This is a genomic window from Pseudoclavibacter sp. JAI123 (assembly GCF_013409665.1).
Taxonomy (GTDB): domain Bacteria; phylum Actinomycetota; class Actinomycetes; order Actinomycetales; family Microbacteriaceae; genus Pseudoclavibacter.
On record NZ_JACCCM010000001.1, the window covers coordinates 1,253,883 to 1,369,225 of the forward strand.

Genomic DNA, 115,343 nt, shown 5'->3' on the forward strand with positions numbered 1-115,343 from the left:
ATGACGACGGGGGAGGTCGGTGCGACGCCCGAGAAGCGGTTCTCAGCACCCTTGGTCGGCTCTGAGGTCTCGGTGAATGCCCCGCTGCCGTTCGGGGAACGACCGTAGCTCGTGGCGGCGTGCTGGGTCCAGGAGTGCTCGTCGACGACGGTCGTCCCGTCAGCGGCGAAGAGCATGGCACTGTCGCCGCCACCCAGGCCGAAGGCGAAGTCCGCCTCCTCGACCACGAGGTACGCGCCAGCCTGCAGCGTCGTGCCCTCGGCCAGCAGGAATCGGTGCGTCTCGTCCTCCGGCGAGTTGTCGGTGAGGACATAGCCACTGAGGTCGATGGCGCCGACGCCGGGATTGAACAGCTCGACCCAGTCGCCCGGCTCTCCGCCAGACGACTCGATCTCGTTGATGACGACGGCGCCGGTTGCGGCCTCGACATCGTTGGCAGCGGCCTTGCTGCTCGCGGTCGTCTGAACGAAGTCGCCGATGCCGTCTGGGAGCCGTGCGTAGCTCACGTCTGCGTGCTGGGCCCACGAGTGGGCGTCCACGAGAACGCCCGCAGCGTCGAAGATCCGCGCTTGATCCTCCTTGCCCAGCCCGAAGCCGAACTGCGTGTCGTCGACGACGAGGTAGGCGCCAGGCTGGATGCTCGTGCCGGCTGCGAAGCGGAAGTCGCGGGTGTCGTCGTTGTCCTTGACGGCCCAGCCCGAGAGATCGACGGGGGCGTCGCCCGTGTTGACCAGCTCGATCCAGTCGGTCGTGTCGCCGTCGGACTCGACCTCGTTGATGACGACGCCGCTCGCGTGCACCGTGGGGGAGGGGGCTGCGCTGGCCGACATGGGGGCTGCCAGGGCCGCACCTCCGCCGATGATCAAGGCGACAGCAGCCGCCACTGTGGTTCGTTGTGCTTGCACGCACGCGCTCCTCTGCGCTCGGGGGACGAAGCGACGTGCACTCGGGGGTGAGCGCATGCGCCGCGGTCATCGAACCCGGGGCGGGTGCCTCAGCGGTAGCGAGGACCTGAACGGAACAAGAACAAGGCGCGGTCCACGGGTCGCAAGCGAGGCGAGGCGAGGCGAGTGGAGGGGCGGCGCGGGCACGACTGAGGGCAGGGTCTCGAATGCCCCTGCCCTCAGCTGGCACGTCTCGGTTCGCTACGCGTCGCGGCGGCGGGTGAGTGCGAAGCCGCCGAGCGTGAGCGCGGCGAGCCCGGCGAGTGTGACGAGGACGAGGTGCGCCGCACCGGTCGTCGCGAGCGCTTCATCCTTCGCGCCCGTCTCCGTTCCGCTTCCCTGCCCGCCGCCCGCGGCCCCGCCGGGGCTCGGAGTCGCGCCTTGCGTGTCCGTCGCTGCGGGCGAACCCGTGGGTGCCGGTGTCTCCGTGCCGCCCGGGGTCTCTGAGGGTGGCGTCACGGCGGGTGCGCACGCGATCGAGCCCTGCTTGAGTGCGTCGGCCTTCACGCCGTCCTCGAGCCAGTAGGCGGCGCGGGCGCCGTCGACGCAGGTCTCGTTCGGCGCGATCGTGAACCCCTCGTTGTTGGTGTCGGGGAGTCCGGCGGGTCGGGCGATGTGCGTCACCGTGTACCCGGCGGAGCCGTCTTCCGTGCCGAAGTGGAACAGCGCGCTCGTGCCGCCGCATCCGTTGTCGCACATTCCCCAGAGCGTCTGCGTGGACTCGTCGTAGTCGAGGGCCATGACGCCGCCGAGGCCGGACTCGAGGGTGGCGACGCGACCGGCGCTGCCGTCGTCGAAGAGCGCGTAGGCGTAGACGCCTGCGGTCTCCTCGACGGCGACGAAGAACAGGCCGTCGGCGCCCGGGTAGTTCGCCGAGTCGTACGGGGCGCCCGTGTTCTCGTCGAGCAGCTTGCCCTCGAGCTCGCTGTCGGCGACCCACTCGATCGCCTCGATGCCCGTGTTGGCCTCGACCTGCGGCAGGCTCCCGGTGAGATCCCACTCGGTTGTCGACACGATCTCGGCGCCCGTCGCGGCTCGGACGTTCACCTCGAGGATCGTATTCCGGTTCGTCGACTTGACGGAGTTGTCGCGCTCCGCGCCCACGAAGACCGAGTCTGGCCGCTCCGGCGAGAACGTGACGCCCTCGGTGTCCGGGCCCGCCGCATCCGGCTTGCCCGCATCAGCTTGGAAACGCACTCGCTTCGGCTCCTCCCAGCCCTGCGCGGGGGTGACGCCCCCGTCAGCCGTCACCTCGAAGCGGTAGAGCCCGCCCGTGCCGTTCTCGACGGCCCAGAGCGTGCTGCCGTCCGGCGAGTACTGGTAGTCCAGGCCCGACATGTCTTCGGCGAGCGTGATGCCACCGGCGATCGGAGCGACGGCGGCATCACCCGGCCAGGGCTCGCTGTCGGGAGTCGTGGGACCTGGTGTCTCGGTCGGGGCGTCGGCGCAGGCGTTCGCGCTCCCCTTGGTGACCACCGCGGTCTGGGCGAACTCCCCGGTGCCGTCGGGGCAGCGTCCGTACGTGGTCGCCGCATGCCGGGTCCACGAGTACTGATCGACGACGGTCGTCCCGTCCGTTCCGAACAGCCGCACGCTGTCAGCGCCGCCCAGGCCCAGATCGCTCTCGCCGTCCTCGATCACGAGGTGCGCTCCCGGCGCGACGACCGTGCCGGCCGGGATCGTGTAGCGGTGCGTCGGGTCTTCCGGCGAGTTGTCGGTGAGGACGTAGCCTTCGAGGTCGATCGCCGCCGTTCCCGGGTTCGCGAGCTCGATCCAATCCCCTGGCTCGCCACCGGACGAGTCGATCTCATTGATCACGACGATGCCGGGGCCGGAGACGGGCAGCTCGGTCGCGTTCGCGGATGCGGGCACGGCCAGTACCGCACCTCCACCGATCATGAGGGCGACAGCTGCCGCCAGGTTCATTCGTTGTGCTTGCACGCACGCTCCTCTGTTGTGAAATGGCGACCTGGGGGAGCTCAGGCGGGCGTCGCCGCGGGCAAGTCTAGACACCGTGTGGGGATTCGCACCCGTGCCGGATCCCTTCCACGAGACGAATCGCGAATCGTCGTCCTCATTGACGGGAAAAGCGAAGCGCCGACCTCCATTGGAGGTCGGCGCTTCGCGGAACTGCTGCTGCCGCGGCGGTCAGGCTGCCTCATACGTGAGGCAGTCCGCGGCGTCGTTGCCCTGGGCTCCGACGCGGATGGCAGGGGCGCTGCAGGTCAGGTCCTTGTTGAAGCGGCAGTCTGCGGCCTGGCAGGCACCCACTCCTGCGATGACCTTGTCGAGGCCACCCTTGCGGTCGAGGGGGATGAACGTGGCGCAGCCCTCGTCGCCGTCGATCGTCACAGCGGGCGCGTGGCAGCCGTCGTGGTTGAACGAGCATCCGGCGACAGAACAGGTGCTGACGTTGGGGAGATCGAGCAGTGTCATGATGTGCCTCCGTTGTTGGGTTGCCTCAACGGTAGGAGCCCGCGGGCCCCGTATTCAAGCCGACACTGGACTCGATCGTGTCTTTCTGATAAGGGGAGGTTCGCCTTGCTGAGCGGAGCCTTGCCTGCCTCCACGCGCACCCGGCGAGGTTCGGACGAGGCGCGTTATACCTGAGATTTCAGATTGAGGCAAGGTCGGGGTAGACATACCACCAATCGGCGCATACACTCGATGTTTGCGCTTCGTCTCACCATGCCTTCATATTGCGGTCGGCCTGGCAGTGCTTCTCTCACCAACATCTTCGCGGGTCGTCATCGACCGCGTCCGTTGATGATGGGCATGCCTTGTACATCGTGAAACGTGGCGGAACCTCACCGACGACACTACTGGCATCTCGCGGAATCCGCGGGATCGTGGAGGGAACTTCCTTGGCTGCTGCGCGCAACGCATCTCCGACGCCTACGACCGGTCGGAATGCACGCCGACTCTCATTCGCGAAGATCAGCGACACACTCGATGTGCCAGATCTCCTCGCTCTGCAAACCGAATCCTTCGACTGGCTCGTCGGCAACGACGCCTGGAAGCAGCGCCTCGCTCAGGCGCAGGCTGAAGGCCGCACCGACGTCGCTCTCCGCTCCGGCCTCGACGAGATCTTCGAGGAGATCTCTCCGATCGAGGACCTCGGCGAGACGATGCAGCTGAGCTTCACCAACCCGTACCTCGAGCCCGAGAAGTACTCCCTCGAGGAGTGCAAGGAGCGCGGCAAGACGTACTCCGCGCCTCTCTACGTCGAGGCCGAGTTCATGAACCACCAGACGCTCGAGATCAAGACGCAGACCGTCTTCATGGGCGACTTCCCGCTCATGACGAGCAAAGGCACGTTCATCATCAACGGCACCGAGCGTGTCGTCGTCTCGCAGCTCGTCCGCAGCCCGGGCGTCTACTTCGAGCGCACCCCCGAGAAGACCAGCGACAAGGACGTCTTCTCGGCGCGCATCATCCCGAGCCGTGGCGCATGGCTCGAGTTCGAGATCGACAAGCGCGACCAGGTCGCCGTTCGCATCGACCGCAAGCGCAAGCAGTCCGTCACGGTCTTCATGAAGGCCCTCGGCCTGACGACCGAAGAGATCCGCGAGCAGTTCGCCGGGTACGAGTCCATCGAGCTCACGCTCGAGAAGGACGACATCCGCACGAAGGAAGATGCCCTCAAGGACATCTACCGCAAGCTCCGTCCGGGCGAGCAGGTCGCCACGGAGGCGGCGCGCGCTCTCCTCGACAACTTCTACTTCAACTCGAAGCGCTACGACCTTGCCAAGGTGGGTCGCTACAAGATCAACCGCAAGCTCGGCATCGAGTCCGCGATCAGCGAGTCGGTTCTGACCGTCGAGGACATCGTCTCGACGATCAAGTACCTCGTCGCGCTGCACGCCGGCGACGAGAAGTTCGACGGCAAGCGCAACGGCGAGCCCGCCGACATCCGCCTCGACGTCGACGACATCGACCACTTCGGCAACCGTCGCATCCGTGCTGTCGGCGAGCTCATCCAGTCGCAGGTCCGCACCGGACTCAGCCGTATGGAGCGTGTCGTGCGCGAGCGCATGACGACGCAGGAGATCGAGGCGATCACCCCGCAGACCCTGATCAACGTGCGACCAGTCGTCGCCGCGATCAAGGAGTTCTTCGGAACGTCGCAGCTCTCCCAGTTCATGGACCAGAACAACCCGCTCGCGGGTCTCACGCACAAGCGTCGCCTCTCAGCCCTCGGGCCCGGCGGTCTCTCGCGTGAGCGCGCAGGCGTCGAGGTCCGTGACGTCCACCCGTCGCACTACGGCCGCATGTGCCCGATCGAGACGCCCGAAGGCCCGAACATCGGTCTGATCGGCTCGCTCGCGACGTTCGCCCGCATCAACGCCTTCGGCTTCATCGAGACGCCGTACCGCCGCGTCGTCGACACCAAGGTCACGGAGCAGGTCGACTACCTGACCGCGTCCGAGGAAGACGAGTTCGTCGTCGCACAGGCCAACGCGCCCATCGGCGCCGACGGCCACTTCGTCGAGGACGAGGTCCTGGTCCGCCGTAAGGGCGGCGAGGTCGAGCTCGTCCCAGCCGGCGAGGTCAACTACATGGACGTCTCCCCGCGCCAGATGGTGTCGGTCGCGACGAGCCTCATCCCGTTCCTCGAGCACGACGATGCGAACCGCGCGCTCATGGGCGCCAACATGCAGCGTCAGGCCGTGCCGCTCGTCCGCAGCGAGAGCCCAGTCGTCGGAACCGGTATGGAGGGCTTCGCAGCCATCGACGCCGGTGACGTCATCACGGCGAACCGCGCGGGCGTCGTGCAGTCGGTCTCGGCCGACCATGTCGTCCTGCAGCTCGACGAGGGTGGCACCGAGTCCTACTTCCTCCGCAAGTTCGACCGCTCGAACCACGGTACGTGCTACAACCACCGCGTTGTCGTCTCGGCCGGCGAGCGCGTTGAAGAGGGAATGGTCATCGCGGATGGTCCTGCGACGGAGAACGGCGAGCTCGCGCTCGGCAAGAACCTCCTCGTCGGCTTCATGCCGTGGGAAGGCCACAACTTCGAGGACGCCATGATCCTCAGCCAGAACCTGGTGAAGAACGACACCCTCTCCTCGATCCACATCGAGGAGTACGAGGTCGACGCTCGCGACACCAAGCTCGGCAAGGAAGAGATCACCCGCGACCTGCCCAACGTCTCGCCCGAGCTCCTCAAGGACCTCGACGAGCGCGGCATCATCCGCATCGGTGCAGAGGTCCAGCCGGGCGACATCCTCGTCGGCAAGGTCACGCCGAAGGGCGAGACCGAGCTCAGCGCGGAAGAGCGCCTGCTGCGTGCCATCTTCAACGAGAAGAGCCGCGAGGTGCGCGACACCTCGCTCAAGGTCCCTCACGGTGAAGCCGGCACGATCATCCAGGTGAAGGTCTTCGACTCCGAAGAGGGCGACGACGAGCTCGGCTCCGGCGTCAACCAGCGCGTTGTCGTGTACATCGCGCAGGAGCGCAAGATCACCGAGGGTGACAAGCTCGCCGGCCGTCACGGCAACAAGGGCGTCATCGCGAAGATCCTGCCGGAAGAGGACATGCCGTTCCTCGCCGACGGAACGCCGCTCGACATCGTGCTCAACCCGCTGGGCATCCCGAAGCGCATGAACTTCGGCCAGGTGCTCGAGACGCACCTCGGCTGGGTCGCGAAGACCGGCTGGAAGATCGAGGGCGAGCCCGAGTGGGCGAAGAACCTCGTCCCCGAGGCCTACGAGGGAACCCCGGGCGTCAAGCTCGCGACCCCCGTCTTCGACGGCGCGACCGAGGAAGAGCTCACGGGCCTCCTCGACTCGACGCTCAAGACGCGCGACGGCGACCGCCTCATCAACTCGACCGGAAAGACCGTCCTGTTCGACGGCCGCTCCGGCGAGCCGTTCCCGGACCCGATCTCGGTCGGCTACATGTACATCCTGAAGCTGCACCACCTCGTGGACGACAAGATCCACGCGCGTTCGACGGGTCCGTACTCGATGATCACGCAGCAGCCACTCGGTGGTAAGGCGCAGTTCGGTGGACAGCGCTTCGGTGAGATGGAGGTGTGGGCGCTCTACGCGTACGGCGCCGCATACACGCTCCAGGAGCTCCTCACCATCAAGTCCGACGACATCGTCGGACGCGTCAAGGCCTACGAGGCCATCGTCAAGGGCGAGAACATCCAGGAGCCGGGTATCCCCGAGTCCTTCAAGGTTCTCCTCAAGGAGATGCAGTCGCTCTGCCTGAACGTCGAGGTCCTCTCGGCTGACGGCACCGCGCTGAGCCTCCGCGACAACGACGACGAGGCCTACCGGGCCGCCGAAGAACTCGGCATCAACATCTCCAGCCGCTTCGAGTCCTCGTCCGTCGACGAGATCTAAGCCTCCCCGACACGACGAAGACTCATTCTTCACAAGGAGACAACAGCATTGTTGGATGCAACCAAGTTTGATGAACTGCGCATCGGCCTAGCCACGGCAGATGACATTCGCAAGTGGTCGTACGGCGAGGTCAAGAAGCCCGAGACCATCAACTACCGCACGCTCAAGCCCGAGAAGGACGGTCTGTTCGGCGAACAGATCTTCGGCCCTTCCCGCGACTGGGAGTGCGCCTGCGGCAAGTACAAGCGCGTCCGCTTCAAGGGCATCGTGTGCGAGCGATGCGGCGTCGAGGTCACGAAGTCGGCAGTGCGCCGTGAGCGCATGGGCCACATCGAGCTCGCGGCTCCCGTCACGCACATCTGGTACTTCAAGGGCGTTCCGAGCCGTCTCGGCTATCTCCTCGACATGGCGCCGAAGGACCTCGAGAAGGTCATCTACTTCGCCGCGTACATGGTCATCTCGGTGGACGAGGAGGGTCGTCGCGACGACCTCAGCGGCCTCGAGAGCGAGATGCGTCTCGAGCTCAAGAGCCTGAACGACCAGAAGGATGCGGCCATCGCGGCTCGCATGCTCCGCCTCGAAGAGGAGCTCGGTGCTCTCGAGACCGAGGGTGCCAAGGCAGACCAGCTCCGCAAGACGAAGGACGCCGGCGAGAAGGAGATGGGTCAGCTCCGCAAGGGGTTCGACGAGGACATCACCCGCGTCGAGCGCGTCTTCGAGTCGTTCAAGAACCTGAAGGTCGGTGAGCTCAAGCCGGAGGACACCGACTTCCACGAGCTCGTCGACCGCTACGGCGACTACTTCGAAGCCCACATGGGTGCCGAGTCGATCCAGAAGCGCCTGCAGAACTTCGACCTCAAGGCCGAAGGCGAGCTGCTGCGCACCCAGATCGCGGAGGGCAAGGGTCAGAAGAAGATCCGCGCCATCAAGCGCCTCAAGGTCGTCTCGTCGTTCCTCGCAACGGGCAACAGCCCCGCCGCGATGGTCCTCGATGTCGTCCCGGTCATCCCGCCGGAGCTCCGCCCGATGGTGCAGCTCGACGGTGGCCGCTTCGCGACCAGCGACCTCAACGACCTCTACCGTCGTGTGATCAACCGCAACAACCGCCTCCGTCGCCTGCTCGATCTCGGTGCTCCCGAGATCATCGTGAACAACGAGAAGCGCATGCTCCAGGAGTCGGTCGACGCGCTGTTCGACAACGGTCGCCGCGGCCGCCCGGTCACGGGTACCGGCAACCGCGCTCTCAAGTCCCTCAGCGACATGCTGAAGGGCAAGCAGGGCCGCTTCCGCCAGAACCTCCTCGGAAAGCGCGTCGACTACTCGGGCCGTTCCGTCATCATCGTGGGACCACAGCTGCGCATGCACCAGTGCGGCCTCCCGAAGCAGATGGCGCTCGAGCTGTTCAAGCCGTACGTCATCAAGCGACTGATCGACCTGCAGCACGCGTCGAACATCAAGGCAGCCAAGCGTGCCGTCGAGCGCGCGAAGCCCGAGGTGTGGGACGTGCTCGAAGAGGTCATCCGCGAGCGTCCGGTGCTGCTCAACCGTGCACCCACGCTGCACCGTCTGGGCATCCAGGCGTTCGAGCCGCTCCTCGTCGAGGGCAAGGCGATCCAGCTGCACCCGCTCGTCTGCGCGGCGTTCAACGCCGACTTCGACGGCGACCAGATGGCCGTTCACCTGCCGCTCTCGGTCGAGGCCCAGGCCGAGGCCCGCGTGCTCATGCTCGCGTCGAACAACATCCTCAAGCCGTCGGATGGACGCCCCGTCACCCTGCCTTCGCAGGACATGGTCGCGGGTCTGTACCACCTGACGACGCTGCAGGACGACGTCGAGGGCGCCGGACGAGTCTTCTCGTCCACGGCCGAGGCGATCATGGCGTTCGACCAGGGCTCGCTCGACCTCAACGCTCCGATCAGGCTGCGCCTCACGGGCATCACGTTCGAAGAGGGCAAGGCTCCTGAGGGCTACGTCCAGGGAGAGACCGTGCTCGTCGAGACGACGCTCGGCCGCGCTCGCTTCAACGAGCTGCTCCCGTCCGACTACCCCTACGTCGAGGACACGATGACCAAGGGACGTCTGTCCGGTGTCGTCAACTACCTCGCGGAGCGGTACTCGAAGGACGAGGTCGCCGAGACGCTCGACCGCATCAAGGACTCCGGCTTCTACTGGGCTACCCGCTCGGGCATCTCGATCGCGCTCAGCGACCTCGTGACGCCCGACTCGAAGCGCGAGATCGTCGAGCGCACCGAGGCCGAAGTGGCCGAGCTGCGCAACGAGTGGCAGGTCATGGGCGCGATCTCCGAGCAGGAGTACCGCGAAGAGGTCATCAAGAAGTGGGAAGCTGCAACCGCGCTCGTCGCCGACGAGATGCAGGCGGCCTTCCCGTCGACCAACTCCATCCACCGCATGGTCACGGCAGGCGCAAACGGCAACTGGCTGCAGGTTCGCCAGATCGCCGGTATGCGCGGCCTGGTCGCCAACCCGAAGGGTGAGACCATTCCTCGCCCGATCGTGCACTCGTACCGCGAGGGCCTGACGGTTGCCGAGTACTTCATCTCGACCCACGGTGCCCGCAAGGGTCTGGCCGACACGGCTCTCCGTACGGCCGACTCCGGCTACCTGACTCGTCGACTCGTCGATGTCTCGCAGGACGTCATCATCCGTGAGGACGACTGCGGCACCGCTCGTGGCCTCGACATCCAGATCGCCCACATCACGGATGGCGGCGAGATCGTCGTCGACGACAACGTGGAGAACGCGGTCTACGCCCGCAGCATCTCGGTCGACGCAGTGGACGCCGACGGCAACGTCGTCGCCGCTGCCGGCACCGACATGGGCGACGTCGTCATCGACCAGCTCATGGACGCAGGCATCACCGAGGTCAAGATCCGTTCTGTCCTCACGTGCGAGTCCAGCGTCGGCGTCTGCGCAGCGTGCTACGGCCGCTCGCTTGCCACCGGCAACCTCGTCGACATCGGTGAGGCCGTCGGCATCATCGCGGCACAGTCCATCGGCGAGCCCGGTACCCAGCTCACGATGCGCACGTTCCACTCCGGTGGTGTGTCGAGCGCTGGTGACATCACGCAGGGTCTGCCGCGTGTCCAGGAGCTCTTCGAAGCCCGCACCCCGAAGGGCGCATCGCCGCTCGCCGAGGCCGCTGGTCGCATCGAGATCCAGGACACCGACAAGTCGCGCAAGATCGTCCTCATTCCGGACAACGGCGACGAGCCGCACATCTACCCGGTGCTGAAGCGCGCTGAGCTCCTCGTCGAGGACGGCCAGCACGTCGAGCACGGCCAGCAGCTGCACGAGGGTCCCATCGACCCGAAGGACGTGCTGCGGGTCAAGGGTGCTCGCGAGGTGCAGAAGTACCTCGTCAGCGGTGTGCAGGGCGTCTACCGTTCGCAGGGTGTGCCGATTCACGACAAGCACATCGAGGTCATCGTCCGCCAGATGCTCCGCAAGATCACGGTCATCGACCACGGCGAGACCGACATGCTGCCGGGTGAGCTGGCTGATGGACAGCGCTTCGCGTCCATCAACCGCGCAGCCGTCATGTCGGGCCGCAAGCCCGCGACCGGCCGTCAGGAAGTCATGGGAATCACGAAGGCGTCGCTCGCGACCGAATCGTGGCTGTCGGCCGCTTCGTTCCAGGAGACGACCCGCGTGCTCACGCAGGCCGCCATGGAAGCGACGACCGATCCGCTGGTCGGCCTCAAGGAGAACGTCATCATCGGTCGCCTCATCCCGGCTGGTACTGGTCTCACCAAGTACCGCGAGATGTCGGTCGAGCCGACCGACGAGGCTCGCGCCGAGCGCTACCCGTTCGGCGCAGACGAGGGCAGCTTCGACGAGAACGACCTCACGTTCGTCGACTTCGAGGCCTTCTCGAGCGATGACTTCGGCGGTTCCAACTTCAGCTAGCCCTGAAGTCGCGTCGGCTCGCCGACGCACCAGTGCGAACGCCCCCACCCGTCACGGGTGGGGGCGTTCGCGCGTCTGCGGCTTGTCACCGGGAAGAAGCGAGCCTGCGGCCCTAACGTTGGCTCCATGAGTGACGACACGCGCGCGCCTCGCCAGCCCTCGGATGACGGCCACGAGCCGGAAGCAGGCGGCGGAGCCGGCGAACCCCGAGAGCTTCCCGACCCCCAGGATCGGCTGGAGGCCGCGCTCGCTCGCAGCCGCGGCATCGGCGAGGACGGCGAGGTGCCGTCCGGTGAGGTGCTCGCGGGGGATGACCTCGCGTTCGACGGTCGGGCGGAAGCGCCGACCGATCCCGCGCTCGCGCCTCAGGAAGACGTCAGGGTCGCCTTCGCGGATCCCCTCGCGACCGACGGCACCGACCCGAACGCGACGGTGGGCCTCGATCGGGATGAGCTCGCAGCCGTGCTCGCCGACGGACCGCGTCCAGGCGCACCTGCAGGTGCGGCAGCCGACACCGAGCAGACAACGGAGGTCGACGGCGAGTCTGCTTCGACATCTGACACGGTGCCGTCCGCGCCGGAGGCCGGTGCTGATGGCCACGCTGGACCAGAAGATGCCTCGGCGTCGGAGGACGTGCCGGTCATGGAACGCGAGATCGCCGAAGGGGATGACGCCGCGGACTTCCGGGTGACCGAACCGGTTCCCGCCCAGGACCTCGCGGCTGACGCGCTTGGCGCCGCCTCGGTCTCGGCCATCACGGTGGACGCCGCCGGATCTGCCACTGCGCCTGACGAGGAGCGTGAGTCTCCGCGCCGCACCCTCGAGATAGACCGCACAGCTGCCCGTGTCGCGGCCTCGAGCGCAGCCCGCCCATCGGCGCAGGCAGCGGTCGATCCGGAACCGTCTGACGACCATCAGGCCCTCGACGGGGCCACCCCTGTCGCGGGGGAGGTCACGCGTGCGGACGTGGTCGTGACGGAGACGGTCACCGAGCAGCTCGCCGAGGACGGGGAGACCGTGGAAGCGGTCACCGTCACGGAGCGAGTGGAGGTCCTCGACGAAGCAGATGCAGCAGCTGTGACCCACGTGCCGACCGAAGACGCGGCTGACGCCGACGCCGACGCCGACGCCGACGCCGTCCTCGAGACGGATGCCGCGGACCGTCCCGAAGCCGCACCGACGGTCGAGTCGACGCACGCGACCGACGAGCGCGTGGACACCGATTCCGCCAGGCCGGACGCCGACGCGTCCGCCACGCAGGGAGACGACGACTCGACGTTCGCGCCACTCCGACTCTCCGCACCGACGGACAGCGACGACCTGGCCCCGGTGAAGCCGAAGAAGCGCGGGAATCGGATGTTCGCGGTGTTCGTCGCCCTGGTCGCCTCGGTGGTGTTCGCAGCCCTCTACCTGCTGGCCTTCGCCCTGCTGCGGACGGCGTTCAACACGGGGCTCGACCCCATCGGCGAGGCCTCCGAGTTCGCGATCACCGCGGCCTTCACGGTTCCCGTCACGGTCTTCGCCGCGTTCGGCGTGCTGTGGGCACTGATCGTGAACCGCGCCGGCTGGTGGGCCTACGTCCTCGGCGGGTTCCTGGCAGCGGTGCTCGTGGCGGCCGGCTACTACTTCGGGGCGGCTCTCCAGCAGCACCTCGCTGACGGGCTCCCCATCACGAGCATCCAGCTCGACGAGGTCCTCGCGAAGTTCAGGGCCTCCGAGCATCTGCTGTCCGCGCTGGTCGCCGCGATCGCGGCCAGGGAGGCCTTCACCTGGGTGGGCGGCATCGCCGCGGCTCGAGGGCGACGGGTGTCGCGAGCCAACCGCAGGGCGAAGCTCGGGTACGAGAAGCGCATGGCGGAGCGCTCCGCCGAGACCGCGGATGCGAACGGAGTAGCCGAGTGAGCGGCGACCAGCTGCGCAGACTCACGCTGCCGAGCGCCGAGTTCCCGGCCTTCCCCGAAGTGGCGATCGACGTGCCCGCCGGGTGGGAGTCGCTGCAGTGGGCTGGCTCGGTGCTCGGTGCGCGGCACCTCGTCGCGACGAACGGCTTCAACCCGAATGTGCTCGTGACGATCGAGCGGTGGCCTGGCACCGTCTCGCACGAGGATGCGCTGACAGTGCTGCGTCAGCGCATCACGCAGGGCGGCGGCAAGGAGCGCCTCGCCGAGTCCGGCACGGAACCACAGCTCATGCACTACGTCGAGTCGACGCAGCGGGACCCGAGGCTGGGCGGGCTCGAGGTCCGCTCGAAGATGGTCGTCCTGCATCGCGGGCCGCTCACGGAGATCGTCACCGCGGTCGGCACGAGCACGGCCGCCCAATCGGCGCACATCGGCAAGGACATCGCGGTGATCGTCCGCGCACTCCAGGTCGAGCTCGCGGCCTGACCTGGACGGCAGCGGTCCCATGATCGAACGCCACGACGCGGAGCTCCCTCCCGACCCGGGTTCGACCTGGGGGAGGGCCGTCACGTGGGGAGCCGTCAGCAGCCTCGTCTTCGCCTCCCTGGTCATAGCAACCTGGGGCTTCGTCGCCCTCGGCCTGGACCGCGACGTCATCGACCTGCCCGGTGTGAGCGTGCTCGTGGCCCCGCTCGCTGTGGCGGCAGGAACGGTCGTGGTGGCCGCCTCCGTGGCGCTAGCGCTCCGCAGGCGGTACCGAGGCAGGCCGGGCGTGCTCTGGCTCGCCGCCCCCGGGAGCATCCTCGCCTGGCTCGCCTTCGCGATCGCGGCCGGCATCGCAGCCACGGGGTCCCGAGCAGAGGCCGGAGACCCGGACGCCATCTCACCGCTCCCGAGCCAGGTCGCCATCGGGCTCTCCGTGGGCCCCTTCGGGCTCTCGATCGTCCCCCTGGCGGCGCTCGTCATCCTCGCGGCGGTGCTCTCGACGTCACGGCCGACGCGGCCCGGTCGGGGTCCCGCTTGACCCTGCAAAACTGACGGGGTAGGATTTTTCGGTGCGCGCGCCCTGTCGCGCCCAAAACCGTGCGAACGCTGAAACTGCGAAGAATCTGCAGCGAAGCGCGCAACTGTAAGCAACGCCAGTCGCCTCGACTGCCACCGCTTCACCAACCAGCGATACCAGAGATTTTGTACCGCCGGTCGGTTATCAAGAGGCAAACAGTGCCTCGTAGGCACAGGAATCGTGCTTACCACGATCACGCAGTACAAAACCAAGGAGATTATTCGTGCCAACAATTCAGCAGTTGGTCCGCAAGGGCCGCCGCCCCAAGGCGTCGGCGTCCAAGACGCCAGCCCTGAAGGCCAACCCTCAGCAGCGCGGGGTTTGCACCCGCGTCTACACCACGACGCCCAAGAAGCCGAACTCGGCGCTCCGTAAGGTCGCTCGTGTCAAGCTGTCGAACGGCACCGAGGTGACCGCCTACATCCCAGGTGAGGGCCACAACCTCCAGGAGCACTCGATGGTGCTCGTCCGTGGCGGTCGTGTGAAGGACCTCCCGGGTGTGCGGTACAAGATCGTCCGCGGTGCACTTGACACCCAGGCAGTGAAGAACCGCAAGCAGGCTCGCAGCCGTTACGGCGCGAAGATGGAGAAGAAGTAATGCCACGTAAGGGTCCAGCCCCCAAGCGCCCCGTGGTCGCCGACCCCGTGTACGGCGCCCCCATCGTCAGCCAGCTCGTCAACAAGATCCTGCTTGACGGCAAGAAGGGCCTCGCAGAGCGCATCGTGTACGACGCGCTCGAGGGCGTTGCCGCCAAGTCGGACCAGGACGCGGTCGCGACCCTGAAGAAGGCGCTCGACAACGTGCGCCCCACGCTCGAGGTCCGCTCGCGTCGCGTCGGCGGCTCGACGTACCAGGTCCCGGTCGAGGTCAAGCCTCACCGTGCCAACACGCTCGCACTGCGCTGGCTCACGAGCTACGCGAAGAACCGTCGCGAGAAGTCGATGACCGAGCGCCTCACGAACGAGATCCTCGACGCATCCAACGGCCTCGGTGCCGCGGTGAAGCGCCGTGAAGACACGCACAAGATGGCCGAGTCCAACAAGGCCTTCGCGCACTACCGCTGGTAATCCAGCAGCTGGTAGCCCTCACCACTCTCGCTTCAATCCTTTCGGAGGACACCCGTGGCACAGGACGTGCTTACTGACCTGAACAAGGTCCGCAACATCGGCATCATGGCGCACATCGATGCCGGCAAGACGACAACCACCGAGCGCATCCTGTTCTACACCGGTGTCAACCACAAGCTCGGCGAGACGCACGATGGCGCCTCGACGACGGACTGGATGGAGCAGGAGCAGGAGCGTGGCATCACGATCACCTCGGCTGCTGTGACGTCGTTCTGGAAGAAGAACCAGATCAACATCATCGACACGCCCGGTCACGTCGACTTCACCGTCGAGGTGGAGCGCTCGCTCCGCGTCCTCGACGGTGCAGTCGCCGTGTTCGACGGTAAGGAGGGCGTCGAGCCCCAGTCGGAGACCGTCTGGCGTCAGGCCGACAAGTACGACGTTCCGCGCATCTGCTTCGTCAACAAGATGGACAAGCTCGGCGCTGACTTCTACTTCACGGTCGACACGATCGTCAACCGCCTCGGCGCGAAGCCGCTCGTGATCCAGCTCCCCATCGGCGCTGAGAACGACTTCATCGGCATCGTCGACCTCGTCGAGATGAACGCCAAGGTCTGGCCGAGCGACTCCAAGGGTGACACCACCCTCGGTGCCGCCTACGAGACCCTGGAGATCCCGGAAGACCTCAAGGAGCGCGCGGACGAGTACCGCACGAAGCTCCTCGAGGCTGTCGCCGAGACCGACGACGAGCTCATGGAGCGCTTCTTCGCGGGCGAGGACATCTCGATCCCCGAGATCAAGGCGGCCATCCGCAAGCTCACCGTCACGAGCGAGATGTACCCCGTGCTCTGCGGCTCCGCGTTCAAGAACCGCGGCGTCCAGCCGATGCTCGATGCAGTCGTGGACTACCTTCCGTCGCCGCTCGACGTTCCTGCCGTCATCGGCATGAACCCGCGCGACGAGTCGGAGGAGCTCACACGTCGTCCGAGCGCCGACGAGCCGTTCGCTGCTCTCGCCTTCAAGATCGCCGTGCACCCGTTCTTCGGTCGACTGATCTACACGCGCGTCTACTCGGGACACGTCCCGTCCGGCGCGCAGGTGGTCAACTCCTCGAAGGGCAAGAAGGAGCGCATCGGGAAGATCTTCCAGATGCACGCCAACAAGGAGAACCCGGTCGAGTCGATGACCGCGGGACACATCTACGCCGTCATCGGCCTCAAGGACACCATGACCGGTGACACCCTGAGCGACCCTGACAAGCAGATCGTCCTCGAGTCGATGACCTTCCCGGAGCCCGTCATCGAGGTCGCCATCGAGCCGAAGACCAAGGCCGACCAGGAGAAGCTCGGAACGGCCATCCAGAAGCTCGCCGAGGAAGACCCGACGTTCCGCGTCATGCTCGACCAGGAGACCGGTCAGACGGTCATCAAGGGCATGGGCGAGCTCCACCTCGACATCCTCGTCGACCGCATGAAGCGCGAATTCAAGGTCGAGGCGAACGTGGGCAAGCCCCAGGTCGCCTACCGCGAGACGCTCACGAAGGTCGTCGAGAAGTTCGATTACACCCACAAGAAGCAGACGGGTGGCTCCGGCCAGTTCGCAAAGATCCAGATCAAGCTCGAGCCGCTTGAGATGGACGCGGACAAGACCTACGAGTTCGTGAACGCCGTCACCGGTGGTCGCGTTCCTCGTGAGTACATCCCATCCGTGGATGCTGGCATCCAGGATGCGATGCAGGTCGGCGTCCTCGCCGGCTACCCGATGGTCGGCGTCAAGGCGTCGCTCCTCGATGGTGCTGCGCACGACGTCGACTCCTCGGAGATGGCGTTCAAGATCGCGGGCTCGATCGCGTTCAAGGAAGCAGCTCCCAAGGCCGGTCCCGTCATCCTCGAGCCGCTCATGGCGGTCGAGGTCCGTACTCCTGAGGAGTACATGGGCGACGTGATCGGCGACCTTAACTCGCGCCGCGGCCAGATCCAGTCGATGGAAGATGCCAGTGGTGTGAAGGTGGTGCGTGCACTCGTGCCGCTGTCGGAGATGTTCGGATACATCGGAGACCTGCGCAGCAAGACCTCTGGTCGCGCCGTGTACTCGATGACGTTCGAAACGTACGCCGAGGTCCCCAAGGCTGTTGCCGAGGAGATCATCCAGAAGAACCGGGGCGAGTAGCCCGAACCTGCTCGGGTGACGCAACGCGTCGCCCGAGCGGGTAACATTCATCACTGAAAACCCGGAAGTCATTCTGCGTCATTCGCGGACTGGCACCAACGACGTCCTAGGAGGACCACAGTGGCTAAGGCCAAGTTCGAGCGGACCAAGCCGCACGTAAACATCGGAACGATCGGTCACGTCGACCACGGCAAGACCACGCTCACCGCAGCGATCTCGAAGGTGCTTGCTGACAAGTACCCTTCGGCGACCAACGTGCAGCGTGACTTCGCGTCGATCGACTCCGCTCCGGAAGAGCGTCAGCGCGGTATCACGATCAACATCTCCCACGTCGAGTACGAGACGCCCAAGCGTCACTACGCTCACGTCGATGCTCCGGGTCACGCCGACTACATCAAGAACATGATCACGGGCGCTGCGCAGATGGATGGCGCAATCCTCGTGGTTGCCGCAACCGACGGCCCCATGGCTCAGACGCGTGAGCACGTGCTGCTCGCGAAGCAGGTCGGCGTGCCGTACCTGGTCGTCGCGCTGAACAAGGCCGACATGGTTGACGACGAGGAGATCCTGGAGCTCGTCGAGCTCGAGGTTCGCGAGCTCCTCTCGAGCCAGGACTACCCCGGCGACGACGCACCTGTCGTTCAGGTCTCGGGCCTCAAGGCGCTCGAGGGCGACGAGAAGTGGGCCGAGAAGATCGTCGAGCTCATGCAGGCTGTCGACGACAACGTGCCGGAGCCCGTCCGCGACAAGGACAAGCCGTTCCTCATGCCCGTCGAGGACGTCTTCACGATCACCGGTCGTGGAACCGTCGTCACGGGTCGCGCCGAGCGTGGCACGCTCTCGATCAACTCCGACGTCGAGATCGTCGGCCTCCGCCCGACCGTCAAGACGACGGTCACGGGTATCGAGATGTTCCACAAGCAGCTCGACGAGGCCTGGGCCGGTGAGAACTGTGGTCTGCTCCTCCGTGGCACCAAGCGTGAGGACGTCGAGCGCGGTCAGGTCATCGTCGCTCCCGGTTCCGTCACGCCGCACACGAACTTCGAGGGAACCGCATACATCCTCTCGAAGGACGAGGGTGGCCGTCACAACCCGTTCTTCACGAACTACCGCCCGCAGTTCTACTTCCGTACCACGGACGTGACCGGCGTCATCACCCTGCCCGAGGGCAAGGAAATGATCATGCCTGGTGACACCACGGACATGACCGTCGAGCTCATCCAGCCGATCGCCATGGAAGAGGGCCTCGGCTTCGCGATCCGTGAGGGTGGCCGCACCGTCGGCGCCGGCACGGTGACGAAGATCAACAAGTAAGCTTCCAGCTCACTGCAGAGTGGGGTCGGACCTTCGGGTCCGGCCCCATTTTTGCGTTCTCCGCGTCCGAACGGCTCCTGACTGCTCGCGGGTCGTCACCGCAGCTCACCGATTCGGGAACCGGGTTAGAATCAGAAGCCGTGTGACGAGCGAAGCTCCGCAGCCTCTCGATCCCCTCCGATGAGCTCCTCGACGCACGAGCGGAGGAACGCCCACCGCCTCAGCGCAGCCCCAGGAGCTCGACGAATGTCCGTACGCGCAGAACGCCCCACGAGCGCGACCGCTCGGTCTGCGCCGAACCGCTACCGCACCGACATTCAAGGGCTGCGGGCGATCGCGTCCCTCCTCGTCGCGTCGTTCCACATCTGGTTCGGCACCGTCTCCGGCGGCGTCGACCTCTTCTTCGTCCTCGGCGGATTCCTGCTGGCCACGACCCTCGTCGGTGAACTCGAGCGTCGGGGGAGCATCCGAGCCTGGCAGTACGTGAAGCGCACGGCTACACGCCTGTTCCCCATGGCCGGTCTCGTCCTCCTCGTCGTCGCAGTCGTTCTCCTGCTGACGGCCCCGGCGCTGTCCTTCCAGCGCAATGTCACGGACCTGTTCGCCGCCGCCACCTACTGGGAGAACTGGCGACTCGCCGGCGACGCGACCGACTACATCGCTGCGGGCCACGACAAGTCAGCCGTCCAGCACTTCTGGGCCATGTCGGTGCAGGGCCAGTCCACGCTGATCCTGCTGGGGTTCGTCCTGCTGCTCGGCGCCGTCGCGAAGCTGGCGAAGTGGCCCGTTCGGCGCGTGGCCATCGTGGGGTTCGCGCTGCTCACCGCAGCTTCCTTCGCTTACGCCCTCAACGGGGTGGCGGTCGACCCGGTCCCGACGTACTACAGCACAGGGGCCCGCCTGTGGGAGTTCGGGATCGGGGCCGTCGCCGCGCTCGTCATCACGCGGATCCACCTGCCGAAGACGCTCCGGGCGATCGTCGGCAGCCTGGGTCTCGCGCTCGTGCTGACCGCAGGTCTCCTGCCGAGCTCCTGGCCGTATCCGGGACTCATCGCGCTCTACCCGGTCGGCGGGGCGCTGCTCGTCCTCATCGCCGGGGCGTCGGGAGACCCTGCTGGAGGCAACCGACTGCTGACCTGGAGGCCCCTGGTCTGGCTCGGCGGCTTCTCGTACGGGCTGTACCTCTGGAGCTGGCCGATCCTCAAGCTGTTCGTCGAGGTCTTCCCAGACCGAGCTGAGCCGGTCTCGTTCTTCGATGGGCTGCTCCTCCTCGCCGTCTCGATCGCCATCGCGTGGGCGACCTCCCGCGGGCTCAAGCTCCTGGGGAGGATCAGGAACCCGCTCGCCCAGATCGATGCGACTGCCCCGAAGTGGAAGCCGAACCCGAGGCTCATCACCTCCGTCACCGTTCCCCTGGTCGCACTCCTCGCCTTCATCGGCGTCCAGGTCGCTCCGCAGGTCCACGAGGACGCCATCGAGGCGATCGAACTCGCGCCTGCCGTCGACAACCTCGACGAGCTCTCGGCGGTCATCGCGGATGCGATCGCAGATCCCACCGTCCCGGACGGCAGGCTTCTCAGCGGAGCGGAAGCGCGCAGCGAAGAGTGGGAGCTGGACGACTGCGTGTCGGTCGCGTCGGACGAAGCGGTTGATCGCTGCGCCTACGGAAGTCCGGATGCGGAACGCGAGGTGTGGATCGTCGGGGACTCCCAGGCCGTGACCTGGGCGCCCGGATTCCGAGACGCCCTCGGCGAGGACACGAAGCTGCAGCTCATGGGGCTGTCGATGTGCCCGTTCACCTCCGGAGCTGGACTGGACAGCATCGATCACTACCGGGAGACGTGTGAGGGACACAACTCCTGGGTGGTCGAACAGGCGACTGAGCGTCTCCCGGATGTGGTCGTGGTCACGTACGGTGCCTGGTGGGTCGGTGACGGATACGAGCACCTCGGCGACGACGTCGGAGCGGACCTCGGACGGGGCAGCAGCGACTACGTGAGAGCCCTCACCGATCTCGGCATCGAGGTCGTCTGGCTCGATTCGGTACCGCCGACGCAGGACCTCGACGAGTGCATGGAGGCGTCGACGGTCTCGGAGGCAGCCAGGGCCTGCGAGACGCCGTTCGGCGACGAGCGCCAGCAGCGCGTCGACGAGCTCGCGACCGAGATGGGGGAGTCCGGTGCGGATGTGGTGCCCACGACAGCCTGGTTCTGCGACCTCGACCTGGCGTCGTGCCCGAGCGTGGTCGCCGGGACTCCGGTTCACAGCGATCCGACGCACATCGGCAGGCAGTACTCGCTCTACCTGTCGAAGGTCATCGCGGACCGAGTTCTGGCCCCGCACGGCTTCTGAGCCACCGATCTCGACGGCGCGACACGCCCGGGTTGCAAGAACAGGTCCGTCCGGTCTAAACTCGGTGAGTTCAGTATTTCGGGGCCCGGCGCTAGTCGTGTGTTCGAATCACTGCCCGGAGAGTGCATAAGCGCCCCGCGTCGCAAGACGCCTGGTGTGCAGCTTAGGCCACCGGCAGCAGAGCAAAGCTCCGGCCAAAGGACAACACCTCACCGAGGTCGAGTCCGGAAGGCCGTCCATCAGCTTGAGTACACTCCTGTGCTCCGAGCAGGTGAACTTGACAGAAAAACAGTGGTGCGAATCCCGGCGTGAAGACGCCACGGGGTTGCATGCGAAGCCGCAATGGCGGCACGTCATTGAGAGAGAGAGTCAACCATGGCGGGACAGAAGATCCGCATTCGACTGAAGTCGTATGACCACGAGGTCATCGACAGCTCGGCGCGCAAGATCGTCGACACCGTAACCCGTGCTGGCGCCTCCGTCATCGGTCCGGTGCCCCTGCCTACCGAGAAGAACGTGATCGCCGTGATCCGTAGCCCTCACAAGTACAAGGACAGCCGCGAGCACTTCGAGATGCGCACCCACAAGCGTCTGATCGACATCGTCGACCCGACGCCGAAGGCCGTCGACTCGCTCATGCGTCTCGACCTTCCGGCCGACGTCAACATCGAGATCAAGCTCTAGGGAAACACATGTCTACCGCTACCAAGACGTTCAAGGGACTGCTGGGCACGAAGCTCGGCATGACCCAGGTCTGGGACGCTGACAACCGTCTCGTCCCCGTCACGGTCATCCAGGTGAGCACCAACGTCGTCACCGAGATCATGACCGTCGAAAAGAACGGCTACGAAGCCGTCCAGATCGCCGCAGGCGCCATCGACCCGCGCAAGGTGAACAAGCCGGCCGCCGGCAAGTTCGCAGCAGCGGGCGTCACGCCGCGCCGTCACATCACCGAACTCCGCACCGCTGACGCAGCGACGTACACGATCGGTCAGGAGCTCGGCGCAGACACGTTCGAGCCCGGCACCAAGATCGACGTCGTCGGCACCAGCAAGGGCAAGGGCTTCGCCGGTGTCATGAAGCGTCACAACTTCTCCGGTGTCGGCGCATCTCACGGTGCCCACAAGAACCACCGTCGCCCCGGCTCCATCGGTGCCTCCGCGACCCCCAGCCGTGTCTTCAAGGGCACGCGCATGGCTGGCCGGATGGGTGGCGACCGCGTCACCGTCCAGAACCTCACGGTTCACGCAGCCGACGCCGAGAAGGGCATCCTCCTCGTCAAGGGTGCTGTCCCCGGCCCCAAGGGTCGTCTCGTTTTCGTTCGCAACGCAGTGAAGGGGGCCTAGTTTCCTATGGCAACCAAGATTGACGTCACCGACGCAGCCGGCAAGAAGTCCGGCACGGTCGAACTGCCTGCCGCCATCTTCGACGCGCAGACCAACGTCCCGCTGATCCACCAGGTTGTCGTCGCACAGCGTGCAGCTGCTCGTCAGGGCACGCACAAGACGAAGAACCGTGGAGAGGTCTCCGGCTCAGGCCGCAAGCCGTTCAAGCAGAAGGGCACCGGCCGCGCCCGTCAGGGTTCGGTCCGCATGCCGCAGCACAAGGGCGGTGGCATCGTCCACGGGCCGACGCCGCGCGACTACTCGCAGCGCACCCCTAAGAAGATGATCGCAGCAGCCCTCATCGGGGCACTGAGCGACCGCGCACGCGGTGGCCACCTGCACATCGTCGACTCCCTCGTCACGGGTGAGAAGGCCTCGACCAAGGTCGCAGCAGCAGCAATCGCGAAGGTCGCGGCAGGACGCAACATCCTCGTCGTCCTCGACCGCAGCGATGAGCTCAGCCTCCTGAGCGTGCGCAACCTCCCGGCGCTCCACGTCCTGTTCGTTGACCAGCTCAACGCCTACGACGTGCTCGTCTCGGACGACATCCTCTTCACGAAGGCTGCCTACGACGCGTTCGTCGAGAGCAAGACCAGCAAGGAGCAGGGCGCATGAGCGCAAACAACAAGGACCCGCGCGACATCATCTTCGCGCCGGTGATCTCCGAGAAGAGCTACAGCCTGATCGACCAGGGCAAGTACACCTTCGAGGTCGACCCTCGTTCGAACAAGACCGAGATCAAGCTCGCCATCGAGCAGATCTTCGACGTCAAGGTCGACAAGGTCAACACCTTGAACCGCACGGGCAAGACGCGCCGCACCCGCTTCGGGCTCGGCAAGCGCAAGGACACCAAGCGCGCCATCGTCTCGCTCAAGTCCGGCACCATCGACATCTTCTCGAACGCCGGTTAATCGAGAGCACAGAGGACGAATTCACATGGCTATTCGCAATTACAAGCCCACGACGCCTGGTCGTCGTGGAGCCTCGGTGTCCGAGTTCACCGAGATCACGCGCTCGACTCCCGAGAAGTCGCTGCTCCGCCCCCTGACCAAGTCGGGTGGCCGCAACAACCAGGGACGCATCACGACCCGTCACATCGGTGGTGGCCACAAGCGCCAGTACCGCGTCATCGACTTCCGTCGCAATGACAAGGACGGCGTGAACGCCAAGGTCGCTCACATCGAGTACGACCCCAACCGCACCGCTCGCATCGCGCTGCTGCACTTCTTCGACGGAACCAAGCGCTACATCCTGGCTCCGAACAAGCTCAAGCAGGGCGACATCGTCGAGTCGGGCGCTGGCGCCGACATCAAGCCGGGCAACAACCTCCCGCTGAAGAACATCCCGACCGGTACGGTCATCCACGCCATCGAGCTCCGCCCAGGCGGCGGCGCGAAGATGGCGCGCTCGGCCGGAGCATCCGTCCGCCTCGTCGCGAAGGACGGCCCCTACGCCCAGCTGCGTCTGCCGAGCGGCGAAGTCCGCAACGTCGACGTGCGCTGCCGCGCGACGATCGGCGAGGTCGGCAACGCCGAGCAGTCGAACATCAACCTGGGCAAGGCCGGCCGCAAGCGCTGGCTCGGCGTTCGTCCCACGGTCCGTGGTGTCGTCATGAACCCGGTCGACCACCCGCACGGTGGTGGTGAAGGTCGCACCTCCGGTGGACGTCACCCGGTGAGCCCCTGGGGTAAGCCAGAAGGCCGCACCCGTCGCCCCAACAAGGAGAGCGACAAGCTCATCGTCCGCCGTCGCCCTGCCGGCAAGAAGCGTAAGTAGGAGATCAGAAGATGCCTCGCAGTCTCAAGAAGGGCCCCTTCGTCGACGAACACCTCTTCCAGAAGGTGGTCAAGCAGAACGAAGCTGGCTCGAAGAACGTCATCAAGACCTGGTCGCGCCGATCGATGATCGTGCCGGACATGCTCGGACACACCATCGCCGTGCACGACGGTCGCAAGCACATCCCCGTGTTTGTCACCGAAACCATGGTCGGCCACAAGCTCGGCGAGTTTGCACCGACCCGCACCTTCCGTGGACACGAGAAGGACGACAAGAAGGGTCGTCGCCGCTAACGCGGCGACGTGAAGGAGGAAAATATGGTGGAGTCAACCGCACGCGTGCGGCACATCCGCGTCACCCCTCAGAAGGCTCGTCGCGTCGTCAACTTGATCCGCGGCAAGCAGGCGCTCGAAGCGCTCGCGATCCTGAAGTTCGCACCGCAGGGTGCCTCTGAGCCGGTCTACAAGGTCGTTGCATCCGCAATCGCCAACGCACGTGTCAAGGCAGACAAGGAAAGCCAGTTCCTTGACGAGCGCGACCTCTACATCGCCAAGGCGTTCGTAGACGAGGGTGCAACCCTCAAGCGCTTCCGTCCGCGTGCACAGGGACGAGCATTCCGCATCAACAAGCGCACAAGCCACATCACGGTTGTGCTGGCGACGCCGGAGCTCGCCGAGGCCGAGAAGGGGAGCAGCAAGTAATGGGCCAGAAGATCAATCCGTACGGCTTCCGTCTCGGAATCACGACCGACCACGTCAGCCGCTGGTACGCAGACTCGACCAAGCCGGGTCAGCGCTACAGCGACTACGTCAAGGAAGACATTCGCATCCGCGAGTACCTCCAGAAGTCGCTCGACCGTGCAGGCGTCTCGCGCATCGAGATCGAGCGCACACGTGACCGCGTTCGCGTCGACATCTACACGGCTCGTCCCGGCATCGTCATCGGACGACGCGGAGCCGAGGCCGAGCGCATCCGCGCCGACCTCGAGAAGCTCACGGGCAAGCAGATCCAGCTGAACATCCTCGAGGTCAAGAACCCCGAGGCTGACGCTCAGCTCGTCGCGCAGGGCATCGCCGAGCAGCTCTCTGCTCGCGTCGCCTTCCGCCGTGCAATGCGCAAGGGCCTCCAGGGCGCTCAGCGTGCAGGTGCCAAGGGCATCCGCATCCAGGTCTCGGGCCGCCTCGGCGGCGCTGAGATGAGCCGTTCCGAGTTCTACCGCGAGGGACGCGTTCCGCTGCACACGCTCCGCGCCAACATCGACTACGGCTTCTACGAGGCCAAGACCACGTACGGTCGCATCGGTGTCAAGGTGTGGATCTACAAGGGCGACATGACCAACAAGGAACTCGCCCGCGAACAGGCCAACCAGAAGTCGTCCCGTGGGGACCGTAACGACCGCTCCCGCCGTGGCCCGCGCCGCGACAACGAGAAGCAGGTCGCCGCAGGAGTTGAGGCGTAACCATGTTGATTCCACGTCGAGTCAAGCACCGTAAGCAGCACCGCCCGGACCGCAGCGGCATGTCGAAGGGTGGCAACACCGTCTCGTTCGGCGAGTTCGGCATCCAGGCGCTCACGCCGTCCTACGTCACGAACCGTCAGATCGAGGCAGCTCGTATCGCGATGACCCGCCACATCAAGCGTGGCGGCAAGGTCTGGATCAACATCTACCCGGACCGCCCGATGACCGCCCGCCCCGCCGAGACCCGCATGGGTTCCGGTAAGGGTGCAGTCGACTCCTGGGTCGCGAACGTCAAGCCCGGCCGCGTCCTCTTCGAGGTCGCCGGCGTCAGCGAGGAGCTCGCTCGCGAGGCCCTCACACGCGCCATCCACAAGCTGCCGCTCAAGGCACGCATCATTTCGCGCGAGGAAGGCGAGTAATCATGGCGATTGGTACCAAGGAGCTCGCCACTACCGAGCTCGACAACTTCGAAGACGGACGTCTCGTCGAAGAGCTCAAGAAGGCGAAGGAAGAGCTGTTCAACCTGCGCTTCCAGGCCGTGACCAACCAGGTCGAAGAGCGTGGACGCATCCGTCAGGTCAAGCGCGACATCGCGCGCATCTACACGGTGATCCGCGAGCGTGAGCTCGGGATCCGCGCAACCCCGGCCCCGGTCGAGAAGCCGGCCAAGAAGTCGAAGGCCACGAAGGCTTCGAAGAAGGCCGAAGCCCCTGAGGCTGCGCCCGAGGCTGAGAACGAGGAGACCAAGTAATGGCTGAAAGCACGACACAGCCCGAGGCAACGGAAGAGGCGCACGAGCGCAACTACCGGAAGACCCGGCGCGGCTACGTCACGAGCGACAAGATGGACAAGACCATCACCGTCTCGGTCGAAGAGCGCGTCAAGCACCCCCTCTACGGCAAGGTGCTCCGCCGCTCGAGCAAGGTCAAGGCGCACGACGCCGACAACCTGGCCGGCATCGGCGACCTCGTCCTGATTGCAGAGACCCGTCCCCTCAGCGCTACCAAGCGCTGGCGCCTGGTCGAGATCCTGGAGAAGGCGAAGTAGGCCTCGCCTCTTCGACCGCTCAGCGAAGGAATTTGACAGATGCTTCAGCAAGAATCCCGAGTCCGCGTCGCCGACAACACCGGCGCCAAGGAACTCCTCACGATCCGCGTACTCGGTGGCTCCGGCCGCCGCTACGCGGGAATCGGTGACGTCATCGTCGCGACCGTCAAGGACGCGATCCCCGGCGGCAACCTCAAGAAGGGTGAGGTCGTCAAGGCCGTCATCGTTCGCACGATCAAGTCGACCCGTCGTCCCGACGGCTCGTACATCAAGTTCGACGAGAACGCAGCGGTCATCCTCAAGGGTGACAACGAGCCGCGTGGCACTCGAATCTTCGGACCGGTCGGTCGCGAGCTCCGCGACAAGAAGTTCATGAAGATCGTGTCGCTCGCGCCGGAGGTGATTTAACCCATGGCAACGATCCGCAAGGGAGACCTGGTCCAGGTCATCTCAGGCACGAGCCAGGCTCGCGGTGGAGACCGCGGCAAGCAGGGCGAAGTGCTCGAGGTGCTCCGCGATGAGAACCGCATTCTCGTCCAGGGCATCAACTTCGTGACCAAGCACGTTCGCGTCGGACAGACGCAGCGTGGCACGAAGACGGGTGGCATCGAGACCGTCGAGGCCCCCATCCACATCTCGAACGTCGCACTCGTCGACCCCGAGACCAAGCAGCCGGCTCGCACCGGTGTGAAGGTCGAAGAGGTCACGAAGGACGGCGTCACCAAGACGGTGCGCACGCGCGTCTTCAAGCCCTCGCGTCGCGCAGCCAAGCCTGCCAAGGCAGAGAAGGCCGCCAAGGCTGACAAGGCTGAGAAGGCCGAGAAGGCTGACAAGGCTGAGAAGGCCGAGAAGAAGCCTGCGACGAAGGCCAAGGCCGCCGCACCGAAGAAGAAGGACGACGAGTAGATATGACTGACATCGCCACGGAGGCTGGCAAAATCCAGCCCCGTCTCAAGCTGAAGTACCGCGAAGAGCTCAAGGCTCAGCTGCAGGCAGACCTCGGCGTGAGCAACGTCCACCAGGTTCCGGGTCTCGTGAAGATCGTCGTGAACATGGGTGTTGGCGAGGCAGCTCGCGACGGCAAGATCATCGAGGGTGCCATCACGGACCTCACGGCGATCACGGGCCAGAAGCCCAAGGTCACGAAGGCCACGAAGTCCATCGCGCAGTTCAAGCTGCGCGAAGGTCAGCCGATCGGCGCGCACGTCACGCTGCGCGGCGACCGCATGTGGGAGTTCCTCGACCGCCTGCTCTCGCTCGCCCTTCCCCGTATCCGCGACTTCCGTGGTCTCAGCGACCGCCAGTTCGACGGCAACGGAAACTACACCTTCGGCCTCACGGAGCAGGTAATGTTCCATGAGATCGATCCAGACAAGATCGACCGCACACGCGGTATGGACATCACCGTCGTCACGACGGCGAAGAACGACGAAGAAGGACGCGCCCTCCTGGGCAAGCTCGGCTTCCCGTTCCAGGCCGGTCTCCAGCAGAACTAGTCTGAACACCCGAGGGTCACGGCAGCAGCCGTGACCCCATCGGGCTGTTGCAACCGCAACCGCCCGTCCACCACAGGTCGCGGGGCCGTGTACGGCCCCGCGAAACCAGGCGAAAGGCACTCATCATGACGATGACAGATCCCGTCGCAGATATGCTGACGCGACTGCGCAACGCGAACTCGGCGCACCACGACTCCGTGTCGATGCCGAGCTCGAAGCTCAAGTCCCACATTGCCGACATCCTCAAGCGCGAGGGTTACATCACCGACTGGACAGTCGAAGATGCACGAGTGGGCCAGACCCTCACTCTCTCGCTCAAGTTCGGTCCGAACCGCGAGAGGTCGATCGTCGGCATCAAGCGCGTCTCCAAGCCAGGTCTTCGCGTCTACGCGCGCTCGACCGAGCTGCCAAGCGTCCTCGGCGGCCTCGGCATTGCCATCCTGTCCACCTCCTCCGGTCTCCTCACGGACCGTCAGGCCGAGCAGAAGGGCGTAGGCGGAGAAGTCCTCGCCTACGTGTGGTAATCCGTCATGTCACGAATTGGTCGTCTCCCGATCAGCGTCCCAGCTGGCGTTGACATCAAGATCGACGCGCAGAACGTCACCGTCAAGGGCCCGAAGGGCGAGCTCGCGCTCGTCGTCGCGAACCCCATCGAGGTCAAGCTCGAAGACGGTCAGGTTCTCGTCACGCGTCCGAACGACGAGCGTGAGTCCCGTGCACTGCACGGCCTGACCCGCACGCTCATCAACAACAACATCATCGGCGTCACCGAGGGCTACACCAAGAAGCTCGAGGTCGTTGGAACCGGTTACCGCATCGTTTCCAAGGGCACGGGCGTCGAGTTCGCACTCGGCTACTCGCACCCGATCAACGTCGAGCCCCCGGCGGGCATCACGTTCCAGGTCGAGGGCAACAACAAGCTCACGGTCGTCGGAATCGACAAGCAGGCTGTCGGCGAGGTCGCAGCGAACATCCGCAAGCTCCGCCTCCCCGAGCCCTACAAGGGCAAGGGCGTGCGTTACGAGGGCGAGCAGATCCGCCGCAAGGCCGGAAAGTCAGGTAAGTAACCATGGGACTCGGAACTCGAGGAAAGAGCAAGCAGGCAGCGACCCGTCGCCGCCACGTCCGCCTTCGCAAGAAGGTCTCCGGCGACGCGCAGCGTCCCCGTCTCGTCGTCACGCGCTCCGCGCGTCACGTCTTCGTCCAGGTTGTCGACGACACCAAGGGCATCACGCTCGCATCCGCATCCACCATGGAAGCTGAGCTGCGTGCGTTCGAGGGCGACAAGTCCGCAAAGGCGAAGCGTGTCGGCGAGCTCGTCGGCGCACGCGCAAAGGACGCCGGCATCGAGAGCGTGGTCTTCGACCGCGGCGGCAACAAGTACGCCGGTCGCGTCGCGGCCATCGCTGATGGAGCACGAGAGGCAGGGCTGAACCTGTGACCGAGAAAATCGACACCAACACGCCCGACAACATGACCGACACGCCCGTTGAGACGGCCGCGTCGAGTGAGTCGGCACAGCGCGAAGGCGGCAGCGGACGCGACAACAACCGTCGCGGCGGCGGTCGCGGCGAGCGCGGTCAGGGTGGCGGTCGTGACCGCAACTCGCGCGATGACAAGAGCCAGTTCCTGGAGCGCGTCGTCACCATCAACCGCGTCTCCAAGGTCGTCAAGGGTGGTCGTCGCTTCGCGTTCACCGCGCTCGTCGTCGTCGGAGACGGCAACGGTCTCGTGGGCGTCGGCTACGGCAAGGCCCGTGAGGTCCCGCTGGCCATCTCCAAGGGCGTCGAAGAGGCGAAGAAGAACTTCTTCCGCGTCCCCCGCGTCCTGAAGACGATCCCGCACCCCGTGCAGGGCGAGGCAGCAGCAGGCGTCGTCCTGCTCCGTCCCGCCGCTGCAGGTACCGGTGTTATCGCCGGTGGCCCCGTCCGCGCCGTACTCGAGTGCGCGGGCATCCATGACGTCCTGTCGAAGTCGCTCGGCTCGTCGAACACGATCAACATCGTGCACGCGACCGTCGCGGCCCTCAAGCAGCTCGAGGAGCCGCGCGCAGTCGCAGCTCGCCGTGGCCTGCCTGTCGACCAGGTCGTCCCGCAGCGCATCCTGCGTGCCGAGGCCAACGCGGCCAAGGCAGCAGCCGAAGCACAGAAGGTTGGTGCCTGATGGCCGCGAGTCTCAAGGTGACCCAGATCAAGTCCAAGATCAGCGAGAAGCAGAACCAGCGCGACACCCTGCGCTCGCTCGGCCTCAAGCGCATCGGCGACACCGTCGTGAGGCCGGACAACTCGGTGAACCGCGGCTACGTCAAGACTGTCGCTCACCTGGTCTCAGTTGAGGAGATTTCCGAATGAGCAAGAACGAGAACGAGAAGGACGTGACCTCCGAGCCGCAGCTCAAGGTCCACCACCTCCGTCCCGCTCCCGGCGCCAAGAAGTCCAAGACGCGCGTCGGTCGCGGTGAGGGCTCCAAGGGCAAGACCGCTGGTCGCGGCACCAAGGGGTCGAAGGCACGTACAACCGTGCGCATCGGCTTCGAAGGTGGCCAGATGCCACTGCACATGCGTACGCCGAAGCTGCGCGGGTTCAAGAACCCGTTCCGCGTCGAGTACCAGGTCGTCAACCTCTCCAAGCTGGCTGAGCTCTTCCCCGAAGGCGGCGACGTCACCATCGCCGGCCTCGTGGCAAAGGGCGCAGTTCGCAAGAACGAGCCCGTCAAGGTGCTCGGCAATGGCGAGATTGCGGTTAAGCTGAACGTCGCGGTCGACAAGGTCTCCAGCTCAGCAGAGCAGAAGATCGTTGCTGCCGGCGGTTCCGTCAAGTAGTAACTCCAAGCGGGGGTCGGCGGTTGCCGACCCCCGCTTGTCTCTTTCACGAGAAATGAAAGCAGGAACGTAGTGTTCAGTGCCGTCGCACGAGTGTTCAAGACTCCGGATCTTCGTCGCAAGATCCTCTTCACGCTCGCTATGGTCGCCATCTACCGGATCGGCACCACGGTTCCTGGCCCCTTTGTGAACTACGTCAACGTGCAGCAGTGTCTCGACACTGGGACGCAGATGGCCGGTCTCTACGACATGGTCAACCTGTTCTCCGGTGGTGCGCTGCTCCAGTTGTCGATCTTCGCGCTGGGCATCATGCCGTACATCACGGCATCGATCATCACGCAGCTGCTGCGTGTGGTCATCCCCCACTTCGAGGCACTCCATAAGGAGGGTCAGGCGGGCCAGTCGAAGCTCACGCAGTACACGCGCTACCTGACGATCGCCCTCGCGATCCTGCAGGCGACGACGCTCGCCACAGTCGCGAAGTCCGGGACGCTCTTCGGCACGGGCAACGCAGCCTGCGAGAACGTCCTCAACATGCTCAATGAGTCGGCGGCGACGCCCGAGAACGCCGTGATCAACATGGTCCGCATCGTGCTCATGGTCGCTGCCATGACGGCAGGCACTGCCGTCATCATGTGGATGGCGGAGCTCATCACGGAGCGCGGCGTCGGCAACGGCATGTCGCTCCTGATCTTCACCTCGATCGCCGCCTCGTTCCCCTCGGCGTTCGGCGCCATCGCGGCCGGAACCGGTGGCATGACGACGCTCGTCATCGTCATCGCGATCGGTCTCCTGATCATGATGGCCGTCGTGTTCGTCGAGCAGTCCCAGCGGCGCATCCCGGTCCAGTACGCGAAGCGCATGGTCGGGCGCCGCACCTACGGCGGCAACAGCACATACATCCCCATCAAGGTGAACCAGGCCGGCGTGATCCCGGTCATCTTCGCCTCGTCGCTGCTGTACCTGCCCGCGCTCGTCGCGCAGTTCAACCAGCCGGCAGCGGGGGAGACCCCGCCCGAGTGGGTCACCTGGGTCATGAACAACTTCACGACCGGAGACCACCCGCTCTACATGGCGGTGTACTTCCTCCTCATCATCGGCTTCACGTACTTCTACGTCGCGATCGCCTTCAACCCTGAGGAAGTCGCAGAGAACATGCGCAAGCACGGCGGCTTCGTGCCCGGCATCCGCGCCGGTCGACCGACTGCCGAGTACCTCAACTTCGTGCTGACGCGCATCACGTTCCCCGGCTCGCTGTACCTGGGCGTTCTCGCACTCATCCCGCTCATCGCGCTCTCCACCGTCAACGCGAACGCCAACTTCCCGTTCGGCGGCGCCTCGATCCTCATCGTGGTCGGTGTCGGACTCGAGACGGTGAAGCAGATCGACGCTCAACTCCAACAACGCAACTACGAGGGGCTTCTCCGATGACACATGACGACCAGACCTTCCGCCTGCTCATCGTCGGACCTCCAGGGGCTGGCAAGGGAACCCAGGCCGTCGGCATCGCTGAGGCCTTCGGCATCCCCGCCATCTCCACGGGCGACATCTTCCGTGCCAACATCAAGAACGGCACGAACCTCGGCCTCCAGGTTCGCGAGATCATCGAGAGCGGCAACCTCGTTCCCGACTCCCTCACTAACGAGCTCGTGCGCGACCGCCTGACCGAGGCAGACGCCGCGGCTGGCTTCCTGCTCGACGGCTACCCCCGCACCCTGGAGCAGGTCGCCTTCCTGACGCAGCTGCTCGCGGAGCAGGGCACCGCCATCGACGCGGTCATCGAGCTCAAGGTCGAGGTGGACAGCGTCGTCGAGCGTCTCCGCCGTCGTTCACTCGAGCAGGGTCGCGCGGACGACACGGAAGAGGCCATCCGCCACCGTCAGAACGTTTACTTGCAGGAGACTGCGCCGCTTCTCGAGACCTACGCAGCGCGCGGTGTGCTCGTGAGCGTCAATGGCTTCGGCACCGTCGAGGAAGTTCGCAACCGTATCTTCGCCGCCCTCGAGCAGCGTGGCCTGCGTCACCCGCTGCATCGGTTGAGCGGCAAGTAAGCCCGACACAGCACCACAACCAAGGACCCGCCGGGAGGAGACTCCGGGCGGGTCCTTCGTGGTTGAGGGCCGATCGCACACGGCGGGCGTCGTCTTGGGCCTTTCGTCCCTGGTTCTGCGCGAAGCTTCTCGGCTAGCGTTGCCCTGTCGGCCCTCTCAGTCGGGAGGCGCTGCATGAGCCCTGTAGACAAGGTTGTCCAGGAAAGGAGACGCGTATGCCCTCGCCCTCAGCTGAGCCACATGACCTCGTCGATTTCGACGTGCTGTTGAGCGAGGAGGAGTTGGCCTCGCGTCGACGGGTGCGGCTCCTCGTGGACGAGCACGTGCGGCCGCGAATCGCCTCCTGGTACGAGGATGCTGTGTTCCCGATCGACCTCGTGCCGGTGCTTGCGAGCGAGGGACTGCTCGGCATGCACCTGGGCGGGTACGGGTGCGCCGGACGCAGCGCCGTCGAGTACGGCATCGCTGCCGCCGAGCTGGAAGCCGGCGACTCGGGGATCCGCACGTTCGTCTCCGTGCAGGGCTCCCTCGCGATGAGCGCGATCTGGAAGCACGGCAGCGAGGATCAGAAGAACGAGTGGCTTCCGCGCATGGCGGCGGGCGAGGTCATCGGATGCTTCGGCCTGACCGAGCCAGAGGCTGGATCTGACCCGGGGACCATGCGTACATTCGCCCGGCGGGACGGCGACGACTGGGTGATCAGCGGGGCCAAGCGCTGGATCGGCCTGGCGTCGCTCGCTCAGCTCGCGGTCATCTGGGCGCAGACCGACGACGGCGTCCGCGGCTTCCTCGTGCCGACGGCATCCGCTGGGTTCTCGGCGACGCCGATCGGCCCGAAGCTCTCGATGCGCGCCTCCGTGCAGTGCGACATCGTCTTGGACTCGGTCAGGGTCCCTGCCGATGCGATGCTCCCCGGGGCACGCGGGCTGCGCGGGCCCTTCGAGTGCCTCAACGAAGCGCGCTACGGCATCGCGTGGGGCGTCATGGGAGCGGCCAGGGACAGCTTCGAGGCGGCGCTCGCGTACGCGGGGGAGCGGCAGCCGTTCAATCGTCCGCTGTCCGGCTTCCAGCTGACGCAGCAGAAGCTCGTCGATATGGCGCTCGAGATCAACAAGGGCTTCCTGCTCGCGCTCCAGCTCGGACGCCTCAAGGACGCCGGCCGCATCCAACCGCACCATATCTCCGCTGGCAAGCTCAACAACACGCGCGAGGCGATCGCCATCGCACGTGAGGCGAGGACCATCCTGGGCGGCAACGGCATCACCCTCGACTACTCGCCACTGCGTCATGCGAACAACCTCGAGTCGGTGCGCACCTACGAGGGGACAGACGAGATCCACACCCTCGTCCTCGGCAGCAAGCTGACCGGCATCCCGGCCTTCAGGTAGGCACGGCCGATGCTTCCGGATCGCGAACACGACGGCGTGCTGAGCGGGGTGCGGGTCGCGGACTTCTCGCGGGTGCTCGCGGGCCCATACGCGACGATGATGCTGGCAGACTTCGGCGCGGACGTCATCAAGATCGAGCCGCCCGGCGGTGACGAGACGCGCGCGTGGACGCCGCCGGTCGACGCGCGTGGGCAGTCGACGTACTTCGGGGGCGTGAACAGGGGCAAGCGTTCGCTGTTGCTCGACCTCACCGACGGGGCTGACATGGCGACGGCGAGACGCCTCGCCGTCGAGGCCGATGTTGTGGTGGAGAACTTCAGACCGGGGGTCATGGCGCGCTTCGGTCTGGACTACGAGGCCGTGCGCGGTGAGAACCCGTCCGCCGTGTACTGCTCGGTCACAGGGTTCGGCGCCGCCGGTGGTTCGGCGCTGCCGGGCTACGACCTGCTGGTGCAGGCCGTGGGCGGCCTCATGAGCATCACCGGGCCCGTGGATGGCGAGCCGAGCAAGGTCGGTGTCGCGCTCGTCGACGTGCTGACAGGGCTGAACGCGGTGACCGGAATCCTCCTCGCTCTTCGTGAGCGAGACAGGACCGGCGCCGGGCAGCGGGTCGAGGTCGATCTCATGACGAGCCTGCTGTCGGCGCTCGCGAATCAGGCGTCGAGCACCCTGGCAACGGGAGAGGCTCCAGCGCGGCTCGGCAACGCGCACCCGAGCATCGCCCCGTACGAGCTGTTCGATGCTCGGGACCGGCCACTCGTGATCGCCGTCGGCAACGATCGTCAGTTCGCGTCCCTCGTCGAGACGTTGGGCTGCTCGGAGCTGGCCACCGACGCCCGCTTCTCTTCGAATCAGCTCCGCGTGCACCACCGGTCGGAGCTCAGAGCGCTGCTGGGCGCCCGACTTGACGAAGATGATGCCCGCGACTGGGTGGGGCGTCTGACCGACGCTCGGGTTCCAGCCGGTCTGGTGAACGACGTCGCGGAGGCGTTCGCCTTCGCGGAGTCGCTCGGGCTCGAGGCGGTCCTCGAGCTGACGGACGAGGAAGGAGAGCGTGTGCGGTCGGTGGCGAACCCCATCCACCTCTCGTCGACACCCGCGCGCTCCGCCGGGCCGCCGCCCGATCTCCCAACGGCGGGGGAGAGGGCCGTCTGGCACCAGGAGCGCGTTACTGAACCGTGACGTGCGGACGCGCAGCGTTGCCGAAGCGTTGTCGTCTGGTGACCGGAGAAGCCCGGGCCGCCCACTAGCGTCGTTCTGGTGCGCCACATCAGGGGCGCCAAGAGGTCGGGGTGCATGCATGACAAACGGTTCTGCACCGCAGCGGGGCAGCGCTGAGGACGTGGCGATCCTTGCCGCAGCTGGCGTCGCGGCCGTCGTTGGCGTGCTGACCGCGGTCGCGCTGTCAGGGGCGTCCCCGCTCACGGCGGTGCGTGATGCGCTCGTTTCCGACCGAGCGGTGTCCGGCGTCCTCTTCGCCTTTGCGCTGGTGACGGCGACGTGCATCGTCGCCCTCTCGCTCCGCCGGCGACGCGTGAGGGACGCGCGACGCCGAACGTGGATCACAACCGCTCTGTGCCTCGTCGCGGTCGCGGGGGGCTCCACCCTCGTTGTTGCCCCCGCACGCCACGCCGGTGAGATGGCCGCAGCGGCTCAGCGGGTCGACAACGAGCGCGCGGTAGCCAGCTGGGAGCAGTGGGGGATCGCCGGCGAAGAGACCACGACGGTCCTGACCCAGAACGAGCTGGAAGCGGACTACAGCGCTCTTGTCGATGCGCTCGTCGATGTGCTTGCCGAGCCGGTCACCGAGGACTCGCAGTTCCCGCTGCGCGCGCAGCCCAACCCGCAGGACTGCGGGGACTACGCGCATCCGGGGGTCAGGTACGAGAACGTCTTCAGCTTCAGGACAGCTGACGACGCCGCGAGCTGGGCGGCCGTCGAAGCGCTCGTGCGCGGCGAAGGCTTCTTCGTCGAGGCGACCGTGGACACGCTGGTGGCCAGCGGAACCTACCATCCCTCCGTGTCGTTCGTATCACTGGTGGGGCCGGATGAGACCCTGCCGGGCGAACCGTGGCTGACCCTCACCATCTCGGGGAAATGCGGCGTGGCCGATGACTGAACTGCCCGCGCCACCGAGCGCCCCTGCTTCCTCGCTCGCAGAGAAGCCGCAACCGTGGCCGCTGGCCACCGTCGTCCTGGTCTGCGCCGCGATCAGCTCGCTCGCGCCGCTCGTCGCGATCACGTTCCCGTTCGCGGCCGCGACCGGCGACCTGCCCGCCGCGTGGCTCTGGATCCGCGGGGGGCTGCTCGCCGCCTTCCCTGCCCTCATCTTCGCCGTGGCCGTCGGCGGCTCGGTCCGGCTCGCGAGGATCCGGACGCTCGGGGCACTCGCCGCCGTCGTGGCCGCCGGTCTGCTGGCAGCGGCGAACGCTGCCTTCACAATCATCTGGTGTGCCGTCGCGGCAAGCCGGGCTGCTGGTGCATGACGTGCAGGAGGACAACACGATGGAGAGCTCAGACGAGCGCGCGGCCGAGGTTGGCGTGGACCCGGCGCGACCGGAGCCGCAACGACAGCAGGGCGCAGGCGGCCGTGCGCCCAGCACGCCAGACCGCGCGCTGTTCATCGGCCTGTACGGGCTCGCCGTCGCCGTCGTGCAGGTTCCCGTCTTCGCGGCTGTGATAGCGCTGAGCCCGTTCTCCTCCGTCGGCATGGCGATTCTCTCGCCCACGTACTTCCTCGACGGGATGGCCACGGCAGGGAGCTACGTGTGGGGAGCGATTCTGCAGGCGCTCCTGATCGTGCTCCTCGCTCTGATCCCCGCGCTGGCCGCCGCGGTGGTCTGGCTGCTGGTGGGCCGGATGCGCCGCGAGGGGAAGGCCGAGCAGGCTGGCCCTCTCTATGGGCCCCTGGCGATCTCGGCTCTAGCGACGCTCGCCATGCTCCTGATCGCCGCCACGGTCGTGGTGAACGGTGTTGTGACCGCGTCCTCCAGCCTCTCCACCAGCTACGAGGGAAGCTACGACGAGGCGGAGTTCGGGTACGGCTACGACGACACGTACGTCGAGCCGTCGCCCGCTGCTCCCGTAGTCCCGACGTTCTCGTCGTTGAGTGCCGACGAGGTGAAGGCGGCTGTCACAGCCCTTGCAGATGAGACCAGAGCGCTCGTGCCTGAACCCCTCGAGGACAACCCCGACTACGCGCAGTACGCGGGCGTCAATGAGGTCGCATGCGGCGATGAGGAGCATCCCGGGGTCCAGGCATGGGTCTCGGCGAGCTTCAGGAGCCCGACCGCCGACATCGACATGACCGCGGTCGAGGAACTCTGGACGCAGCACGGGCTGGTTGTCTCCAGGGGCACCGAGTTCATCGCGGACAGCACCTCGGTGACGGGAGACGGTCTCAGCAGCGACGCCCTGGCCCTCGCAACCCTGGAGACGAACGATGGGTGGCTGTACCTGTGGATCGACGGCGACTGCGTCGCCACCGGCTGAGCGTGGACGCGGTCGCCGCCTTCACCGGGGTCGTAGACTCTCCTGATGCGCAAGAGCATCTACAAGACCCCCGCCGAGCTCGCAGCGATGGTCCCAGCCGGACGGATCACGGCCCTCGCCCTCGACGCCGTCGCCGAGGCGATCCGGCCGGGAGTGACCACCCTGGAGCTCGACGCCATCGCGGAGCGTGTCGTGCGCGACAACGGCGCGGTGCCGAACTTCGCGCTCGTCCCCGGGTACCGCCATACGATCTGCGCCTCCGTCGACGACGCAGTGGTGCACGGCATTCCGAACGCTGAGCCGCTCGGGTCAGGTCAGCTTGTCTCGATCGATGCCGGCGCCATGTTCGAAGGCTGGAACGGTGACTCGGCCCGCACCTTCGTCGTCCCAGGCGATGGCGCAGACGCGACCGCGGTGGCAGATGGGACGCGTCTCAGCGAGGCCTGCGAGCGCTCGCTGTGGGCAGGTATCGCGAAGCTCGCGACGGCCAAGCACCTCGCCGAGGTCGGCGCGGCGGTCGAGGAGTCCATCGAGCAGTCCGGCGACTTCGGGATCCTCGAGGACTTCGCGGGCCATGGCATCGGGCGAAGCATGCACGAGGAGCCGACCGTGCACAACATCCGAGTGTTCGGCCGCGGGCCGGTCGTGAAGCCCGGTCTCGCCATCTGCATCGAGCCCATGCTCACGCTCGGCGGGCCCGATGTTGTCATCGACGCTGACGAGTGGACCGTCCGCTCAGCAGACGGAACGCTCGGCGCCCACTGGGAGCACACGATCCTCGTGCACGCCGATGGCATCTGGGTCTCGACGGCACACGACGGGGGCGCGGCGGGCCTCGCCGCGTTCGGCATCGTCCCCACGCCGCCGGCCGGCGCCGGAGTATAGACCGCACTTGCACTCCGCGGGAAGACCACCTAGAGTTGACGCTTGGTGTCTTTTGCGTTGCGATTTCGCGCGCGTCGTCACCGTCCATCCGCACGACCAGCGTGCATTCAATAGCAAACGACAGTGAGGCTATGGCCAAGAAAGACGGCGTCATCGAGATCGAGGGTTCGGTTGTCGAGGCATTGCCAAACGCAATGTTCCGCGTAGAGCTCTCGAACGGACACAAGGTTCTTGCTCACATCTCGGGCAAGATGCGTCAGCACTACATCCGCATCCTTCCTGAGGACCGCGTGATCGTGGAGTTGAGCCCGTACGACTTGACCCGCGGCCGCATCGTCTACCGCTACAAGTAGGCACGCTGTAAGGAACGGCTGGGCATGCGTATGCCCAGCACGAGGCCAGCGATCACAGAAGGAACTTCAATGAAGGTCAACCCCAGCGTCAAGAAGATCTGCGACAAGTGCAAGGTTATCCGCCGTCACGGTCGCGTCATGGTCATCTGCGAGAACCCGCGCCACAAGCAGCGCCAGGGCTAATCGCTCGGGGCTCCTCTCTCACGTGCAGGGCCGGCGTGAGGGATGCCCCTGAGTGCACCTGCACTCGACGTCACAACTGAATACGAAACAGCACCAGTAAGAACCGGAGGGCGTCAAGCCCGACGGGGACACCTTCGGACCGAGGCCGGGGCCCATCCGGTGCATCACACCTCAACCCACAGGAGAAATCCCATGGCACGTCTCGCAGGCGTCGACCTCCCGCGCGAAAAGCGCGTCGAGATCGCACTCACCTACATCTACGGCGTCGGCCGCACGAGCGCACTCAAGGCGCTCGAGGACACCGGCATCGACGGCAACATCCGCGTCAAGAACCTCGACGACGAGCAGCTCGTCCAGCTCCGCGACTACATCGAAGGCAACTTCAAGGTAGAAGGTGACCTCCGACGCGAGGTCGCAGCTGACATCCGCCGCAAGGTCGAAATCGGCAGCTACGAGGGCCTCCGCCACCGCCGCGGTCTCCCCGTGCGCGGCCAGCGCACGAAGACCAACGCGCGTACCCGCAAGGGCCCGAAGCGCACGGTCGCCGGCAAGAAGAAGGCACGCTAGTCGCCGCCGCGACAGCGCCCGCAGATTTCGTAGGAGAGAACATTGGCTACCCCAAAGAGCGCCGCTCGTAAGCCGCGCAAGAAGGACAAGAAGAACGTCGCAGTGGGCCAGGCTCACATCAAGTCGACCTTCAACAACACGATCGTGTCGATCACCGACCCGTCCGGCGCTGTCATCAGCTGGGCTTCCTCCGGTGGAGTCGGCTTCAAGGGCTCGCGCAAGTCGACCCCGTTCGCCGCGCAGCTCGCCGCTGAGGCAGCAGCTCGCCAGGCGCAGGAGCACGGCATGAAGAAGGTCGACGTCTTCGTCAAGGGACCGGGCTCCGGCCGCGAGACCGCGATCCGCTCGCTTCAGGCCGCTGGCCTCGAGGTCGGCTCGATCAACGACGTCACCCCCCAGGCACACAACGGCTGCCGCCCCCCGAAGCGTCGCCGCGTCTAGCCTCTCGTCCGCTGCGAGGCTCTCCCGCAAGGGAGGGCCTTGTGGCGGATGTTCGGCGTCCCCGCTCGAACTCCACACCCGGTCGACGACGTGCGTCGGCTGAATCGCCAAGTGTCATATAGCGGACACTTTGCCGAAAGGAACCCATAGTGCTTATCGCACAGCGTCCAACGCTCACCGAGGAAAGCCTCTCCGAGAACCGCTCGAAGTTCACGATCGGACCGCTCGAGCCCGGCTTCGGCTACACCCTCGGCAACTCACTGCGTCGCACCCTGCTGTCCTCCATCCCGGGGGCTGCAGTCACGAGCATCCGTCTCGACGGTGTCCTCCACAAGTTCACGACCATCCCTGGTGTGAAGGAAGACGTCACCGAGATCATCCTCAACATCAAGCAGCTGGTCGTCTCCAGCGAGCACGATGAGCCGATCACGGCCTACCTCCGCAAGACGGGGGCTGGCGAGGTCACGGCTGCTGACATCTCCGCACCGGCCGGTGTCGAGGTGCACAACCCGGACCTCGTCATCGCAACGCTGAACGACGACGCGAAGTTCGAGCTCGAGCTCACGATCGAGCGCGGCCGCGGCTACGTGTCGGCGACGCAGAACCGCAACGAGTTCTCCGAGGCCGGACAGGTCCCGATCGACTCGATCTACTCGCCCGTCCTCAAGGTCACCTACCGTGTCGACGCGACGCGTGCCGGTGAGCGCACCGACTTCGACAACCTCGTCGTCGACGTCGAGACGAAGCCGGCCATCTCGCCGCGCGACGCCATCGCCTCGGCTGGTCGCACGCTCGTCGAGCTCTTCAGCCTCGCCCGCGAGCTGAACGAGCAGGCAGAGGGCATCGAGATCGGCCCAGCGCCGGTCGACGCGGTCCTCACCAACGAGCTGTCGATGCCGATCGAAGACCTCGACCTCTCCGTGCGCTCGTACAACTGCCTCAAGCGCGAGGGCATCAACACGGTTTCCGAGCTCGTGGCGCTCAGCGAGACCCAGCTCATGAACATCCGCAACTTCGGTCAGAAGTCGGTCGACGAGGTGCGCGACAAGCTCACCGAGCTCGGCCTCTCGCTCAAGGACTCGGTTCCCGGGTTCGAGGGTGCTCACTTCTACGGTGCCGGCGACGACACCGGCGAGTACGTCTAAACAGACCTGCCCGCCAGACCGACTTCACACGAAAGAGAATGACGAATGCCTAAGCCCAACAAGGGTCCTCGCCTCGGAGGCGGCCCCGCACACGAGCGCCTCATGCTCGCTACGCTCGCGGCGCAGCTCTACACGCACAAGCGCATCCAGACGACCGAGACGAAGGCCAAGCGCCTCCGCCCGCTCGCTGAGCGCCTGATCACGTTCGCGAAGCGCGGCGACATCCACGCACGCCGTCGCGTGCTGCAGATCGTCACCGACAAGACCGTCGTGCACGAGCTCTTCACGGAGATCGCACCGCAGATGGAAGGTCGCGACGGCGGATACACCCGCATCATCAAGACCGGCTACCGCAAGGGCGACAACGCCCCTATGGCAGTCATCGAGCTCGTCCTCGAGCCCGTCACCCCGAAGGCCTCCGCAGTGAAGACCGCGCCGGCCGCGGCACCTGCTGAGCCCGAGGTCGAAGCTGACGAGGTCGACACGGCCGCCGGTGACACCGAGGCGTCCGAGCCCACGGCCGACGGCGGCACGCAGCCGACGGAAGCCAACGACGCGGCAGCAGACGCCGCCGAGTCGGACACCGACGAGAAGGCCGACGACGCCAAGTAGTCGGACCTGACACCGAAGCCCTCGAGCATCCACACGGAATGCTCGGGGGCTTCGTCGTGTCGCAGAGAATCGTGATCGAGTAAGGGAAGATGGGTTCATGGCGCACGGGCGAGACACAGCACGGTTCCGTCTGGACATCGCCTACGACGGGACAGCGTTCAGCGGCTGGGCTGCGCAGCCAGAGCTGCGCACCGTCCAAGGGGCGCTCGAAGACGCGCTTCGCCTCGTAGCCCGCGAACTCCCGCCCGGGCCGCTCCTCACGGTCGCGGGCAGGACCGACGCCGGCGTCCACGCCACGGCTCAGGTCGCGCACCTCGATCTCGATGAGCGCGCGGTCGACAACATCCGACGGCGGTCAGACGACGACATCGCCGCGATCCTCCTCCGACGCACCAACGGTGTCCTCGGGCGTGACAGCGACGTCGTCATCGCGCGTGTGTCACCAGCGCCGGACGGCTTCGACGCGCGCTTCTCGGCGATCTCACGCAGCTACGAGTTCCGTATCGCAGATCGGCTCACGCCCCCGAATCCCATCGAGCGGCACCGGACCGCCGTTGTCACGCGCGCGCTGGACGCTGGTCTCATGCAGGCGGCGGCGGAGACCCTCGTAGGGCTCCACGACTTCGCCGGCTTCTGCAAGCCCCGCCCGAACGCGACGACGATCCGAACCCTGCAGCGGTTCGAGTGGATGCGCGATGAACACGGCGTGCTCGTCGCGAACCTCGAGGCCGATGCGTTCTGCCACTCGATGGTGCGCTCACTTGTGGGGATGTGCGCTGAGGTCGGGGCCGGTCGCATCCGCATGAAGGACGTGCCGGCGCTGCTCGAGGCCACCGAGCGAAGCAGCGCGTTCCCCGTCCTGTCTGCACGGGGACTGACGCTGACGGGGGTCGGCTACCCGCCGGAGCATGAGCTGCTCGCGCGCCAGCAGGTGACGAGGGCGCAGCGCCCGGCACTGCATCTTGTCGAACCCTTGGGCGGGTCTGCGGGCGTCGACACGGGATCTACATCTCCCGACTGATTCCCAGGCTCACGCGAACGGTCAGACTGAAGGCATGGTCGATCTCATCAGCTACGCGGCGCTGGCTCTGCCCGTCGTCGTCTTCATCCTGCTGAGCCTGACCTCGAAACTCTGGCCACGAGCGACGGCAGCCGGGGCCTGGACCGCGCTCGGAGCTGGCATCATCGTCTCCGCCTACGGCATCGTGAGCATGGCGATTCCCTCCCTCGACCCGACCGACCCCGACTTCTTCCTCGGATCCTTCCTCTTCGCTGCATCCTTGATCGCCGGGGGAGTGGGAACCATGCTGATCGTGGGCGTGTTCGGAGCGGCGGCGCGGTTCCGGACGATCCGTGCACGGCGCCTCGCGCAGCCTGAGATTGCGAACGCGCGTTCGCTGGCGTAAGCTACTCAAGTTGTCTGCACTTCGGTGTCGGCTTCGAAGTTGAGCCCTCGACTGTGACGTTCGCGGCTGAGTCTTCCCGGGACACGCCTCCCGGCGCCTCATCCGCAACCATCACGACAGAGCGGGATTCACGACCTCCTCATTTCGACGAAAGGTGCACATTCATGCGCACGTACACACCAAAGGGCGGTGACATCACCCATGACTGGGTGGTCATCGACGCGACTGATGTCGTTCTCGGCCGTCTCGCAACCCACGCGGCAGCACTGCTCCGCGGCAAGCACAAGGCAACCTTCGCTCAGCACGTTGACATGGGCGACTTCGTCATCGTCATCAACGCTGAGAAGGTCGCGCTGACGGGCTCCAAGCTCCAGAAGAAGCTCGCCTACCGCCACTCGGGCTACCCGGGCGGCCTCACGGCGACCTCCTACACGGAGATGCTCGAGAAGCACCCAACGCGCGCCGTCGAGAAGGCGATCCGCGGCATGCTCCCCAAGAACACGCTCGGACGCGACCAGCTCAAGAAGCTCAAGGTCTACGCAGGTGCTGAGCACCCGCACGCAGCCCAGCAGCCGAAGCCGTACGTCTTCGACCAGGTTGCCCAGTAGCGGCCCGAGCTAGGAAAGAGAACACAGTGGCAACCATTGCAGAGTCCATCGAGCAGCCGCAGAGCTACTCGACCGAAACCCCAGAGGCAGAGGCAGCCGTCCAGGCTCCTCGTCCGGCACTCACCGTTCCCGGTGCGGCTGTCGGTCGCCGCAAGCAGGCCATCGCCCGCGTGCGCCTCATCCCGGGAACCGGCACCATCACGGTCAACGACCGCGACATCGCCGACTACTTCCCGAACAAGCTGCACCAGCAGCTCATCAACGACCCGTTCACGATCCTGAGCCTCGGTGGCGCGTACGACGTCATCGCGCGCATCTCGGGTGGCGGGCCCTCGGGTCAGGCCGGTGCACTCCGCCTCGGCATCGCGCGCGCTCTCAACGAGATCGACCGCGAGAACAACCGCCCAGAGCTCAAGAAGGCTGGCTTCCTCTCCCGTGACGCTCGCGTCAAGGAGCGCAAGAAGGCCGGACTCAAGAAGGCCCGTAAGGCGCCTCAGTACTCGAAGCGCTAAGTCCAGACATTTCGAATGCCTAGGCTTTTCGGAACGGACGGGGTTCGTGGGCTTGCGAACGACCACCTCACGGTCGAGCTCGCCCTCAGCCTCGCCCAGGCCGCTGCCATCGTGCTCGCGACATCTGCTCGCGAGCACGGGCGGCGGCCTCGTGCTGTTTTGGCCCGCGATCCGCGGGTCTCAGGCGAATTCATCTCGGCCGCGGTCGCGGCCGGACTCGCCTCCTCTGGTGTCGACGTGCTCGACGCCGGGGTCATACCGACGCCGGCTGCTGCGTTTCTGACTGCGGAGATCGGCGCCGACTTCGGTGTCATGATCTCCGCCTCGCACAACCCAGCGCCAGACAACGGGATCAAGTTCTTCGCGCGTGGGGGCCGCAAGCTGGCGGACGATCTGGAGAATCAGATCGAGGCGCTGCTCGGCGGTGAGAAGCTCACGCCCACCGGCGCAGGAGTCGGCAGCATCGAGCGGTTCGCTGATGCCGAAGACCGGTACGCGCTCCACCTGCTGCGCAGCCTTCCGCTGCGCGAAGACGGCACGTCCCCGTTGCGCGGACTGCACGTCGTGCTCGACTGCGCTCACGGCGCGGCCGCGGGGGTCTCGCCGGAGGTCTTCACGGACGCGGGTGCGCAGGTGACCGTCATCGGCAACGCGCCGAACGGGCTCAACATCAACGAGGGTGTCGGGTCGACCCACCTCGGCGAGCTGGCACGCACCGTGACGGAGCTCGGGGCTGATCTCGGCATCGCCCACGACGGCGACGCCGACCGCTGCCTCGCCATCGATGCTGACGGGAACGTCGTCGACGGCGACCAGATCATGGCGATCCTGGCCGTCTCGATGCGCCGACGCGGCGCCCTGCGTGAAGACACGCTCGTGGCGACCGTCATGTCGAACCTCGGCCTCAAGATCGCGATGCGCGAAGCAGGCATCCGCATGATCGAGACCAAGGTCGGCGACCGCTACGTGCTCGAGGAACTCAACGAGCGAGGCCTCGCCCTCGGCGGCGAGCAGTCGGGGCACGTGATCCTGACCGACTACGCGACGACGGGGGATGGCATCCTCACCGGACTCCACATCGCGGCGGAGATGCGGCGCACGGGCAAGACCCTCGCCGAACTCGCATCCGTGATGCGCGTCTACCCGCAGGTGCTCATCAACGTGCCTGGGGTGCGGAAGGAAGACTGCGCCACCGACGAACCGCTGCAGGCCGCGGTCGCCCAGGTCGCACGCGACCTCGGTGAGAGCGGACGCGTGCTGCTGCGCCCGTCCGGCACCGAGCCGCTCGTGCGCGTCATGGTCGAAGCCGGGGAGCAGGAGACCGCGCAACGTCACGCGGAGGCGCTTGCCGCAGTCGTCCGCGAACGCCTGGCTCTCTGAGTCGGATTCGCGAGACTCGGCACACGCGGACGCCATTCAAGAACGGGGTTCCGCCGCACCATCACGTGGTGCGGCGGAACCCCGTTCTCGTTCTGCGGGATTCCTCTTGATCTCCAGCCTCGCCGCTGGCACCCTCAGTGAGTCTTCCGCGAGGGGAGCTCACCTCGGTGTGCGAACAAAACAAAGCCCGAGGCAAAGTTTTGGTGACAATCTCGCATCTCGAGCTTCGCGCGTGGATATGCTCAACACGCGGAAATCCCGCCAATCGTAAGGAGCTCTCCATGATCGAACGCAAGATCACCGTCGCATCGGAACACGGCCTTCACGCACGTCCCGCAGCGATCTTCGTGCAGGCAGCAACCGAAGCGGGCGTCCCGGTGACGATCGCGAAGGGCGACAAGAGCGTCAACGCGGCCAGCATCCTCGGCGTTCTCTCGCTTGGCGTCTCCAAGGGCGACGAGATCACCCTCTCCGTTGATGGTGACGAAGCCGTCGCCGACCAGCTCGTGGCTCTTCTGGAGACCGACCACGACGCTTGAGCCGCCGCGCGCGCTCCGGCCACTCGGCCAATTCTTGAAATCCGGGAACAGTCGCACTGACTTCTCCCCTCCGATCCCCGCGCATGGGGACTGCTTGGAGCAACAATGACTGCAGAAGCCACAACGACCGAACGCAAGGGTGCCCGCGTCGGCGTCCAGAAGTTCGGTGCGTTCCTCTCCGGCATGGTCATGCCGAATATCCCGGCGTTCATCGCCTGGGGCCTCATCACCACGCTCTTCATCGAGACCGGCTGGCTGAACGAGCTGTTCCCCGCCAACGGCCAGCTCTGGGGCACCCTCGGTGGCTGGGCGATCGACCCGGCCACCATCAGCGACGACAACCCCGAGGGCACAGCCTTCCCCGGTCTCGTCGGCCCGATGATCACGTACCTGCTGCCCCTTCTCATCGCCTATCAGGGCGGCAAGATGGTCTACGACACGCGTGGTGGCGTCGTCGGCGCGATCGCGACGATGGGTGTCATCGTCGGCGCGGGAATCCCGATGTTCATCGGTGCCATGATCATGGGCCCGCTCGCGGCATGGATCATGAAGAAGGTCGACAGCATCTGGGACGGCAAGATCCGCGCCGGCTTCGAGATGCTCGTCAACAACTTCTCCGCCGGTATCCTCGCGATGCTTCTGGCTCTCGCCGGGTTCTTCGCGATCGCTCCGGTCATCACGTGGCTCACCGAACGCCTCGGCGAGGGAGTCGACGCACTCGTCAACGCTGGGCTGCTGCCGCTCGCGAGCATCCTCATCGAACCCGCGAAGATCCTCTTCCTCAACAACGCGATCAACCAGGGCGTCCTCACGCCCCTCGGCGTCGCGCAGTCGGAAGAGGCGGGCAAGAGCATCCTCTTCCTCCTCGAGGCGAACCCCGGCCCCGGTCTCGGACTCCTCCTCGCGTTCTGCTTCTTCGGAGTCGGCGTCGCGCGCGCGAGTGCACCTGGCGCGGTCGTCATCCAGTTCCTCGGCGGCATCCACGAGATCTACTTCCCGTACGTGCTCGCGAAGCCCGCCCTGATCCTCGCGGTCATCGGCGGTGGCGCGACCGGTGTCCTCACGAACGTCATCTTCGGCTCGGGTCTCGTCGCACCGGCTTCTCCCGGGTCGATCTTCGCAATCATGATCATGACGGCGCAGGGAAGCCACCTCGGTGTCATCCTGTCGGTCGTGTTCTCGGCCGGAGTCACCTTCGCGATCGCTGCCGCGATCCTGCTGAGCTCGCGCAAGAAGGACCTGGCCGCGGAAGCAGCCGGAGGCAACAGCTTCGCGGATGCTGTCGCGCAGACCGAAGCGAACAAGGGCAAGAAGTCCGACGCGCTGTCGGGTCTTGCCACGCAGGCCGGTGGCGACGCGGTCGGGACCAGGGTGATCACCAACGTCGTGTTCGCGTGCGATGCCGGCATGGGCTCGAGCGCCATGGGCGCATCCGTGCTCAGGAACAAGATCAAGAAGGCCGGAATCGAGGGGATCAACGTGAAGAACGTCTCGATCGCGAACCTCGATGCAACACCGGACCTCATCGTCACGCACCAGGACCTCACGGACCGGGCGAAGCAGAAGTCCCCAGACGCGATCCACGTGTCCGTGGAAAACTTCATGAACAGCCCCAGGTATGACGAGGTCGTGGCTAGGCTCGCCAACCAGTGAGCCCCGCCATCGATTGACCCTCGGCCCCGAGCTGGAACACTCCAGCTCGGGGCCTCCTATCGAAAGGAACCGAAAAAATGGCAGAAGTACTGAGCCTCGACAGCATCCGTCTCGGCGGAACAGCACGAACGCGCGAGGAAGCCATCACGGAAGCGGGCGAGCTGCTCGTCGCAGCCGGTGCCGTGACGCAGGACTACATCCAGGCCATGCACGATCGCGAGCAGAGCGTCTCGACGTTCATGGGCAACTACCTCGCTATCCCGCACGGCACGAACGAAGCCAAGGACTCGATCCTCGGTTCCGCCCTCTCCGTGATCCGCTACGACGAGCCCATCGACTGGGGCGGAAACGAGACTCGTTTCGTCATCGGCATCGCAGGCAAGGACGGCGGCCACCTCGAGATCCTCTCGAGCGTCGCGATCGTGTTCAGCGACGAGGACAACGTGGAAGCCCTCCTGAAGGCGGAGACGCCGGAAGAGCTCGCGCGGCTCCTCGGGGACGTGAACGAGTAATGAAGGCAGTCCACATCGGAGCTGGCAACATCGGGCGCGGGTTCATCGGGCTCGTCCTGCATGAAGCCGGGTACGAGGTCGTCTACGCCGACGTCAACGCCGATCTCATCGGCGCCCTTCAGGCGGTCGCCACCTACACGGTGCACGAGGTCGGCCCATCCGCGAAGAGCCACGTCGTCGATCGCTTCAGGGCGATCAACTCGGCCACGCACGAGGACGAGGTCGTGCAGGAGATCGCGACGGCCGACGTCGTCACGTGCGCCGTCGGTCCGAACGTGCTCCGTTTCATCGCGCCCGTCATCCGCAAGGGCCTCGCAGCCCGCGCGGCTGATGCGCCGAAGCTCGCGGTCATGGCGTGCGAGAACGCGATCGGCGCATCCGACACGCTCAGGGGTCTTGTCCTCGAAGGCGCTGAGGAGCTGGCCGATCGAGCGGTCTTCGCCAACACCGCCGTCGACCGCATCGTTCCCGAGCAGGCTGTCGACGGAGTGGACGTCACCGTCGAGGACTTCTTCGAGTGGACGATCGACCGGACGCCGTTCGACGGTGCCGAGCCGAACATCCCGGCAGCGCACTTCGTGGACGACCTCGAGCCGTACATCGAGCGCAAGCTCTTCACGGTGAACACGGGTCACGCGACGATCGCCTATCACGGCTTCGTCGCGGGTGCCACGAACATGCAGGACGCGCTCGCGCTTCCTGCGGTCGCGGCAGAGGTCGAAGCGGTGCTCGGCGAGACGAGCCGAGTGCTCGTCTCGCAGTTCGGCTTCTCGGAAGCCGACCATGCCGAGTACGTCGCGACGACGCTCTCGAGGTTCGCGAACCGTGATCTGCCCGACCAGCCCGCTCGTGTCGGCCGTCAGCCGCTGCGCAAGCTCTCGGCGAAGGAGCGCTTCGTGCGTCCGGCGTCGGAGGCTGCCGCCGCAGGGCTGTCGTACGACGCCCTCGTGCGAGCGATCGGAGCGGCCCTTCGGTTCGACGTCGAGGCAGACCAGGAGAGCGTCGAGCTGCAGCAGAAGCTCGCCACGCTGGACGCGGAGACGTTCACTCGCGAGGTGACCGGCCTCGAGAGCGGCGCGCTCTTCGCGGCGGTCGTCGCCGAGGTCGAGCAGGCGCAGGCGGCACGCACCGCCTAGGCATCCGCTCCACGCAGCAGGACGCCCCCTCCGAGCTCACTCGGAGGGGGCGTCCTGCTGATCGGCCGCCCAGCGGTGCCACGTCGTCTCGGGATGGGAACCTTCCTCTCTTGCGGGAAGTTTCCCGCAACGAAGCGAGGCTGCCATCCCGAGACCTCGACGCCGCGGCGTGCGACCGGGTCCGGCGGCGCACGACGAGACCCCGACCCAGGCGCCCGAGGGTGCGAGCGTGAGGAGTCGGGCTCAGACCTTGCGGAGGAGGACGCTGCGCACGGTGTGGTCGCTCGCCTTCCGAAGCACGAGCTGCGCGCGGGAGCGGGTCGGCATGACGTTCTCCCGCAGGTTCGGGCCGTTGATGCGCGCCCAGATGCTGCGGGCATGCTCGAGGGCCTCATCGGTGCTGAGATCGGCGAAGCGCCGGAAGTACGACCTCGGGTTCGTGAACGCGCCGCGCTGCAGCGAGAGGAAACGCTGCTCGTACCAGCGGGCGATGTCTTCGGAGCGCGCGTCGACGTAGATGGAGAAGTCGAACATGTCGCTCACGGCGAGCGAGTGAGCGCGCGGGGGCTGGAGCACGTTGAGCCCCTCGACGATGAGGACATCCGGCTGATTCACGACGATCTCGGCGTCGGGGACGATGTCGTAGCTCAGGTGCGAGTAGAACGGCGCGCGAGCCTCAGCCGCACCGCTCTTCACCTTCGTGATGAACCGCAGCAGCGCCCGCTGGTCGTACGACTCCGGGAAGCCCTTGCGTTCCATGAGGCCGCGGCGTTCGAGCTCCGCGTTGGGGTAGAGGAAGCCGTCCGTGGTGACGAGCTCGACGCGGGGCGTGTCCTCCCAGCGGCGCAGGAGCTCGCGCAGCAGGCGCGACACCGTCGACTTCCCGACGGCCACCGACCCGGCGACGCCGATGACGAACGGGGTGGATGCGCTGCGCTCGCCGAGGAAGCCGCTGGTCGCCCGGTGCAGGGAACGGGCGTTCGAGACGTACAGGTTGATGAGGCGGGAGAGCGGCACGTAGACGTCCCGGACCTCGTCGAGATCAAGGTGGTCCCCGAGGCCGCGGAGCCGGATGAGGTCGGATTCGTCGAGCGTCATCGGGGTGGATGGTGCCAGGTCGGCCCAGTCCTGGCGGAGGATCTCGACGAAGGGCGAGTCTCCTCCGCTGCGCGGAATCTGACCAGTTGCGGACATAGAACGCGAGTCTAGTGCGGTGTCCGGCCCCGCATGAGCGGTGCCCCTAAGATGGCCCGTATGTGCGGAATTGTTGGTTACGTTGGTCCACGAGAGAGCCTTGACATCCTGATGGGCGGCCTCGCAAGACTCGAGTACCGGGGGTACGACTCCGCTGGTGTCGCGGTCATCGATGATGAGGGGCAGATCGAGACCCGCAAGCGTGCGGGCAAGCTGAAGGTGCTGCGTGAGGACCTGGAGCGCCACCCGCTTTCCGACGGCCACACGGGTATCGGCCACACCAGGTGGGCGACGCACGGCGGTCCGACGGACGCGAACGCGCATCCGCACCTCGCCGATGACGGCAAGCTGGCCGTCATTCACAACGGGATCATCGAGAACTTCGCCGAGCTGAAGGCCGAGCTCGTCGAGCTGGGCTACACCTTCCAGTCGGAGACCGATACGGAGGTCGCGGCCGTCATGATCGGCCACGTCTATCGCGAGGTCGGCAGCCTCGAGCAGGCCTTCCGCGCCGTGGTCCGCCGCCTCGACGGAGCGTTCACGCTCCTCGCCGTGCACGCGAACGAGCCCGGACTCGTCGTCGGAGCGCGTCTCAACTCGCCGCTGGTCATCGGCCTCGGCGATGGAGAGAACTTCCTCGGCTCCGACGTCGCCGCCTTCGTCGAGTACACGCCGCGCGCACTGGCCGTCGGTCAGGAGCAGATCGTGCTCGTGCGACCGGATTCGGTCGAGATCACGACGTTCGATGGCGAGCCTGCCACGGCAGAGGCGTTCGAGGTGTCGTGGGACGCGTCGGCCGCCGAGAAGGGTGGCTGGCCGAGCTTCATGGCCAAGGAGATCGACGAGGACCCGGAGGCCGTCGCGAACACGCTGCGCGGTCGCATCGTCGAGGGTCGAGTGGCGCTGCCGGATCTCGACGCGCTCGGGGACGACTTCTTCAACGACATCCACCGCATTATCATCGTCGCGTGCGGAACGGCCGCGTACTCGGCGCAGGTTGGCGCATACGCCATGGAGAAGTGGGCCAGAGTACCCGTGCAGGTCGAGCTCGCACACGAGTTCCGCTACCGCGACCCTGTCCTCGACTCCCGCACCCTCATCGTCTCGATGAGCCAGTCGGGCGAGACCATGGACACGCTCATGGCGGTTCGCTACGCCATGTCCCGAGGAGCGAAGACGCTCTCGATCTGCAACACGCAGGGCGCGACGATCCCGCGCGAGTCCGACGCGGTCGTCTACACGCACGCGGGACCCGAGGTCGCGGTCGCATCGACCAAGGCGTTCCTCGCCCAGATCACCGCGCTCTACCTGCTCGGCATCTACACGGCCACCGTGCGCGGCACGATGACCGACGAGCGCCGCGAGGAGCTCCTCACGGAGTTCCAGACGATCCCCGAGAAGGTGCGCACCGTCCTCGGCGTTCGGGAACGCATCCACGAGCTCGCGAACTGGATGGCCGACACCCGTTCAGTGCTGTACCTGGGCCGCAACGTGGGCTACCCGATCGCGCTCGAGGGCGCGCTCAAGCTCAAGGAGATCGCGTACATCCACGCGGAGGGCTTCGCGGCGGGCGAGCTCAAGCACGGCCCGATCGCGCTCATCGAACCTGGGCAGCCCGTGTTCGTCATCGTGCCGAGCCCTCGCCACGACGACACGCTGCACCCGAAGATCGTCTCGAACATCCAGGAGATCCGCGCCCGCGGCGCCCGGGTGCTCGCGATCTGCGAGGTCGGCGACGCGGCCGTGCTGCCGTACGCCGACGAGGTCATCGCGGTTCCGCCGACAGAGCCCTTCTTCGAGCCGCTCCTCGCGGTCGTGCCGCTGCAGATCTTCGCGATCGAGCTGGCGACGGCGAAGGGCCTCGACGTCGACCAGCCTCGCAACCTGGCGAAGTCCGTCACCGTCGAGTAGTCGAGCGTGATCGTCGGTATCGGAGTGGACACTGTGGAGCTCGCGCGGTTCGCGCGGGCCCTGCAGCGGGCGCCGCGCTTGCGTGAACGACTCTTCACTCCCGCTGAGCGGGAGCGGTCTGTGGCGTCACTCGGCGCACGGTTCGCGGCTCGCGAGGCGGCCGTGAAGGCGCTCGGCGGCATCGGGTCGCTCAGCTTCCTCGATTTCGAGGTGGAGAGCGGTCCAGCGGGTCGACCCGAGTTCGCGGTGACCCCCGCGCTCCGCGCGCATCTCGACGCCGTGGGTGTCGACCACCTGCACCTCTCGCTCACCCATGAGCGCACGACGGCGACCGCGTTTGTCATCGCCGAGCGGGCTGTCGGCGCTGGAGCCGGCGCGTGACCGGCGCCCGCATCGACGTCGACCTCGATGCCATCCGGGCGAACGTGCGCGCGGTCGCCGAGCTCACCGGCACGCCCCTCCTCGCCGTCGTCAAGGCGAACGCCTATGGGCACGGGGCGTCCGACGTCGCGCGGGCCGCACTCGAGGGCGGAGCGGAGCGCCTCGGCGTCGTCGACCTCGCTGAGGCGTTCGCGCTCCGGGCGGCTGGCATCACCGCGCCCATCCTCGCTTGGATGCACGGGGCCCGCACCGATTGGCTCGCGGCGCTGGGCGCCGAGATCGAGCTGGGCATCTCCTCGCTCGCCCAGCTTGAACTCCTGGACATCGGTCTTGGTCGCCTCGAGCACTCGGATCGCTCCGTGGCGGTGCATCTCAAGCTCGACACCGGCCTCGGGCGCAACGGGATCAGTGTGCTCGAGTGGGAAGCCGCGTTCACGAAGGCGGCCGAGCTCGAGCAACGAGGCATCATCCGGCTCGACGGGCTCTTCAGCCACCTCGCGGGTGCGGGCCACGCGGCTGACGTCGCCCAGCTCACCTCGTTCGAGCGTGCGCTTGATCTCGCGGAACGCTGCGGGCTGACTCCGTCGATCCGGCATCTGGCCGCGACGGCGGGCTCGATGACGTTGCCGGAGGCGCGCTTGGACCTCGTGCGCCTCGGCGTCTCGCTGTACGGGCTCTCGCCGTTCTCCGCGGACGCCGACTGTCCCGTGGCCCTGCGACCGGCGCTCGCGCTGAGCGCTCCGATCCGCGAAGACCAACGAGGCTTTCGAGTCGATGTCGGGCATGCAGCCGGGCTGCCCCCGGTTGCACCGGGTTCGCTGCTCTTCACGGACGACGCGGGGGCCGGCTGGCGCCTGGCATCGATCGAGGCCCTGGAGCTTCGCATCGAGCCGGTCGACGCTGACGTCGCCCCGTCCGAGCAGACAGCCGCGCGTGACGAGCAGCCTCGCCTGATGGTCATCGACGCGGATCGCTCTGCGAGCGCCGACGACTGGGCGGCCGCGGCGGGCACCATCAACTACGAGGTCGTCACCCGGCTCAGTGCGCGCATCCCGCGCCGCCCTTCCGCACTCGGCGGCGCAGCACCGGACGACGCTGCGGGCTTCCCGGCGCGGACCGACGGTCTCGCGCCGCGGCGGGAGCTCACCGTCGACGTCGAGCTGCTGCGCACACGCATGGGCGAGCGAGCACGCGGCCTCGCGAAGGCGCTCGCCGATGGGACGGGAGCTCGCCAGGCGGCTCGGATGTTCAGCGTCGACGTCTCCGCGGACGCGTACGGGCTCGGCGCGCGACTCGTCGCTGGTCTTGCCCTCGAACACGGCCTGCTCCCGGTCGTCGCGACCACGGCGGAGCTCGTGCACGTCGGGGAGTCGGCACGAAGCAGCACGCTCGTCGACCACGAACGCACGAGGGACGCCGGCACCCGCGCGGTCTACGGGTTCGACGGGCTGGGAGCGCACGCGGCGGTCTCTCTCGCGAGCGAGCTCGTGCACGTCAAGCGTGTCGCCGCAGGGCACGGCGTCTCCTACGGCTACGACTGGGTCGCCGAGGAGTCCACCATCCTGGGTCTTGTCCCACTCGGCTACGCGGACGCCATTCCCCGTCGGGTCGCAGGCCGGGCCGAGGTGGTCGTCGGTGGCCGGCGGCGACCGATCGTCGGACGCGTGGCCATGGACCAGGTGGTCATCGATCTCCAGGATCAGGAGGCGTGGATCGGCATGCCGGTCTCCGTCTTCGGCTCGGGCCCTCAGGACATCCGCCTCGATGAATGGGCCTCATGGTCTGGCGTCGAACCCAGGGCCTTCGTGGCGGCGCTGGGCACGCGCGTCGTGCGCCGGGAACTCCAGGGGGAAGGAAAGGGGGAGGCAGATGGGAGCTGAGATGACACCGAGTGCCATCGTGGGTCTCGCCACGGCCGACGACATGGTTCGGGCTGGCGAGATCATCGGCGGTCAGCTGGTGGCCGGCGACGTGCTCGTGCTCACCGGCCCACTGGGCGCAGGCAAGACGACGTTCGCGCGCGGACTCGGCTCGGCACTCGGCGTTCGCGGACCGGTCACGAGTCCGACGTTCGTGCTCGCCCGCACCCATCCGTCGCTCGTGGGCGGTCCCGAGCTCATCCACGTCGACGCCTACCGCCTCGGGCACCCCGCGGAGCTTGACGACCTCGGACTCGATCTGGCTGCGAGCGTGACCGTCGTCGAGTGGGGGCGCGATGCGGTGCCGCTGGTCGCCGATCGCTGGCTGGAGCTCACCATCGACCGTTCGACGGCGTCGTCCCGTGCGGCGCCAGAGACTGAACGGGCCCTGTGGGGTGGGGTTCACGATGATGATGACGCGGACGACGAGCCGCTCGACCCACGCCGTCTGACCTTGAGCGTCCACGGGGTGTGGGACCGTCCCGTCGGCGAGTCGCTCGGGCGCGCGCTGCGCACCGAGTTCGGCGCGTCCCCCGCGTAGAATCGATCGCATGCTCTTAGCGATCGATACGTCAGCGGGCACGGATGTCGCGATCGTCACCCCGCACGGTCGCGTGCTCGGTGAGCTGCGCAGCTCTGACACCCGCCACCACGCCGAGGCAGTCGGCGACGCCATCCAGACGGTGCTCGCCCAGGCGGGGCTCTCGCCCCAGCACGTCACGCAGGTGATCGGCGGGATGGGCCCCGGCCCGTTCACGGGGCTCCGTGTGGGCGTCGCTGCGGCACGCACGTTCGCGTTCGCTCGTGGTGCGCGCTTCATCCCGATGCCGAGCCACGACGCGGCGGCCCACGAGTGGCGTGCCGCGCATCCGGAGGCGAACGGCGACCTCCTCGTGTCGACGGATGCCCGACGCGGTGAGCTCGCCTGCTCCCGCTACGAGCAGGGCCTCCTGGTGGCGAGCTCGTGCGAGCTGCACAGGCCTGACACCGTTCCCGGTGCCGCGCACCGTTTCGACACGCGCACGATCTCGGCCGCTCACCTCGCCCTCGCCTGGCTCGACCGCGAGGTGCAGGGTCTCGAAGCCGAGCCGAACTCGATCGTCTACCTGCGTGGCGCCGATGCCGTTCCATCGAACGGCCCGAAGCGGGTGACCGGATGATGCGGGCCGTGCTTCGCGACGCGTCCCATGACGACATCCCAGCCATGGTGAGGCTCGACGAGGCGGCGTTCCCGCTCGACCCGTGGTCGCCGTCCATGCTCGCTGGCGAGGTCAAGAGCCAGCACACGAGGTATGTCGTCGTCGAGGACGCGGCTACCGGTGAGATCCTCGCGGCCGCAGGAGTCATGGCGCTGCAGGGCGGTGGCGAGGCGGATGTGCAGACGATCGCCGTCGACGAGCGGCTCCGGCGCGGCGGGTGGGCGACGCGGATGCTGGCCGAGCTGTTCGCCTGGGCCGAGGGCCGCGGCGCGAAGCAGGTGTTCCTCGAGGTGCGCGAGAACGGTGAGGCGGCCCGGGCCCTGTACTCCGGGCTCGGCTTCGAGGAGATCGGCCGGAGGCCGAAGTACTACCCAAGAGAGGGTGTGGATGCGATCGTGATGCGCGGCCAGCTGCCAGCGGTTCGGGTGTCTGCGGAAACGCGCGTCGCGGCGGGTTCGCGACGGGAGCCGCTGGTGCTCGGCATCGAGTCGTCGTGCGACGAGACCGGCGTCGGCATCGTCCGCGGTCGCGAACTGCTCGCCAACGAGGTGGCTTCGTCTATGGATGAGCACGCCATCTTCGGTGGCGTCGTGCCGGAGATCGCCGCGCGCGCCCACGCCGATGCCATCGTGCCGACGATCGCCGCGGCCCTCGAGACAGCGGGGGTGACGCTCGATGAGCTCGATGCCATCGCCGTGACCCAGGGCCCTGGCCTCGCGGGGGCGCTCATGGTCGGCACGGCGGCGGCCAAGGCGCTGCACGTCGCCACGGGCATCCCGCTCTACGCAGTGAACCACCTCGTCGGCCACGTCGCGGCTGACGTGCTCCGCGACGATGTCGGCCAGCTCGAGCTGCCCGCCGTCGCGCTGCTCGTCTCGGGCGGGCACACGTCTCTCCTGCACGTTCGCGACCTCGTCGATGATGTCGAGCTGCTCGGTGAGACGATCGACGATGCGGCGGGCGAGGCATTCGACAAGGTAGCGCGCCTGCTTCGCCTGCCGTACCCGGGCGGTCCGGAGATCGACAAGGCTGCCGCCGGCGGCGACCCGAGGGCGATCCGCTTCCCGCGGGGACTGACCAAGCCGAAGGACCTCGAGAAGCATCGCTACGACTTCTCGTTCTCGGGCCTCAAGACCGCTGTCGCCCGGTGGGTGGAGGCGCGGGAGGATGCAGGCGAGCCCGTGCCCGTCGCCGACGTCGCCGCGAGCTTCCGGGAGGCGGTGGCCGATGTGCTCACCGCCAAAGCGGTCGCCGCCTGCACCGAACTCGGCGTGCCCCGTCTTGTTCTCGGCGGGGGAGTAGCGGCCAACGCCCGTGTGCGTGAGCTTGCCGAGGAGCGCTGCGCGGAAGCCGGGATCGAGCTGCGCATCCCACCCCTCCGTCTCTGCACGGACAACGGGGCGATGATCGCCGCGGTCGGTGCGATGCTCTTCGCCGCGGGCAATGCGCCGGCGCCGCTCGACTTCGCCGCGGATTCGACCCTGCCGGTGGCGACGCCCCTCGGGGTGCAGGTGGGATCAGCGATGAGGGATTCAGCAGGAGGGGGAATCGCGTGACGACACCGGAGCAGCCGAAGCTGCCGCCGCGCAAACCGGTGGAGCTGCCGCCGATCGACCGCACCCCGGTCGAGGACACCAGCAACGCCGCCTACTCGGCGCTCACCCCGCGGACGACCGCAGACGGTCACCCGCCGGCGGAGGCCGGCACCGAAACCGCCGCGGTCGCGGCGTCGGCTCCGCGCGTGGAGGTCGACCCGGCCGTCGCGCATGTCCAGGCCAACGCGACCGCGTCAGCATCCGCTCCGACGACGAGATCGCCTGAGCCCGCAGGTCTGGGCCTGAGCCGGTTCGCGCTTGTCGTCTCCGTGCTGCTGTCGCTCGCGGCCGGCATCGTCGCAACCGCGCTCTCGGTCGCGGTGACGCCGTCTCCGCTCTGGCCCCTGTACATGGGTGCGAGCATCGCCGCGGTCGCCGTGCTGCTGGCAGTGCTCGCGCGTCGGCATCGCGGTTGGGTCGTGGCCCTCGTGCTCGCGGCGGTCATCGCCGTCGGCTGCGTCGGCTTCGCGTTCGCCGTCGCCTGAGGCAAGCAGAGAGCCGCGGGTCGTCCTGCCTGCCGTGAAGTCATCCTGCGGGATGACGGTGCTCTGACCGCGGGGATGACGCTCCGCCAAGCCCGCGGCCGTACCGTTGGAGCATCCCAAGACGCTTTGAGAGGAGCGGACATGACCTGGTCAACACCAGAAGGCCACGGAGCGCGGATCCCCGCCCCGAATCTCAACGAACGTCCTGAAGACAGGGCCGCGGATGTGCGCCAGGACTCGCTCGATCAGCGGGGTGGCGGCGCATCCGTCCCACTCTTCTCGACCCCCGACGTCGCCTCGTCAGGCTACGATCCTGGATTCTCGACAGGCACAGCCAGCTCGACGGGGTACGGCCAGGGGTACGCGGGAAGTGGGCAGCCCATGCCCGCACAGCACCCCGCCTATCCGGTCGCCCCCTACACGCAAGCCCCATACGCCGGCCCGCGACCGCCAGCAGCCGGCACGCTCACCCTCAGCATCGTCGCGCTCTGCCTCAGCGGCGGCTCGTTCCTGGTCGCGCTGATCCCGGTGCTCCAGTTCGTGTGGTGGATGGTCGGCATCGCTGGCGTCGTGTGCGGTTTCATCGCGCTGCGCCGCGAGCCGCGAGGCCGCGCCCTCGCCGTCACCTCCATCGTGCTCGGGTTCATCTCCGTCTTCGGGCTGCTCCTCCTCATCGTTCTCGCGCTGCTCTTCTTCGGCGGTATCGGACTCCTCGGCGGCCTCAGCTCCTACTGAGCGTCAACGACCGACCGCACCTTGTGTGACGGTTCCCAGTCAAACCCTGGGAACCTAGGGTCTGACGGACGCCCGCAAGAGCACCCTCGCCTGCTCCACGCACGTGAACACCAGCCAACAACACCGCGAGAGCGGTGAACCGGAAGGAGCTCCGCAATGAGCGACAGCAACCAGGTCCCAGGAGACAAGCCCAAGCTTCCCGACGACGGGAACACGCCTCCCCAGTACGAGGCGCCCGCCGCCTACACGCCTCCCGCGGAGTCCGTGGACTACTCGGCACCCGCAGCTTCAGGAACCGACTACACGCCGCCGGCCGCGTCCGGCACGGACTCCTCGGCTCCCTCGTCCTCGGGAGGCGACTACACGCCGCCTTCTGCCGCGGGCAGCCAGTACACGCCGCCAGCAGCTTCCGGGTCGGCCGCTTCCGGGTCGGCCGCTTCCGGGTCGGTGAGCTACACGCCGCCGAGCGAACCAGCTGCCGCGCCCAGTGCCGCTCCGTACTCCCAGGCGTCCTCAGCAGGACAGGCGCCCGCGTACGGGTCCGCGCCTGGACAGGGACAGGGACAGCCGCAGGGCTACGGCGCCACGCAGGGCTATGCGACTCCCGGCTACCCGACGCAGTCGGCGACGCCGAAGCGCACGCTCAGCATCGTCGGACTCTCCCTCGGTGGAGTCGGCGTCCTGCTCGGGCTCCTCGGCCAGTTCTACCTCGGGCTCCCGCTCGGTGTCGCAGGCCTCATCTGCGCGATCATGGCGAAGAAGCGCGAACCGCAGGCCGGAGCGATCCGCACCTGGGGCTTCTGGGTCTCGATCGCCTCGATCGTCATCTCGGCCGTTGTGGGCATCATCGGCGTCATTTTCGCCGCGGTCTTCCTGAACGAGATGTCGGGATACGGATACTGATCACCAGCTGACAGAACCGGCCGGAGTGCGGGCGGAAGTCTCCGCCCGCACTCTAAGCTTGAGCAGCACCTGCAGCCTTGTCGACGACTGAGAAGGACACCATGTCTGACCCGAACGGCCCCCAGTACCCTCAGCAGCCTCACCAGGGTGGGCAGCCCCACAATGGTCAGCCCCAGAACGGGCAGGCGCCCTACGGGCAGCAGCCATACGACCAGTCCCAACAGTATGGGCAGGCGCAGCAGTTCGGTCAGCAGCCTGGCGGCTACGGTCAGCAGCCTGGCTATGGCCAAGGCGATGGTGGCTACGGACAGCAGCAGCCCGGGTACCCGGGCTACGAGCAGCAGGCGCCGTCTGCCCAGCAGGCTCCAGCGCAGCAGGCCTACGGCGCACCCCAGCACGACCAGTACGGGCAGCCGCAGTTCGGTGCTCCGGCGCAACAGGGGCAGTACGGCCAGCCGCAGTACGGCGCGCCGCAGCAGGGACAGTTCGGTTCCGCTCAGCAGGCGCAGTACGGACAGCAGCCCGGTCAGCAGTTCGGTGGGCAAGGCTACGGGCAGCAGCCAAAGGCGCCAGCGCCCGTGCTCGGCATCATCGCGGTCGCCCTCGGCGCGCTCTCGCTTCTTCTCCTCCTGCTCCCGGGGTGGGCCTACATCGTCTCGCTCGTCTTCGGCCTCGGAGCCGTCGGGCTCGGTATCGCCGGGCTCCGTGCGCCCAAGGGCCTCGGGCGCACGCTCGGGATCGTGGGCCTCATCACCGGTGGACTGGCCGTGCTGGTCGCCCTCGCGACGCTCATCGTCGTCCTGACCGTCTGAGGTCCTGCCCGTCAGCTCAGGCGATCAGCGAGGATCGCGACTCGCTTGTCGCCGATCCTGGTGAGGATCAGCACGGCGGAGCTGGCTCCCTTGAGCACCAGCCTGCGCCGGAACTCCGCGGGGTCGATGTCGACGCCGCGCTTCTTGATCTCGAGCACGCCGATATCGCGCTTCCGCAGTTCGCTCTTCAGCGATGACACATGCAGGGGGAGCACCTCGCGGACCGAGAAGGCGCTCGCGAACGGGGAGGGTGCGAAGGTGTCCGCCGTCATCCACGCGATGCTCTCGGAGATCATGGTGGCCTCGAGCGACCGCGCGAGGTCGCCGATGAGGCGGGCTCGGATGATCGCCGGGTCGGGTTCGTAGAGCACGGCCCCGAGCTCGCCGACCTCGGCATCGTGCACGTCCTCGCTGCTGGTGAGCTCGGTCGCCCCCTGCTTGCCGATGACCAGCGCCGACCGGCGGATGCCCGCGCGCGCCGCGTCGTGCATCCACACCGTCGCCTCGACGAGGTCGCCGCCAGACGACACCCACTGGGTCTCGGCATCCTCCGGCAGGTACGAGTGGTCGATGCCAGGACCGAGCTTGACGCCTGTAGGGCGCTCGCGGCCAGCCGCGAACACGAAGTCGAGCGCCGGGCTCCAATCAGAGGGGTCGAAGTGCCGCGCGGTGCTTCCGCCGCTGGTCGTTCGCCGAGCCGGGTCGAACCAGAGCGCGTCGAAGCGGCCGAGGTCGACCTCCTCCGCCCTGCCGTGCTTGACCTCGGCGTTGGGGAACGGTGCGAGGTTGTGCGCCGCGATCGCCGCCGTGACCTCGTCGAGGTCGTAGGCGGTCACCTCGAGCCCGAGCGAGGCGAACGCCATCGAGTCGGCGCCGATGCCGCAGCCCAGGTCGGCGACGCTGACCGCGCCCGCTCGACGGAACCGGTCTGCGTGGTGGGCCGCGACCTGCAGCCTGGTCGCCTGCTGCAACCCGGCGTCGGTGAAGAGCATCCGCTCGGCGAAGGGCCCGAACTTGGCGAGCGCGCGACGCCGCAGCTTCGCCTGCGTCACCACGGCGGCGACGGTCGCGGGCGATCCGCCGGCGGCACGGAGCCGCGTCACGAGCGCGAGCGCGTCTGCGGACGACGCGACGGCCGGGGCATCGTCGAGCAGCGTCATCGCCTCGGGCGTGAGGAGGGCCAGGAGTTCGTCGCGCTGCACGTTCACTACGCTACCGGCGTACGCCCGAAGACGGCGCCGCGTTGCAACCCTCGCCGGATCGCCCCTACACTCGGAGTTAGCACTCTCATGGGGAGGGTGCTAATTCTGAACTTCCTATCGCTGAGAAAGAGGTCAACCGTGTCGGTGAACATTCAGCCGCTCGAGGATCGCATCGTCATCAAGCAGGTCGAGGCCGAGCAGACCACGGCTTCGGGTCTTGTGATTCCGGACACCGCCAAGGAGAAGCCCCAGGAGGGCGAAGTCGTCGCAGTCGGCCCCGGCCGCATCGACGACAACGGCAACCGCGTGCCGCTCGACCTCGTGGTCGGCGACAAGGTCATCTACTCCAAGTACGGCGGAACCGAGGTCAAGTACGGCGGCGAAGAGCTGCTCGTGCTCTCGGCTCGCGACATCCTCGCGAAGATCGTCTAGTCTCCAGCTCCACTGAGACTGCCAGGTCCTTCGGGACTGACTGGCTCGCAATGGCGTCCACCTCCGGGTGGGCGCCATTCGCGCATCCGGAGGCCGGCTCGGGCGTACGATCGCGAGGTGACGGAATCTCCTCGGTCCGGCCTCTGGCTGGCGTTCAGCGCGTACGCGCTCTGGGGGTTCATGCCCCTCTACGTCGTGGCGACCGCTCCGACGACACCTGTCGAGCTCATCGCGTGGCGCATCATCCTGAGTGTCGTGTTCTGCCTGCTCGGCGTGCTCGTCATGCGTGCATGGCGTCCGTTCCGGGAACTCATCTCGAAGAAGCGGGTCGTGCTCGGCCTCGGCGTGGCCGGGGTCCTGGTCTCCGCGAACTGGCTCTTCTACGTGCAGGCCGTCGCAACCGGGCACACGCTGGATGCCGCGCTCGGCTACTTCCTGAACCCGATCGTGTCAGTTGCGCTCGGTCTCGTCTTCCTCCGCGAGAGGCTGCGCCCGCTGCAGTGGGTTGCGGTGGGCCTCTCGCTCGTCGCCGTCCTCGTCATCTCGCTCGGCTACGGCCGTATCCCCTGGCTCGGCCTCGGCGTCGCCATGACGTTTGGACTGTACGGGCTCGTGAAGAAGCGGGTCGGTGTGCAGGCGGACGCGCTGAGCGGGCTCGCCGTCGAGACGACCCTGATCCTCCCCATCGGAGCGATCTGCCTCGTCTGGACGATCCTGTTCGGCGGAGGGATCACGTTCGGGACGGTGTCGGCGGTGAACACGGGCGTCCTCCTCTTCGCCGGCGTGGTGACGAGCGTGCCGCTGCTCCTCTTCGCCGCGGCGGCCAGACGCCTTCGCCTCATCGAGCTCGGACTGATGCAGTACATCGCGCCGATCCTGCAGTTCGTGCTCGCCGTCGCGGTCTTCTCGGAGCCCATGCCGCTGGAGCGGTGGATCGGGTTCGCGATCGTCTGGGTCGCGCTCATCCTCTTCACGATCGACCTCGTCCGGACGGCTAGACTTGGCGCCAGGATTCCCTCGGTGGCTGACCAGCTCGGTCCGCCGACACGGGGCTGAGGCCCGAGGGCCGCGGAGTGGGACGTCCCGGGAATGCGTCCGCGGTTCGCGCTGTTCCACCACCACTGAGCTGTTTCCCCACACACGCGGATGCCGCCGAGCGGCGCATCCCAGATACCTCCTGGAGCGTAATGACCGAGTCGGACCCCTTTGGCTTCACCGGATTGACCTACGACGATGTGCTGCTGCTCCCGGGGCACACCGACGTCATCCCGTCTGAGGTCGACACGACGACGCAGCTGACGCGCGGCATCACCTTGCGCGTCCCGCTCGTGTCGGCGGCGATGGACACGGTCACGGAGGCCCGCATGGCGATCGCCATGGCGCGCCAGGGCGGCATGGGCATCCTGCACCGCAACCTGTCGATCGACGACCAGGTCGAGATGGTCGATCGAGTCAAGCGGTCCGAGTCCGGAATGGTCACGAACCCGGTCACGACGACGCCGAACGCGACCGTCGCGGAGGTCGACGAGATCTGCGGGCAGTACCGCGTCTCCGGCCTCCCCGTGGTCGACGAGGTCACCGGCAAGCTCGTCGGCATCATCTCGAACCGCGACATGCGCTTCGTCCCGGAGTCCGAGAAGCGTTCGACGCGCGTGCACGAGGTCATGACCGGTGAGGGGCTCGTGACGGCGCCCGTCGGCATCTCGGGCGACGACGCCTACAAGCTCCTCGGCAAGCACCGCATCGAGAAGCTCCCGCTCATCGACGACGAGGGCAAGCTCGCCGGGCTCATCACGGTGAAGGACTTCGACAAGAGCGACAAGTACCCGAACGCCACGAAGGACGACGCCGGGCGACTGCGCGTCGGAGCCGCGATCGGCTTCTTCGGCGACGGCTGGGAGCGCGCCGAGCGCCTCGTGGCGGCCGGGGTCGACGTGCTCGTCGTCGACACGGCCAACGGCCAGTCCGCGGGCGTGCTCGACATGATCCGGCGCCTCAAGAGCGACCCGGTGATCGGGCACGTGCAGGTCGTGGGCGGCAACGTCGCGACGCGCGAGGGCGCGCAGGCGCTCGTGGATGCGGGTGCTGACGCGGTCAAGGTCGGTGTCGGTCCCGGCTCCATCTGCACCACGCGCATCGTCGCCGGCGTCGGCGTGCCGCAGATCACGGCCGTCTACGAGGCGTCGCTCGCCGCGACTCCCGCGGGCGTGCCGGTCATCGCGGACGGCGGACTGCAGTACTCCGGTGAGATCGCGAAGGCGCTCGTCGCTGGCGCGTCGGCCGTCATGGTGGGCTCGCTGCTCGCTGGCACGGACGAGTCGCCCGGTGATCTCATCTTCGTCAACGGCAAGCAGTTCAAGAGCTACCGCGGCATGGGCTCCCTTGGCGCCCTGCAGTCGCGCGGCGAGCGCACGTCGTACTCGAAGGACCGCTACTTCCAGGCGGACGTCCCGAGCGACGACGAGCTCATCGCGGAGGGTATCGAGGGCAAGGTCGCGTACCGCGGCTCCATCCGCCAGTCGGTGTTCCAGCTCACGGGTGGCCTGCGTCAGTCGATGTTCTACGTCGGCGCTCGCACGGTGGCCGAGCTCAAGGCGAAGGGGCGCTTCGTGCGCATCACGCCTGCGGGGCTGAAGGAGTCGCACCCGCACGACGTGCAGATGGTGTCGGAAGCGCCGAACTACCGTCGCTAGCTGTCGCAGCGGCGTGGCGCGTCGGGGTCTCCCCGCCGCCGCGCCGCAGCAGCGGGCACGGGGGAGGGCTAGGCTAGGCAGGTGACTGAGATCGAGATCGGCCGCGCAAAGCGAGCCCGCCGCGTGTACTCCTTCGACGATGTGGCGATCGTGCCATCGCGGCGAACCCGTGACCCGGAGGATGTCTCCATCACGTGGAAGATCGACGCGTTCACGTTCGACATCCCGCTCATCGCAGCTCCCATGGACTCGGTCATGTCGCCCGAGACGGCGATCGGCTTCGGCAAGCTCGGCGGCCTCGGCGTGCTCGACCTCGAGGGCCTGTGGACTCGCTACGACGACCCGGCCCCGCTGCTCGCGCAGATCGCGGATCTGCCTGCCAAGCAGGCGACCGCCAAGCTCCAGGAGATCTACCGCGAGCCCGTCAAGGGCACGCTCATCAAGGAGCGCCTGCAGCAGATTCGCGAGGCCGGTGTGCCCGCGGCAGGTGCGCTCTCCCCGCAGCGCACGCAGCAGTTCATGAACGATGTGCTCGAGGCAGGCACCGACCTCTTCGTCATCCGCGGTACGACCGTGTCGGCCGAGCACGTCTCGCACAACCAGGAGCCCCTGAACCTCAAGCAGTTCATCTACGAGCTCGACGTGCCCGTCATCGTCGGCGGGGCCGCGACGTACACGGCCGCCCTGCACCTCATGCGCACGGGCGCCGCCGGCGTGCTCGTCGGCTTCGGCGGCGGAGCGGCGTCGACCACGCGTCGCGTGCTCGGCATCCACGCCCCCATGGCGACGGCCATCGCCGACGTCGCGGGTGCTCGACGCGACTACCTCGACGAGTCGGGCGGACGCTACGTGCACGTCATCGCGGACGGCGGCATCGGCACGTCCGGTGACCTCGTGAAGGCCATCGCCTCCGGCGCCGACGCGGTCATGATCGGCGCGGCGCTCGCACGTGCGACGGATGCGCCTGGCCGCGGCTGGCACTGGGGTGCCGAGGCGCGCCACGAGAAGCTCCCGCGCGGAAACCGCGTGCAGGTCGGGCAGGTGGCTCCCATGGCGGAGATCGTCGCGGGCCCCGCTGACAGCGCCGACGGCATCTCGAACCTCACGGGAGCCCTCCGCCACTCGATGGCGACGACCGGCTACTCGGGACTCAAGGAGTTCCAGCGCGCCGAGATGGTCGTCGCCCCCTACACGCCTACGGCCTAGCCGGAGCCGCGGTCGGGCCGGCTGACGGCTCGGTCAAAGGTTGAGCGTTCAGACTTCCCCTACAAGCAGCAACTGAGAACGAGGAGCAGGTTATGGCGAACAGCGTCTCTCGAAGCGACAAGCTCGGCCCGCAGGAACGTGCTGCGGCGATCGAGTCCCTCAAGACCAAGAACCTCGACGTGCTCGTCGTCGGCGGCGGCGTCGTCGGTGCGGGTGCCGCACTCGATGCCGTCACCCGAGGCCTCAGCGTCGGCATGGTCGAGGCGCGCGACTTCGCCTCCGGCACATCGAGCCGTTCGTCGAAGCTCATCCACGGCGGAATCCGGTACCTCGAGCAGATGAACTTCGGCCTCGTGCGCGAAGCGCTGCTCGAGCGCGGCCTGCTCCTGCAGCGCCTCGCCCCGCACCTCGTGAAGCCCATCCGCTTCCTCTACCCGCTGAAGAACCCGCTCGAGCGCTTCTACATCGGCGCCGGCATGCTCATGTACGACCTCTTCGCGAAGACCGGAGAGGTCAAGCCGGGCGTGCCCATGCATCGCCACTACACGCGCAGCCAGGTCGCGAAGATGTCTCCCGGGCTGTCCAAGAACTCGTTCTCGGGCGGGCTCACCTACTACGACGCGGGCGTCGACGACGCGCGGTTCGTCGCGGTCCTCGCCCGCACGGCGTCCTTCTACGGCGCCCACGTCGCGCCGCGGGTGCGAGTCGAAGGCTTCCTCAAGGTCGGCCAGCGCGTCGTCGGCGCCCAGGTCGTCGACCTCGAGACCGGCGAGCGCTTCGAGATCCGTGCGAAGCAGGTCGTGAACGCCACCGGAGTCTGGACCGACGACACCAACAAGATGGTCGGCGAGCGCGCCTCCTTCCGGGTCCGCGCTTCCAAGGGCGTCCACCTCGTCGTGCCCCGTGACCGTTTCCAGTCGGCGTCCGGCCTCCTCCTCCGCACGGAGAAGAGCGTGCTGTTCGTCATCCCGAACGGTCGCCACTGGATCATCGGCACGACGGACACCGACTGGAAGCTCGACAAGGCGCACCCCGCCGCGACGGCCGCCGACATCGACTACATCCTGAAGCACGTCAACGAGGTCCTCGCGGTGAAGCTCACCCGAGCCGACGTCGAGGGCGTCTACGCGGGCCTTCGGCCGCTGCTGTCCGGCGAGTCGGATGAGACCTCGAAGCTCTCTCGCGAGCACATGGTTGCGCACTCCGTGCCCGGCCTCGTGCTCATCGCCGGTGGCAAGTACACGACCTACCGCATCATGGCGAAGGACGCGATCGACGCGGCAGCGGATGCGCTCGACGGCAAGATCCCCGCCTCCACCACCAAGGACATCCCGCTGCTCGGCGCCGTCGGCTACAAGGCCGCCTGGAACCGACGCGGCAAGATCGCCCGAGCCTTCGGCCTGCACCGCGTGCGCATCGAGCACCTCCTCAACCGCTACGGAACGCTCACGGACGAGATCCTCGACCTCATCCGTCAGAACCCGAAGCTGGCGGAGCCCATGCCCGGTGCCGACGATTACCTGCAGGCGGAGATCACGTACGCGGCGACCCACGAAGGTGCCCTGCACCTCGACGACGTGCTCGCGCGCCGCACCCGCATCTCCATCGAGGCGTGGGACCGAGGCATCTCGGCGGCTCCGGTCGCCGCGCGCCTCATGGCGGACGCCCTCGGGTGGGATGAGGAGCGCACGCAGCGCGAGATCGACACCTACGTCGAGCGAGTGGCGGCAGAGATCGCGAGCCAGGAGCAGCCCGACGACGAGTCAGCCGACCGCATCCGCCTCGAAGCTCCCGACATCGACTCGGTCCTCGGCCACGCCGGTGACAACACGCCCTTCGGAACTGCTCCGGCTCTGCCGATGATCGAGGTCGACGAGACTGCAGACGTCGAGGCCGCGACGGTCAAGGCCGAGTCGAAGGATGCCCAGAAGTCCTGATGTCCGAAGCTGCCAGCGCTCATCCCGCGCCGCCGTCGATGGGTCGAGTGCTCGTGCGCCCCAAGTGGTTGGGCGTGCTTGCCCTCGCACTCGTCGTCGCGTCGGTCTTCGCGTGGCTCGGGCGCTGGCAGCTGGAATCCGCGTTCCTCTCACTGGAGCACGGCAGGACCGTCGCCCAGGAATCGACGCAGCCGCCCGTGGGTCTCGGAGAGCTGGCGCAGCCGCAGCAGCGGGTTGCTGATGCGGCCGTCGGCCGGCAGGTCACGTTCGCCGGTGTCGTGGATGCCCGCGATTTCGATGTCGTCGCCGAACGACTCCAAGGGGAGCGGCTCGGCTACTGGGTGATCGGACACGTGGCGGTCACGGATGACGAGGCCGGCGGGTCCGGTGCGGCTGAGGTGGCCCCGGGGCTTGCGGTCGCGGTCGGGTGGACGGAGGATGCGGCTTCGGCGACCGAGCTGGCGACGAGGCTGCAAGCATCGGCGGGCGATGGAGAGCTCGAGCTCTCCGGCAGGCTCGAGTACGGGCAGGCGCCGCAGGTCAATCGCGGTGACGACGCGCAGGCGCTCACCGCAATGGCGCCGACGCACCTCATCAACCGCTGGGCAGAGCCGGCCGCGCAGAACTACGGCATCTACGTGAGCCTCGACGAGCCCTCGATGCTGGCGGTTCTCGGTCCAGCTTCTGGCAGCGGGGAGCTCGAGGCCATCACGCCCCAGGCCCTCGAGGCTCCACAGCTCAACTGGCTGAACATCTTCTACGCCATCGAGTGGGCGCTCTTCGCCGGGTTCGCGATCTTCATGTGGTGGCGGCTCGCCCGCGACGAGTACGAGAAGGAGCGCCGTGAGGCGGCCGAGGCGCCGAGCGTGCTCGCCGAGCAGCTCAAACGCGACCGGCTCAAGGCCATGCTCGACGAGCGAACGAAGGGCGAGGCCCTTCGCCTAGACTAGAGGCCATGCCTCACGACGCCCTCCTGAACGCCAACCCCGGTTTCCGACGGGCGCTCCGCTTCTATCAGGTGACGGCGTACGTGACCGGCATCCTCCTGCTCTTGCTGTGCATCGAGATGTTCCTCAAGTACGCCTTCCACCTCGAGGTCGAGGCGTTCGGCCCGTTCGGGGTCATCGCGCTGGTCCAGGAGGGCACGACGACCGCGCTCAACCTGAGCCTGTGGGTGCTCATCGTGCACGGCTGGTTCTACGTCGTGTACCTCGTCGCCTCCTATGTGCTCTGGCAGCAGATGCGCTGGCCCATCGTCTGGCTCCTCGCCATGGCGGCTGGCGGTGTCGTGCCGTTCCTGTCGTTCGTCACCGAGTGGTTCATGTCGCGACGAGCGAAGCGCGACCTCGTGCTGCGAGAAGAACAGCGACTCGCCGCCGCCGGTGAGGAGCAGAAGCTCCGCGACTTCGAGGCGAGCCTGAGCGAGTCGGAACGCGAGCAGCTCGAGAGCGATGTGCAGCAGTCACTCGCCGAGCACCAGCGCCGCGCGAACTGACGCGCCAACTTTCCCAGCCGCACTCTCCGCACCACCCGAAAGGTGTCCATGGCAACCACCGACCCGCAGGCCACAGCTCCGCAGCAGTCGACAGATCAGCGCCCAGTGCTCGTCGTCGACTTCGGCGCGCAGTACGCCCAGCTCATCGCTCGGCGCGTTCGCGAGGCGAGCGTCTACTCCGAGATCGTGCCGCACACCATCTCGGCCGAGGAGGTGGCCGCGAAGAACCCCGTCGGCATCATCCTCTCGGGCGGTCCCTCCAGCGTGTACGCCGAGGCGGCTCCGTCGCTCGACTCGGGCATCCTCGACCTCGGAGTGCCGACGCTCGGCATCTGCTACGGCTTCCAGGTCATGGCGACGCAGCTCGGTGGCGAGGTCGCGAAGACCGGTCGTCGTGAGTACGGTTCCACCGCGGTGAAGCTCGCAGGCGGCGAGTCGAGCCTGCTCGACGGTCAGCCAGACGACCAGACGGTGTGGATGAGCCACGGCGACTCGGTCGCCCGCGCGCCCGAGGGCTTCACGGTGCTGGCCACGACGGAGGACACCCCCGTGGCGGCGTTCCAGAACACTGAGCGGGGCCTCTACGGGGTGCAGTGGCACCCCGAGGTGCTGCACTCCGAGCACGGTCAGGCGCTCCTCGAGGGTTTCCTGCACCGAGCCGCCGGCATTCCCAGCGACTGGACCCCCGCGTCGGTGATCGACGAGCAGGTCGCACGTATCCGCGAGCAGATCGGCGACGCCAAGGTCATCTGCGGCCTCTCCGGTGGTGTCGACTCCGCCGTCGCCGCCGCCCTCGTCTACAAGGCCGTCGGCGACCAGCTCACGTGCGTGTTCGTCGACCACGGCCTGCTCCGTCAGGACGAGCGCCGTCAGGTCGAGGAGGACTTCGTCGACGCGATCGGCGTGCGCCTCGTGACGGTGGATGCACGCGAGCAGTTCCTCACGGCACTCGCGGGCATCACCGACCCGGAGGACAAGCGCAAGACGATCGGCCGCGAGTTCATCCGCAGCTTCGAGCAGGCCGAGGTCGACCTCATCAAGGAAGCGCAGGAGTCGGGGGAGCGCATCCGCTTCCTCGTCCAGGGCACGCTCTATCCTGACGTCGTCGAGTCCGGCGGCGGCACCGGCACGGCCAACATCAAGAGCCACCACAACGTGGGCGGCCTGCCGGAGGACATGCAGTTCGAGCTCGTCGAGCCGTTGCGGACGCTCTTCAAGGACGAGGTCCGCGCTGTCGGCCGCGAGCTCGGAGTACCGGAGCCCATCGTCGCTCGCCAGCCATTCCCTGGCCCGGGGCTCGGCATCCGCATCATCGGCGAGGTCACGCAGGAGCGGCTCGATCTGCTGCGCGAGGCAGACGCGATCGTGCGCCAGGAGCTGACCGCGGCTGGGCTCGACACGGAGATCTGGCAGTGCCCGGTCGTGCTGCTCGCCGACGTCCGCTCGGTGGGCGTTCAGGGTGACGGTCGCACCTACGGGCACCCCATCGTGCTGCGTCCCGTCTCCAGCGAGGACGCCATGACGGCCGACTGGACGCGCCTGCCCTACGATCTGCTCGCGCGCATCTCGAACCGCATCACGAACGAGGTCGACGACGTGAACCGCGTGGTGCTCGACGTGACGTCGAAGCCGCCGGGAACCATCGAGTGGGAGTAGTCCTCAGCGAGAGCTGAGCCGAACGGGGATGCACATCGTGCATCCCCGTTCGTGCATTCTGTGCCAAATCGGGTGAAATCTGAGCAGAATCGCGACACCAGCGTTCCGGAGCTCGCGGCGCGGCGGCGGTCGACCGGTGTCTGGGGGCAACGACCCGGGCAAATGTGCCCGGACATAAATGCCTGGTTGGGGTGAGCAAAACCGAGAAGGCGAAAGGTTTTCGGTTTCCGAGTCAGGGATTCCGGATTTCCGAGCCGGGAACCTCGGGTGCCCGGACGGGAGAAAATGCCTGTTTGCTGGGCGAATCGTGGCTAGTGATGCTCGTTGGGTGGTGGCATGGTTGAGGGGTTCCCAGATGTGCAACTTCACCTCCCCGCTCAGAGAGTTCGCGACATGGCACCACGCTTCCCAGCCGACCCGCTTCCCCAGGTACCCGCCGACACAGGGCTGATCTCGACGCCCCAGCGCGAGGACTCGACCTCAGGTCACCTCGTCGACCACGAGCTGCTGCAGGACGCCGCGGGTCAGCTCCTCGAGGCGGACCCCGACCACGGGCTCTCCGTCGAATACCAGGGCCAGTGGGTGTCAGTGCGGCCAGGCGAGCGCATCGAGATCGGGCGCGACGCGGACATCCGCCTCGACGCGAACCCGTTCTTGCACCGCAAGCTGCTTCGCATCGCCGCGAAGGATGGGCTCTGGTTCGTGTCCAACATCGGGACCCGGATGACGCTCAGCGTCGTCGACGGTTCGGGGCGCGTCCAGGGGCGGCTGCTGCCAGGCGCGCACCTTCCGATCGTCTTCGAACGCACGAGCATCCACTTCTCCGCCGGCGAGCGCCAGTACGAGGTCAAGGTGCACGCCGCCTCACCGGTGTACATGGACCTGCCGGGCGGCCCCGGCTCAGCTCCGGAGACCGCCGGGCGCGAGCTGACGCACATCGCGCTGACCCCCGCACAGCGCCTCCTGCTGCTCGCGCTCTGCGAATCGGTCCTGCTGCGAGGCGAGCACGGCCTCGGCGACATCCCCACGAGCGCTCGCGCCGCTGAGCGCCTCGGCTGGACCGTCACCGCCTTCAACCGCAAGCTCGACAACGTGTGCGAGAAGCTCGACCGCATCGGCGTGGAAGGGCTCCGCGGAGGGGCTCGCTCGTACGCCACCAACCGTCGCGCTCGACTCGTGGACTACGCCGTGCGCAACAAGCTCGTCGGTGAAGACGAGCTGTACCTGCTCGACGTCGATCCCGACGCGGGGTTCGACGACCGGACGCTGCCGGCGCGCCGGTAACGCACGCACCGCAGGTCGGACGCACGAAGGGCCGCTCCTCTCGGAGCGGCCCTTCTCACATCCCGGGGGGATGTTCTGCGCTAGTTGTTGCCTCGCAGGATGGCCAGCACGCGGATGATCTCCACGTAGATGAAGACGACGGTGGAGACGAGGCTGTACGCACCGATCCAGCCGTACTTGCGGGGAGCGCCACCCTCGACGCCGTTCTTGATGAGCTCGAAGTCCATGACGAGCATGTACGCGCCCATGAGGACGGCGAAGATGCCGAGGATCACGCCGAGCGGGATACCGAAGACCTCCATGGAGCGCATGCCCCACGGGCCAGCCGCGCTCTCGAACCCGAACATCATCATGCCGAAGTTGATGAGCGAGAAGAGCGCGTAGCCGAGCATCGCGACGAGCACGATCTTCGTCATGCGCGGCGAGGTGCGGACCTTGCCGAAGCGGAACAGCACAAGCGTCACGGCCACCACGGAGAACGTCGCGAGGACGGCCTGCATGGCGATGCCCGGGAACATCCCCTCGAGGATCGAGGAGAGGCCACCGACCAGGAGGCCCTCTGCCGCGGCGAACGCGAAGATGAGGCCCGTCTTGGGCTCGCGCTGGAACGCGAGCACGAGCGAGAGCACAAGCGCGCCGATCGCGCCGACGATCATGAGCATCGGCACGAACCAGGCCACAGCAGCCGCGACGAGCACGATGCCGAAGAGGCCAGCGGTCTTCGCGATGGTGTCCTCGTAGGACATCCGCTCCATCTGGTCAGGTGTCGCAGGCGGTGCCTGGAACTGGGCGTTCAGCTGGTCGGCGGTGAGCGGCGCGGGAGGCTGCTGCCCGTAGGCCGACGCGGACGGTGCGTTGCCGTAGGAGGGAGCGGTGGGCGCCTGGCCGAACTGTTGGCCGTGCTGCCTGCGTGCCTCCCCGTTGAAGTAGGGGTTGCGTTCTAGCGCGGAATTCGCCATGGCTGTCCGTGAGTCCGTTCTGTCTCGAAGGTCAAGATGCCCGCCAGAGACGGGGTTGCCGGGATTCTAACGAAAGAGTTCGTGAATACGACTTGGAGGTGTGCGCCCTCAGCGGACGGCGGCCCTCGCCTCGTTCGTCGAGCGGGCGTCGCGGCCCGTGCCGAGCAGCAGTCGCGGCAGGAGCAGGAACGCGCCGAGCACGATAGAGGCGACGATGATGAAGGCGACCTCGGCGGTGTCGCCGATCATGAGGCGCAGCAGCATCCCGCCGCCGACGGTCACGATCCAGACGAAGACGCCGGCCGGGAACGGGCGCCAGGGCTTCCAGCGGAAGAGCGTCACGAGCACCCAGGCGAGGAGCAGGCCCAGGACGAACGGCCAGCCGGTCGTCACGATGCCCGCAAGCGAGAGGCCCTCTGCGTGGCTCATCCGCCCGATGACCGCGAACACCACGACGAGGAGGAGATCGACGATGAGGGGGAGCGCGTAGCCGCCGCCAGCGCGATAGACCGAACGTGTTCGCCGCATGACACCAACCGTACGCCTGGGTCCGGCACACTGCGCGCGTGAACGCGCCAAGCCAGCACAAGTGTCCCCTCGTCATCGGCCACCGCGGTGCCCCCGCGTACCGGCCAGAGCACACGGCCGAGGGGTACCTCCTCGCCGTGCGGCAGGGCGCCGATGCGCTCGAGCCGGATGTCGTCCCGACTCGCGACGGCGTGCTCCTCATCCGCCACGAGCCCATGCTCGGGGCGAGCACCGACATCGCCGCACGCCCAACCGAGTTCGGGCCCGCTCGCACCCGCTCGACACCGGACGGGTCGCTCACCGACTGGTTTGCGCATGACTTCACGTGGGAACAGCTCGGGTCGCTGCGGGCGGTCGAGCGCATCCCCCACATCCGCCCCGCCAATGCCCTCTGCGACGGGACGTCGGCGCTGATGCGGCTTCGCGAGCTCGTCGAGCTGGTGGAGCACGAGCGGACCGCGGCGGGAGCACGGCCACGCCTGGTGATCGAGCTCAAGCACGCGAGCTGGTTCCGCGAGCTCGGGTCGGATCTGGCTGCGCTGCTCGAACGCGAGCTGGTCGGGCTGTGGGGTTCACCCGCGCTCGAGGGACTCGTCATCGAGAGCTTCGAGGGCGAGGTGCTGCGCGACCTTCGGCGGCGAGGCATCGCGGCGGACGCATCGCTGGTCTACCTGATCGACGACGAGGGGGCCCCGCACGATCGGCTCGCGCGGGACGGCTCCCGCGCGCAGAGCTACGCCAGCGACCTGACGGGGCCGGGGCTGGATGCGGTTGCGGGGTGGGCGGACGGCATCAGCCTCAGCCACCTGCTGCTCGGGGTGCGCGACGAGGCGAGCGCCGCGCATCCCCAGGCGGGTCGCAGGCTGGTCGAGCGAGCTCACGCCCGCGGCCTCGGGGTGTACACGTGGACCCTGCGTCCGGAGGACGCGTTCCTACCGACGACGTTCGAGGGGTGCCCCGAGGCGTACTGGCGGGGCATCCTGCGCACGGGTGTCGACGGCGTCTTCGCGGATGCGCCCGACCGCGTCCGCGCGCTCGTCGATGCGCAGACGCCGCGCGCGTAGCGCTCGGACCCGGCCGCACGGACAAGACATGCGAGAGATGCAGGTTCCCGCGACCGAGAACCTGCATCTCTCGCACCTCTCTGCTCGAGCGAGGATCGAGCGGGCGCTGACTGCGCCTAGGCGACCTGCGCGGAGACGCGGTCGAGCGTCCGCAGCTCGTCGTCGGTGAGCGCGAGCGTGAACGCGTCCGTGATGAGCGGCAGCTGCTCAGCGGTGCGGGCGCTGGCGATCGGGGACACGACGCCGGGCTGAGCTGCGAGCCAGGCGAGCGCGACCGTTCCCGGCTGGGTGCCGTGGGCCTGCGCGATGTCCGCAACCGCATCCACGATCGCGTAGCCGCGATCGGTGCGGTACTGCTCCACGGAGCTCGCACGGGCCGAGTCGACCTCGACGTCCTTGCGGTACTTCCCGGTCAGGAAGCCGTGCGCAAGCGCGAAGTACGGGACGACCCCGAGGCCGGCCTCGCGTGCCAGGGGCAGGAGCTCGCCCTCGATGTCGCGCTCGAGGAGGTTGTACTCGGGCTGCAGCGCAGTGGGCTGGTGCAGTCGGTGGCTCTCGACGGCGGAGAGCCACTCGCGCAGACGGGTCGGCGAGTAGTTGGAGACGCCGATGGCCTTGATCTTGCCGGCATCGACGAGTTCGGAGAAGACCCCCGCCGTCTCGGCGATGGGCGTCTCCGGGTCGTCTCGGTGCGCGTAGTAGAGGTCGATCTGCTCGACGCCGAGGCGCTTGAGGCTGTCGTCGACCGCTGCACGCACATTGTCGGCGCTGAGTCCGGGCCGCTTGGCGAACTGGGCGACCTTGGTCGCGATGACCAGATCCTCCGGACGCCCGCGCGAGCGGAGCCATTCGCCGATGATCGTCTCGGACTCGGCCCCCGAGTTGCCGGGGATCCAGGCCGAGTAGACGTCGGCGGTGTCGATGAAGTTGCCACCGGCCTCGACATAGCCGTCGAGGATCGCGAACGACGCGTCGCGGTCGGCGGTCCAGCCGAACACGTTGCCGCCGAGCGCGACGGGGGAGACGGAGAGCGTGCCGCCGAGCGCGCGGCGGGCGGGGGAGAGCTGCGTGGTCAAGGTGATTCCCTTCTGCGGCCCACGCGATGTCGGTGGCCGCACCTACAATCAACGAGTCATGACGCTACTGCCACCAGTCTTCGATCCCTCTGAAAACGACCTCCTTGACGGACTCAATCCGCAACAGAAGGAAGCCGTCACCTACCGCGGCCCCGCGCTGCTCATCGTGGCGGGTGCGGGCTCCGGCAAGACGCGGGTGCTCACCCACCGCATCGCCGGCCTCATCGCATCCCGTGAGGCGTGGCCGAGCCAGATCCTCGCGATCACCTTCACCAACAAGGCCGCCGCCGAGATGCGCGAGCGCATCCAGCACATCGTGGGCGGTGCTGCGGATGGCATGTGGATCTCGACGTTCCACTCGGCCTGCGTGCGCATCCTGCGCCGCGAGGCAGACAAGTTCGGCTTCACCACGAGCTTCACCATCTACGACTCCGCCGACTCGAAGGCGCTCATCAAGCGCATCGTGAAGTCGCTCGAGGCTGATGTGCTTGGCTTCACGGTCTCGAGCGTCCAGTCGCGCATCTCGAAGCTCAAGAACGAGCTCACCGACGTCGACGGGTTCGCCCGCCAGGCCAACATGAGCGACCCCCGCGACGCCATGTTCCTCGACATCTACCGGCAGTACACGCAGTCGCTGCGCCGCGCCAACGCCTTCGACTTCGACGACCTCATCTCGCAGACGGTGTGGATGCTGCGCGCCTTCCCCGACGTCGCGGCGCAGTACCAGCGACGGTTCCGTCACGTGCTCGTCGACGAGTACCAGGACACGAACCACGCCCAGTACTCGCTCATCCGGGAGCTCACGAGGCCCGTCGAGCCGCAGCACGTGCCGCTCGACACCCGGATGGAGCTCGACGAGCGCGGCGGCATCCCCGGCGCATCGCTCACGGTCGTCGGCGACTCCGATCAGTCGATCTACGCCTTCCGCGGTGCCGACATCCGCAACATCAGCGAGTTCGAGCGCGACTTCTCGAACGCCAAGGTCGTGCTGCTCGAGCAGAACTACCGCTCGACGCAGAACATCCTCTCGGCAGCCAACGCCGTCATCCGCAACAACTTCGATCGCGTCGACAAGAAGCTCTGGTCCGACGGCGGCGAGGGCGCGAAGATCGTCGGCTTCACCGGGTTCTCGGCGCACGACGAGGCGCAGTTCGTAGCCGATGAGATCCACAAGCTCCGCGACGCCGGCCAGAGCTACAACGACATGGCCGTCTTCTATCGCACCAACGCGCAGACGCGTGCGCTGGAGGAGATCTTCATCCGCTCCGCCGTGCCGTACCGCCTCGTGGGCGGCACGAAGTTCTACGAGCGCGCCGAGATCAAGGACCTCATCGCGTACCTGACCGCCCTCGTCAACCCGGCGGACGAGCTGTCGACGCGACGCATCCTCAACTCCCCGAAGCGCTCGATCGGCCCAGCCACCGAGACGGCGATCTGGGACTTCGCGAACAGGTACGGCATCACCTTCCGCGACGCCATGCGGCGTGCCGGCGAGCTCGGGCTCGGTCCGAAGGTCACCGGTGCGATCGCTCAGCTCGCGAAGCTGCTCGACGACGCGACGGCCGGCCTCGACATCGACTCGCCGACCGGACGCAAGACCGTGAGCCAGACGCTCAAGACGATCGTCAAGGGCACCGGCTACCTCGAGAAGCTGCTCCAGACCGGCAACCCGCAGGACGAGGCGCGTGCCGAGAACGTCGAAGAGCTCATCTCGGTCGCAGCGGAGTTCGACAAGAACAACGCTGGCGGCTCGGTCATCGACTTCCTCACCGACGTCGCGCTCGTCGCAGCCGCAGACGACCTCATCGACGAGTCCGGCGCGGTTGTGCTGATGACGCTCCACACCGCGAAGGGTCTCGAGTACGACTCGGTCTTCATCACGGGCGTCGAGGAGGAGCTGCTGCCGCACCGCATCGCCGCCGACGAGCCGGGCGGCCCCGCGGAAGAGCGGCGCCTGTTCTACGTTGGCATCACGCGCGCCCGCAAGCGCCTCCACCTCTCGCTGGCGATGATGCGCTCGCAGTTCGGCGAGACCGCCGCGTCGCTGCCGAGCCGCTACCTGCAGGAGATTCCCGAGGAGCTCATCGAGTGGCGGGTCTCGCCCGGTGCCGCAGGCGGCCGTGGCGGCTACGAGCAGCGATCGGTCACCTCAGCACGCAAGCCGCTCGGCAGCGAAGGCTACGGAACGGCGGGCGGCTACGGCAGGAGCTCCTCCGACGCGGGCAGCGCCGGCTTCTCCAGCGCGGTCCGCTTCCGAGACTCGGATGCGGGTCGCGAGACGGCCCCCAAGGCGAAACCGAAGCAGAAGTGGATCAACGAGGTCACGGGACAGATGCGCGACAACAGCGGCATGGAGCTCGTCGCCGGCGATCGCATCTCGCACGTCGACTTCGGCGAGGGCACGGTGCGCGCGATCCTCGGCAGCGAGGCGAAGCGCATCGCGGAGGTCGACTTCGACAGTGCCGGGCGCAAGAAGTTGCTCGTGAAGCTCGCGCCGATTGAGAAGCTGACCAACTGAGGCGCGCGCGGGCACTAGGCTGGACGACGGACGTGTTTAGCCGGGCGGCGGGCACACACTGCCTGCCGGCGATGCGGTCCGCTCTGCAAATTCTGAAGGCTCGAGCGCGAGAATCCGAAGGCTCGGGCGAACGAACGCGACGACGCGTCGCGGATGGGATGAAACGTGGATCTCTTTGAGTACCAGGCGCGAGATGTATTCGACGCCCACGGTGTTCCAGTTCTCCAGGGACTCGTGGCCTACACGCCCGAGGAGGCGAAGGCCGCAGCCGAGAAGATCGGCGGCGTGACCGTCGTCAAGGCGCAGGTCAAGGTCGGCGGTCGAGGCAAGGCCGGCGGCGTCAAGCTCGCGAAGACCCCAGATGAGGCGTTCACCGCTGCGGAGGCCATCCTCGGCCTCGACATCAAGGGCCACATCGTCGAGAAGGTCATGATCGCGCAGGGTGCGGACATCGACCAGGAGTTCTACTTCTCCGTGCTCCTCGACCGTGCCAACCGCTCCTACCTCGCCATGGCGAGCGTTGAAGGCGGCATGGAGATCGAGCAGCTCGCTGTCGAGAAGCCTGAGGCCCTCGCGCGCATCGCCGTCGACCCCATCCGCGGCATCGACGCAGCCAAGGCGGAAGAGATCGCGCGCGCCGCGAACTTCCCAGAAGAGCTCGTCGCGAAGGTCGCCGACGTCTTCGTCAAGCTCTACGAGGTGTACAACCAGGAAGACGCGACGCTCGTCGAGGTCAACCCGCTGGTGCTCACCAAGGGCGGCGACATCGTCGCACTCGACGGCAAGGTCACGATCGACGAGAACGCTGAGTTCCGTCACGCCGACCACGTCGCGCTCGCCGAGGCGGCAGGCGGACTCGACCCGCTCGAGGTCAAGGCCAAGGCGCACGACCTCAACTACGTGAAGCTCGACGGCTCCGTCGGCATCATCGGAAACGGCGCAGGCCTCGTCATGTCGACGCTCGACGTCGTCGCTGGCGCAGGCGAGAAGCACGGCGGACAGAAGCCCGCCAACTTCCTGGACATCGGAGGCGGAGCATCCGCTGAGGTCATGGCCGCCGGCCTCGACGTCATCCTCGGCGACGAGCAGGTCAAGTCGGTCTTCGTGAACGTCTTCGGCGGCATCACGTCGTGCGACGCGGTCGCCAACGGCATCGTGGGCGCCCTCAACACGCTCGGCGACGCAGCCACCAAGCAGATCGTCGTCCGCATCGACGGCAACAACGTCGAGGAGGGCCGTCGCATCCTCGCCGAGGCGAACCACCCCCTCGTGACCGTCGTCGCCACCATGGACGAGGCAGCCGACAAGGCCGCCGAACTCGCCGCCCGCGCCTGAGTCGCCAGAAGAAAAGCAGAGAAGGAACAACAATGTCGATCTTCCTCGACGAGAACTCCAAGATCATCGTTCAGGGCATCACCGGCTCGGAGGGCTCCAAGCACGCCACGCGCATGCTCGAAGCCGGCTCCAACATCGTCGGCGGCACCAACCCTCGCAAGGCCGGGCAGACGCTCGAGCTCGCGGGCAAGGAACTCCCCATCTTCGGCACCGTGAAGGAGGCCATCGAGGCCACCGGCGCGAACGTCACCGTCATCTTCGTGCCGCCGGCCTTCGCCAAGGACGCCATCATCGAAGCCATCGACGCGGAGATCCCGCTGGCCGTGGCCATCACCGAGGGCATCCCGGTCAAGGACTCCTCCGAGGCCTGGTCGCACGCGCAGAGCGTCGGCAAGACCCGCCTCATCGGCCCGAACTGCCCCGGCATCATCTCGCCGGAGAAGTCGCTCGCCGGCATCACGCCCGCGAACATCACCGGTGCTGGCCCCATCGGCCTCGTCTCGAAGTCGGGCACGCTCACGTACCAGATGATGTACGAGCTCCGCGACCTCGGCATCTCGACCGCCATCGGCATCGGTGGCGACCCCGTCATCGGCACGACGCACATCGACGCCCTCGAAGCGTTCGAGGCTGACCCCGACACGAAGGCGATCGTCATGATCGGCGAGATCGGTGGCGACGCCGAAGAGCGTGCGGCCGAGTACATCAAGGCACACGTGACGAAGCCGGTCGTCGGCTACGTCGCAGGCTTCACGGCCCCCGAGGGCAAGACCATGGGCCACGCCGGCGCCATCGTCACCGGCTCCGCGGGAACCGCGCAGGCGAAGAAGGAGGCCCTCGAGGCCGCTGGCGTTCGCGTGGGCACGACGCCCACCGAGACGGCCAACCTCCTTCGCGAGGTCTACGCAGCGCTCTAGCGAGCGGCCGGGCGCCGCGAGGCGCCTCGCAACCAGCGCAGAGCATCGGCTCTGCACACGACGAAGTGGGCTGCAGTCACGTGGAAACACGGGCTGCAGCCCATTCGTCTCACCGCGACTCGACGCCCCCGCGTCGCGTCGCGCGCTTGAACTTCCGCCGGATTCACGCCGACGGGCCAGGATTCGAGACAGGACGCACGTGTCACGACCAGAGTCGGCCCCCGCACGACCGCCCGGTCACGCCGGCGCGCATCCGGGCGGGCATCCCGGGGCGCGCCCCGGCCCCCACCCAGGCGGGCGCCCCGCCGGAACACCAGGAGGCCATCCTGGGGGCCGGCCAGGCGGACACCCTGGCGGACACCCTGGTGCCGCGTCCGTCCCGCTGGACCCGCGCATCGTCGCGGCGACCCCGCGGTCCCGCGTCGCCGGGCCCCTCGCGCTCGGCTGGCTCCAGGCCCTCGCGCTGGCATGCGCGCTCCTGCTCGTCGGGCGCGTCCTCGACGGCGTTCTCGCGGGTGCGTCGCCGAGCGGGGGCGTCATCGGGCTGCTCGTGGTCCTGGTCCTCGTCGCCGCGGCCACCGCAGCGGGCTCGACGATCCTCGTCCAGCGCAGCAAGAGCACGACCGAACGTGACCTCCGTCGCCTCCTCGTCGGCGAGCTCTTCACCGTCGGGCCCCTGGCGCTCGGGAGGGAGCGCACGGGAGCGCTCGTGAGCACCGCCACCGCATCCGTCGAACGAGCAGCCGCCTACCGGGCGGGCTTCCTCGGGCCGATCATCGCCTCGCTGACCACGCCCCTCCTGGTGCTGCTTGTCATCGCGGTTGCGATCGACCCGCTCACCGCCGGGCTGCTGCTGCTGCTCGTCCCGCTCATCCCACTCATCATCATCGGCGTGCAGCGGGCGTTCCGCTCCTCGACCGGCGCCTACCGGCGCAGCGCCGCGCAGCTCTCCGCCGCGTTCCTCAACGCCATCCAGGGACTCACGACGCTCACCCTCAACCGCGCGGCGACGCGCGTCGGGGACGAGCTCCGGGTCCGCGGCGAGCAGAACCGGCGCAACGTCATGCGCCTGCTCGCAGGCAACCAGGTGCTGATCCTGGCCGTCGACGCCGTCTTCTCGCTCGCCATGATCACGGGCGCCGCCGCGCTCGCGGTGTGGCGCCTCGGCGACGGCGCGATCACGCCGGGGCAGGCAGTCGCGATCGTGCTTCTGTCGACCTTGCTGACAGGGCCGGTCGACATCGTCGGACAGTTCTTCTACATCGGCATGACGGGCCGGAGCGCCGAGCGGGAGCTGAGCGCCGCGATCGCCACGCGGCCGGGCAGGCCTGCAGAACGAACAGCGACAGGTGAGCCCGCAGCCGCGGGCGGACCCGCCGCCCTGGAACTTCGGGGCGTCACCGCGGGCTACGACCAGGCGCCGAACATCCTCACCGACTACTCGCTTCGCGTCGACGCCGGTGAGCGGATCGTCATCACAGGGCCAAGCGGTTCTGGAAAGTCGACGCTGCTGACCCTGGCCCAGGGGCTGCTCGCCCCTCGCGAAGGGAAGGTTCTCGTCGGTGGAGCGCCCGCCGGAAGCGCAGACGCCCGCGCCGAGCTCGCCGTCGTCGAGCAGAGCACGTTCCTCTTCACTGGCACCGTCGCGGAGAACCTGCGGGTCGCGAAGCCGGACGCAAGCGACGACGAGCTGTGGGCCGCGCTCGAAGCAGCTGAGCTGCGCGGCGACCTCGAGCGTGCGCCAGACGGACTCGCGACGCAGGTCGGCGAGAGCGGACTCGCGCTCTCCGGCGGCCAAGCGCAGCGCGTCGCGATCGCGAGGGCATTCCTCCGTGACGCGAGCGTGCTGCTCCTCGACGAGCCGACGGCCCAGGTGGACCTGCGCTCAGAGCGGCTCATCACGCGCGCATTGAGCAATCTTGCTGAGGGGCGGACCGTGATCATGGTGTCTCACCGGCCGACGAGCATCCTTGCGGCGAACCGCGTCGTGCGTCTCGGGTCCGTCGAACCCGACGCACACGCACCGGTCGATGCCCCACCCGTTGCATCCGCCGCGAGCGATGGTGCGGTGAGCCCGAAACCAGGGGGTTCCGCGAGCGTTGCCCGAACGGGGGAGCGCGCATGAACGCGGCGACGAACGTACAGCAGCCCCCAGCGGTTCCGCAGCAGTCCACCCCACAGCGGCCGAACAGGGGGCAGCTGGTCGCATGGCTGCTGCGTCAGACAGCGCCGTTGCTGTGGCCGCTCGCCCTGGCGACCGTGCTGCGGGTCGTCGGTCAGCTGGCCGGCATCGCGATCCTCGTCGTCGCGGTGATCGGCGTCTCCGGCGGGCTCTCGCTCTCGGCCACCGTCGTGACGATGGTCGGCCTCGCGCTGGCGAAGGCTGTGCTGCGCTACCTCGAGCAGTTCAGCGGACACTTCGTGGCGTTCGCCGCGCTCGCTCGACTGCGAGATCTCTTCTACGCCCGGCTCGCGCCTCAATCGCCCGCGGCCACGGAGGGAGCCGGCAGCGGGGAGCTCAGCGAGCGAGCCACGCGCGACATCGACCGCGTCGAAGTCTTCTTCGCCCACACCGCGCCGCCAGCCATCTCAGCGGTGCTCGTCCCGGGCATCGCCCTCACGTGGCTCGGCGTCACACAGGGGGTGGCACTCGCGCTCGTGATCGCCCCCTTCGTCGTGCTCGTCGTGCTCGTCGTCCCGGCGCTTGGTGGCCGCACGAGCTGGCGCGCCTCGCAGGAGGCCGTCGCCGCGAAGGGCGTCGTCGCCCAGCACGTGAGCGACTCCGTGCAGGGAGCCCGGGAGATTCTGGCCTTCGAGTATGCGGAAGCGCGCCTCGACGATCTGGATGCGCGGGGTGAGGCTGGTGCTCGCTCGTCGTCGCTCGCGTCCCGCATCTCCGCCGCGCGCGGCGCGCTTGTCGTCGTCCTCCAGTGGGGGTCCGTGCTCACGGCCCTCCTCATCGGAAGCTCGGCAGTGGTGGCCGGTGACCTGACCTGGTCGCAGCTGCTCGTCGCCCTCGCCGTCGCCATCGGCCTCTTCGTGCCGACCCGAGCCGTGGAGAGCTTCGTGACCGACCTCAACGCGTCGTTCGCAAGCGCCGCTCGCCTGTACGAGGTCATCGAACGGTCGCCGATCGTCACGGATGCACGCGCGCAGACGCGTGGAACTGGCCACGCCCATTCCGTCCGGGAGGAGCACCGCGAGCATCCGGTGGCCCTCGCCTTCGATGGAGTCACCTTCGCGTATCCGGCGGGAGTCGGCTCGGATCCAGAAGCCCTCGCCTCCGCCAACCGGGTCGTGCTCGACGACATCACCTTCGACCTGCGCACCGGCGAGCACCTGACGGTCGTCGGCCCCTCCGGAAGCGGCAAGTCGACGATCGCCTCCCTCGCCCTGCGATTCTGGGACCCACTCGGAGGGGTGGTCTCGCTCCGTCGCGACGCCGACGTCGCGCCAGAGCCGCTGCAGCACATCACGCTCGACGAACTGCGAACCCGTACGGCCCTCGTCCCGCAGCGTCCCTACCTGAGCGACGGCACGGTCGGCCAGAATGTGTCGCTCGCGAAGCCCGACGCGAGCGACGAGGAGATCCTCGCCGCGCTGCGCGTCGCAGCACTCGACGAGTGGGTGCTGCAGCAGCCGAAGGGTCTCGACACCCCCGTCAGGGAACGCGGCGGCGGGCTCTCCGGCGGACAACGCCAGCGCGTCGCGATCGCGCGAGCCGTGCTGGCCGACCCGCAGCTGCTGGTGCTCGATGAGGCGACCAGCGCGCTCGATGCGGCCACCGAGCAGACCGTCCGTGAGCGCCTCGCCGCGTGGGCCGCTGGACGTAGCATCCTCGAGATCAGCCACCGCATCGACACGCTCGGCGACACCGACCGGGTGCTCGTCCTCGACGCTGGCCGCATCGTCGAGGTCGGCTCGCCCGAGCGGTTGCGCCACGCGGGCGGCCCGTTCCAGCAGCTCCTCGAGCGCTGAGCAGCCGCGGCGGCATCGGCAGCTGCACCCCGTCTGCACGCCACTTCGCCGCTCCGCACGCCGCGCGCGCCCACGGGTCGCCGCTTGTCCTGACCAACATCAGTGCGATATCACCCCGATTCCGGCCTGAACGACCGATTCGGGCCGATATCGCACTGATGTTGGTCAGCTGCCCGCGGGATCGCCGCCGCGGGCCTGGCCAACTTGCGTGATGGATGGCGCCGCTGGGGCGTCTTCGCTCACCCGCGGGTTCAGCGATCCCGGAAGTTGGTCAGGCCGAGGCCGAGTCCGAGTCCGAGGCCGAGTCCGAGTCCGAGGCGGAGGCGGAGTCCGAGGCGGAGTTGAGGGCCTCGCCGGCCTGCTCTCGCAGCTCGAGCGCGATGAAGGCACCGATCATGGCGCGGTAGGTGGCCTCGACGACGTCGGGTGACGCGTCGGCCGACTCGGCAAGCGAGCGCACCTTGGAGATGACCTGCTCCACACGCGCCGGAGCGCGAACGGCGCCCTGCCCCTGCCCTCGTTTCGCGACGGCTGCACGCTCCACCCACCGCTGCCGCTGGCCGATGAGGGCGACGATCTGCGCGTCGAGGGAGTCGATCGCCGCGCGGATGCCGGTCATGTCCTGCGGGCCTGTTGATCCAGTCATTCCGGCAGGTTAGCGGCTATCGTCGGGGTGCTATGCCTCGCCCGATCACGTACTTGTACTCGGCCGTCGACGCGCTTGTCGCGGCCGCGGTCGGCCTCGGCGTCCCGCTGATCGCGGTCGTCGCGGTGCAGTTGGCGACGGCTGGCTTCGGCAGTGATTTCCTGGCTGGGTTCCAGTACGCGGCCGCCGTCTGGGCGCTCTCGCTCGGCGGCTTCGTGAACGCTGCGATCGACCCGAGCTCAGGCCTCCTGCCTGCTGGCAGCGAGGCGATTGCCTTCACGTTGCGGGTCATGCCGCTCGGCCTGACGCTCATCACCGTGTGGCTGGCTCGCGTGACGGGCGTGCGCATCCGTGCCGGTTCCGACATGGTCTGGCCGGGCCTGCTCTTCACGACCGCCGTCTTTTCAGCCTGCGCCGCCGGCGTCTCCATTGCGGCCACCGGTCGCGGCATCGACATCGGCGTCTGGCAGACCACGATCGTGGGCGCAGTCATCTTCCTCGGCTCCGCGTTCATCGGAGCCAGGGCCTGGCAGGTCGCCCCCATCGAAGCCGCCGTCTCGAGCCTCGAAACGCGCGGCCGCGCGCTCCTCACACAGGGTCTCCGGGCCGCCGGCATCATGATCACGGGCGTGCTTGGTGCTGGTGCGGTGCTCCTCGTCATCGCCGTGGTGGTGGGCCTCGCGAGCGTCCTGGCCCTGTTCCAATCGCTGCCGCTCGACGTGACCAGTGCGATCGTCGTGGGCCTGAGCCAGCTCGTGATCGCCGTCAACGGCGTCGTCTGGTCTGCGGCGTGGATGCTCGGCACCGGCTTCGCGCTCGGCACCGGCTCGAGTGTCACCCCGACCGAGACCCTGGTCGGCCCGATGCCGGTCGTGCCGCTCCTCGGTGCGATCTCCGCCTCGCCGCCGCTGCTCGCGATCTCCGTCATCGCGGTCCCCGTGCTCGTCGGCCTCGCGGCGATGGTCGGCGTACGGATGCACGCGCCAGCTGGTGCCGCGCGCGGGGTGTGGTCGCGCATCTCGGTCGCGCTTGTCGCCGCCGGTGTCGCCGCTGTCGCTATCGGGGTCCTGGCGCTCGCCGCGGGGGGCTCCGCCGGCCCCGGGCGGCTCGCCGACGTCGGGCCATTCCCGCTCCTCACTGGTGCGAGCGCCTTCGGGACGCTTGCGCTTGGCGCGCTGGTCGGCGCGCTTGTGCCGCTCTCGGCTGAGGAGTTCGACGACGACGCGGATGAGTCCGACCGCCGCCGCGATGCGCGGGAGAACGACGAGCCGGTGGACGCGACGTCGACGGCGAAGGCAACAGCAAAGACGAAGGCAGGGTCAAGGACAGCGAGTTCTCGCGCCAGTGCGAACGCCGCAAAGCGAGATGCGCCTGCAGGCGCATCGACTGCGCCGGCTTCGTCCGGGAAGGGCGCGAGCGGTGCGGCCAAGTCGTCGGCCGCGAAGCGTCGCTCGTCAAGGGACAGCGCCGACGAGCGCCCGTGGGTGGCTGACGCCGTCTCGAAGCGCTTCGAGGACCCGGGCGAGTCCGAGAAGAAGCCGGGGACCGCGCTCGAGGTGCGGGCCGACGACCCGCCGGCGGAACGCCAGACGTCGGAGATCCGCCGCGCGAAGCGGCTCAAGGTCGAGAACCCGCGCTACGACGACGAGCCCGACATCTACGCCGATATCGACATCGACGACTGACGAGCCCCGACCTGCGACGACTCTCGGGATGACGGGAATCGCCACTCGACTAGACTGACCCGGTGCTCAAGGTCGTTGTCCTCATCTCCGGCGCTGGTTCGAACCTGCGTGCGCTGCTCGAGGCACTCCAGGCATCTGCCGCTTCCGCTTGGCCCATCGGGGCCGAGGTCGTCGCGATCGGCGCGGACACGCAGGCCGCTGGCCTCGCGCTCGCGGAGGAGTTCCGCATCCCGTCGTTCGTCGTGCGGCCGAAGGACTTCGCCGACAGGGCGGCCTGGGGTGAGGAACTGCTGGCGCAGATACAGCGATTCGAGCCCGACCTGACGCTGCTCTCGGGGTTCATGCGCCTCGTGCCGCCTGCCGTGGTGGATGCGCTCGCCCCGCGCCTGCTGAACACCCACCCCGCGTACCTGCCCGAGTTCCCCGGTGCCCACGCCGTGCGCGACGCGCTCGAGGCCGGCGTCGCCGAGACGGGCGCCTCCATCATCGTCGTCGACAACGGTGTCGACACCGGACCGATCATCGATCGCGTCCGCATCCCCGTGCTCCCCGGTGACACCGAGGAGCTGCTTCACGACCGCATCAAGGTCGTGGAGCGCCGTCTGCTGGAAGACACCGTCAGAGGCGTCGCCTCCGGCGAAATCGCACTCGAGGAAAGAGCCACCGCATGAGCACCCCCGCCTCCCACGGACCTTCCCACGGGTCGCTGACGACCCTCGAGCGCATCGAGCCGAAGCGCGCGCTCGTCTCCGTGAGCGACAAGAGCGGCCTCACCGAGCTCGCGGCTGGCTTGAAAGCCGCCGGGGTCGAGATCGTCTCGACGGGGTCGACCGCGAAGACCATCCGTGAGGCCGGCTTCGAGGTCACCGACGTGCAGCAGGTGACGGGGTTCCCCGAATCGCTGGACGGCCGCGTGAAGACCTTGCACCCCGGGGTGCACGCCGGCATCCTCGCCGACCGCCGCATCGACGACCACGTCCGCCAGCTCGAGGAGCTCGGCATCGCCCCGTTCGAGCTCATCGTCGTCAACCTGTACCCGTTCGTGGAGACGGTGGCGTCAGGGGCGGATGCGCCCGCGATCATCGAGCAGATCGACATCGGCGGGCCAGCGCTCGTGCGCGCGTCGGCGAAGAACTTCGCGAACGCCACGATCGTCACGTCTCCTGGGGACTACGCCAAGGTGCTCGAGGAGATCCAGGGCGGCGGCGTCACGCTGTCGACGCGTCGCGCGCTCGCGGCGGCCGCGTTCCAGCACACCTCGAGCTACGACCAGGCGGTCGGCGCATGGTTCGTATCCCACATCGCAGAGGTCGGGGGAGCAGAGGCCGGGGACGGATCGATGCTGGCCACCGCCTCGGACACGCTTCCGGATTCGTTCACGCTCCAGGGCACGCAGCTCGCGACGCTGCGGTACGGCGAGAACTCGCACCAGGTCGCCGCCGTCTACGGCCGCGCCGACGGTCGGGGAACCGCCCAGGCTGAGCAGCTCCACGGCAAGGAGATGTCGTACAACAACTTCGTCGACGCGGATGCGGCGCTTCGCGCGGCGTTCGATCACGCCGCGCCAGCCGTCGCCATCATCAAGCACGCCAACCCCTGCGGCATCGCCGTGGCACCGGAAGGGCTCGCACCCGCTGAGGCAATCGCCGAGGCACACCGTCGCGCCCACGCCTGCGACCCGGTCAGCGCGTATGGCGGCGTGGTCGCTGCGAACCGCGAGGTGTCGCTCGAGATGGCGCAGACGCTCTCCAAGATCTTCACCGAGGTCGTCATCGCTCCGAGCTTCGCGCCGGAGGCGCTCGAGGTGCTGAGCGCGAAGAAGAACATCCGTCTCCTGCAGCTCCCGGCGAACCCCGCCCTCGAGGAGCGCGAGGTGCGGCAGATCTCCGGCGGCTTCCTCGTGCAGAGCGCGGATCGCTTCGAGCCGAACGCGTCGCTCATCGAGGGATGGACGCTCGTGGCGGGTGCGCCTGCCGCAGGTCAGGCCGTCGAGGACCTCGAGTTCGCGTGGCGAGCATGCCGCGCCGTGAAGTCGAACGCGATCCTCCTCGCCTCAGACGGAGCCTCCGTGGGTGTCGGGATGGGCCAGGTCAACCGCGTCGACTCCTGCCACCTCGCCGTCTCGCGCGCGGGGGAGCGCGCCGCCGGATCCGTCGCGGCGTCCGACGCGTTCTTCCCCTTCGCGGACGGCCTCGAAGTGCTGCTTGAAGCTGGCGTGAGCGCCGTCGTCCAGCCGGGTGGGTCCATCCGCGACGAGGAGGTCATCGCCGCCGCAGAGAAGGCAGGCGTCACGATGTACTTCACGGGCGAGCGCCACTTCTTCCACTGACCCGCGCCGATCTGCGTGTCGCGCAGGTCCGCCCGAACCCGCATCCGACTTCCACGAGAGCAGCAATTGAGCACCAACACCTCCCAACCCGTCACCCGCGTGAGCCAGCTCGACGGCGGAACACGCTTCAACGCGGCGCTCGTGAGCGCCATGGGGGTTGCACTGGCGACGCTCCTCACCTGCCTGGTCGTGATGAACGAGCGCGACCTGACCCTCGTCCTCTCGCCGTTCACCACCCTGAGCAACACGTTCGACTTCTACTCGCTGCCGGTGCTGGTTCTGCTGTTCCTCGTCACGCTCGTCGGCTGGCTCGGCTGGCTCAGGAACTGGTGGATCGCCGCGATCGCCGGGTTCGTGCTGGCGCTGATCGCTGGCACGGTCGGGTACGTCGTGCGGCTCGCGACGGGCGGTGCCGACTTCACTGGCGAGACCTGGTCGGCGATCTTCATGGAGTTCTTCGGACTCAACTTCGTGTTCCTCGTGTCCGCCACGGTGTACACGGCCATCATCGGGCCCGCCCTGTTCCGTCGGCAGGTCGCCGACATGCTCCGGGATGTGTCCGGGCGGGTCGCGCACGCCGGGGAGCTCCGACGGTTCTCCGAGTCGAACAGCAAGCTCGCACTCGTGCGCATCCCCGCCGCGAACCCGCAGGACGCCCAGGTCACGTTCCAGGAGCGAGCCGAGGTCGATCGGGATCGCGCCAACGAGCAGTGGGAGTCCTATGTGGCGCTGCTCGATGAGCACGGCTGGGAGACGCGCGAGGTCCCTGCGGCCGAGACCATGCCGGATTCGGTCTTCACCGAGGACCAGGTGATCGTGCTAGGTGAGGTCGCGATTCTGGGTCGCAGCGGTGCGGCGTCCCGGCGCGCCGAGCTGCCCGGCGTGCGCGCGGCGCTCGCCGAGACCGAGCTCGTCACGATGGAGATCGAGGCCCCGGCGACGTTGGATGGCGGCGACGTGCTCCTGGCTGGCGACACGGTCTATGTGGGTGCCTCCACGCGCACCAACGCGGAGGGCATCCGCGCGCTCCGCGAGATCGCGCTCGACCTCGGCTACCGGGTCGTCGCGGTGCCCATCAGGGGTGCCCTGCACCTGAAGACCGTCGCGACGGCGCTGCCGGACGGCACCGTCATCGCGTGGACGCCGGCCCTCGAGCAGCCGTCGCTCTTCGGCGGCTACATCGAGGCACCAGAGCTGCTGGGAGCCAGCGTCCTGCCGCTCGACTCCGAGACCGTTCTCGTGTCAGCGGCCGCCCCGGCGACCGCGAAGCTCGTGAAGCGCCTCGGCTACAGTGTCGTGTCCCTCGACATCTCGGAGTTCGAGAAGCTCGAGGGCGGCGTCACCTGCCTCTCGGCCCGCGCCTACTAGGCGGAAGCCGAGGGCGGCGGCACAGCTCGAGCTCGCGTCAGCGAATCACGGCATCGGCCCGCGTCACAGCGAGCCGGTGCCGTGGTCGTTGAGCACGCGCTCACCGATCGTCTCCCCGTACTGCGTCTCACCCGTGACGACGAAGCCCAGGCTCCGGAAGAAATCTCCCGGCCCCAGGTCGCCCTCTTCCCAGATGGTCGTCACCTTGTCGAACCCGCGGCGTGCGGCCTCGTCGAGGATCGCCGTGACGGCGAACGACCCGACGCCGCGGCGCTGGAAGTCCGCGTCGACGTTCATGCGCATGATCGTGGCCCTGAACAGCTCGTCGGGGGCGTCCTCATCGAAGTTCGCCATGATGAAGCCCACGACCCGACCGTCGAGCACCACGACCCTCGGCCACGACGTCGTCTGGTTGACGTAGGCCTCCGAGATCGAGTGCGAGACGGGCGCGACGAACGCCTCCTGGCCTGGTTTCAGCGTGAGCGTGTTGGCGGCGACGATGTTGTCGGCGGACAGCTCTTCGATATACAGCTCGCTCATGGATGCAGAGTAGCGGTCCGTCTGAGTATTTCTCCGAATGCGTCCCCGGTAGGCTGGAGGCAAACCGCGCGCAGAAGGAGGACTTTATGGCGAAGATCAAGGTCGAAGGAACGGTTGTCGAGCTCGACGGCGACGAGATGACCCGCATCATCTGGCAGAAGATCAAAGACACGCTCATCCACCCGTACCTCGACGTGAACCTCGAGTACTACGACCTGGGCATCGAGAAGCGCGACGAGACCGACGACCAGATCACGGTCGACGCGGCTCACGCGATCCAGAAGCACGGCGTCGGCATCAAGTGCGCGACGATCACTCCAGACGAGGCACGCGTCGAGGAGTTCGGCCTCAAGCAGATGTGGCGCTCCCCGAACGGCACCATCCGCAACATCCTGGGCGGCGTCATCTTCCGTGAGCCCATCATCATCTCGAACATCCCGCGCCTCGTGCCGGGCTGGAACAAGCCCATCATCGTCGGCCGCCACGCGTTCGGCGACCAGTACCGGGCTACCGACTTCCGCTTCGCCGGCGAGGGCAAGCTCACGGTCGAGTTCACGCCGGACGACGGCTCCGAGCCGCAGAAGTTCGAGGTCTTCCACTCGCCGGGCGACGGAATCGCCCAGGTGCAGTACAACCTCGACGCGTCGATCACCGACTTCGCTCGCGCGTCGCTCAACTACGGACTCACGCGCGGCTACCCCGTGTACCTGTCGACGAAGAACACGATCCTGAAGAAGTACGACGGTCGCTTCAAGGACATCTTCCAGGAGATCTTCGAGGCCGAGTTCAAGGACAAGTTCGAGGCTGCCGGCATCACGTACGAGCACCGCCTCATCGACGACATGGTCGCGGCGTCGCTCAAGTGGGAGGGCGGCTACGTCTGGGCCTGCAAGAACTACGACGGCGACGTGCAGTCGGACACCGTCGCGCAGGGCTTCGGCTCGCTCGGGCTCATGACGAGCGTGCTCACGACGCCCGACGGCAAGGTCGTCGAGGCTGAGGCCGCGCACGGCACGGTCACGCGCCACTACCGTCAGCACCAGCAGGGCAAGCCGACGTCGACGAACCCGATCGCCTCGATCTACGCCTGGACGCGCGGCCTCGCGCACCGCGGCAAGCTCGACGGCAACCAGGACCTCATCGACTTCACGCAGGCCCTCGAAGAGGTGGTCATCGAGACCGTCGAGTCCGGCAAGATGACGAAGGACCTCGCCGCGCTCGTCGGTGAGGGAACCCCGTACCAGACGACCGACGACTTCATGAACTCGATCGCCGAGAACCTCGCCGCACGAGTGTCCGCGTAGGCGACATCACGGCACAGGGGCTCTCGCCTCACAAGCCCCGCATCCTGCTTTGGCAGGGTGCGGGGCTTCTGCGTGCGGCTGGCTCCTGGCCTGCGGAGAATAGGGTGGATGCATGAGCACCTCGCCAGTCCGCATCACCGTCACGGGAGCAGCAGGCAACATCGGCTACTCGCTCCTCTTCCGCATCGCATCCGGCTCCATGCTCGGCGACACCCCGGTCGAGCTGCGGCTCCTGGAGATCCCGCAGGCTGTCAAGGCCGCTGAGGGAACGGCGATGGAGCTCGCGGACGGCGCCTTCCCGCTGCTCCGTTCCGTGGACGTCTTCGACGACGCCGATGCGGCCTTCGATGGCACGAGCATCGCGCTGCTCGTCGGCTCCATGCCGAGGCGCGACGGCATGGACCGAGCCGACCTGCTCGAGGCGAACGGCGGCATCTTCGCGCCCCAGGGACGCGCGATCGGCGAGCACGCCGCTGACGACATCCGCGTGCTCGTCGTCGGAAACCCGGCCAACACGAACGCCTTGATCGCGCGCGCGGCAGCCCCCGACGTGCCGGGGGAGCGGTTCACGGCCATGATGCGCCTCGACCACAACCGCGCCATCGCGCAGCTCGCGGCCAGGGCAGGCGTCGGCGCCGGAGAGGTGTCCCGCATCCACGTCTGGGGCAACCACTCGAACACGCAGGTGCCGGATGTCGACCACGGCACGATCGGCGGCGTCCCGATTCGTGAGCGCATCGCCGATGACGCGTGGATCGACGGCGACTTCACCACCACCGTCGCGACGCGCGGAGCCGCCATCATCGCGGCCCGCGGGGCGTCCTCCGCCGCGTCTGCGGCCTCGGCCGCGGTCGACCACGTGCGCGACTGGGTGCTCGGCACACCGGAGGGGGACTGGACGACGGCGGCCCTGCCGTCGGAGGGCCACTACGGGATCCCCGAGGGGCTCGTCGCCGGAGTGCCGGTGATCTCGCGTGGTGGCCAGTGGGAGGTGGTGCAGGGCCTCGAGCTCAGCGAGCTGACGCGGACGCGCCTCGCGGCGACCGTCGCGGACCTCGAAGCGGAACGCGATAGCGTTGTCCGTCTGGGATTCGTTCCGTCGACCTCCTGAAGTGAGAAGAGCAGCAATGACCAATGCCGAACCGGACGTCCTCGCACTGGAGGTGCTGATCCGTCGTGACGGCGTCGGCGAGATCCGGGAAGGCGGCGCTGTCGAGCGCATCATCGCGGCCGACGCGGACGAGCTTCGCTCGGAGATCATGACGCGCGTCGTCGATCGCGCGACGCGCGAGGAGATCGTGATCGACCTCCGCACGATCGACATCGACGGCGTCTTCCCCCTCCGGGTGTCGCCAGATGGAAGCCTCGTCGAGACGGGCGACGTCGGCGAGCTCGCTCCTGGCGACGACCAGCTGACCGACCGGCTCGCGCACGCCGAGCCAGCGGAGTCGGGCATTTCGGCTGAGCCGGCCGTCGACGGCGGCTACGAGGCCTCGACAGGCGCGAACAGCGATGGCTTCCTCCCGCAGGGCAACGTGCACGAGACCGTGCGCATCCCTCGAGTCGAGATGATGCACCATGCGCTCGACCACGAGTCCGACGACGATGGCGTCATCCCCGGCCCGCCGCAGGGACAGGCAGCCGGGCCAGCCCCCGCGCCGGAGCTCGACGACGGACGACGCGACGCGACGCAGGGCGCGCCCGTGCCACAGGCGGAGACCCCGCCCGTGTGGTTCGAGGACCGGATCGACGAAGACGGCCTCGAGGACACCCAACCGTGGCAGCCGCGCTTCCCCCGCGACGCCCGCGCGCAGCGCGACCTCGACGAGGTCGAGAATGTCGAGACGGGACCGCGCGACATCATCCGACCCGGCCTGCCGCCCAGACCGACGAACACCGCACCGGTCGCCGCATCCGCCTCGGCAGGCACCGTGTCGAAGGCCGCATCCAGCACCGCCCCGGAGCGGCGCAAGAGCGACACCTCCGCGCCGACCCTCGCCGACCTCCTCGCCGACAAGCAGGCGGCGCCCGAAGCGCCCGCCCAGCAGGGATGGCGCAGCGCGCTGCGCGTCGGCACCGGAGGGCTCATCAAGCTCGGCCCGGGCGAAGCTGAGCGCATCAAGCGGGACGAGATCCGCCGAGTGCAGCGCCAGTTCGACGGATCAAGGACCGTCGTCGTCATGAACCCCAAGGGCGGCGCCCACAAGACCACGGCCACGCTCATGATCGCCGCCACGTTCGGTGAGATCCGCGGCGGCTACACGCTCGCCTGGGACAACAACGAGACGCGCGGCACCCTCGGGTGGCGCTCGCACCCAGGCAGCCACCGCAACACGGCCGTCGACTTCCTCAGGCAGCTGCCACGCTTCGAGGTCTCGGGAGGCGCGACCATCGCCGACGTCGACCGCTTCGTACGACCCCAGGGCGACGCCCAGTTCGACGTGCTCGCCTCCGACGACGACGCGGCCTCGGCCGCCATCATCGACGCAGAGGCGTTCTCGCGCATGCACCGCACCCTCAGCCGCTTCTACCGCGTGCTCGTCGTCGACACCGGCAACAACATGCGCGCCAGCAACTGGGAAGCCGCCCTCGACGTCGCCGACCAGCTCGTCATCGTCTCCACCGCGCGCGAGGACACCGCCGCATCCGCAGCCTGGCTCGCCGACGGCCTCCGAGAGCGGGGCTTCGGGGACAAGCTCGAGAACGCGGTCACGATCCTCTCGAGCCCCTCGGCGAAGGAGGACCAGGCGCTCACCGTCCGTCTGCGTCACCACTTCGAACGGCTCACCCGCGCCGTCGTTGAGGTACCGTACGACCAGGCTTTCGTCGGCGGTGGTGAGCTGAGCGTGTCCAGCCTCAAGCCCGCGACGCGCGACGCGTGGCGCACCGCGACCGCCGCCATCGCGGAACGCCTCTGACCGAATCCCAGACCTAGGAACCCAGTGCTCACGATCACCCACACCTCCCGTGCTGCCAGCCCGGAGGAGATGGACGACATCCAGACCGGTCTCAACGACCGCTACGGAGTCGTCCTCTCGTCCGGCGTCGAGTACCCGGGCAGGTACACGCGATGGGACATCGGGTTCATCGATCCTCCGCTCATGATCGAGGGGCGAGGCTTCGCCCTGCGGATGCGCGCCCTCAACGAGCGCGGCAGCATCCCGCTGAAAGCCTTCACCGAGGCGTTCGAGCGCTTGGATGGCGTCACGGTGCGGGTGCTCGCCGACGGCGAGGTCGAGATCGACGTGACCTCGCAGCGCGACGAGATCATCCCGGAAGAGCAGCGCACGCGGAGGCGTTCCAGCTTCAGCGTGCTGCGAGCCATCATCGAGACCATGCCGGACGACGCGCCCCACCTCGGCCTCTACGGCTCGTTCGGCTACGACCTCGTGCGGCAGATCGAGGCCCTCGACGCCCCGAACGGCGGCGACCAGCGCGACCTCGTCGTGTTCCTGCCCGACTCCGTGCTCGCCGTCGACCGCCAGCGCGGCGACGCCACGCGCCACGACTTCGAGTTCTCCGACGGCATCACCTCGACCGAGGGCATGCCACGCACCCGGGTGCCGAGCCCCTTCGTCGCACCCGCAGCATCCGCGCAGTCATCGCGCGACCACGAGCCGGGGGAGTACGCGGCGCTCGTCGAGTCGGCCAAGGCCTCCTTCGCCCGCGGCGACCTGTTCGAGGTCGTGCCCGGTCAGGCCTTCCGACGCCCCGTCCGCACCACCCCAGCCGACGTCTTCGCCTACCTGAAGCGCAACAACCCGGCCCCGTACGGCGCGCTCATGAACCTCGGCGGGCAGGAGTTCCTCGTGAGCGCCAGCCCCGAGATGTTCGTCCGCGTCGCGGGCAGCCGCGTCGAGACCGTGCCCATCTCCGGCACCATCGCCCGCGGGGCCGACGCGATCGAAGACGCCGACCGCATCCTCGAGCTCCTCAACAGCGACAAGGACCGCTCCGAGCTCACCATGTGCACCGACGTGGACCGCAACGACAAGTCGCGCGTCTGCGAGCCCGAGTCGATCAAGATCATCGGCCGACGCCAGGTCGAGCTGTACTCGAAGGTCATCCACACGGTCGACCACGTCGAGGGGCGACTGCGCCCCGAATTCGACGGGCTGGATGCGTTCGCGACCCACATGTGGGCCGTCACCGTCACCGGGGCCCCGAAGATCTGGGCCATGCGCTTCATCGACGAGCACGAACGCAGCCCGCGCACCTGGTACGGCGGGGCCATCGGCGTGCTGCACGCCAACGGCGACGTCAACACCGGGCTGACGATCCGCACCGCCATGATTCGCGACGGCATCGCCGAGGTCCGCGCCGGCGGCACGCTGCTCATGGACTCGACCCCAGCCGCCGAAGAGCTCGAGACCGAGATGAAGGCCTCCGCGCTCCTCGAGGCGCTCGACGCCGCCGCCGAGTCCGCATCCCCCAAGGTCGCCGCCGAGCCGGCGCCTTCCTTGAGCGGCCGCGGTCACCGCATCCTCTTCCTCGACCACGAGGACTCGTTCGTGCAGATGCTGGCCGGCTACATGCGCGAGACCGGCGCAGAAGTGCGCACCGTGCGCATCCCCAAGGGCGGCATCGAGCGCGAGGAGATGGCCCGCATCCTGGACGAGCAGCAGCCATCGCTTGTCGTCATGTCGCCCGGGCCCGGCGCGCCGAGCGACTTCAAGTCGTCCGAGCTGCTCGACGAGATCGTCGACCGTTCGCTTCCCATCTTCGGCGTCTGCCTCGGGCAGCAGGCCATCGGGGAGTACTTCGGCGCATCCCTCGGCCAGCTCGGGTACCCGCTGCACGGGCAGGAGCGGGAGGTCGTCGTGACCAACCCGGGATTCCTGGACGCCCTGCCGGAGCGCTTCGTCACGGGCCGATACCACTCGCTCCACATCGACCCCGCGACGATGCCGGAGAGCCTCGTGCTCGTCGCATCCGACGACGACGGCATCCCGATGGCGATCCAGCACCGAGACCTGCCGATCTTCGCGGTGCAGTTCCACCCGGAATCGCTCATGACGCTCCGCGACTCAGCCGGGAAGCGCATCATCGAGGCCGTCATGGAGCGCATTCCCGCGCGGGTGCCTGCGGCCTGAGCCACGTCCGTCATAGCGCGTGGCCGACTTCCGTGATGGACGGGAAGATCTGGCGTGCTGACGGGCGTCGGGAGCGTTTTCGTCACGCAAGTCGGTCAGGGCAAGCGTCAGGCACGGATGCCGGGCGCCGTCACGGGTGCCTTGGGCGTCAAGAGGCCGTGGGCGGCAGCGCCGCGGCGCTGCTCGTTGGCAGCGGAGCACTCAGCGACGACCTTTGACGCCTGCCAACGGCACCCGCAGTAGACCGGCCGGTCCAATTTCCGTGTTGGATGCGCGTGGCTGAGGCGCCCGGGGCCCGTTGGCGTCGTCTCGTCCCGGAAGCGGGTCAGGCGCCGGGCCGTCGGCGCGAGCCGCGTAGGTGGCTGCCTTCGGCGAGAAGTGCCCGCAGTGTGGCCTCGACACGCGGCCACTGGAACATCACCTGCTCGTAGGTCAAGCGCAGGACTCGGTATCCGAGCCTGTTCAGCACCAGGTCTCGACGGCGGTCATTCCGAGAGTGCCACTCCGCGGAATGAAACTCCTTAGAGTCGCACTCGATGACGAGGCGATCGCCGACAAGCAGGTCCACATCGCCGACGCCGACCACGTGGAACTGCGGAGTGACGCGCACGCCGCGCAGCTGGAGCCACAACCGGACGATGCTCTCCGTGCCGGATTGGCTCCGCGCATCCACGAATTTCAGCTTCTCGCGCGCGCTCACGGCGAGCGGGGCGGCCAGCTCGGTGAGCGAGCTTCGCGTGATGAGGCGCAACTGGAGCGCCGAGTCGGCGACGACGACAAGGTCGCGTTCGGGGAGGCACAGGAGCGCGCATTCGAGAGCAAGATCGATGTCGTCAACCGCATGCTTCTCAAGCGGGCGAGCTTGATGGACTGAGGCTCGATGCAGGACCACTTCGCCCGTGCGGGGGTTGGAAGACGGTGTGCGCGTGATGCCGAGCGCGCTCGCTGCGATTCGCACATGCACCCCGGAGTGAGGCGGAGTCCATACTCCTTGCGAACTGAGAGCCGTGAGGCAAGTGGCGCGACCGTGCAGGCGCACAGCTTCAACGACTGCGGCGGACGCGTCTGGCGTTGCAAACCAGCCAGGCGAAACCCGCCAGAAGGTCCCTTGTTTGAGCGACGCCTCTAACCCGCGGCGACTTCCGCCCTCTGCATTCCATTCAGCGCGAGAGAAGACCCCTCCGCTGGTTCGCGCGGGCGCTCTCGCAGTTGCTGGTTCTGGCATGCGCCAAGCACAGCGCAGATCTACCGACCCGTGAACAGGAAGCTGGCCTCCTGTGGAGTCGTCGCCATCCACAGCTCGCCTGCTGCGAAGTACGTGTCCAACTTTCGTGATGGGAGGCGAGCTCAGAGCGCCGGCGTGCTCGAAGTGGCCGATTCATCACGGAAGTTGGCCAGCAGCAGCAGCAGCAGACTGACCGAAGCCCGCGGAATTCGGGTCAGTGGAAGATGATCGTGCGCTGCCCATCGAGCAGCACGCGGTGCTCGGAGAACCACTTCACGGCCTGCGTGAGGGTGCGCGATTCTTCGTCCTGGCCGATGGCCATGAGCTCCTGGGGCGCACGTGTGTGGTCGACACGGACGACGTTCTGCTCGATGATCGGGCCCTCGTCGAGGTCGCTCGTCACGAAGTGCGCCGTCGCGCCGATGAGCTTGACGCCGCGGGCGTGCGCCTGACGGTACGGGTTCGCGCCCTTGAAGCCGGGCAGGAAGGAGTGGTGGATGTTGATGGCGCGGCCTGCGAGTTCTGCGCAGAGCTCGGGGGAGAGGATCTGCATGTACCTGGCGAGGACGACCAGCTCGATCTGCTGCTCCTCGACGACCTGCAGGATGCGGGCCTCGAAGGCCGCTTTCTCGTCTGGCCCGGTGACGGGGAGATATTCGAATGGCACCTCGTAGAACTCGGCGAGGCTCGCGAGGGCCTCGTTGTTCGCGAGGACAAGCGGGACGTCGATGTGGAGGTGGCCGGAGCGTTGACGGAAGAGGAGGTCGTTGACGCAGTGACCGGCTTTCGTCGCGAGGATGAGGGTGCGAACGGGGCGGCCGGCCTCGTCGAGGGAGACCTCGGCGCTGAAGCGCTCGGCGACTGGCTCGAGGCGGGCGAGGAGGTCCTCGCGGCTGGCGTCGGTGCGGATGTCGACGCGCATGAAGAAGCGACCGGTGTCTGTCGAGGAGAACTGCTGGAGTTCTTCGATGTTGCCCGCGGAGTCGACGATGGCTCCCGTGATGGCGTGCACGATGCCGGGCTGGTCTGGGCAGTTGAGGGTGAGCACCCATCGAGTTGCTTCTTGAATCACCACATCAGGGTAGCCGTCCTGCGCCTGAGGGGTAGACTTCACTGTGGTCGTGCGTATCGCTCGGCCCCCGGCGTGCCGGTACGCACGCAGTCGACTCCCTGGCGAGGGTTCCCGTTCGCCCGGAGTGCGCCGTTCGGATATTGCGAATGACTTCTCTCTCTGCTCCTGTGATGACGTCTGCCCCCAGGCTGCCGCTCGTCCCCCTGATCGCGCTTGCGTTCTCCACGTTCATCAGCGTCACGATCGAGATGCTGCCAACTGGCCTGCTCGAGCTCATGACCGTCGATCTCGGCGCGACGCGCGCGGAGATCGGCTGGCTCATGACGATCTTCGCCTTCACGGTCGTGCTGACGAGCACCCCGCTGACGGCGCTCACGAAGCGCGTCCCTCGACACGCGCTGCTGGTCGTGGTCCTCGCGGTCTTCGCGATCGGCTCCATAGCGTCGGCGTTTGCGCCCACGTATGCGTGGCTCGTCGTGACGCGCGTGGTCACGGGCCTCGCCCACGGCGTCTTCTGGGCGGTCGTCGCCTCCTATATCTCGCTCATCGCCCCGAAGGAGCTGCTGACGCGCGCGGTGTCGATCACGCTCGGCGGCGGCGCGATCGCCTACGTCCTCGGGGTGCCGATCGGCACCGCGCTCGGGCAGGCGTTCGGCTGGCGGTTCGCGTTCGGCTCGCTCGCGGTCGTGACGCTGCTCGTCGCGGTGCTGCTGTGGTTCCTGCTGCCACGCGTCAACCACCTCGACGACTCCTATTACACGCGCCCGATCGCGCTACCGGATGACTCGGATGAGGATGCGGTGCCTGCGAAGCGCGTCCGCTTCGCGCAGCGCTCGCTGCTGACGGTGATCCTGCTGTGCGTGATCACGCTCATCACGATGACGGCTCAGTACGCCTTCTACTCGTACATCTCGCCGTATTCGCTCGACGTCATCGGCTTCCCCGTCGAGACGCTGAGCCTCGTGCTCTTCGCCTACGGCATCGCCTCGGCCGGCGGGACTGCGCTCGCGGGTGTGTTCTTCACGGCACGGCCTCGCGTCGGCCTCGCGACCGGTTACGGCCTCATGCTCATCGCCGTGACGCTGCTGCTGTTCGCGCACGACACGACGGTGGCGCTCATCGCGCTGGTCATCTGGGGGCTCGGGATGGGTGTGCTGCCGCCGCTGCTGCAGTCGCGCATCCTGAGCGCCGCCCCGTCGCGCCACCGCGACCTGTCGAGCGCGCTGTACACGTCGGGCTTCAACTTCGGTATCGGCTCGGGTGCGCTCGTGGGCGGTCTGCTGCTGGATGCGGCGGGTCTCGTGGCGCTGCCGGTGTTCTTCCTGGCGATGGTCGGGCTCGGCCTGGTGAGCGCGCTGGTGCTCGACGCGGTGCTGGCTAGGCGTCCGCTGCAGCAGACGAGCTGACGCCGGACGAGCTGAACGCCGCCGGGGTCGCCGCTGGCAGGGTGATGGCGGCGGTGCTGAGGCCGGTCGCGCTGAGGTCGTCGGCGACCCGCTGGAGTCCGTCTCGCACTGCGGCGATGGTTGGCGACGCCGCGCTCGCGGTTCGGATCGACGTGAAGATCTCGCGCCGTGGTGCACCCGCGAGGCTGAGGAATCGCACGTTGGGCGTGGAGTGGGCCCAGGTGAGGTCGTTGAGGATGCCGACCGCGTGGCCGGTCTCGATGAACCGCATCTGCGCCTGCAGGTCGGCGGTCTCGTAGCGCACGTCGGGTTCGAAGCCCGCGACGCGGCACTGCTGCTCTCCCCAGTGGCGGGATGCTGAGCCCTGCGGTTCCATGACCCAGGCGAGCTCCGCTGCGTCGGCGAGGGTGGTGACGGGGGAGTCGACGGGCACGGCGAGGCGCAGCGCGTCGCCGGTGAGGAGCCGCTGGTCGAGCCCGGGGTGGTGGGGCGCGGCGTGGCCGGGGTACTGCTCGGCGACGACGACGTCGAAGTCTCCCGCGAAGGTGTCGAAGAGCGCGGATTCCGGTTCGTGCTGCACCATCTCGATGCGGAGGCCCGGGTGCTCTTCTTCCAGGACGCGGAGGAGCGGCGGGATGAGCGTGAGGGCCGCGGATTGGAACACGGCGATGCGAACCGTGCCGACGGCGCGGCTGGTGGAGGCGAGGACCTCCTGCTCTGCGATCTCGAGTCGTTCGAGGATCTCGGCGGTGTGCCCTGCGAGGATCTCAGCCTGCTGGGTGAGTTGCACGCGGCGCCCGTGCTTGCGGAGGAGTTCGACGCCGAGCTCGGCTTCGAGGGCCGAGAGCTGCTGCGAGACGGCCGACGGCGAGAAGTTGAGCGCCTTGGCGACTTCGGCGAGGGTGCCGCGGAGCTGTACTTCGCGGAGGAGTCGGAGCTTGCGTACGTCGAGCATGATCAATCATCACACGCGCTGACGGAAACGCGTCAATTTCCTTCACTTTACCTAACGGAAGTCGGGTGCCGATACTGGTCACATGACCGCCACCGAGACGCCTGTCTTCCCCACAGATTCCCTCACCGAGCTCGCGCCGGAGGCTGTCGCGCTCGTGCGCCGATGGCTGACGGAGGCGGCCGAGATCCCGGTGGATGCATCCGCCGCTCAGCTCGCCGGCGTGCTGAAGGATCCGCAGGGTCTCGACTTCACGGTCGGGTTCGTGGACGGGGTGGTGCGTCCCGAGGACCTCAAGGTCGCTGCGCGCAAGCTCGGCGAGATCGCCGATCAGGTGCCCGGCTTCCTGCCCTGGTACATGAAGAGCGCCGTGCGGGTCGGTGGCACGGTCGCGCCCGTCCTGCCTGGCGTCGTCGTGCCGGCCGCACGCAAGGTGCTGCGGGACATGGTCGGGCACCTCATCATCGACGCGACGGATTCGAAGCTCGGGCCCGCGATCGAGAAGATCCGCGGGAAAGGCGTGCGGCTCAACATGAACCTCCTCGGCGAGGCGGTGCTCGGCAAGAAGGAAGCGGCGCGTCGTCTCGACGGCACGACGAAGCTCCTGGCTCGCGACGACGTCGACTACGTCTCGATCAAGGTCTCCTCCACAACCGCACCACATCAGCCGTGGGCGTTCGACGAGGCCGTCGCCGATGTCGTCGAGGAGCTGACTCCGCTCTACCGGCTCGCCGTGAAGAGCCCGACGCGCAAGTTCATCAACCTCGACATGGAGGAGTACAAGGATCTCGAGATGACCATGGCGGTCTTCACGCGCATCCTGGACGACCCCGAGTTCCTGAACCTCGAGGCCGGCATCGTGCTGCAGGCCTACCTCCCAGACGCACTCGGGGCGATGATCCGACTGCAGGAGTGGTCAGCGGAGCGCGTGGCGCGTGGCGGGGCACCGATCAAGGTGCGGCTCGTGAAGGGCGCGAACCTGCCCATGGAGCGCGTCGAGGCGTCGCTGCACGGCTGGCCGCTCGCGACGTGGGGCACGAAGCAGGACTCGGACACGAGCTACAAGCGGGTCATCGACTACGCGCTCACGCCTGAGCGCGTCAAGAACGTTCGCGTGGGTGTCGCTGGCCACAACCTCTTCGACGTCGCGTTCTCCTGGCTGCTCGCCCAGCGCCGGGGCGCAACCGACGGCATCGAGTACGAGATGCTGCTCGGCATGGCGCAGAGCCAGGCCGAGGTCGTGAAGCGCGAAGTCGGCGGGCTGCTGCTGTACGTGCCGGTCGTGCACCCGCAGGAGTTCGACGTGGCGATCGCCTACCTCATCCGCCGCCTCGAGGAGGGGGCGAGCCAGGACAACTTCATGTCGGCGGTGTTCGAGCTGGCTGACAACGAGGAGCTCTTCGAGCGCGAATCGCAGCGATTCATCGCGTCGCTCGACGTGCTCGACCGTGAGGTGCCAGCGAGCAACCGAGTGCAGGACCGCACGGCGGAGCCAGCCCCGCTGCCCGCTGATCGCTTCGAGGAGACTCCGGACACGGACCCGTCGCTGCCCGTCAACCAGGCGTGGGCGCGTGGAATCCGCGAACGCGCGGAGGCGTCCACGCTCGGCGCAGAGACCATCGAGGCGAACACGGTCGGCACTGCCGGCGAACTGGATGCGCGTGTCACGCGTGCCGTCACGGGCAGCCAGTCGTGGGGTGCTCTGTCCGGCGCAGCGCGTGCCGAGATCCTGCACCGGGCGGGGGATGCGCTCGAGCGGCGCCGGGCTGATCTCATGGAGGTCGCCGCGTCCGAGGCGGGTAAGACCCTTGACCAGTCAGACCCCGAGATCTCTGAGGCCATCGACTTCGCGCACTACTACGCGGAGCTCGCCCGTGGGCTGGACAACGTCGACGGCGCATCCTTCGTGCCGTCGAAGGTCATCGTCGTGACGCCGCCCTGGAACTTCCCCGTCGCCATCCCGGCTGGATCGACCCTGGCCGCGCTCGCGGCGGGCGCCTCCGTCATCATCAAGCCGGCGCGGCCAGCGGCTCGCTGCGGTGCCGTCATGGTCGAGGCGCTCTGGGAGGCTGGCGTGCCGCGGGAGGTGCTGCAGTACGTGCAGTTCTCCGACCGTGAGCTGGGCAGCGAGCTCATCAAGAACCCGTCGGTCGACCGGGTCATCCTCACTGGTGGTATCGAGACGGCCGAGCTGTTCCGGTCGTTCCGCCCCGAGCTGCCGCTGCTCGCTGAGACGAGCGGCAAGAACGCCATCATCGTGACGCCGAGCGCGGACTACGACCTCGCGGCGAAGGACGTCGTGGCGTCGGCGTTCGGCCACGCGGGGCAGAAGTGCTCCGCCGCCTCCCTCGTGGTGCTGGTCGGTCAGGCGCAGCGCTCGCGCCGCTTCCGCGAGCAGCTGCTCGACGCGGTGCGCTCGCTCACGGTCGGCTACCCGTGGGACGCGCCGTCGCAGATGGGGCCGATCATCACGCCGGCCTCTGGCAAGCTGCTCGACGGGCTCACGACGCTCGGCGCGGGGGAGCGCTGGGTGGTCGAGCCTCGCCAGCTCGACGACAGCGGGAAGCTCTGGAGTCCTGGCGTGCGTGCGGGCGTGCAGCGCGGCTCCGAGTTCCACCTCGTGGAGTACTTCGGCCCGATCCTCGGCATCATGACGGCGGACACGCTCGAGGAGGCAATCGAGATCGTCAACGAGGTCGACTACGGGCTGACGTCCGGCATCCACTCGCTCGACCGCGGTGAGGTGGCGCAGTGGCTCGACACGATCCAGGCGGGAAACCTCTACGTGAACCGGGGCATCACGGGCGCGATCGTGCAGCGCCAGCCGTTCGGCGGGTGGAAGAAGTCGGTGGTCGGATGCACGACCAAGGCGGGCGGGCCGAACTACCTCGTCGGCCTCGGGACGTGGGAGCGGGCCCGCGCCGTCGACATCGCACCGGTCTCGAACGCCAGCGCGCAGACGCTCCTGGATGCGGCGGTGGCGATCGCGAAGGCGCAGCCGGCGGTGCTGACGAGTGCTGACACCGCGATGCTCGAACGCGCGCTCGGCAGCGACGCGCAGGCCTGGGCTGAGGAGTTCGGGCGCGACCGCGACGTGCAGGGGCTGTACGCCGAGCGCAACGTCTTCCGGTACCTGACGTTCCCGGGTGAGATCACGGTGCGGCTCTCCGAGGATGCACGCGTCGCGGATCTCCTGCGGGTCGTCGCGGCCGGACTCGTCGCCGGAGCGCAGCTGCGGGTCTCGACGGGGGTCGAGCTGCCCTCGGCGGCCAAGGCAGCGCTCGCGGGGGCCGGCGTGCGCATGCGGGCTGAGTCCGACGCGGAGTTCCTCTCGGCCGCAGGTTCGCTTCGAGGTGGGCGGATGCGTCTCATCGGCGGCGATGCGGTCGCGTTGGCGCGTGCCGTGGACGGCCGGGTGGACCTGGCGATCTACTCGGGAGCAGTGACCGAATCCGGTCGGGTGGAGACGCTGCCATTCCTTCGGGAGCAGGCGGTGTCCATAACGGCGCACCGTTTCGGCACGCCGAACGCGCTCACCGAGGGTATTCTCTCTCGGTGATGTTCGATCGCGTTCGAGGTCGCTGAATACCCCCGCGATTCTCCAGCCCGTCTTCTCTCGGTATTCTGATCCGAAGGTTGGGCAGGCTGGTGTCGGGGGTATTCAGTGCCGGGGAATGCACGTCAGGATCTCAGTGAGTGGCTCGGTAGGATCGCGCACTCGGGGGAGTCGTCAGGCTTCTTCTCCGCCGATGACGTAGATCCCGACGCATTCGAGGAATTCCGCGGAGAGTCGGGCTTGGCCCAATTCACGGGCACATCGACGACGATGAATGCCGCGGCGGGCGCGGATTTCCACGCGTACATCCTGAATACGCACGTCGGAACCGTGCAGCTCTTCGGCAGCCTTCGCCGGAGTTCCGGCTCGGAACGCGAGGGCGTGGATATCTCTCGCATCGAGAGCGAGAAGCTCGTCGTCATCGGAATGATCCGCGGGTCGCTCAAGTTCCGAACCGGCAGCCTCTCTGGTGTGCTCAACCCCGGCGACGTCCTCGTCGTGAACTCGAAGCATCCACTTGTCACGGCGAGTCTCGGCCCCATCGAGACGCTCGGCTTGGCCGTGCCCCTCGACGATGTCGCGAACGATGCGAGAATCACCGTCAGCGACCGCGCCGTCCGCCTGCCCGAGACGGCTCTGACCGCTGCCTTCCTGGCGTTCATCGGCCGCTACCTGGTGGAGGCGACGTCGGGCACCGGGGGCGGTCGCCGGTCGCCGGCCAGCACGGAACCCGCGCTCCACGACCTGCTGCGGGCTGTCCTCGCGCAGGTGACGCTTCCGGCATTGACACCCGCCCAGCATTCGCTGCGGATGAAGGAGGCGGTGCGCGAACTCATCGAGAAGTACCACGTCATCCAGGGCTTCGACGCGGACAGCATCGCGCGGGCCCTGCACATCAGCAGGCGGAAGCTGTACCGCGATCTCGCCGATGAGGCCGACGGCATCGCGGGGCTCATCGCGGCACGCCGGGTCCAATCGGCGGCGGCGCTCCTGGTCGAGCAGCCGCAGCTCTCGCTCAGCGACGTGTCGGCTGCGGCGGGTTTCGGGGACGCGACCACGATGCGGCGACATTTCCTCACGCGACTCGGCATGACACCCGCCGACTACCGCAAGGAACGCGCCTGACCGCGTAGCCTCATGTCTGCGGCTCCGGGCTCCCGCGGCGGGCTCGCCGAGGCGCCAGGCGCAGCGTAGCTCCCTGTTCCCTCATCGCCGACAGAAGGATGACCGTGGCCTCGTCCATTCACCGCCCAGCGCTCGTGACCGCGAAGATCGGGTTCGGTCTGCTCGCCTTCTCCTCGATCGTGTCGGAGATCGCGACGATCGTGGAGCGCGGCACCTGGGTGCCGGAGAACTTCTTCGCCTACTTCACGATCGAGACCAACATGCTCGTCGTGCTCTCGCTGCTGCTCAGCGCCGTCGCGACGGCGGCTAACGCGCAGGGGGCCCGGATCAATGCGTTCCGCGCCGCCGTCACGGTCTACATCCTCATCGTGGGCATCGGCTTCGCGCTGCTGCTCTCCGGCCTGACCGACGTGGACTTCACCGCCGTCCCGTGGAACAACACCGTGCTCCACTACGTCATGCCGGTCGTGATGCTGATCGATCTCCTCATCGACCGGCCGGCGAAGCGCATCCGGTTCGGCACGGCGCTCATCTGGCTCATCTTCCCCGCTGGCTACGCGGCCTTCTCGCTCGTGCGCGGCAACCTCATCGGCTGGTACCCCTACCCCTTCCTGAACCCCACGGAGCAGGGTTACGCGCCGGTTGTGCTCACGATCATCGGCCTCGTCGTGCTCGGGGTCGCGCTCACCTGGCTCGTCACGCTGCTCTCGCGGCGACCAGGCAAGTCGCGCTAGACTTCTGACGGCCGCGACTGGCGTTCAGGTGGGTCACCACCGGGGAGCGGCTCTTCGGGTTTCGAGCCGTTCGCCTGGGCTCGCCGGTTCACGACCACATGTTCGCCGTGCCATCCGGTTTTCTGAAGGAGCCTTCGTGACCGATACGTTCAATTCCCCACTGAGTGAAGTCGACCCCGAGATCGCAGCGGTCCTCGAGCAGGAGCTCGACCGCCAGCGCTCGACACTCGAGATGATCGCCAGCGAGAACTTCGTTCCGCGCGCGGTCCTCGAGGCCACCGGCAGCGTCCTCACCAACAAGTACGCCGAGGGCTACCCCGGTCGCCGCTACTACGGCGGCTGCGAAGTCGTCGACATCGCCGAGAACCTCGCCATCGAGCGCGCCAAGTCGCTGTTCGGCGCCGAGTTCGCGAACGTCCAGCCGCACTCCGGCGCAACCGCCAACGCCGCCGTCATGCACGCCCTCGCGCGCCCGGGCGACACCCTGCTCGGCCTCTCGCTCGACCACGGCGGACACCTCACGCACGGCATGAAGATCAACTTCTCCGGCCGCCTCTACAACATCGTCGCCTACGGCGTCGACGCCGAGACCTCGCAGATCGACATGGAGCAGGTGCGCGAGCTCGCGCTCGAGCACAAGCCGAAGGTCATCGTCGCCGGCTGGTCCGCTTACCCGCGGCAGCTCGACTTCGCGAAGTTCCGCGAGATCGCGGACGAGGTCGGCGCCTACCTGTGGGTCGACATGGCGCACTTCGCCGGACTCGTCGCCGCTGGCCTGCACCCCAACCCGGTGCCGCACGCGCACGTCACGTCCAGCACTGTCCACAAGACCATCGGCGGACCCCGCTCCGGCTTCATCCTGACCAACGACGCCGACCTGGCGAAGAAGATCAACACGGCTGTCTTCCCCGGCCAGCAGGGTGGCCCCCTCATGCACGTCATCGCCGGCAAGGCGACGGCGTTCAAGCTCGCGGCGACGGACGACTTCAAGGACCGCCAGGAGCGCACGCTGCGCGGCGCGAAGATCGTCGCCGACCGCCTCCAGCAGGCCGATGTCGCCGGCGCCGGCATCTCGGTCCGCTCCGGCGGAACCGACGTGCACCTCATCCTCGTCGACCTCCGCAACGCGGAGATCGACGGCAGGCAGGCCGAAGACCTCCTCCACGAGGTCGGCGTCACCGTCAACCGCAACGCGGTCCCCAACGACCCGCGCCCGCCGCTCATCACGTCGGGCCTGCGCATCGGCACGCCCGCGCTCGCGACCCGTGGCTTCGGCGACGTCGAGTTCACCGAGGTGGCCGACGTCATCGCGCTGGCACTGCTCCCTGACGCGGATGTGCCCGCCCTGCGTGCTCGCACGAAGGCGCTCGCCGACGCGTTCTCGCTCTACCCGGGCCTCGGCGAAGCATGACCGCTGCCGCACTCGACGGCAAGAAGGCCGCGGCCGACATCAAGGCCGAGCTTCGCGAGCGCGTAGCCGCGCTCGCGGAGCGGGGCGTCGTGCCAGGACTCGGGACGATCCTCGTCGGCGACGACCCTGGCTCGAAGTGGTACGTCGCGGGCAAGCACCGCGACTGCGCCGAGGTGGGCATCGAGTCGATCCGCGTCGACCTCCCCACGGAGACCACGCAGGAGGAGCTCGAGGCGGAGATCGATCGCCTCAACGCGGATCCCGCCTGCACGGGGTACATCGTGCAGCTGCCGCTGCCGAAGCACATCGATCAGGACCGCGTGATCGAGCGGATCGACCCGTCGAAGGACGCGGACGGCCTGCATCCCACCAACCTGGGCCGCCTCGTGCTGAACGCCAACGACCCGATCGTGACGCCGCTGCCGTGCACGCCTCGCGGCGTGATCGAGCTGCTGCGCCGCAACGACATCTCGTTGAACGGCAAGCACGTGCTCGTCATCGGGCGCGGCGTGACGGTCGGCCGCTCCATCGGTCCGCTGCTCACGCGCCGAGAGAACAACGCGACGGTCACCCTCACGCACACGGGCACGCCGGACATCGGCGTGCTCGCGCGCGAGGCCGACGTCATCGTGTCCGCGGCGGGTGTGGCCGGCATTGTTCGCCCCGAGTGGGTCAAGCCTGGCGCCGCGGTGCTCGACGTCGGTGTGAGCCGTGTCGAGGACCCTGAGACGGGCAAGTCGAAGGTCGCGGGCGACGTCGACCCCGGTGTCTGGGATGTGGCGGCGTGGGTGTCGCCGAACCCCGGCGGTGTCGGGCCCATGACTCGCGCGCTGCTGCTCGAGAACGTCGTCGAGCAGGCCGAGCGCCTCAACCCGGCGGTCTAGCTCCGCACGGCGAAGGGCCCGAGCAGTTCATCGAACTGCTCGGGCCCTCTGCCGTCGCTCCCCGGATCCCGCGCCGCGGCCGCCGCGCGCTACGCCTGGGGCCGTCGCTTGCGCACCGCGGTGATGCCGAGCACTCCGGCACCGCCGGCCACGAGGGCCACTGCCAGCGTCACGAGCCACGATGCGTCAGTCGCGCCGGTCTGGGCGAGCGTGGGCGTGCCGCCGGCTTCAGCCGTCGGCGTCGGCGCCGTCACGGGCGGGGCAGCGGATGCTGTCGGCGCGACCGTCGTGCCGGGCGTGGGGACAGCGGTGGGTTCCGCCGTCGGTTCTGCCGTCGGCGGGGCGACCGTCTCGACCGGGCCTGCGGTTGTTGTCGGTGTCGGCGTGGGCGTCGGCGCTTCGATTGCCAGCTCCGGGGTCGTCGAGGGGGCGACCCGGTGCAGGGTCGCCTGCTCGTAGTCGTAGGACATCGCGAGGAGTGCGGCGTCCTGGCTGCGCGGTGCGGCGAGCTCGAGGCCGACCGCGGCGCCCGTCGACGTGAAGCCGGCGGGCAGCGATACGGTCGGGATGCCCGTGTTCGCGCCGAGGTCGCAGAACGTGGTGCCGGCCCAATCTGGCGTCGCGGAGGTCGCGCTCGTCGGCATCGCGAGGGCGTCGAGGTCGTTGTCGATGAAGAACTGGTCCATCGCGGCCTTGCCGGCATCCTGCTCCGCCACGGCGGCGTCGTAGGCCGCATTCGGGATGTCCTCGTTGCTGAGGAAGTAGTCGATGTCGTCCTGCGTCATCGACGACTTCCCGTCGGCGATGACGTCGGCGAAGGTCAGCTCGTCCGGGTCGCCCGTGAGCTCCGCCAGCCCCTCCGGCCAGGACGCGGCCGTGCTGGCGAAGAACGAGTCGATGCTCGGGCGCATGTCGATCCAGCCACCGCTCTTGAGCGTGCCGGTGAGGAACTCGCTCGTGAAGGCCGGCACTTCGACGACCTCGGCGCCCTGGGCCCGCAGGTCCTCGACGGCCTGATCGATGAGGGCAGTCGTCTCGGCGAGGCCGGGGCGGTCCGGGTTCTCCTCGTAGTCCCAGCGGATGTAGCCGATGCGCTGCCCTTCGAGGGCCGAGTCGCTGAGGCCCTCGACGTAGGAAGTGGTGTCCTGCTCGTTGGCGATGACCGTCTGCGAGTCGGTCGGGTCGTACCCGGCGAGCACCTCCATGAGGAGTGCGGCGTCGGTGACCGTGGTGGTCATGGGGCCGGAGACGTCCTGCCGCAGCGAGAGCGGCACGATGCCGGTGACGCTGGTCAGGCCCATCGTCGGGCGGTATCCGACGAGGCTCTGGTGGGCGCTGGGGCCGACGATCGAGCCGCAGGAATCGGTGCCGAGTCCGGCCGGTGCGAAGGCAGCGGCGACGGCCGCTCCGGTTCCGCCGCTCGAGCCGCTGGCGCTGTTCGCCTGGTTGTACGGGTTGTTGGTGCGCCCGCGTTCGGAGCTCAGCGTGTAGGTTCCGTGCCATGCGAACTCGGAGAGGTTCGTCTTGGCGATGATGATCGCGCCGGCGTCGCGGAGGCGCTGCACCGCTGTCGAGTCGAGCTCGGTCTGGTAGGTGTGCAGGGATGCGCTGCCGGCGGTCGTGGGCATGTCGAACGTCGCGTAGTTGTCCTTCACGAGGATCGGGACGCCGTGCAGCGGCCCGCGCAGGGTGCCGGCGGCGCGCTCGGCGTCGAGTTCGGCGGCCGTGCTGAGCGCCTCCGGGTTGGCGAGGATCACGGCTGCCAGGCCGGGTTGGTCGCCGTACGGGTCGTCGTAGGCGGCGATGCGGTCGAGGTACCGCTGTGTGAGGTCGACGGAGGTGGTCCGTCCCGCTTCGAGGAGTACGAGCGCATCCGTGATGCTGAGGTTCACGACTTCTGGTGCAGCGGGGAGCGTGACCTCGGTGCTTGGGGCACCGAATGCTGACGGTGCGGTGAGGGCGGCGCTCAGGGCCAGGCCGGAGCAGAGGGCGGTGGCGGCGGTGATCTGGGTGACTCGGCGGAATGCGGGCTTGTGTGGCAACGGAGACCTTTGCAAGGAGAGGACGACGGGGATGTCGTCAGTCTCGGCCGGTCCGGTTTCGCTGCTGTTTCGAGCGTGTGTTGTTTTTCGCACGGGTGCGCCCGGCAGATGCATCTGATCGGTGCGCCCGCCGTGTCCCGCGCCCAGGCGGTCAGTCGCGCGTCGCGACGACCCTCGTGAGCGTGATGCGGGTCTGCTTCTTGGGCAGGGCTTTGCCTTCGCGGCGATCCACGTACTCGGTCTCGCTGACGCGGAACGTGCGGCCGGGGCGGTGGGGCGTGTGCAGGTCGGGGAACACTCCGCGGGCGACCTGCTCGAGCAGCTCGAGCCCCTCGGCCTCGGTGCCGACTGGCTCGGAGTGCCCGAGCTTGGTGCCGACCGCGCTGATGCTCACGGTCTCGGTGATGACAACGTACTGCTCGCTCATGCTGATCCTCCAGTGCTCGGCCGGGGTGCATCCCGACACCTTCACGCTACGAGGAGGAAGGTGGCGGGCGCTTCGGCCGTGCGGCGGAGTTGCAGGGGGATCTGGCCGAGCGGTTCAGCCCTGAGGCTGAGCCTGGCGCTGCGCGTCGAACGAGGCGAGCAGCTGCTCGACACGCTCCGTGATGACCTCGCTGCCGTATTCGGGGGCGGATGCGATGGTGCCGTCGGCGGCCAGGAGGAGTGCTGCGGGGGTGGCTTCGGCTTCGAAGTACTCGGTGACCGCCTTCGCCCCGAAGTAGGTGGAGGGGAGGGCGCTCGGGTAGCTCTTCTTGATGGAGGCGCGGCTGGAGGAGGTGGCGACGATGATCTGCGCGTCGTCGCCCATGCGCCGCGACCAGTCGCCGATCTGGCTGAGCACGGGGCCGCAGGAGCCGCATCCGACTCTCGCGAAGATGAGGATGGTCGTCTTGCGGGGGATGACGACGAGGTTGTAGAGCAGCTCGGGGGAGCCGTCGCCCGACACGAGCTCGAGGTTGTGGGGGATCATGTCGCGCGCGCTCGGGTCCGAGATGAGGTCGGGGCCCTGCTCGACGAGTTCGAAGTCCTGCCCGGAGCTCACCGCTCCGGCCGTCGACGTCACGGTGGGAGCCGGTGTCTTCACGAGGCTCGCGACGATGCCGAGCAGGGCGACGATCGCGATCGCGACGAGCCACATCCAGTCGGCCAGCGAGAAGAGGGCCAGCTGGGTCGGCACGCCGAGGGCCATGCCAGGGATGACCGTCGCGAGCAGGGCGGCGAGGGTGAGGCCGGCGTTGCGCCAGATCGTGATCTGGCTGACCGGTTCGGTGCTGAGGGCGCCGAAGCAGTTGCAGTCGACGGCCTGGCGCTTGGCGACGCTTCGGGCGACGACGGTGAGGTAGGCGGCCATGAGGAGGGTGCTGAGGCCGGCGGCGACGAGGTAGGCGGGGCCGCTCAGGAGGAGGAGTGCTGCCCCCAGGATGATCTCGCCGATGGGCAGGGCGACGGCGGTCCAGGGCTTCCGGAGCGCGGCGGGTACGCCGAAGGCGGCGAACGACTGGAGCGTGCGGGAGCGTTGGGGGAGCTTCAGGGCTCCGCTCGCGATGAGGACGCAGGCGACGAGAACAGGGAAGATCACGAAGGTGGGAAGCACTCGTTCATTATCGCTGGTGTGCGGCGCGTCGCCTCGTCGAGCTTGACCGTCGGCTCGGCGCCGTCGAAGATCGACGCATGCGCCTGAATTCCCTCGATGTGGTGCGCGGCTTCGCGATCTTCGCCATGATCATCGCTCACACGGTCGTGTTCTTGGACGACCGCGAGCCGCGGGCGCTGGAGGTGCTGTTCCACTTCCTCAACGATGCGGCGTCGCCGCTGTTCGCGCTGGTGATCGGTGTGACTGCGGGCTACCAGCTGCGGGAGGCTTCGCGGTGGGATGCGCGTCGGAAGAGCTTCTTCGCGATCTCGTGGGTCATCAAGTCGATCGTGCTCATCCTCGTTGGCCTGCTGCTGAGCATCAACTTCTCTGGCGTGCTCATCGTGTTGGACTTCCTGGGCATCATGATGCTCGCGGCGACCCCGTTCCTCTTCCTTCCTGCGGCGTGGTCTGCGGGTGCTGCCCTGGTGTTCTTGGCGGCGGCCCCGCTCGTGAACGAGGCTGCCCGCAGCTGGGCGCTCACGTCGGCGTTCTCGCCGACGTCGATGTACGACCCGACGGCCCTCCTGCTGGATTGGACGGTGCTGGGTTCGGCGTACCGTCTCACGAACTTGCTGCCGATGCTGCTGATCGGCTTCTTGCTGGCGCGGTGGCAGCTCGGCGATCTGCGCCGTACGGCGTGGGTGTTCGGCGGGGGAGCGGTGCTGCTCGGTGCGTCACTGCTCATGCGTCGTTGGGAGGAGGCGACGACGGGGGTCGCCCAGTCCGGTTCGTATGGTGATGAGGCTCGTGATCTCGGGCTCGCGCTGCTGGCGTACGCGGGCATCCAGCTGCTCGGCGACTTCTCGGGTGAGCGGATGCGCACGTGGTTCGCCCGGCTGACGAGGCCGCTTGCCGATATGGGCACGATGGCGTTCACGATCTACTGCCTGCACGTGCTGATCCTGACGGCGATCTGGTCGCAGCTGCTGCTCGGCGAGGAGAACTGGCTGGCTGGGCCGGGGCTGATCTACCGGCAGCCG

General features: G+C 67.7%; 108 protein-coding genes, 1 pseudogene and 1 riboswitch (2 of these 110 cut by a window edge). Of the genes and pseudogenes, 93 read left to right on the plus strand and 16 right to left on the minus strand.

What is annotated here, in order from left to right; genetic code table 11:
• The 3 genes from HDC34_RS05895 to HDC34_RS05905 all read right to left on the minus strand — a co-directional run.
• Positions 1–905, minus strand: the start of a protein-coding gene (locus tag HDC34_RS05895) for a lamin tail domain-containing protein (protein WP_179556239.1). The gene continues 1,591 nt to the left of window position 1, outside the view; the window shows 905 of its 2,496 coding nt (coding positions 1–905); its start codon is at positions 903–905; its stop codon lies beyond the left edge, outside the window.
• A 240-nt stretch (positions 906–1,145) separates the two neighbouring features.
• Positions 1,146–2,885, minus strand: coding sequence for a lamin tail domain-containing protein (locus HDC34_RS05900; protein WP_179556240.1), 1,740 nt, complete (start codon positions 2,883–2,885; stop codon positions 1,146–1,148).
• A 207-nt stretch (positions 2,886–3,092) separates the two neighbouring features.
• Positions 3,093–3,380, minus strand: coding sequence for a DUF1540 domain-containing protein (locus tag HDC34_RS05905; RefSeq protein WP_104254046.1), 288 nt, complete (start codon positions 3,378–3,380; stop codon positions 3,093–3,095).
• 428 nt (positions 3,381–3,808) lie between these two features.
• Here HDC34_RS05905 and HDC34_RS05910 point away from each other — a divergent pair, with 428 nt between their 5' ends.
• The 53 genes and pseudogenes from HDC34_RS05910 to HDC34_RS06170 all read left to right on the plus strand — a co-directional run bounded on the left by HDC34_RS05910 (position 3,809) and on the right by HDC34_RS06170 (position 49,938).
• Positions 3,809–7,297, plus strand: a complete 3,489-nt coding sequence (locus tag HDC34_RS05910) for a DNA-directed RNA polymerase subunit beta (RefSeq protein WP_104254045.1) — start codon at positions 3,809–3,811, stop codon at positions 7,295–7,297.
• A gap of 48 nt (positions 7,298–7,345) precedes the next feature.
• Positions 7,346–11,224, plus strand: coding sequence for a DNA-directed RNA polymerase subunit beta' (locus HDC34_RS05915; RefSeq protein WP_104254044.1), 3,879 nt, complete (start codon positions 7,346–7,348; stop codon positions 11,222–11,224).
• A 126-nt stretch (positions 11,225–11,350) separates the two neighbouring features.
• Positions 11,351–13,126 carry a hypothetical protein gene (locus tag HDC34_RS05920; RefSeq protein ID WP_179556241.1) on the plus strand — a complete coding sequence of 592 codons (1,776 nt, stop codon included), beginning with the start codon at positions 11,351–11,353 and terminating at the stop codon, positions 13,124–13,126.
• Complete coding sequence (locus tag HDC34_RS05925; protein ID WP_179556242.1) at positions 13,123–13,611, plus strand: hypothetical protein; 489 nt, start codon at positions 13,123–13,125, stop codon at positions 13,609–13,611. Before HDC34_RS05920 ends, HDC34_RS05925 begins: the two co-directional genes overlap by 4 nt.
• Positions 13,612–13,630: 19 nt before the next feature.
• The gene (locus HDC34_RS05930) at positions 13,631–14,149 is read left to right on the plus strand and encodes a hypothetical protein (protein WP_104312719.1); all 519 of its coding nucleotides are present in this window, start codon (positions 13,631–13,633) and stop codon (positions 14,147–14,149) included.
• A gap of 262 nt (positions 14,150–14,411) precedes the next feature.
• Positions 14,412–14,786, plus strand: a complete 375-nt coding sequence (rpsL, locus tag HDC34_RS05935) for a 30S ribosomal protein S12 (RefSeq protein WP_068479306.1) — start codon at positions 14,412–14,414, stop codon at positions 14,784–14,786.
• Positions 14,786–15,256: a 30S ribosomal protein S7 gene (rpsG, locus tag HDC34_RS05940; RefSeq protein ID WP_104254040.1), complete on the plus strand. Its 471-nt coding sequence runs from the start codon at positions 14,786–14,788 to the stop codon at positions 15,254–15,256. Before rpsL ends, rpsG begins: the two co-directional genes overlap by 1 nt.
• Positions 15,257–15,310: 54 nt before the next feature.
• Positions 15,311–17,425, plus strand: a complete 2,115-nt coding sequence (gene fusA, locus HDC34_RS05945) for an elongation factor G (protein WP_104312718.1) — start codon at positions 15,311–15,313, stop codon at positions 17,423–17,425.
• Positions 17,426–17,545: 120 nt separating this feature from the next.
• The gene (tuf, locus tag HDC34_RS05950) at positions 17,546–18,739 is read left to right on the plus strand and encodes an elongation factor Tu (protein ID WP_068479300.1); all 1,194 of its coding nucleotides are present in this window, start codon (positions 17,546–17,548) and stop codon (positions 18,737–18,739) included.
• A gap of 246 nt (positions 18,740–18,985) precedes the next feature.
• Positions 18,986–21,091 (plus strand): acyltransferase family protein, encoded by a 2,106-nt coding sequence (locus HDC34_RS05955; RefSeq protein ID WP_179556243.1) that lies wholly within the window; start codon positions 18,986–18,988, stop codon positions 21,089–21,091.
• Positions 21,092–21,466: 375 nt separating this feature from the next.
• Positions 21,467–21,775, plus strand: coding sequence for a 30S ribosomal protein S10 (rpsJ, locus tag HDC34_RS05960; protein ID WP_068479296.1), 309 nt, complete (start codon positions 21,467–21,469; stop codon positions 21,773–21,775).
• Positions 21,776–21,783: 8 nt separating this feature from the next.
• A complete protein-coding gene (rplC, locus tag HDC34_RS05965; RefSeq protein WP_104254037.1) occupies positions 21,784–22,437 on the plus strand; it encodes a 50S ribosomal protein L3 in 654 nt (217 codons plus the stop codon).
• A gap of 6 nt (positions 22,438–22,443) precedes the next feature.
• Entirely contained in the window at positions 22,444–23,091 is a 648-nt protein-coding gene (rplD, locus tag HDC34_RS05970) for a 50S ribosomal protein L4 (RefSeq protein ID WP_104254036.1), read from the plus strand.
• Entirely contained in the window at positions 23,088–23,387 is a 300-nt protein-coding gene (rplW, locus tag HDC34_RS05975) for a 50S ribosomal protein L23 (RefSeq protein WP_068479290.1), read from the plus strand. Before rplD ends, rplW begins: the two co-directional genes overlap by 4 nt.
• 25 nt (positions 23,388–23,412) lie before the next feature.
• Complete coding sequence (gene rplB, locus HDC34_RS05980) at positions 23,413–24,252, plus strand: 50S ribosomal protein L2 (RefSeq protein ID WP_104312716.1); 840 nt, start codon at positions 23,413–23,415, stop codon at positions 24,250–24,252.
• An 11-nt stretch (positions 24,253–24,263) separates the two neighbouring features.
• Entirely contained in the window at positions 24,264–24,545 is a 282-nt protein-coding gene (gene rpsS / locus HDC34_RS05985; RefSeq protein ID WP_068479286.1) for a 30S ribosomal protein S19, read from the plus strand.
• Between the two features lie 24 nt (positions 24,546–24,569).
• Positions 24,570–24,953, plus strand: coding sequence for a 50S ribosomal protein L22 (rplV, locus tag HDC34_RS05990; protein ID WP_104242678.1), 384 nt, complete (start codon positions 24,570–24,572; stop codon positions 24,951–24,953).
• Positions 24,953–25,711, plus strand: coding sequence for a 30S ribosomal protein S3 (gene rpsC / locus HDC34_RS05995; protein ID WP_068479282.1), 759 nt, complete (start codon positions 24,953–24,955; stop codon positions 25,709–25,711). The genes rplV and rpsC overlap by 1 nt, the downstream gene beginning before the upstream one ends.
• 2 nt (positions 25,712–25,713) lie before the next feature.
• Entirely contained in the window at positions 25,714–26,130 is a 417-nt protein-coding gene (gene rplP, locus HDC34_RS06000; RefSeq protein WP_068479279.1) for a 50S ribosomal protein L16, read from the plus strand.
• A gap of 2 nt (positions 26,131–26,132) precedes the next feature.
• Positions 26,133–26,462 carry a 50S ribosomal protein L29 gene (gene rpmC, locus HDC34_RS06005; RefSeq protein ID WP_104254033.1) on the plus strand — a complete coding sequence of 110 codons (330 nt, stop codon included), beginning with the start codon at positions 26,133–26,135 and terminating at the stop codon, positions 26,460–26,462.
• Positions 26,462–26,758 carry a 30S ribosomal protein S17 gene (rpsQ, locus tag HDC34_RS06010; RefSeq protein WP_179556244.1) on the plus strand — a complete coding sequence of 99 codons (297 nt, stop codon included), beginning with the start codon at positions 26,462–26,464 and terminating at the stop codon, positions 26,756–26,758. The genes rpmC and rpsQ overlap by 1 nt, the downstream gene beginning before the upstream one ends.
• A gap of 39 nt (positions 26,759–26,797) precedes the next feature.
• The gene (gene rplN / locus HDC34_RS06015; protein WP_104254031.1) at positions 26,798–27,166 is read left to right on the plus strand and encodes a 50S ribosomal protein L14; all 369 of its coding nucleotides are present in this window, start codon (positions 26,798–26,800) and stop codon (positions 27,164–27,166) included.
• 3 nt (positions 27,167–27,169) lie between these two features.
• Positions 27,170–27,514 (plus strand): annotated as a pseudogene (gene rplX / locus HDC34_RS06020) (50S ribosomal protein L24); the annotation flags it as partial.
• Positions 27,515–27,666: 152 nt separating this feature from the next.
• Entirely contained in the window at positions 27,667–28,254 is a 588-nt protein-coding gene (gene rplE, locus HDC34_RS06025; protein WP_104254029.1) for a 50S ribosomal protein L5, read from the plus strand.
• 125 nt (positions 28,255–28,379) lie between these two features.
• Positions 28,380–28,778: a 30S ribosomal protein S8 gene (gene rpsH, locus HDC34_RS06030; RefSeq protein ID WP_068479267.1), complete on the plus strand. Its 399-nt coding sequence runs from the start codon at positions 28,380–28,382 to the stop codon at positions 28,776–28,778.
• Between the two features lie 6 nt (positions 28,779–28,784).
• Positions 28,785–29,321, plus strand: coding sequence for a 50S ribosomal protein L6 (gene rplF / locus HDC34_RS06035; protein WP_104254028.1), 537 nt, complete (start codon positions 28,785–28,787; stop codon positions 29,319–29,321).
• Positions 29,322–29,323: 2 nt separating this feature from the next.
• Complete coding sequence (rplR, locus tag HDC34_RS06040) at positions 29,324–29,695, plus strand: 50S ribosomal protein L18 (protein ID WP_068479263.1); 372 nt, start codon at positions 29,324–29,326, stop codon at positions 29,693–29,695.
• A gap of 32 nt (positions 29,696–29,727) precedes the next feature.
• The gene (rpsE, locus tag HDC34_RS06045; RefSeq protein WP_104286337.1) at positions 29,728–30,417 is read left to right on the plus strand and encodes a 30S ribosomal protein S5; all 690 of its coding nucleotides are present in this window, start codon (positions 29,728–29,730) and stop codon (positions 30,415–30,417) included.
• Positions 30,417–30,605 (plus strand): 50S ribosomal protein L30, encoded by a 189-nt coding sequence (gene rpmD, locus HDC34_RS06050; RefSeq protein WP_104312714.1) that lies wholly within the window; start codon positions 30,417–30,419, stop codon positions 30,603–30,605. Before rpsE ends, rpmD begins: the two co-directional genes overlap by 1 nt.
• Complete coding sequence (gene rplO, locus HDC34_RS06055) at positions 30,602–31,075, plus strand: 50S ribosomal protein L15 (RefSeq protein WP_104312713.1); 474 nt, start codon at positions 30,602–30,604, stop codon at positions 31,073–31,075. Before rpmD ends, rplO begins: the two co-directional genes overlap by 4 nt.
• A 72-nt stretch (positions 31,076–31,147) precedes the next feature.
• Complete coding sequence (gene secY, locus HDC34_RS06060) at positions 31,148–32,506, plus strand: preprotein translocase subunit SecY (RefSeq protein ID WP_104254027.1); 1,359 nt, start codon at positions 31,148–31,150, stop codon at positions 32,504–32,506.
• Entirely contained in the window at positions 32,503–33,126 is a 624-nt protein-coding gene (locus HDC34_RS06065; RefSeq protein WP_179556246.1) for an adenylate kinase, read from the plus strand. The genes secY and HDC34_RS06065 overlap by 4 nt, the downstream gene beginning before the upstream one ends.
• A 215-nt stretch (positions 33,127–33,341) precedes the next feature.
• The gene (locus HDC34_RS06070; RefSeq protein ID WP_179556247.1) at positions 33,342–34,514 is read left to right on the plus strand and encodes an acyl-CoA dehydrogenase family protein; all 1,173 of its coding nucleotides are present in this window, start codon (positions 33,342–33,344) and stop codon (positions 34,512–34,514) included.
• A gap of 9 nt (positions 34,515–34,523) precedes the next feature.
• On the plus strand, positions 34,524–35,696 hold the full coding sequence (locus HDC34_RS06075) for a CaiB/BaiF CoA-transferase family protein (RefSeq protein ID WP_179556248.1): 1,173 nt from the start codon (positions 34,524–34,526) through the stop codon (positions 35,694–35,696).
• A gap of 118 nt (positions 35,697–35,814) precedes the next feature.
• Positions 35,815–36,633, plus strand: coding sequence for a hypothetical protein (locus HDC34_RS06080; RefSeq protein ID WP_179556249.1), 819 nt, complete (start codon positions 35,815–35,817; stop codon positions 36,631–36,633).
• Positions 36,626–37,000 carry a hypothetical protein gene (locus tag HDC34_RS06085; RefSeq protein ID WP_179556250.1) on the plus strand — a complete coding sequence of 125 codons (375 nt, stop codon included), beginning with the start codon at positions 36,626–36,628 and terminating at the stop codon, positions 36,998–37,000. The genes HDC34_RS06080 and HDC34_RS06085 overlap by 8 nt, the downstream gene beginning before the upstream one ends.
• A gap of 19 nt (positions 37,001–37,019) precedes the next feature.
• Entirely contained in the window at positions 37,020–38,006 is a 987-nt protein-coding gene (locus HDC34_RS06090) for a hypothetical protein (protein ID WP_179556251.1), read from the plus strand.
• A gap of 45 nt (positions 38,007–38,051) precedes the next feature.
• The gene (gene map, locus HDC34_RS06095) at positions 38,052–38,891 is read left to right on the plus strand and encodes a type I methionyl aminopeptidase (protein WP_179556252.1); all 840 of its coding nucleotides are present in this window, start codon (positions 38,052–38,054) and stop codon (positions 38,889–38,891) included.
• 131 nt (positions 38,892–39,022) lie between these two features.
• Positions 39,023–39,244, plus strand: a complete 222-nt coding sequence (gene infA, locus HDC34_RS06100) for a translation initiation factor IF-1 (RefSeq protein WP_066056559.1) — start codon at positions 39,023–39,025, stop codon at positions 39,242–39,244.
• Between the two features lie 69 nt (positions 39,245–39,313).
• Positions 39,314–39,427 carry a 50S ribosomal protein L36 gene (gene rpmJ, locus HDC34_RS06105; RefSeq protein ID WP_008361054.1) on the plus strand — a complete coding sequence of 38 codons (114 nt, stop codon included), beginning with the start codon at positions 39,314–39,316 and terminating at the stop codon, positions 39,425–39,427.
• A gap of 192 nt (positions 39,428–39,619) precedes the next feature.
• Positions 39,620–39,994 carry a 30S ribosomal protein S13 gene (gene rpsM, locus HDC34_RS06110; protein ID WP_068479246.1) on the plus strand — a complete coding sequence of 125 codons (375 nt, stop codon included), beginning with the start codon at positions 39,620–39,622 and terminating at the stop codon, positions 39,992–39,994.
• A 42-nt stretch (positions 39,995–40,036) separates the two neighbouring features.
• On the plus strand, positions 40,037–40,435 hold the full coding sequence (rpsK, locus tag HDC34_RS06115; RefSeq protein WP_068479244.1) for a 30S ribosomal protein S11: 399 nt from the start codon (positions 40,037–40,039) through the stop codon (positions 40,433–40,435).
• Between the two features lie 149 nt (positions 40,436–40,584).
• A complete protein-coding gene (locus tag HDC34_RS06120) occupies positions 40,585–41,580 on the plus strand; it encodes a DNA-directed RNA polymerase subunit alpha (RefSeq protein ID WP_104254019.1) in 996 nt (331 codons plus the stop codon).
• A 45-nt stretch (positions 41,581–41,625) separates the two neighbouring features.
• The gene (rplQ, locus tag HDC34_RS06125; protein WP_104312705.1) at positions 41,626–42,192 is read left to right on the plus strand and encodes a 50S ribosomal protein L17; all 567 of its coding nucleotides are present in this window, start codon (positions 41,626–41,628) and stop codon (positions 42,190–42,192) included.
• Positions 42,193–42,289: 97 nt separating this feature from the next.
• Positions 42,290–43,213 carry a tRNA pseudouridine(38-40) synthase TruA gene (gene truA / locus HDC34_RS06130; protein WP_179556253.1) on the plus strand — a complete coding sequence of 308 codons (924 nt, stop codon included), beginning with the start codon at positions 42,290–42,292 and terminating at the stop codon, positions 43,211–43,213.
• A gap of 34 nt (positions 43,214–43,247) precedes the next feature.
• Entirely contained in the window at positions 43,248–43,598 is a 351-nt protein-coding gene (locus HDC34_RS06135) for a hypothetical protein (protein ID WP_104312703.1), read from the plus strand.
• 164 nt (positions 43,599–43,762) lie between these two features.
• The gene (gene rplM, locus HDC34_RS06140; RefSeq protein WP_068479234.1) at positions 43,763–44,206 is read left to right on the plus strand and encodes a 50S ribosomal protein L13; all 444 of its coding nucleotides are present in this window, start codon (positions 43,763–43,765) and stop codon (positions 44,204–44,206) included.
• A 26-nt stretch (positions 44,207–44,232) separates the two neighbouring features.
• The gene (rpsI, locus tag HDC34_RS06145; RefSeq protein ID WP_104242637.1) at positions 44,233–44,718 is read left to right on the plus strand and encodes a 30S ribosomal protein S9; all 486 of its coding nucleotides are present in this window, start codon (positions 44,233–44,235) and stop codon (positions 44,716–44,718) included.
• 15 nt (positions 44,719–44,733) lie between these two features.
• Positions 44,734–46,098: a phosphoglucosamine mutase gene (glmM, locus tag HDC34_RS06150; RefSeq protein WP_179556254.1), complete on the plus strand. Its 1,365-nt coding sequence runs from the start codon at positions 44,734–44,736 to the stop codon at positions 46,096–46,098.
• 281 nt (positions 46,099–46,379) lie between these two features.
• Complete coding sequence (locus tag HDC34_RS06155; RefSeq protein WP_068479230.1) at positions 46,380–46,637, plus strand: HPr family phosphocarrier protein; 258 nt, start codon at positions 46,380–46,382, stop codon at positions 46,635–46,637.
• A 105-nt stretch (positions 46,638–46,742) separates the two neighbouring features.
• Entirely contained in the window at positions 46,743–48,290 is a 1,548-nt protein-coding gene (locus HDC34_RS06160) for a PTS mannitol transporter subunit IICB (protein WP_179556255.1), read from the plus strand.
• A 77-nt stretch (positions 48,291–48,367) separates the two neighbouring features.
• On the plus strand, positions 48,368–48,802 hold the full coding sequence (locus HDC34_RS06165; protein WP_104312700.1) for a PTS sugar transporter subunit IIA: 435 nt from the start codon (positions 48,368–48,370) through the stop codon (positions 48,800–48,802).
• Positions 48,802–49,938: a mannitol-1-phosphate 5-dehydrogenase gene (locus HDC34_RS06170; protein WP_179556256.1), complete on the plus strand. Its 1,137-nt coding sequence runs from the start codon at positions 48,802–48,804 to the stop codon at positions 49,936–49,938. The genes HDC34_RS06165 and HDC34_RS06170 overlap by 1 nt, the downstream gene beginning before the upstream one ends.
• Positions 49,939–50,181: 243 nt before the next feature.
• Here the strand turns inward: HDC34_RS06170 and coaA are convergent, their stop codons facing one another.
• Positions 50,182–51,132: a type I pantothenate kinase gene (gene coaA / locus HDC34_RS06175; RefSeq protein ID WP_179556257.1), complete on the minus strand. Its 951-nt coding sequence runs from the start codon at positions 51,130–51,132 to the stop codon at positions 50,182–50,184.
• A gap of 60 nt (positions 51,133–51,192) precedes the next feature.
• On the opposite strand from coaA, the gene glmS reads away from it, so the two are divergent.
• The 10 genes from glmS (at position 51,193) to HDC34_RS06225 (ending at position 61,072) form a co-directional block, all read left to right on the plus strand.
• Positions 51,193–53,043: a glutamine--fructose-6-phosphate transaminase (isomerizing) gene (gene glmS / locus HDC34_RS06180; protein WP_104312698.1), complete on the plus strand. Its 1,851-nt coding sequence runs from the start codon at positions 51,193–51,195 to the stop codon at positions 53,041–53,043.
• Positions 53,044–53,049: 6 nt separating this feature from the next.
• Positions 53,050–53,424 carry a holo-ACP synthase gene (locus HDC34_RS06185; RefSeq protein ID WP_104312697.1) on the plus strand — a complete coding sequence of 125 codons (375 nt, stop codon included), beginning with the start codon at positions 53,050–53,052 and terminating at the stop codon, positions 53,422–53,424.
• Complete coding sequence (locus tag HDC34_RS18175) at positions 53,421–55,304, plus strand: alanine racemase (RefSeq protein WP_179556258.1); 1,884 nt, start codon at positions 53,421–53,423, stop codon at positions 55,302–55,304. The genes HDC34_RS06185 and HDC34_RS18175 overlap by 4 nt, the downstream gene beginning before the upstream one ends.
• A 1-nt stretch (position 55,305) precedes the next feature.
• The gene (gene tsaE, locus HDC34_RS06195) at positions 55,306–55,884 is read left to right on the plus strand and encodes a tRNA (adenosine(37)-N6)-threonylcarbamoyltransferase complex ATPase subunit type 1 TsaE (protein WP_179556259.1); all 579 of its coding nucleotides are present in this window, start codon (positions 55,306–55,308) and stop codon (positions 55,882–55,884) included.
• 10 nt (positions 55,885–55,894) lie between these two features.
• Positions 55,895–56,503: a tRNA (adenosine(37)-N6)-threonylcarbamoyltransferase complex dimerization subunit type 1 TsaB gene (gene tsaB / locus HDC34_RS06200; protein WP_179556260.1), complete on the plus strand. Its 609-nt coding sequence runs from the start codon at positions 55,895–55,897 to the stop codon at positions 56,501–56,503.
• On the plus strand, positions 56,503–58,098 hold the full coding sequence (gene tsaD / locus HDC34_RS06205) for a tRNA (adenosine(37)-N6)-threonylcarbamoyltransferase complex transferase subunit TsaD (RefSeq protein ID WP_179557110.1): 1,596 nt from the start codon (positions 56,503–56,505) through the stop codon (positions 58,096–58,098). Before tsaB ends, tsaD begins: the two co-directional genes overlap by 1 nt.
• The gene (locus HDC34_RS06210) at positions 58,095–58,622 is read left to right on the plus strand and encodes a hypothetical protein (protein ID WP_179556261.1); all 528 of its coding nucleotides are present in this window, start codon (positions 58,095–58,097) and stop codon (positions 58,620–58,622) included. Before tsaD ends, HDC34_RS06210 begins: the two co-directional genes overlap by 4 nt.
• A 141-nt stretch (positions 58,623–58,763) precedes the next feature.
• On the plus strand, positions 58,764–59,357 hold the full coding sequence (locus HDC34_RS06215; protein ID WP_179556262.1) for a DUF4190 domain-containing protein: 594 nt from the start codon (positions 58,764–58,766) through the stop codon (positions 59,355–59,357).
• A gap of 156 nt (positions 59,358–59,513) precedes the next feature.
• On the plus strand, positions 59,514–60,260 hold the full coding sequence (locus HDC34_RS06220; protein WP_179556263.1) for a hypothetical protein: 747 nt from the start codon (positions 59,514–59,516) through the stop codon (positions 60,258–60,260).
• A 101-nt stretch (positions 60,261–60,361) separates the two neighbouring features.
• The gene (locus HDC34_RS06225) at positions 60,362–61,072 is read left to right on the plus strand and encodes a hypothetical protein (protein WP_179556264.1); all 711 of its coding nucleotides are present in this window, start codon (positions 60,362–60,364) and stop codon (positions 61,070–61,072) included.
• Between the two features lie 11 nt (positions 61,073–61,083).
• Here HDC34_RS06225 and HDC34_RS06230 read toward each other — a convergent pair whose 3' ends face one another.
• Positions 61,084–62,274: a class I SAM-dependent methyltransferase gene (locus HDC34_RS06230; protein WP_179556265.1), complete on the minus strand. Its 1,191-nt coding sequence runs from the start codon at positions 62,272–62,274 to the stop codon at positions 61,084–61,086.
• 138 nt (positions 62,275–62,412) lie between these two features.
• Here HDC34_RS06230 and groES point away from each other — a divergent pair, with 138 nt between their 5' ends.
• The 9 genes from groES (at position 62,413) to HDC34_RS06275 (ending at position 72,977) form a co-directional block, all read left to right on the plus strand.
• Positions 62,413–62,706 (plus strand): co-chaperone GroES, encoded by a 294-nt coding sequence (gene groES / locus HDC34_RS06235; protein WP_068479200.1) that lies wholly within the window; start codon positions 62,413–62,415, stop codon positions 62,704–62,706.
• 117 nt (positions 62,707–62,823) lie between these two features.
• Positions 62,824–63,762, plus strand: coding sequence for an EamA family transporter RarD (rarD, locus tag HDC34_RS06240; protein ID WP_258068284.1), 939 nt, complete (start codon positions 62,824–62,826; stop codon positions 63,760–63,762).
• A gap of 131 nt (positions 63,763–63,893) precedes the next feature.
• Positions 63,894–65,399: an IMP dehydrogenase gene (guaB, locus tag HDC34_RS06245; RefSeq protein ID WP_104312689.1), complete on the plus strand. Its 1,506-nt coding sequence runs from the start codon at positions 63,894–63,896 to the stop codon at positions 65,397–65,399.
• A gap of 81 nt (positions 65,400–65,480) precedes the next feature.
• Positions 65,481–66,605, plus strand: a complete 1,125-nt coding sequence (locus HDC34_RS06250; protein WP_104254001.1) for a GuaB3 family IMP dehydrogenase-related protein — start codon at positions 65,481–65,483, stop codon at positions 66,603–66,605.
• 92 nt (positions 66,606–66,697) lie between these two features.
• Positions 66,698–68,542: a glycerol-3-phosphate dehydrogenase/oxidase gene (locus tag HDC34_RS06255; protein WP_104312688.1), complete on the plus strand. Its 1,845-nt coding sequence runs from the start codon at positions 66,698–66,700 to the stop codon at positions 68,540–68,542.
• The gene (locus HDC34_RS06260) at positions 68,542–69,492 is read left to right on the plus strand and encodes an SURF1 family protein (RefSeq protein ID WP_179556266.1); all 951 of its coding nucleotides are present in this window, start codon (positions 68,542–68,544) and stop codon (positions 69,490–69,492) included. The genes HDC34_RS06255 and HDC34_RS06260 overlap by 1 nt, the downstream gene beginning before the upstream one ends.
• A 5-nt stretch (positions 69,493–69,497) precedes the next feature.
• Positions 69,498–70,037: a DUF3817 domain-containing protein gene (locus tag HDC34_RS06265; protein WP_104312686.1), complete on the plus strand. Its 540-nt coding sequence runs from the start codon at positions 69,498–69,500 to the stop codon at positions 70,035–70,037.
• A 48-nt stretch (positions 70,038–70,085) separates the two neighbouring features.
• A complete protein-coding gene (gene guaA / locus HDC34_RS06270) occupies positions 70,086–71,693 on the plus strand; it encodes a glutamine-hydrolyzing GMP synthase (RefSeq protein WP_179556267.1) in 1,608 nt (535 codons plus the stop codon).
• 393 nt (positions 71,694–72,086) lie between these two features.
• Positions 72,087–72,977, plus strand: coding sequence for a hypothetical protein (locus HDC34_RS06275; protein WP_257023083.1), 891 nt, complete (start codon positions 72,087–72,089; stop codon positions 72,975–72,977).
• Between the two features lie 80 nt (positions 72,978–73,057).
• Here HDC34_RS06275 and HDC34_RS06280 read toward each other — a convergent pair whose 3' ends face one another.
• Together HDC34_RS06280 and HDC34_RS06285 are read right to left on the minus strand one after the other, a co-directional pair.
• A complete protein-coding gene (locus HDC34_RS06280) occupies positions 73,058–73,936 on the minus strand; it encodes a Bax inhibitor-1/YccA family protein (RefSeq protein WP_104312684.1) in 879 nt (292 codons plus the stop codon).
• Positions 73,937–74,044: 108 nt separating this feature from the next.
• Positions 74,045–74,464, minus strand: a complete 420-nt coding sequence (locus tag HDC34_RS06285; protein ID WP_179556268.1) for a DUF3054 domain-containing protein — start codon at positions 74,462–74,464, stop codon at positions 74,045–74,047.
• Between the two features lie 38 nt (positions 74,465–74,502).
• Here HDC34_RS06285 and HDC34_RS06290 point away from each other — a divergent pair, with 38 nt between their 5' ends.
• Positions 74,503–75,528 carry a glycerophosphodiester phosphodiesterase family protein gene (locus HDC34_RS06290; RefSeq protein WP_179556269.1) on the plus strand — a complete coding sequence of 342 codons (1,026 nt, stop codon included), beginning with the start codon at positions 74,503–74,505 and terminating at the stop codon, positions 75,526–75,528.
• A gap of 116 nt (positions 75,529–75,644) precedes the next feature.
• Here the strand turns inward: HDC34_RS06290 and HDC34_RS06295 are convergent, their stop codons facing one another.
• Positions 75,645–76,604, minus strand: a complete 960-nt coding sequence (locus tag HDC34_RS06295) for an aldo/keto reductase (protein ID WP_179556270.1) — start codon at positions 76,602–76,604, stop codon at positions 75,645–75,647.
• A 58-nt stretch (positions 76,605–76,662) separates the two neighbouring features.
• Here HDC34_RS06295 and HDC34_RS06300 point away from each other — a divergent pair, with 58 nt between their 5' ends.
• From HDC34_RS06300 to HDC34_RS06320, 5 genes are all read left to right on the plus strand, one after another.
• A complete protein-coding gene (locus tag HDC34_RS06300; RefSeq protein ID WP_104312775.1) occupies positions 76,663–79,122 on the plus strand; it encodes an ATP-dependent helicase in 2,460 nt (819 codons plus the stop codon).
• Positions 79,123–79,287: 165 nt separating this feature from the next.
• On the plus strand, positions 79,288–80,457 hold the full coding sequence (gene sucC, locus HDC34_RS06305) for an ADP-forming succinate--CoA ligase subunit beta (RefSeq protein ID WP_104312680.1): 1,170 nt from the start codon (positions 79,288–79,290) through the stop codon (positions 80,455–80,457).
• A gap of 32 nt (positions 80,458–80,489) precedes the next feature.
• The gene (sucD, locus tag HDC34_RS06310) at positions 80,490–81,374 is read left to right on the plus strand and encodes a succinate--CoA ligase subunit alpha (RefSeq protein ID WP_068479974.1); all 885 of its coding nucleotides are present in this window, start codon (positions 80,490–80,492) and stop codon (positions 81,372–81,374) included.
• A 199-nt stretch (positions 81,375–81,573) separates the two neighbouring features.
• A complete protein-coding gene (locus HDC34_RS06315) occupies positions 81,574–83,499 on the plus strand; it encodes an ABC transporter ATP-binding protein (RefSeq protein WP_179556271.1) in 1,926 nt (641 codons plus the stop codon).
• Positions 83,496–85,352 (plus strand): ABC transporter ATP-binding protein, encoded by a 1,857-nt coding sequence (locus HDC34_RS06320; RefSeq protein WP_179556272.1) that lies wholly within the window; start codon positions 83,496–83,498, stop codon positions 85,350–85,352. The genes HDC34_RS06315 and HDC34_RS06320 overlap by 4 nt, the downstream gene beginning before the upstream one ends.
• Before the next feature lie 271 nt (positions 85,353–85,623).
• Here the strand turns inward: HDC34_RS06320 and HDC34_RS06325 are convergent, their stop codons facing one another.
• Positions 85,624–85,998: a chorismate mutase gene (locus HDC34_RS06325; protein WP_179556273.1), complete on the minus strand. Its 375-nt coding sequence runs from the start codon at positions 85,996–85,998 to the stop codon at positions 85,624–85,626.
• A gap of 32 nt (positions 85,999–86,030) precedes the next feature.
• Between HDC34_RS06325 and HDC34_RS06330 the strand changes: the two genes are divergently transcribed.
• From HDC34_RS06330 to HDC34_RS17740, 4 genes are all read left to right on the plus strand, one after another.
• Positions 86,031–87,683 (plus strand): DUF6350 family protein, encoded by a 1,653-nt coding sequence (locus tag HDC34_RS06330; protein ID WP_179556274.1) that lies wholly within the window; start codon positions 86,031–86,033, stop codon positions 87,681–87,683.
• A gap of 62 nt (positions 87,684–87,745) precedes the next feature.
• Positions 87,746–88,354, plus strand: a complete 609-nt coding sequence (purN, locus tag HDC34_RS06335) for a phosphoribosylglycinamide formyltransferase (RefSeq protein WP_179556275.1) — start codon at positions 87,746–87,748, stop codon at positions 88,352–88,354.
• Positions 88,351–90,012: a bifunctional phosphoribosylaminoimidazolecarboxamide formyltransferase/IMP cyclohydrolase gene (gene purH, locus HDC34_RS06340; protein ID WP_179556276.1), complete on the plus strand. Its 1,662-nt coding sequence runs from the start codon at positions 88,351–88,353 to the stop codon at positions 90,010–90,012. The genes purN and purH overlap by 4 nt, the downstream gene beginning before the upstream one ends.
• Positions 90,013–90,078: 66 nt before the next feature.
• Positions 90,079–91,380, plus strand: a complete 1,302-nt coding sequence (locus HDC34_RS17740; RefSeq protein ID WP_257023084.1) for a dimethylarginine dimethylaminohydrolase family protein — start codon at positions 90,079–90,081, stop codon at positions 91,378–91,380.
• A gap of 63 nt (positions 91,381–91,443) precedes the next feature.
• On the opposite strand, the gene HDC34_RS06350 is transcribed toward HDC34_RS17740, so the two are convergent.
• Positions 91,444–91,920, minus strand: coding sequence for a GNAT family N-acetyltransferase (locus HDC34_RS06350; RefSeq protein WP_104312673.1), 477 nt, complete (start codon positions 91,918–91,920; stop codon positions 91,444–91,446).
• Positions 91,921–92,006: 86 nt separating this feature from the next.
• Here HDC34_RS06350 and HDC34_RS06355 point away from each other — a divergent pair, with 86 nt between their 5' ends.
• From HDC34_RS06355 to HDC34_RS06370, 4 genes are all read left to right on the plus strand, one after another.
• Positions 92,007–93,224, plus strand: a complete 1,218-nt coding sequence (locus HDC34_RS06355) for an NADP-dependent isocitrate dehydrogenase (RefSeq protein ID WP_104312672.1) — start codon at positions 92,007–92,009, stop codon at positions 93,222–93,224.
• A gap of 112 nt (positions 93,225–93,336) precedes the next feature.
• Positions 93,337–94,335 (plus strand): malate dehydrogenase, encoded by a 999-nt coding sequence (locus HDC34_RS06360; protein ID WP_179556277.1) that lies wholly within the window; start codon positions 93,337–93,339, stop codon positions 94,333–94,335.
• A 16-nt stretch (positions 94,336–94,351) separates the two neighbouring features.
• On the plus strand, positions 94,352–96,142 hold the full coding sequence (locus HDC34_RS06365; protein WP_179556278.1) for a chromosome partitioning protein: 1,791 nt from the start codon (positions 94,352–94,354) through the stop codon (positions 96,140–96,142).
• Between the two features lie 24 nt (positions 96,143–96,166).
• Entirely contained in the window at positions 96,167–98,317 is a 2,151-nt protein-coding gene (locus tag HDC34_RS06370) for an anthranilate synthase component I (protein ID WP_308807279.1), read from the plus strand.
• 325 nt (positions 98,318–98,642) lie between these two features.
• Here the strand turns inward: HDC34_RS06370 and HDC34_RS18270 are convergent, their stop codons facing one another.
• Together HDC34_RS18270 and purU are read right to left on the minus strand one after the other, a co-directional pair.
• Entirely contained in the window at positions 98,643–99,542 is a 900-nt protein-coding gene (locus HDC34_RS18270) for an endonuclease domain-containing protein (RefSeq protein ID WP_374757221.1), read from the minus strand.
• Between the two features lie 214 nt (positions 99,543–99,756).
• Positions 99,757–100,614, minus strand: a complete 858-nt coding sequence (gene purU / locus HDC34_RS06380; protein ID WP_371030164.1) for a formyltetrahydrofolate deformylase — start codon at positions 100,612–100,614, stop codon at positions 99,757–99,759.
• Positions 100,615–100,784: 170 nt separating this feature from the next.
• On the opposite strand from purU, the gene HDC34_RS06385 reads away from it, so the two are divergent.
• The gene (locus HDC34_RS06385) at positions 100,785–102,020 is read left to right on the plus strand and encodes an MFS transporter (protein WP_257023086.1); all 1,236 of its coding nucleotides are present in this window, start codon (positions 100,785–100,787) and stop codon (positions 102,018–102,020) included.
• On the opposite strand, the gene HDC34_RS06390 is transcribed toward HDC34_RS06385, so the two are convergent.
• Positions 101,992–102,975, minus strand: a complete 984-nt coding sequence (locus tag HDC34_RS06390) for a LysR family transcriptional regulator (RefSeq protein ID WP_104312772.1) — start codon at positions 102,973–102,975, stop codon at positions 101,992–101,994. The two genes, HDC34_RS06385 and HDC34_RS06390, sit on opposite strands and share 29 nt — an antisense overlap.
• 82 nt (positions 102,976–103,057) lie before the next feature.
• On the opposite strand from HDC34_RS06390, the gene HDC34_RS06395 reads away from it, so the two are divergent.
• From HDC34_RS06395 to HDC34_RS06415, 5 genes are all read left to right on the plus strand, one after another.
• The gene (locus HDC34_RS06395) at positions 103,058–106,531 is read left to right on the plus strand and encodes a proline dehydrogenase family protein (RefSeq protein ID WP_179556281.1); all 3,474 of its coding nucleotides are present in this window, start codon (positions 103,058–103,060) and stop codon (positions 106,529–106,531) included.
• Between the two features lie 237 nt (positions 106,532–106,768).
• On the plus strand, positions 106,769–107,653 hold the full coding sequence (locus HDC34_RS06400; RefSeq protein ID WP_179556282.1) for an AraC family transcriptional regulator: 885 nt from the start codon (positions 106,769–106,771) through the stop codon (positions 107,651–107,653).
• A 104-nt stretch (positions 107,654–107,757) separates the two neighbouring features.
• Positions 107,758–108,387, plus strand: a complete 630-nt coding sequence (locus HDC34_RS06405) for a Pr6Pr family membrane protein (protein WP_179556283.1) — start codon at positions 107,758–107,760, stop codon at positions 108,385–108,387.
• Between the two features lie 3 nt (positions 108,388–108,390).
• A riboswitch (ZMP/ZTP riboswitch) is annotated at positions 108,391–108,474 on the plus strand.
• A gap of 49 nt (positions 108,475–108,523) precedes the next feature.
• Positions 108,524–109,798 carry a serine hydroxymethyltransferase gene (gene glyA, locus HDC34_RS06410; protein ID WP_179556284.1) on the plus strand — a complete coding sequence of 425 codons (1,275 nt, stop codon included), beginning with the start codon at positions 108,524–108,526 and terminating at the stop codon, positions 109,796–109,798.
• A complete protein-coding gene (locus tag HDC34_RS06415) occupies positions 109,795–110,682 on the plus strand; it encodes a bifunctional methylenetetrahydrofolate dehydrogenase/methenyltetrahydrofolate cyclohydrolase (RefSeq protein ID WP_104253972.1) in 888 nt (295 codons plus the stop codon). Before glyA ends, HDC34_RS06415 begins: the two co-directional genes overlap by 4 nt.
• An 89-nt stretch (positions 110,683–110,771) precedes the next feature.
• Here HDC34_RS06415 and HDC34_RS06420 read toward each other — a convergent pair whose 3' ends face one another.
• The 3 genes from HDC34_RS06420 to HDC34_RS06430 all read right to left on the minus strand — a co-directional run bounded on the left by HDC34_RS06420 (position 110,772) and on the right by HDC34_RS06430 (position 114,321).
• Positions 110,772–112,724 (minus strand): amidase, encoded by a 1,953-nt coding sequence (locus HDC34_RS06420; RefSeq protein WP_257023088.1) that lies wholly within the window; start codon positions 112,722–112,724, stop codon positions 110,772–110,774.
• A gap of 151 nt (positions 112,725–112,875) precedes the next feature.
• Positions 112,876–113,151: a hypothetical protein gene (locus HDC34_RS06425; RefSeq protein WP_104312661.1), complete on the minus strand. Its 276-nt coding sequence runs from the start codon at positions 113,149–113,151 to the stop codon at positions 112,876–112,878.
• A 114-nt stretch (positions 113,152–113,265) separates the two neighbouring features.
• Positions 113,266–114,321, minus strand: a complete 1,056-nt coding sequence (locus HDC34_RS06430; RefSeq protein ID WP_179556286.1) for a MauE/DoxX family redox-associated membrane protein — start codon at positions 114,319–114,321, stop codon at positions 113,266–113,268.
• Between the two features lie 77 nt (positions 114,322–114,398).
• Here HDC34_RS06430 and HDC34_RS06435 point away from each other — a divergent pair, with 77 nt between their 5' ends.
• Positions 114,399–115,343: the 5' portion of an acyltransferase family protein gene (locus HDC34_RS06435; RefSeq protein WP_179556287.1), read on the plus strand. 198 nt of this gene lie beyond the right edge of the window; only the first 945 of its 1,143 coding nucleotides appear in the window; its start codon is at positions 114,399–114,401; the stop codon falls past the right edge of the window.

Bases quoted from the DNA above. Each gene is read 5' to 3' on its own strand.
- HDC34_RS06285 (WP_179556268.1), bottom strand. From the start codon at position 74,464: ATGCGGCGAACACGTTCGGTCTATCGCGCTGGCGGCGGCTACGCGCTC.
- HDC34_RS06080 (WP_179556249.1), top strand. From the start codon at position 35,815: ATGACAAACGGTTCTGCACCGCAGCGGGGCAGCGCTGAGGACGTGGCG.
- HDC34_RS06385 (WP_257023086.1), top strand. From the start codon at position 100,785: ATGACGTCTGCCCCCAGGCTGCCGCTCGTCCCCCTGATCGCGCTTGCG.
- HDC34_RS06415 (WP_104253972.1), top strand. From the start codon at position 109,795: ATGACCGCTGCCGCACTCGACGGCAAGAAGGCCGCGGCCGACATCAAG.
- HDC34_RS06065 (WP_179556246.1), top strand. From the start codon at position 32,503: ATGACACATGACGACCAGACCTTCCGCCTGCTCATCGTCGGACCTCCA.
- HDC34_RS05955 (WP_179556243.1), top strand. From the start codon at position 18,986: ATGTCCGTACGCGCAGAACGCCCCACGAGCGCGACCGCTCGGTCTGCG.
- glmM (WP_179556254.1), top strand. From the start codon at position 44,734: ATGCCTAGGCTTTTCGGAACGGACGGGGTTCGTGGGCTTGCGAACGAC.
- rplE (WP_104254029.1), top strand. From the start codon at position 27,667: ATGACTGACATCGCCACGGAGGCTGGCAAAATCCAGCCCCGTCTCAAG.
- rpsH (WP_068479267.1), top strand. From the start codon at position 28,380: ATGACGATGACAGATCCCGTCGCAGATATGCTGACGCGACTGCGCAAC.
- HDC34_RS06280 (WP_104312684.1), bottom strand. From the start codon at position 73,936: ATGGCGAATTCCGCGCTAGAACGCAACCCCTACTTCAACGGGGAGGCA.
- HDC34_RS06275 (WP_257023083.1), top strand. From the start codon at position 72,087: ATGGCACCACGCTTCCCAGCCGACCCGCTTCCCCAGGTACCCGCCGAC.
- guaA (WP_179556267.1), top strand. From the start codon at position 70,086: ATGGCAACCACCGACCCGCAGGCCACAGCTCCGCAGCAGTCGACAGAT.
- HDC34_RS06215 (WP_179556262.1), top strand. From the start codon at position 58,764: ATGACCTGGTCAACACCAGAAGGCCACGGAGCGCGGATCCCCGCCCCG.
- rplM (WP_068479234.1), top strand. From the start codon at position 43,763: ATGCGCACGTACACACCAAAGGGCGGTGACATCACCCATGACTGGGTG.
- HDC34_RS06365 (WP_179556278.1), top strand. From the start codon at position 94,352: ATGACCAATGCCGAACCGGACGTCCTCGCACTGGAGGTGCTGATCCGT.
- rplW (WP_068479290.1), top strand. From the start codon at position 23,088: ATGAGCGCAAACAACAAGGACCCGCGCGACATCATCTTCGCGCCGGTG.
- HDC34_RS06255 (WP_104312688.1), top strand. From the start codon at position 66,698: ATGGCGAACAGCGTCTCTCGAAGCGACAAGCTCGGCCCGCAGGAACGT.
- HDC34_RS06160 (WP_179556255.1), top strand. From the start codon at position 46,743: ATGACTGCAGAAGCCACAACGACCGAACGCAAGGGTGCCCGCGTCGGC.
- HDC34_RS06155 (WP_068479230.1), top strand. From the start codon at position 46,380: ATGATCGAACGCAAGATCACCGTCGCATCGGAACACGGCCTTCACGCA.
- HDC34_RS06360 (WP_179556277.1), top strand. From the start codon at position 93,337: ATGAGCACCTCGCCAGTCCGCATCACCGTCACGGGAGCAGCAGGCAAC.
- HDC34_RS05905 (WP_104254046.1), bottom strand. From the start codon at position 3,380: ATGACACTGCTCGATCTCCCCAACGTCAGCACCTGTTCTGTCGCCGGA.
- HDC34_RS06220 (WP_179556263.1), top strand. From the start codon at position 59,514: ATGAGCGACAGCAACCAGGTCCCAGGAGACAAGCCCAAGCTTCCCGAC.
- rplD (WP_104254036.1), top strand. From the start codon at position 22,444: ATGGCAACCAAGATTGACGTCACCGACGCAGCCGGCAAGAAGTCCGGC.
- rpsQ (WP_179556244.1), top strand. From the start codon at position 26,462: ATGGCTGAAAGCACGACACAGCCCGAGGCAACGGAAGAGGCGCACGAG.
- rplB (WP_104312716.1), top strand. From the start codon at position 23,413: ATGGCTATTCGCAATTACAAGCCCACGACGCCTGGTCGTCGTGGAGCC.
- rplO (WP_104312713.1), top strand. From the start codon at position 30,602: ATGAGCAAGAACGAGAACGAGAAGGACGTGACCTCCGAGCCGCAGCTC.
- HDC34_RS05920 (WP_179556241.1), top strand. From the start codon at position 11,351: ATGAGTGACGACACGCGCGCGCCTCGCCAGCCCTCGGATGACGGCCAC.
- sucD (WP_068479974.1), top strand. From the start codon at position 80,490: ATGTCGATCTTCCTCGACGAGAACTCCAAGATCATCGTTCAGGGCATC.
- tsaB (WP_179556260.1), top strand. From the start codon at position 55,895: ATGCTCTTAGCGATCGATACGTCAGCGGGCACGGATGTCGCGATCGTC.
- HDC34_RS18270 (WP_374757221.1), bottom strand. From the start codon at position 99,542: ATGCCAGAACCAGCAACTGCGAGAGCGCCCGCGCGAACCAGCGGAGGG.
- HDC34_RS06260 (WP_179556266.1), top strand. From the start codon at position 68,542: ATGTCCGAAGCTGCCAGCGCTCATCCCGCGCCGCCGTCGATGGGTCGA.
- HDC34_RS06355 (WP_104312672.1), top strand. From the start codon at position 92,007: ATGGCGAAGATCAAGGTCGAAGGAACGGTTGTCGAGCTCGACGGCGAC.
- HDC34_RS06350 (WP_104312673.1), bottom strand. From the start codon at position 91,920: ATGAGCGAGCTGTATATCGAAGAGCTGTCCGCCGACAACATCGTCGCC.
- rplN (WP_104254031.1), top strand. From the start codon at position 26,798: ATGCTTCAGCAAGAATCCCGAGTCCGCGTCGCCGACAACACCGGCGCC.
- HDC34_RS06090 (WP_179556251.1), top strand. From the start codon at position 37,020: ATGGAGAGCTCAGACGAGCGCGCGGCCGAGGTTGGCGTGGACCCGGCG.
- rpmC (WP_104254033.1), top strand. From the start codon at position 26,133: ATGGCGATTGGTACCAAGGAGCTCGCCACTACCGAGCTCGACAACTTC.
- HDC34_RS06170 (WP_179556256.1), top strand. From the start codon at position 48,802: ATGAAGGCAGTCCACATCGGAGCTGGCAACATCGGGCGCGGGTTCATC.
- HDC34_RS06395 (WP_179556281.1), top strand. From the start codon at position 103,058: ATGACCGCCACCGAGACGCCTGTCTTCCCCACAGATTCCCTCACCGAG.
- map (WP_179556252.1), top strand. From the start codon at position 38,052: ATGCGCAAGAGCATCTACAAGACCCCCGCCGAGCTCGCAGCGATGGTC.
- HDC34_RS06085 (WP_179556250.1), top strand. From the start codon at position 36,626: ATGACTGAACTGCCCGCGCCACCGAGCGCCCCTGCTTCCTCGCTCGCA.
- rpsE (WP_104286337.1), top strand. From the start codon at position 29,728: ATGACCGACACGCCCGTTGAGACGGCCGCGTCGAGTGAGTCGGCACAG.
- HDC34_RS06135 (WP_104312703.1), top strand. From the start codon at position 43,248: ATGGTCGATCTCATCAGCTACGCGGCGCTGGCTCTGCCCGTCGTCGTC.
- rpsJ (WP_068479296.1), top strand. From the start codon at position 21,467: ATGGCGGGACAGAAGATCCGCATTCGACTGAAGTCGTATGACCACGAG.
- HDC34_RS06165 (WP_104312700.1), top strand. From the start codon at position 48,368: ATGGCAGAAGTACTGAGCCTCGACAGCATCCGTCTCGGCGGAACAGCA.
- rpmJ (WP_008361054.1), top strand. From the start codon at position 39,314: ATGAAGGTCAACCCCAGCGTCAAGAAGATCTGCGACAAGTGCAAGGTT.
- rplF (WP_104254028.1), top strand. From the start codon at position 28,785: ATGTCACGAATTGGTCGTCTCCCGATCAGCGTCCCAGCTGGCGTTGAC.
- tsaE (WP_179556259.1), top strand. From the start codon at position 55,306: ATGACACCGAGTGCCATCGTGGGTCTCGCCACGGCCGACGACATGGTT.
- rpsG (WP_104254040.1), top strand. From the start codon at position 14,786: ATGCCACGTAAGGGTCCAGCCCCCAAGCGCCCCGTGGTCGCCGACCCC.
- HDC34_RS06425 (WP_104312661.1), bottom strand. From the start codon at position 113,151: ATGAGCGAGCAGTACGTTGTCATCACCGAGACCGTGAGCATCAGCGCG.
- rplP (WP_068479279.1), top strand. From the start codon at position 25,714: ATGTTGATTCCACGTCGAGTCAAGCACCGTAAGCAGCACCGCCCGGAC.
- HDC34_RS06070 (WP_179556247.1), top strand. From the start codon at position 33,342: ATGCCCTCGCCCTCAGCTGAGCCACATGACCTCGTCGATTTCGACGTG.
- HDC34_RS06390 (WP_104312772.1), bottom strand. From the start codon at position 102,975: ATGCTCGACGTACGCAAGCTCCGACTCCTCCGCGAAGTACAGCTCCGC.
- purH (WP_179556276.1), top strand. From the start codon at position 88,351: ATGAGCACCCCCGCCTCCCACGGACCTTCCCACGGGTCGCTGACGACC.
- tsaD (WP_179557110.1), top strand. From the start codon at position 56,503: ATGCGGGCCGTGCTTCGCGACGCGTCCCATGACGACATCCCAGCCATG.
- HDC34_RS06330 (WP_179556274.1), top strand. From the start codon at position 86,031: ATGCCTCGCCCGATCACGTACTTGTACTCGGCCGTCGACGCGCTTGTC.
- rplV (WP_104242678.1), top strand. From the start codon at position 24,570: ATGGTGGAGTCAACCGCACGCGTGCGGCACATCCGCGTCACCCCTCAG.
- HDC34_RS06300 (WP_104312775.1), top strand. From the start codon at position 76,663: ATGACGCTACTGCCACCAGTCTTCGATCCCTCTGAAAACGACCTCCTT.
- rplC (WP_104254037.1), top strand. From the start codon at position 21,784: ATGTCTACCGCTACCAAGACGTTCAAGGGACTGCTGGGCACGAAGCTC.
- rplR (WP_068479263.1), top strand. From the start codon at position 29,324: ATGGGACTCGGAACTCGAGGAAAGAGCAAGCAGGCAGCGACCCGTCGC.
- HDC34_RS06265 (WP_104312686.1), top strand. From the start codon at position 69,498: ATGCCTCACGACGCCCTCCTGAACGCCAACCCCGGTTTCCGACGGGCG.
- HDC34_RS06320 (WP_179556272.1), top strand. From the start codon at position 83,496: ATGAACGCGGCGACGAACGTACAGCAGCCCCCAGCGGTTCCGCAGCAG.
- rpmD (WP_104312714.1), top strand. From the start codon at position 30,417: ATGGCCGCGAGTCTCAAGGTGACCCAGATCAAGTCCAAGATCAGCGAG.
- HDC34_RS05930 (WP_104312719.1), top strand. From the start codon at position 13,631: ATGATCGAACGCCACGACGCGGAGCTCCCTCCCGACCCGGGTTCGACC.
- truA (WP_179556253.1), top strand. From the start codon at position 42,290: ATGGCGCACGGGCGAGACACAGCACGGTTCCGTCTGGACATCGCCTAC.
- HDC34_RS06075 (WP_179556248.1), top strand. From the start codon at position 34,524: ATGCTTCCGGATCGCGAACACGACGGCGTGCTGAGCGGGGTGCGGGTC.
- HDC34_RS06325 (WP_179556273.1), bottom strand. From the start codon at position 85,998: ATGACTGGATCAACAGGCCCGCAGGACATGACCGGCATCCGCGCGGCG.
- coaA (WP_179556257.1), bottom strand. From the start codon at position 51,132: ATGTCCGCAACTGGTCAGATTCCGCGCAGCGGAGGAGACTCGCCCTTC.
- rpsC (WP_068479282.1), top strand. From the start codon at position 24,953: ATGGGCCAGAAGATCAATCCGTACGGCTTCCGTCTCGGAATCACGACC.
- infA (WP_066056559.1), top strand. From the start codon at position 39,023: ATGGCCAAGAAAGACGGCGTCATCGAGATCGAGGGTTCGGTTGTCGAG.
- rpsS (WP_068479286.1), top strand. From the start codon at position 24,264: ATGCCTCGCAGTCTCAAGAAGGGCCCCTTCGTCGACGAACACCTCTTC.
- glmS (WP_104312698.1), top strand. From the start codon at position 51,193: ATGTGCGGAATTGTTGGTTACGTTGGTCCACGAGAGAGCCTTGACATC.
- rplQ (WP_104312705.1), top strand. From the start codon at position 41,626: ATGCCTAAGCCCAACAAGGGTCCTCGCCTCGGAGGCGGCCCCGCACAC.
- HDC34_RS06225 (WP_179556264.1), top strand. From the start codon at position 60,362: ATGTCTGACCCGAACGGCCCCCAGTACCCTCAGCAGCCTCACCAGGGT.
- guaB (WP_104312689.1), top strand. From the start codon at position 63,894: ATGACCGAGTCGGACCCCTTTGGCTTCACCGGATTGACCTACGACGAT.
- rpsM (WP_068479246.1), top strand. From the start codon at position 39,620: ATGGCACGTCTCGCAGGCGTCGACCTCCCGCGCGAAAAGCGCGTCGAG.